Origin of the sequence: Microcoleus sp. D3_18_C4 (genome assembly GCF_036702355.1) — a bacterium.
Taxonomy (GTDB): Bacteria; Cyanobacteriota; Cyanobacteriia; order Cyanobacteriales; family Microcoleaceae; genus Microcoleus.
This window is the reverse complement of sequence record NZ_JAUBTF010000009.1, coordinates 1-115343: the sequence shown is the minus strand read 5'-3', so window position 1 is coordinate 115343 and position 115343 is coordinate 1. Positions and strand designations below refer to the sequence as shown.

The following is a 115343-nucleotide window of genomic DNA, read 5'->3' as shown; positions in this document are numbered from 1 at the left end:
GAAAAACTGCTAAGATTTGCCAGGAGCGAGCTGGTTTTGGTTCCGGGTTGGCAGTTGGAATTGTTGGAGGCGGATAACTTGTAATTTGAGTTGTTTCCGGCGTATTATCGGCGGTAACGGGAATTGTTTCGGCCTCGTCGATTGGCGCTGAAATATCTTCGGGCGTGGCAATTTCTGCGGGAGTTTCTGCTGGTGCGGAAGTTGCATCGGCACTGGCAATTGCAGTGCGATCGAACTCATCGCTGGCAGTGGAAATTGTTTCCGGTGGCTGAGTCAAAATTTGTTTTTTTTCCTGTTCGTCGCTCATGGGGCTAAATTTATTTTACAAAGACCGCTTTTAGACATTTTACGTTACTGGTGCGATCGCCTGCACTTAAATTATCTAGCATAAGGAAGAAGGCACGACACGGATTTTGACACGGATACACGGATTAATTATCGAGCGTTAGGCAAAAGTTAGAAGGAAGATTGTTCATCTGCATACAAACCTGCCATGATATTAGTTAGCGATTTACAGTTGGGTGGGGGCGGGTTTACGAGATTGTTCGTTACAGGCGAGTATTGTTGGTGAACCCGCCCCTACAAATTCCTAATTCACGATTCCCGATTCCCGATTCCCCATTCCCGATTCCCAATTAGTAATTATTAGGCAAAGACTGCCAAAAAGGCCGCTCTTCTGGTTTCCTCACAGTATTCGTCGCCGACTGCACGTTTCCTTTCAATTCTTGATAATACCTGTCATCCAGAAAACTAACGCTGACGCCAGCAGGAAGCAGCAGTTGGCGCAATCTTTCCTGAGTGTAATCTACACCCTCAATCATTGGCCCCCGCGGATTGGAAACTAACAACTTGCCGTTAACTGGCACCGAATTGACCATATTTGGCCACCAAGCATAACCGCTGTAGCCAAACATCACCGGAACTTGAATAATTTGGTCGTCTCGGAGTAAAAATTCTCTTTTCAACTTCTCTATAATCGGATTAAGTTTCTGCTTTTGCAAATAGAGATTGTGTTGAATTAAAGCACGGTTTTTCAAGGCGGCGCTGACAGTTGTTTGAGTGCTCAAACCACGATTTATCGTCACATCGCCGTAACCTCTTCCCTCCAATTCTTCCAACAGCTTAACTCCACCTTCTGGACTGGCGATCGTCATTACATATTGTCCGGGAGTTTGAGTGGGAATAAAATTGATGATTTCATCTACTTGGCGAGTCAAAAGCCAAGAAGTATCAATATCCACTGGTGGCCCTTGAATTCTCTGAGCTTGAATAAAATCAAGTACCTCTGGATTAAAACTAGCATTTCCCGAATTCCCGTAATAAACTCGACCCATTGGGTGTCCGGGAATCGGCGGTGTAACCTGCAAATTGCCGTATCCGTCAGACCACTGACTTACAGGGTCTAAAGAACGAGGATTGCCAATTTTAACTACTTTCAAATCCCGGTCTTGAGTTAATTTAACAGGGGGGTTTTTCTCTGGTTCGCTATTGCTTTTTAGGGCGACATTAAACAGGCGTATATCCGATTCTTCTGGCAATTGAACGTAGCCGTTTTTCTGGGTATCTTGCATCCAAGTGCGATCGCCCTGGAGAACTTTGACTTTAGCGCCCGTGGGTTCTACTGCTTGTTTTAGTTGCGAGATAAATTCGCTGTTTACCGCGCCTCTGTCGCTGACCTGAACTTCGGTTACTGGCGCTGTGTTGGGCGGTATCATCCAAGGACTAACGCCCATTTGGATGGTTGTAGAGGCGATTTCTTGACCGTTGTTTTGGGCAGTTGCTTTGAGATTTACAGTGCCGTTCCAATTGCGATCGGCAAATTGTTTTGCTTCCACACCTAAAACAATATTCGTGCTGAAAACTAGAGGTTTAGCACCGGATATATCTACAGGTTGCCAGCCGTCGCCCGTCTTCTGAAAAACGCTGATGTGAGAACTAGCAATGCTGTCAGCAGTGATAAATAACTGAGAGGTTTTGAAGTTTTCCGACAGTGTTAAGTTAACTTGAGAAAGCATCGCTGCACGGCGGGGAGCGTTAACTTTGGTTTGTTTCCAAGTCGGTATCTTGCCGCGATCGTTATTGCGATCGTTAAATGAAATTAGCGCGCCCTTGGACAAAGACCATTGTTCTTTTCCAGCTTCGTCTTGCTGGTTAATTTGCCCATCTCTGTTAGTATCTCCCGCAAAGAAAAAGTTCGGCGGGGACGCAGCAGGCGTAGCTGGGGCGGGAGTTGGTGTTGCAGTTGATTCAGGAGTTGGTTGAGAAGTTGCTTGCTGATTTCTCTCTAACTCTTGTCTTTCAAGTTCTTGTCTGGCTAATTCTTGTCTTGCTAATTCTTGCCTTTCAAGTTCTTGTCTGGCTAATTCTTGTCTTGCTAATTCTTGCCTTTCAAGTTCTTGTCTGGCTAACTCTTGCCTTTCAAGTTCTTGTCTTTCAAGTTCTTTTCGGGCTAATTCTTGCTTTTCAAGTTCTTTCCTGGCTAACTCTTGCCTTTCAAATTCTTGCCTTTCAAGTTCTTTTCTGGCTAATTCTTGCCTTTCAAATTCTTGCCTTTCAAGTTCTTTTCTGGCTAATTCTTGCCTTTCAAGTTCTTTTCTGGCTAATTCTTGCCTTTCAAATTCTTGCCTTTCCAGTTCTTTTCTAGCCCGGTCTTTTTTCTCTTGCTCTTTTCTCTCTATTTCTCGACGAGCAAATTCTTTTTTCTCTTGCTCTTTGCGGGCTCGCTCTCTTATCTCTTCTTCCTCGGCTCTAATTTTCTCAACAGAACGTGCGACTTGCATTTCATAGGTAGCGACACTGAGGTTTCCTTGGTATTCGATGGTTTTGTCGATCGCCCCATCGGCCAAAAAAGAATCGTGAGGAATGAGTCGCAGCGTATTGATAGCAATTTGCCACAGGCGTTGCGACTGTTCCCAAGTAGCAGAAGAAGGATTAGAAGTGCGTCCAATTAAGACTGCTTGGGCGGCAAATTTAGCAGCCTCGTCCCAATTATATTTGGCTGTTTCTTCTATTTGAATCTGACTTTGAACGTTTTGGAGTTGCTGCGTCAGAGTTTGAGATTGCTGGCGGTGGATTGCTGATTTCCAAAGTTCTGCCGGAAACGGGCTGCTGTCGGGAGTTTTCGCAAGGTTATCTAATTGTACTTTCAGCCGATCGCGCAATTTGTAGAGTTCGGAAAGGGATTTAGGAGTTTCGCCGTCTGGCTGTCGCTCAGAGAGTGCGAGTTGGTAGTTTAGGGAAGGTTGAGCCACTGTTGTGGGGACTGCAACCAAAATAATACCGATGACGACACCGAAAGTATTGATAATGGCGATCGCAATATATTTAACCAAGCGCATATAGTTTATCCTCTGACACGCCAATAATTTTACCTAATCTTGGGAGCAATGGGGGATTTATTTATAAGATTTGTAGGATGGGTTTGGGCGATGGCGTCTCGCCCCGCAAGCTACTGCTTTTTTTCACTGCGGCGGACGGATTACTCTAATCAATTTACCTGTGAGATTTTCGACCGTAGAAATAGCTTCATTAATTAGTGAAGCTTGTCTCTCTGTGTTCAAATCTTCTTTGCAAATAATGATACCCTTATGGTCAGGTTGCAAACGGTGCAGGTGTCTAAAATCATCCCAATTGCGCGTCAAAACGGCTCGATTGTGGCTAATAGCAAAAGCTAACACATCTTCATCAGGAATCCCCAGTCCACCATTTCCAGCTTCTTGCACTGTCAAAACATCGTGACCAAAATTTCGCAGTAATTCCACGATTACCAGTGGAAAATTTTCATCTGCATAAAGACGCACCATTTGTTAATCTTCCTCATTTCTAGCGATCGCTGCTTCAATTTCCTCTGGGTGTGCCTCAGCATAAGCCCAAGCATTCGCCAAATCCGCTGCACTCAAATGGGGAAAATCTTGCAAAATTCGCACATCATTTGCACCCAGAAGGCGATAATTTACCATCGACCAAATAGGTATGCGAGTATTGGCAATTCTAGCATCGCCGCCGCACACGCCCGGCGTTTTTTCAATTCCTTGCCAAGTATTGCTTAAACTTTGAACTAATAGCTGTATTGCCTGAGTTTTTTCACCGGGAGTTAAGGCAAGGAGTTGTTTTTCTAATTCTTTCAGTGTCATTGTTTACGCTCTCAATCATTTTCTCTAATTGTTTGTTCAATTTCTTCTGGGTAAGCATCAGCATAAGCCCACGCATTTACCAAGTCAGCGGCGGTTAGATCGGGAAATGATTCTAGGATGATACCATCGGAAGCACCTAAACGTCGATCGCATACCAGAGACCAAACTGGTATGCGAGTATTGCCGACACAGGCATCCCCTCCGCACACACCGGGAGTTTTTTTAATGCCTAGAGAACCGTTGGTTAAAGTTTGAGTTAGGATGCTGATTAGTTTAGCTTTATCAACCGCATTTAAGGTTAAGACTTGAGTTTCTAATTCTTGTATAGTCATAAGTGCGATCGCTCGGATTTGATAGTAGTTAGATTATAGCAAATTCGCGCCATGTTTTAGGCTGCCTCATTTCTAGCGATAGCTGCTTCAATTTCCTCTGGATGTGCCTCAGCATAAGCCCAAGCATTCGCCAAATCTGCTGCACTCAAATGAGGAAAGTCTTGCAAAATTTGCACATCATTTGCACCCAAAAGGCTAGTACACAAAAGACCAAACTGGTATCTTCCTTCTTGCCGATACAAGCATCGGGTCCGCACACTGCGGGAGCTTTTTTAATGCCTAGAGAATGGAGTGTAACTTAAATAGGTCGTCAAAGAAGTTTTTCACAGTTTGTTTTGCGTCTTCAGTATGCAAAAACTCATAACCACCAAATCTGTATAATTCATAGCCTGCAAGTCTTAATCGTCTATCTTCTGCAACCATTTCTGCATATAGTTGAGGGTTGGCTTTGTCATTTTCAGAATAGTGTTGCTTCCCATCTATTTCAATTACAATGTTTTTTCTGTAAGGAAGGAGAAGCAGGAAATCCATTCTTTGTCGGCTTAATCGTTTTACACCTTTGAGCTGTTCCCATGTATAGGGGTCATAATGCAAGTACACTTGAGGAATTAGTGCTGGTAGTTTTTCTGTCAATTTTTCATAAAAATAGCTGTAGTACGTGTTAAGTAAAATCTTTTCTGGGTGATTGCCCCCCAGAGATATTTTGAGTCGATTGAACAGGTTATGACGCTGCTCAGAACGTGTCTGATTATGGAGTTTTTTTTTGTCTCGCCACCAGTCTACTAACTCTTCCCATAACAGCCCTTTTTCAAAAAGGGGTCTATCATATACGAGACAGTATTCTTGATTTTTGACAATCTTAATCTCATTACTGATTGCATCCATTAAGACAATTTCCGGCTTAGGTCCATTTGCAGCGAATATCAGGTTCTTCACCTCACTGCTAACACCCTGCACTGAAAATTCGAGTCTTGCTATGATTCCTTGATACTCGTCGTAAATTAGTTGCTTTCTCTCTCTCTCTCCTTCCTCAAAGTATAAAACAGGATACTTTTTGAATACGCCTTTTAGAATTTTAGCTTGAACTAGCGGGCTTGCGTCTTCAAGTATGCGAATGAACTTTTCTCTTGTAGTGCCAGGTTCATAATCTTCTACGTTAATCTCTAAGTCGCAGTAGTAAGGATAAAAGTCGTAGTGATTTCTGTAAGAAAAGCCATGCAAATATCCATTGTCAACTCCAATGTAATCATTTACAAGCCTGTATATATCTGATTTCTTGAGCATACTTATTCAGTTATTTAGCCACTACAATTATCTATACATCCTACAACCCAATTTCCTATGAAGTCAACCCAACAGTTTACAGCAATTATTGAACGAGAAGGCGACGGATATATATCCCTTTGCCCAGAACTTGATATTGCCAGCCAAGGTGACAATATAGAAGCAGCGCGACGAAATATGATCGAAGCGTTGGAACTATTTTTTGAAACAGCAGATCCTTCTGAAGTCCAGAATCGGCTGCATACAAACTATTAGCTTATAAGACTCGGCGATTGAAATCGCTTAAGAGTCAAACGAAATCCCTCTCGCTTGAGACTGAAGAATATTGATATCAAAACAAAACCCCAACAAAAACCCGGGTTCTAGAAGAAACCGGGTTTAATCATCTGCGTTAATCCGCGTTAATCCGCCTTCATCAGCGGTTGCAAAATCCTACAACTGCTTCACCTCAGAAACCAACTTCGCAACCACATCCTTAGCACTACCAAACAACATCATCGTCTTATCCTTGTAGAACAACTCATTATCTACACCGGAAAAACCAGCACTCATCCCGCGCTTGATTACGATCGTATGCTTAGCCTTATCAACCTCCAAAATCGGCATCCCATAAATCGGGCTCGCCGTATCGTGACGCGCCGCCGGATTCACCACATCATTCGCCCCGATTACCAAAGCAACATCAGTTTCGTCAAACTGCGGATTGATGTCGTCCATGTCGTATAACTGCGGATAAGGCACGTTTGCTTCCGCCAACAGCACATTCATGTGCCCAGGCATCCGCCCAGCCACCGGGTGAATCGCGTATTTCACGTCAACACCCATTTTTTCCAAACCGTCGGCTAACTCGCGCACCGCGTGCTGTGCTTGCGCTACAGCCATTCCGTAACCGGGAATAATTACCACGGATCGCGCATAACCCAACATCATCGCACTTTCTTCGAGATTGATGCTGCGAACAGTTTTGTCAGTAGCACCAGCAGCCCCAGCAGCAGCCGCAGCACTACCGCCACCGCTACCAAACGCGCTAAACAGCACACTACCCAAGGATCGATTCATCGCCTTGCACATGATTTGCGTCAAAATAATCCCCGACGCGCCCACCAATGCACCAGCGATAATCAGCATATTGTTCATCAAAATGAACCCAGCCACACTCGCCGCAATCCCCGAATACGAGTTAAGCAGCGACACCACCACCGGCATATCGCCACCACCAATCGGGAGCACAAACATGATGCCCAAAATATTGGAAATCGCCACCAAAGCCAGGAATACCGGCACATTTTCTGGGTTAAACAGCATATAACCGCTGCCCGCTAAAAGTGCGATCGCCAGCATGGCATTAAACGGCTGTTGCAGCGGAAACGTCATAGGCGCACCCGGCAGCAATTCTTGCAGTTTCGCAAACGCCACAAGGCTACCAGTGAAAGTAATTCCGCCAATCAACACACCCAAAAGGATCGTGATTGTCGCATCAGGCGCCGGCGATTCCGGGATGCTGAGATAGCGCCAGAATTCACCCACAGCAACGAGTGCAGAAGCCGCGCCCCCGAAACCGTTAAGCAAACCCACCATCTGTGGCATATCCGTCATCGCGACGGTTTTTGCCATAATTGTTCCCAAAATGGAACCGATGATAATTCCGACAGCAATCAATTCGTAGCTGACTACTTGCTTTTCCAGCAACGTACCGACGATCGCAATTAACATCCCGATCGCAGCTAACACATTCCCTTGACGGGCAGTTGCAGGGGAACCCAACTGTTTCAAACCGATAATAAACAAAGATGCGGCAACTAAATAACCTAGTTGAATGCCACTGGGCAGAAAATCGCTCACGCTTTAACCTCTTTTTTCTTGAACATTTGCAGCATTCGATCGGTTACTAAGAAACCGCCGACAACGTTAATTGTGGCCAGGGCGATCGCGATCGTCCCCAAAATCGAAGTAACAGTTACATTACCTTGACCAGAAATCAGAATTGCACCTAAAACCGCAATTCCCGAAATCGCATTGGAACCCGACATCAAAGGTGTGTGCAGCGTCGGTGGGACTTTATTAATTACTTCAAATCCCACAAACGACGCCAGAGTAAACACCACTAAACCTGCAATCAATCCTTCTGCCATGACAATTGGTAATTGGTAATTGGAAATAACTCGTTCCCGGTTGAATCCGCCAGGGAATTCATTCCCTGGCTCAAAGCCAAAGTCCTCTTAAGAGGACTAATAGACCTCTCCAATAATTCTTGTGGAACAGGCCGGAAAGCCTGTTCAAAAAAGCCTTTTTTGGAGATATTTAATCAGTTCTTCAGTCCTCTTAAGAGGACTTTAGCTTTGAGGCAGGGGTTTCAACCCTTGCCGGACTTTGCCTCATAACGACAGAATCTAACTGACTGCTGAAGCCTGAGCGGCCAAAGCATCCCGCACCCGCTGGTTACTAATTTCGCCATCGCGAGCCACACAGGAACCAGCAATGATATCGTCTTCAAAATTCAAATTCAGTTCCTTATCTTTCACCATCAACTGAAGTAAAGAGGAGATATTCTTCGAGTAAGTTTCGCTAGCGTGGACAGGCATAGACGACGGCACATTAATCGGGCCGATGACATTAACGCCGTTCCATTCAACATCTTTCCCCGCTTCCGTGCATTCGCAATTGCCGCCTTGTTCGCCCGCGAGGTCAACAATTACCGATCCGGGCTTCATTTGAGAAACCATTTCTCTAGTAACTAAAATAGGTGCTTTTCTGCCGGGAACTTGAGCGGTTGTAATAACTGCATCGGAAGCGCTGACGTGTTGGGTGAGCACTTGGCGGGTGTATTCTTTGGCTGCTTCTGATAGTTCTTTTGCATAGCCTCCGGCGGCGACGGTTTCTTCCTTGAGTTCGACATCAAGGAATTTAGCGCCCAAACTTTGTACTTGTTCTTTTGTTTCCGGGCGGATGTCGAAAGCTTCGACTACCGCACCCAAACGACGTGCCGTGGCGATCGCCTGCAAGCCAGCAACGCCCACACCCATTACCAATACTTTCGCGGGGCGAATTGTACCCGCCGCCGTTGTCAGCATCGGAAAATACTTTGGCAAAGCTGCCGCTGCGATCAGTACCGCTTTGTAACCGGCGACGTTACCCTGAGACGACAGCGCATCCATGCTTTGAGCCCGGCTGGTGCGCGGGATCATTTCCATGCTGAATGCCGTTACTTGGCGATCGGCTAAACGCTGCACTAAAGCTGGATCTCCCAGAGGATTCAAAAATCCGATGAAAACGCCTCCTTCCCGGAGTTGATGAACTTCTGATTCTTGCAAGGCCCCGATTTTCACGACGACATCGGCTTCGCCCCACAGCCTAGCGGTATCGGCGACAACCTGAGCTCCCGCTTCTTCGTAAGCAAGATCCGAGAAAAAGGATTGTGCGCCGGCACCGGCCTCAACCCAAACTTCTACGCCCTGTTTGACTAATCGGGCTACAGCGTCGGGGACTAATGCCACCCGGCGTTCGCCTGCTGCTATTTCTTTTGCGATCGCTAATTTCATGAACTCTCCTTATTTAAGCCTTCCTAGGACGGTTGAAACCGCGCCTACACAGACAAAACCTGCCTCCGCAGGTTTCTTGAAGTGCGATTTTTAATCGCCCGATGCCTTGCTTTACATTGAAGCAGCCGTTGCCCTAAACTTCTCTCGTTGATACTAAAGCCGATCGCTCAAATTCGACCCGTATCTTTAACTTATCTTATACATTCAAATTCGCTAAATGGTTAAGTTTGCCACCGATTATGATATAATTTTATGTCGCCTACTTCTGTAGTTTGAATGTCTGTTATCAGTATTACGCAAAAATTACGCAAAAAAAAGTGACCTCAGCCGGCGATCGCCCTCATCAAATTGCTGAGACATTCGATATATTGTAGGCACGATCGCAAATTTCGGGCGAGCAATATTTAAGGTTCACCAAGAGTTTAATTAGAGGAGTTGTTATGCGACGATTATTTTCAGCACTAGCGGTTACAGGTTGCTTGGTGGCTGGATTACCCGCCATCAGTTTAGCCCAGTCCATGCCAGGATTCACGATTTTCGGCGGCCCCGATCGTGCCAACCAATTAAGCTATCGCTTGGATTACGGTACACCGGGGATGAGTGGCGATAGATATCGGCTGCGAATTCCTTCCAAAAAAGTAACTTTGGCGATCGCCCAACTGAACATATCCTATCCAGACTACTACAAAGGCGAATTTGACCAAAAAGACATTAAAGTGCGCGTCAAAGACAAAACAATAGAATTGCAAGAAGTAATCTGGGACAAAGAAAATCGATTCATAGAAATTTATCCCAAAGAACCAATTCCTGCAGGCAACAATGTTGAGGTTGTACTCTCCAACGTCAGAAACCCATCTCCCGGCGGAATGTACCATTTCAACGTCCGCATCCGCACCCCCGGTGACGTACCCTTGCTGCGTTACCTCGGCACTTGGCTGTTGAGCATTAATTGAGGAAAGAGTTCGGGGAAGGAATTTCTCGTTAGTCAAGCGATCGCGACAGAAAAATTTAAATGTGGCGATCGTTTTGCTACGGGCAAAAATTTAACAATACTTAAATCCTGGTTTTCGGGAGTTGTAAAATAGAACCTTCGGCTCATATCGCAATTCTCAATGATTCGTAATAATGAGTCTAGGGGCAGTCCCCCGATGGTTGCCCTTCGCTAATTAGGGGTAGGTCCAGGGGTGCTACCCCTAAAAAATGTTTACAAATCAAATAGGCTTGCTCTAGCCGTACTTGCAGCATGAATCTACTAGCAAAAATCAAAACAATACCAATTCCTCCAGCGCTGCGATCGAGAAATTATCGCCTGTTTTTTGCAGGACAAGGCATCTCCCTAATTGGGAATTGGATGACGCAAGTCGCTACTATTTGGCTTGTCTACAATTTGAGCGATTCACCTTGGATGCTCGGTGTGGTGGGATTTACAAGTCAAATACCCACATTAATTTTACTGCCTTTTGCAGGAGTTTTAATCGATCGCTGGAACCGCCACCGAGTCCTAATTGCCACTCAAATATTAGCAATGGTTCAATCCTTAGCGCTAGCATTTTTAGCCCTAACAGGAGTCGTTAACATTTGGCAGATCGTGGTACTGAGTTTCTTCCAAGGTGCAATTAACGCCTTTGACGCGCCGGCACGGCAAGCTTTTGTGCCGGAACTTGTAGAAAAGAAAGAAGATTTAGCAAATGCGATCGCCCTCAACGCTTCCATGTTCAACGGCGCCCGATTAATCGGCCCAGCAATTGCAGGTTTGCTGATAGCTACAGTCGGGGCAAGTTATTGCTTTCTCATTGACGGACTCAGCTACATCGCTGTAATTGCAGGCTTATTAGCGATGCAGATCAAATCCCGAAAAATTGCCGCCACTAATACCAAACCCTTACAAAGATTAAAAGAAGGATTCGTTTATGCCTTCGGGTTTCCCCCGATTCGAGCAATTTTACTGCTATTAGCATTAGTCAGTTTTGCCGGAATGTCCCACACAGTTTTAGTCCCTATTTTTGCCACCAAAATTCTGCAAGGCGACGCCCAAACCCTCGGCTTTTTGATGGCATCTTCAGGAGTCGGAGCCTTTGGGGGGGCGATTTATTTGATTTCGCGCAAAAGTGTAGTTGGCCTCGGCAAATGGATTGCGATTTCACCGGCAATTATGGGATTCGGACTGATAGGTTTTGGTTTGTCCCATGTCTTGTGGCTGTCATTAATCATGATGTTGTTCGTGGGGTTTGGTTTCATTTTGCAATTTGCAGGAGGAAACACATTTTTGCAAACAATTGTGGAAGACGACAAACGCGGAAGAGTGATGAGCATATACACGATGGCATTTTTTGGAGTGACACCGTTTGGGAATTTAGTTGCCGGCGGATTGGCCAATTATATCGGCGCTCCCAACACAGTCATCATTGGAGGTATAATTTGTGTTTTAGGCTCGATAATTTTTACCAAACAGTTGCCAGCTTTAAAAAACTTAGTCCGACCACTTTATCAAAAAATGGGTTTAATTTCGCACTAGGGATTTAGTGTAAAATCACAAATGCCAACATTAAACAACATTCCCAAAGCTAATATCTGACTGTCTCTCTCTCTAGCAATCCTCAACAACTTGTAAACTTCTCTCTTTCCCTCTTATCTTCTCTTTCTCTGCGCCCTCTGCGCCCTCTGCGGTTAAAACATCCAAATTAATTACGCAACCCGTCGCAGAAAGTGTTTTTGAGCTTGTTTACCATTCTTGTTGGGCTTCTGCTTCTGCTTGGATTAAATTTTGCCGCAGTTGCACCCAATTTATTTGATGAGAGGGCGAGTCTTCGATCAGCTTTCCGCGCTGTAAATGCAGAATTCGCGTGCTAAATTGCTCGGCTAATTCTAATTGATGGTTTACCATTACAATTGTGGTTTGGCCGTTTGTTAGCTGTGTCAATACTTGCAAAAGGTGGGCGGCTTTTCCGGCGTCTAGGGCGGATGTTGGCTCGTCTAAAAGCAAGATTTTTGGTTGCAGGATGATGCCGCGGGCGATCGCCACAAGCTGTTTTTGGCCTGTGGAAAGCTGGAATTCGCTGCGATTGAGCCATTCTTGGGGTATGTGCAGTTGTTCGATCGCCCCGCTAATTCTCTCAGCAATGTTTGATGCAGCCACCCCCCGCAGCTTCAAAGGATAAGCCAATGCTTCTCGCACCGACATTCCCAAAAGCTTGGATTCTTGCAGGATGAGGGTGATTTGTTTGCGGAGTTCGATCGCAGGTATGTGGCGATATTCTGTATTTTCCAGATAAATCGAGCCGCTGGTGGGACTGCTGAGGCGATTTAGCAACCGCAACAGCGTTGTTTTCCCCGCACCTGAAGGGCCAACAATTGCCACGCAAGATCCCTTCTGTACCTGAAACGAGATATTTTCCAATAAGTAGCTTGAGGCGATCGGTGTTTTCAAGCTTACACCCTCAATTCGCAGTTGAGGATTTGTTTCTGTATTATTTTCCGAATAATTAGGCATTTAATTAATTAAAAATATGACCTTCGTGGAACGGGCATCTTGCCCGTTGTTGAGGCAGGCAAGATGCCCGCCCCACCAACTAAAACTCAAACTTTTACAGATTTTTCTAAAGGAAAACCAAGCTTTTCGCGCTGTTCCAAATAAAGCTGAGCAACGCGCCGCGCCAAGTTGCGAATTTTGGTGATGTAGCGGGTTCTTTCCGTTACCGAAATCACACCTCTAGCGTCGAGTAAATTGAATGTGTGAGAACATTTTAACACATAATCAAGACTAGGCAAAACCAATCCTTTTTTGGTCAATTGTTCGGCTTCTTGCTCGTACAATCCAAAGAGAGTAAACAGCAATTCTGGATTAGAAGCTTCAAAGTTATAAGTACACTGTTCTATTTCTCCTTGCAGGTGAACGTCGCCGTAAGTGATGCCATCTTTCCACTGAATTTTCGTCATGGCATCGACTTCTTGGAGATACATTGCTAGGCGTTCTAGTCCATAGGTAATTTCAATGGAGACGGGGCGACAGTCAATGCTACCGCACTGTTGAAAGTAGGTAAATTGGGTGATTTCCATACCATCGAGCCAGACTTCCCAGCCCACGCCCCAAGCTCCGAGGGTGGGCGATTCCCAGTTATCTTCTACGAAGCGAATGTCGTGGTCTTCTGGGCAAATTCCTAATGCTCGGAGGGAGTCTAAATAGATGTCTTGGATGTTGGGAGGAGAGGGTTTAATTAAAACTTGATATTGATAGTAATGTTGGAAGCGGTTGGGATTTTCGCCGTAGCGTCCGTCGGTGGGGCGGCGACAGGGTTCGATGTAGGCGACTGACCAAGGTTCGGGGCCGATTGCTCTGAGAAAGGTGTGGGGATTCATGGTTCCTGCACCTTTTTCTGTGTCGTAGGATTGGGCGATCAGGCATCCTCGATCGCTCCAGAATTTGTTTAAGGTGGCAATAACTGATTGAAAGTTCACTGGTTTAAATATGGCTAGTATGTGTCTCAACTTATTTAAGCATATAAAAGGCAGGGTTTATTTGCATAAACCCTGCCGAAATCAGATATGGGTGTTAAAAGTTAGGCAGTTTGGATCGAGTTCTGATTTAGTCTGCCGGAGCGAGGGAAACTAACAGAGTGATGTTGTCAACGCCGATGACATAAACCGTGTCTCCCGGTGTGAGGGTGATTTGGTGATCGCACCGTGCGGGCCACCAGCTACCTTGGAAGCGGACGCGACCTGTTTGATTCGGGTAAATCGATTCATCCACGACAGCTTCTTCGTTGAAATAGTTAAAATTGGTGTTGATGTAGTTATCCATTAACATATTCTTTTCTGTGCTGTAGGTGTGAGTAGAAAAAATTGAACCGAAAGCTTTTATTACGTTGAACATTTTCCTGACTCCTTTTGTATTAAAATATATTGAAGTTTACTCGCCTATTTATGCTCTTTGAAAAGTAGCATTTCCTGGTTGAGATGTATGACCAGGTTGTTCATGCTCTGATTTAGTCTGCGGGAGCGAGGGAAACTAACAGAGTGATGTTGTCAACGCCGATGACATAAACGGTGTCTCCCGGTGTTAGGGTGATTTGGCGATCGCACCGTGCGGGCCACCAGCTACCTTGAAAGCGGACGCGACCTGTTTGATTCGGGTAAATCGATTCATCGACGACTGCTTCTTCGTTGAAATAGTTAAAATTGGTGTTGACGTAATTTTTGATGAGCATATTGTTAGCGGCGCTGTATCCTTGGGTAGAGAAAATCGAGCCGAAAGCTTTTACTACGTTGAACATGATATTTACTCCTGTGGTGTTAAAATATATGGATGTGTAATTGTCTGTTTATGCTATTTGAGAGGCTGCATTTCCTCTGTTAAGATTGATTGCCTTGATATTTCATTGTTCTTGCCTTCCGTGGTTTTATCAGGATAAAAGGCCAAGAATTTTTGAAATGTTGAGGGGATTTCAGAAGCGGTTGCAGGGAGTATAAATCCAGTAATTCCGAGGTATTGAATTAAGGATTTAATGGTTGAGTAGTTGGGGGGATTTACCTTAAGGGTAGATGTGGTTAGCTACATTAGAGATTGTCTGATTCCGCATTACTGCTGCTGTGAAAATGTTTTATTTTTGGGTTTTATGTTTTGATTGGGTTGTGACTCCCTTGCTTTACATTTACTAATTTGCCAGGAGTCGAATGTCTTTGGTGCGATCGCCAGTCCACTTTCCGAGTCTGGTACTGGCACAGGACACTTTCCAACCTGCAAACAACGGTTTTGCAACGGTTTTTGCCTAGCTATCAGGCTTCTAGCTGTGCCAATTTAGCCAACTGGACTACCGCGAACGGTGAATTATGAACTTACGCAGTCTCCATCGCCCAATCCGGAATATCCATACATATCTAGTCCGTGACTTACGCACCAAACCCCTAAAAACCCGGTTTCTGACACCCTGTGCGCCATTAGGGGCCCGTAAGCGGATCGGTGATATCAGCAAGTAAACTTGGCAACTCACCCACCCTGCCCATGCGATGTTGATTTGTACCTACCTATTTAGGCATAGACAATAGGCGATCGAGATTGACGCAGATATCAGGAGGCGGTAGGAGTGTTTGATCGATGCAGGTCGATCGCACCTTGTTATCCAATTATTGAACAGGTCGAACTTAAAATCCATTCATAAATTCAGAATCTTAAATTCATACAAGTCATAATTATAGAGAACCTGCTTGATACTGCATAATTGTTACAGGAATTCTGAATAAAGTTTTAGCTAATTGAGACAAACCGAACTTGAATTTAAGCGACTGCGGCAATTCTTGCCATGCAGCTTCTCTGAAGCCAAAGCGAGTATAAAATGATGCGAGCCGCTTTCCCAAACATTCTAAATATAGCGATTCTGTAGCTTATTGAATTAAATATTTTGTGAGGTAGGTTCCCAAACCTCGATCGCGCCAACCTTTCGCCACCACCAAACTGCCCAATTCTTGCGCGCCCGCAAAGTTCCGCAACTGCCCGCAAGCTGCCAATTTTCCCTCGCATTCGATGACCCAGAATTGCTCCCAGCGCAACTGAGTTGGATCGAGTTTGGCGCCCCACACTAACATTCTAATTGATTTGATGTCTTGAGCACAGGCCGGGCGGATGGCGCATTCAGACGGTAATGAACAAGAATTATCAATCATTAGTTATAGTTGGTAACTACAGCAGCGATTCGTTTAAAAATGCGGAATACCTCGTAAAAGTCTTGGGCGCGATCGATTACGAACTCATAAGATAAAGCGTACTGCGGAGTGTCTTGTTTAATCAATTTAAGGAATCTGAAGTTGCTGCCATTTGTCAGAAGCCCAAAAGTTGGTCTGTCTGGATTGGGGTTACTCAGCATATACAACAGTAGCTGCAGAAGTCCTGTCTCAAGGGAGTATTGAGCTCGCTTGGCTTCGATTGCCACAACCCAAAAAGATTCCATTAAAAGCAGAATATCAATGCTTCCTCTGACAAGTATATCTTCATCCACTGTAACCAGTTCCACCGATTTTTCTGACTCTATGTGAAAGGGAGTCAAGAAGAAACCTGCTAAAAATAGCAAGGGAGCCAGTACCACCATTTTTACGGTATCTTCTATCATGGGGTACTCGGCACTGTTAGTATAGCCAGCCTTTACTTTGTCTAGATATCGCTTTTCTTCATCAGTAATTTCTGGTAAATCGTCAATCCACTCCGGGAAAAATTGCTCGTCTTCTGCAAGTTGCAAGTTAAATTTGGTTTTGACCTCACGCAGTGTTAGTATTTTTGCTTGAAGTGATTGTGTCATAGTTTTCTGTAGCGATTTGCTAGTTGTAATTTAGTGTAGCAGATCAACTGTCGATGATCGCCTCCAACAACACCTCCGCACCAAACCTTACCGGATCGGTACAAGGCAACCCCGTTTCTGCTTCAACTTCAGTTATTGCTAACAGCGCATCTGCCTCATTTAAGTGATGAGTGTTGAGGGCGATCGCGCTCACTTTTCCCCCTGCAAAAGCACCTGCTGCGGCAGCTAACATTTCGTACAATTCGACCACTTTCGATAACTTAGGAATCGATACGTGGGGGTGATTGCGAATGCTAGTTTGTCCGGCTCTGTGGGCTAAAATTAAGTGAGTTGGCTGCGAACCCCGCAACAGCGGCAGAGTCGCCGTCGAACCTGGATGCAATAGCGAACCTTGCCCTTCTACGTGCAGAATATCGCATTCAGAACCCAATTTGATCGCCATTTGTTCGACAGCACCAGCGGCGAAATCAACTCGCACGGCATCCAAAGGAAGGCCTTCATTTCCGATCATTAAACCCGTTTGTCCAGTTGCTAAAAATTTGGAACGCAAACCCCGCCGCAAGCAAGTGCGATTGAGTTCCAGACTGGTTGACATTTTGCCAACGCTCATATCTGTGCCGACAGTTAATACGCGGCGACAACTTAATTTAGTGGCGGCGGCAGAGGCGATCGCACCGACAGATTTCGGTTCCTGACGCACGTCCCAAATCCATTGATTTTCGGTTAAAGAAACTGTTATCAAAGGTGCAAGTTGCGCGTGCAAACCGTTGACCACTGACAAACCTGCTGCTACCGCTTGATTAATTTCTGGCAGCCACTCAGCAGGCAAAACACCGCCGGAAGGAGCGATACCAATTAGCAGAATATTCGGCGCAAATTGCAGTGCTTCTGCAACGGAAGCAACTATCGGTACTTGTTGAGGAATGCCAGTTAATTCAGGTAAAGATTGTCCGGCACATTGGCTGTCTATTACTGCTACAATTTGTGCTTCGCTGTAGCGCAAAAAGGCTAAACCTGTTTTGCCGGAAGAACCGAGAATTCCCTCGTGCAGCAGGATAGCCACTTTGCCATTTTTGATCGGATAGTTTTTAGTCATTGGTTCACTTTTGATATGGGCGATTTTAGATTTTAGATTGAAGCTAAAATCTAAAATCTAAAATCTAAAATCGATTGGTGTTAGCTGTGATTTGGGATTATTGGTTCAGGGTAAGATCATTCGGATCTTCTCCCAATTCTCGCAATCTGGCCTCTAGTCGCGAGGCTCGCTGGCGTTCCTGTTCCGCTTGCTGTTGAGCGGCTTCCGCTTGTTGTTGAGCGGCTTCCGCTTGTTGTTGAGCGGCTTCCTCCGGCAACAAAACTAAATTGCCAGATTCGTCGAAAAAACGCACCCAAGTCGCTGTTTCTCGATCGACAATTCCTTCCCAAGTGCCCAACCAAAAACCTAACGTTTCGCACCACAGCCAACCCTGCTCGTTGGGCACTAACGGCTGATAGCGCAGGTTGGCATCTAAACGCCATCCTTGCAAAGAATTCGGCTCGAAAGGATCGAAAACAAAGTAATCAGGAGTTCTAAAAACCTGCTCGTAAATATCCTTTTTTTTGCCTGTATCCTGATTTGCCGTTGACGGCGACAGCAGTTCCACAATGACATCCGGGTAACGTCCGTTTTCTTCCCAAACTACCCAGCCTTGTCGGGAAGTATTGCTGTCAACACCCAACACAGCGAAAAAATCCGGGCCTCGGAAATCCTGATTCCGAATCTGTTTAGCGCTGTAATAAATAAACATATTGCCACCGACAAAAAAATCGTTTCGGTTAGCTAAACCTTGTTCTACGGAACGGATTAAAACGGTCATTGCTATACGGTGGCGGTTGCTTTCCATTTCTGCACCATCATCAAAAATTAAATCAGTCGGTGGCTTGTGTTCTTCAAAGAAAAGCTTGGCTTCTCTATCAATTTGCTCTCCTATTGATTCCACTGGCATCATACTATCTCCAGATGTGTTTTGAGCGATACTTCTATTCTACAATCTCAACTAGCTGCACTCCCAATCCCGATCGCCCGTTTGGCAGCAAACACCCATTTTCGACGATCGCACCTGTGAAAGGATCGTCTAATAAATTTAAGTGACTGTCCAAATCCAAATAGTCAGCTAGGGGTGAAAGTTGTGCTGCTGCTGTATTTGCGATCGCGCTATCTGAATAGCAGCCAAACATTACTTGCAAATGGCAGGCTTTTGCTGTGTGAATCATCCGCATTGCTTCAGTCAATCCCCCTGACTTCATCATTTTGATATTGATGCCGTGGACGCAGTGCGCTAACTTGGGTATATCGGAACTATTAAAGCAACTTTCATCCGCAAAAATTGGCAGGGGCGATTGACGGTACAGTTCTGATAATTCATCCATATCGGCGACGGGTGAAAGCGGCTGTTCGACATAATTTATCGGGTATTTTTCCAGCCAGCGACACATTTCGATCGCGCTGTTTAAGCTCCAACCGCCGTTAGCATCTACACTGATTTTAAGGTTAGGTGGTGCTTCCTCTAGCACTGCTATTAACATAGCTTTGTCGGCTTCGATTCCTGCGGGATTTCCTAATTTAACCTTAACGGCGCGGTATTTGATACCTGCTGGATCTTTGCCAAACCAATCGCGCACTCTTTCTCTTGCACCAGAGGGGGAATTAATGCCGATTGTGACGGAGGTGGGGACGATGCGCGATCGATCTAATCCCCACATTTTCCACAGCGGCAAGCCTGCTTTTTTGCCCAGCCAGTCGTGCATTGCCATGTCGATGCCGGCGCGGGCGGCTGAGGGTAAGTTGACCTCTGTTAATACTTGTTCGATTTTTTGGCGATCGAACGGAGTAAACTTTTCTAGCAGCGGTGCGACTTCCTGCAATGCAGCTAGCAGAATTTCGGTACTTTGGGGCCGAGAACCTGTGGAAAACGGCGAAGCTTCTCCCCAACCTTCGATGCCTTCGTGTGCTAATTTTACCCATAAATTCGTACTTTGGGCTGTTGTACCGCGGCTGATGGTAAGGGCAAACCGCTTGCGGACAGTGAAAGTTTCAATTTGAACGTGCATTGTCAGTGATTGGTAATTTTTTGTAGATAAAAATCCGAGGGGGCGGATTGCGCCGCTATTGCCATTTTTAACTTTTTACTTTATAGTTTGATTTTGCTTGTTCTAGTTTATCAAAAACTTGATGAAATTCATTATTTCTGTTTCGCCGAAGAGAGTTGCTTTCTCTCTCAGCATTTGGGTGCTCTTCTTTGCTGTTGCTGGTTGCATCGTACAAGTTCTGCGCTACGGTTTTAACTATCAAGAACGCTGGATTAGTTTGTTTAACTTAGACAGAGAAATAAATTATCCTTCGTGGTACTCGTCATTTACTTTGCTGTTTTGCGCGATTTTGCTAGGTATTATTGCTAGTGCTAAGAAGAAGCAGGGCGATCGGTATTTTGGACACTGGAAAGCGCTGGCGTTGATGTTTGTATTTTTTTCTTTAGATGAAATATTGAGTCTGCACGAAATATTAATTATTAACGACTTGCGAAAGGCACTGAATTTAGGGGGAATTTTTTACTTCATTTGGGTAATTCCTGGGGCGATTTTTGTTGGGGTTACTGCGCTGGCTTATCTCAAGTTTCTCCGGCACCTACCCCGGAAAACAAGGGACTTTTTCTTACTAGCAGGCAGTATATATGTGGGTGGAGCACTTGGCATGGAAATGGTTACTGGCTATTATGCAGATGCGGTAACTAAACGAAACTTGATATACGGTTTGATGGTTTGTGTTGAGGAAATTTTGGAAATGGTAGGGGTGATCGTATTCATCTACGCCCTGCTGTCTTACATCGGTTCCCATCTTGAAACTATTGATTTGCGGTTGAAGATAGTGGATAATCCACAGAGGTAAAACTGACGATAAACCAAGATTATTAACGAAATTGAAATCGCAGACTTTATGGCTATCTACTTCTACACCACTGCCAGCGAATACGGCTGTTTTTCTAATTTTTCCAGTCATGGATTCGAGTTAGACGGAGAATATTGGCCAACTACCGAGCATTATTTTCAAGCACAAAAGTTTCCCAAAACGGCTCATTGTGACCAAATTCGCCACGCAAAAACACCGAAAGATGCCGCAAAAAGGGGACGTGATCGCTCTCGTCCCCTCCGTAAAGATTGGGAAAAAGTAAAAGATGATATCATGCGAAAAGCCGTACTCCGCAAATTTGAAACTCATCCCGAAATTAGAGAAATTTTACTAGCTACTGGCGATGAGGAAATAGTCGAAAATTCCCCTATTGATTACTATTGGGGTTGCGGTAAAGATGGCACCGGCAAAAATATGTTGGGCCAGATTTTAATGGAAGTAAGGGAAATATTGCGAAAACGCACGTCAGAGTAAAACATAACTTAAATTTCCCAAACTAAAGCAGGACTTATTTAATCCTAAGTCCTGCAATGCTCCTAAGCGAGCATTTACTCAATTTTCTTAAATACTGAACTTAAAAATCGGTCTGAGGAACTGTCAAAACTTGTGTCAATCTCGTCGGGCTGTTCTAGTAGAGGGTTTAGCCTCTCCTCAGAGACTGCGAAGCAGGGGAAACGGTAAAAACCCTGCACCACTTTTTTTGTTTTAACAACTACTCTCAACCGGAATTAACTTTTCTCGTCGCAAGTACAGCATTGTTAGCCCGTCGCCTCCCGGACACCGTTCCCCTAAGGTTGGCGATTCACAGGTAAAACAGCAAAACACCTGTTCTGGTTAAAGTTTGTTTTTTATTGATGCTGTATCTTTACTATTGTGTACGATTTGTGGAAAGTGTCAGCAGTGCTACAGAATTCTTTACATTTGTGATTTATTTGGATACAATCGCGCCACTCTGTCGCAGTTGCTGTTGAATTTTGTTAAATTCTTTCTGTTCTGCGCTGAGCAAACTATTGTCGATCGGCGATCGCATATCCCACTGCAATTCGGACAATAACAACAAACAGCCCGCCATAATTATGCCTGTGGTTAGATATTGCCAAGGTGCAACAAAAGTTAATAGAGGGATGCTAAATAAATGAGTTAGTCCAATCAGGAGAAAAGTGCGCGATCGCAAACCTAATCCCGTCAACAAATAGCCGATCGCGCTCAACCCCAACCACAAATCGCACAGATGCAGCAACAAACCTCCCCAACCGGCAAAAATACTGCAATCCGTCAGAACCAAACCAGTTATCATCAAAATCGCCCAAGAGTAAAGAATCCAGCTAACACGCTCGACTCTTACCCAAAACAAAGTCAAAACAGCCATTGCCGCAGTGCCAACTAAAGTCAAACTTGACCACAGAATCGCCTGAAAGCTCCAACTGATAGGGACAAACTGAGCCGTAAAAAAAATCCCCCCTGTCACCAAACCCCAAAGCAGAAAAGTTTGGTCGATGCGGGTATAAAATCCTGAGAAAAGAGTAATATTTCCAATTTGCCAGCGGAGTTGCAACAGGCCTTCGAGGTCTTGTACGTCGAGATGTTCCTGTTTGCTGCGGATTAGGGGTTCGGAGGCGTTGAAAAAGGTCATCCAGTGTTGGGGAAAGTATGAAGTTTTGTGTATTGTAACAAGTCTTAAGGAATATTTTTCAGATTTTTTCTTGTTCCCCGGCTCTGCCTGGGGACGCAGATTTGGAGGCTCTGCTTGCTGTTTTCCTGAGCAACCGAAGAGGCAGAAGGCTGCGTTAAGCTTTGGACTAACGCAGCCTTGAGATTTGAGTTCAAGCAAGTCTCCAATACTTATCTTGTGGAGAATAAATGAAGGCAACATTCACAAGAATTGATCTATCTTTTTTGCCTGTAGAGTAAACTTGCCATGTACCTGTGGGCACCTCCCGCAAATACGGCTTATTTTGCCTTAGCGGGAAGTAGATTGAGTTTGGTGAGCATTTTACTAATTCGGCGGCACGTTCAACATTGCAGCCCATTTCCACCAAAACTGCGATCGGCTGGGTGAACAGATTGAGCTGTTCGCTGTTATAATTAGTCATGAGAAATCCTCGGTCTAAATAGACCATAAACAACATCAGAGTGCTACTGGTTGCAGCCAGTGGCTCCCAAAAACTGATAAGCGATCGAAAGCGTCTCTAGTTACAGCTAGGGGCGCTTGTTTGCTTGTTAAGGGCAGTCTAACACTGCTTTAAAAAATATACAATAGAAATAACGTACATTTATAAAATATATGGTAAATTAAACTTACAAACTTTCAAAACCTTGTACAACAAGCATTTTATCGAAAACGGAGCCACCATAATTTCTCGTTCCCAGTTACTATCTAGGGGGTTGACAGTATGAAAGGTACACTTGTCTCTCGCTTCACGCCCAGTCTGATGAAGCACGAAGATTTAGAGGAGATGTTGGTGCAGCGTCACGATTTGGCAAACGAGCTAGTCGAGTCAATCCGGTTGAGCATCCTCAAGCCAATCAAGCAGCATCACCTATTGATTGGGATGCGAGGTATTGGGAAGACGCACTTAGTCTCGCTAATGTATCACCGCGTTTCCAAAATGGAGGATTTTCAGGAAAAAGTGCTGATTGCTTGGTTGCGGGAGGAAGAGTGGGGCGTCACGTCGTTTCTCGATTTGCTCCTGCGAATTTTGCGATCACTCCAATCAGAATATCCGGCTGAATACAAGGCTGAATTGTTTGATCGGGTAGAATCGCTTTACGGTGAATCGCCCGATAGCGCTCAACAGATAGCAGCAGAATTGCTGAAAGATTTTGCGGGCGATCGCACTCTGCTTTTACTTGTAGAAAATCTGGATGATTTGTTTGAAGGGTTGGCCGACAGAGGGCAGCAGCAATTCCGAGACTATTTAGAAACTTATCATTTCTGTACGATTTTCGCGACATCTCAGCATTTATTCAAAGGAATTGACAATAAAAAAGCGCCTTTCTACAACTTTTTCAATCTCCATTATTTAGAAAAGCTAAATTTAGAGCAAGTTGTCGGCTTATTGAAAAATATCGCTAAATTAGAGGACAACAAAGAACTAGAGTTATTCATAGAAACGCCAAAGGGACGTTCTCGAATCGAAGCCATCCATCACTTGGCTGGCGGCAACCACCGCGTTTATATGATTTTTGCGGAATTTCTGACTCGCGACTCGCTGGATCGACTTGTAAAACCGTTTTTGCAAACCCTGGATGAATTGACGCCCTACTATCAGGCGCGGATGGCTTGGCTTTCGCCGCAGCAAAGAAAGATAGTTGAATTTTTGTGCGATCGACGCGGGGCTGTCATGGTTAAAGAGATTGCCCAACGCTGTTTTATGACGCATCAGACAGCATCGAGCCAACTCAAACAACTGTCAGGAATGGGTTATGTGACGAGCGAATCGATCGGGCGCGAGTCGTATTATGAACTTCAAGAAGTGCTGATGCGCTTTTGCATGGATGTGAAGAAGCATCGGGGCGAGCCGATTAGTTTAATTGTGGATTTTTTGCGGTTGTGGTACACGAAAGAAGAATTGAAACAGCGATTGGAGCGCTTGGGAGTAAATTTTAGTGCGATCGGGAAAGAGCTAGTTGATCTTAGCTCTGAAATAAGTCATTTTAAGTATCAGCTAAATCTGGAAACATTACCGCCTAATAGTCTAGTTGAGCGAGAATATCTGCTGCGTGCGCTTCAGCCACGGACAACAGAGGATTGTGAAGACTCTCGCGTGGCAGCTTGCGTGCAAGAAATTGAAAATTGCAAAAAGAAGAAAGACTATGTTTCGGCTTTGAATCTAGCAAATAAACTGGTGGCAATTCGTGGTAAGGCACGGGATTGGTTAGAAAAAGGACGTTGCTTGGACCATCTCGAACGCTATGATGAAGGTTTAGCATCCTTTGATAGGGCAAGCGAACTTGACCCCAACGATCTGTCGGCTTTGGTTTTACGAGGCTATGTACTCCATAAGCTCAAACGCTACGATGAAGCTTTAGCATCTTTCGATAGGGCGATCGAACTTGATGCTAATAATCAGTTGGCTTGGGCTAAGCGAGGCTATGTACTCCATAAGCTCAAACGCTATGAAGAAGCCTTAGTATCCTACGATAGGGCGATCAAACTTGATACCAATTATCCGTGGGCTTGGGCTAATCGAGGGAGTGTACTCTACAACCTCAAACGCTATGATGAAGCATTAGCATCTTACGATAAGGTGATCGAACTTGATACCAATTATCCGTGGGCTTGGCCTTTACGAGGCTATTTGCTCTACAACCTCAAACGCTACAATGAAGCTTTAGTATCTTACGATAGGGAGATCGAACTTGATGCTAATAATCAGTTGGCTTGGGCTAACCGAGGCAATGTACTCAACGACCTCAAACGCTATGAAGAAGCTTTAGAAGCTTACGATATGGCGATCAAACTTGATGCTAATAATCAGTCGGCTTGGGCTAAGCGAGGCTATGTGCTCTACAACCTCCAACGCTACGATGAAGCTTTAGAATCTTACGATATGGCGATCGAGCTTGACGAAAATAATCTGCATTTTTGGGTTTTACGAGGCATTGTACTCACCCACCTCAAACGCTACGATGAAGTTTTAGAAACTTACGATAGGGCGATCGAACTTGGCGAAAATGATCGGGATGTTTGGGTTTTACGAGCCATTGTACTCAAGAGCCTCAAACGCTATGATGAAGCATTAGTATCTTACGATCGAGCGATCGAACTTGGTGATCGATATTCATATGTCTTCTTCCATCGCGCCATTGCCATTCTCGGATTAAATCGTTGGGATGAAGGCATCGCCGCCTTAGACGACGCATTCCAACGCATTGAATCAGACGATGAAGTTAGTTCTGAATATGCCAATTTAATTATCCGCAACCTATTCGCAAACACGCACGATCCGATAACTAAAACTCGCATTATCAGCCTAATTGCAGTTTACAAAAAATACGAATATCTCTCAGTCTTAGGACAGGGAATCGTGCGAAACATCCCCGCGCTAATGTCAGAAATGGTAAGCGACAAAGCTGCACGCACTTGGTTAGAATTGTGGCAAGAACTAACCAGCAACGACGACGAATTCCAAATTCCCATCCGCCTGCTGAAAGCGGCTGCCCGCTATAAGGAAACAAAGGGCGACAGACGAGTTTTGCTAGAACTTCCCATAGAAGAACGCAATTTATTAGAACCATTGGTGTCAACAAAACCAGAATAAGTAAAACAGGACTTACGCACTCCGACAAAGAAACCGGGTTTTTTACCTAATCTGCCGATTGCAACGAAGTATTTTCGTGAAAAACCCGGTTTCTGGGCCCCCTGCGTAAGTCCTATAAAATAGATATAAAATAGAAATTGATGCTACTAGCAATGGAGTCATCCCCATGACAACAACAATTCCCTCTCAAACTTTGCCAGAAATCATCTACCCAGACAGCGACGGAAAACCCATGTCTGACAATACCAAACAGTTCCAATTAATAGTAAAACTTCAAGGTGGAATAGATGCCTTATTCAAAGACAACGAAAATGTCTTTGTAGCAGGGGATTTGCTGTGGTATCCCGTCGAAGGAGATAACAAAACTCGCCAAGCACCTGATACTATGGTAGTCTTTGGCAGACCCAAAGGTGACAGAGGTTCCTACCAACAGTGGCTTGAAGATAATATTGCGCCACAAGTTGTCTTTGAAATCATCTCCCCCGGCAACCGAATGACAGCAATGTTTAAGCTTTTTAAGTTTTACGATAATTATGGAGTTGAAGAATGTTATTTCTACGATTTAAAGGATAATGAGTTAATGGGTTGGGTGCGAAGTGACGGACAACTCAACTATATTGAATCAATGGAGGGTTGGGTAAGTCCGCGTTTGCAGACACGTTTTGAAACTGCATCGGGAGATTTAGAAATTTATCGTCCTGACGGACTAAAGTTTTTGTCTTATGTGGAGTTATCAAGACAAATCGAACAAGCGCAGCAACAAATGGAACAAGAACGACAACAAATGGAACAACAACGACAGGAGAAAGAGTTAGTACAGCAAAAAGCCGATCGCCTTTCAGAAAAACTCCGAGAAATGGGTATAAATCCAGAGGACATTTGAGATTATAATAGTCCTCGAATCACGGGCGATCGGAAAATGGGTTTTTCACCAAATCTGCGGGCTGTAACGCATCTTATCGTAAAAAACCCGGTTTCTAGACCCCCATATCTTAATTATGCAAAATCCCCGCCAAATAGCCTTTCTCGCACTCCGCGAAGTCCACCGCCGCGGTGCATTCGCAGATGCCGCACTCGATCGCGCTTTCAGCAATTCTCAACTCAACGACCTCGATCGGCGTTTAGTCACAGAATTAGTTTACGGTAGCGTCAGGAGAATGCGATCGATCGACTTTATCATCGACAAACTAGCCACAAAGAAATCCTCCCAACAACCGCCCGAACTCCGCACCATCCTACATTTAGGCTTATATCAACTCGAATATCTCAACCAGATTCCGCCCTCCGCCGCCGTCAACACCACTGTTCAACTAGCAAAAGAAAACGGATTTTCAGGACTCAGCAGTTTTGTCAACGGTTTGTTGCGCCAATACATCCGTTTAAGCGATAACGACTTAAACCCCTTAACAGTTACTAATTATAAATCAACGGTTGAACGCCTAGGAATTCTGCATAGCTTCCCCGAATGGCTGGTAAAATTGTGGATAGAACAAATAGGCGAAACCGAAACCGAACAACTCTGTGAATGGTTCAACCAATCCCCCACAATTGACCTGAGAATCAATCCTTTAAAAAGCTCGATCGGCCAAATCGAAGCTGCCTTCAAAACCCACAACATCTCAACTAGCAGAATCCCACACTTGCCGCAAGCATTAAGACTAAATGGCAGCATCGGGGCAATTCAAAACCTCCCCGGATACAGCGAAGGTTGGTGGACAATCCAAGACAGCAGCGCTCAATTAGTCACCCATTTACTAGGGCCCCAGCCAGGGGAAACCATCATCGACGCCTGCGCCGCGCCGGGGGGAAAAACCACCCACAGCGCCGAATTAATGCAGGATACAGGCACTATTTATGCCTGCGATAAAACCGCCAGCAGACTCAAAAAACTTAAAGAAAATGCAGACAGACTCCAGATGAAATCCATTAAAATTCATACCGGAGACAGCCGCCATTTCCCAGAGTTTGTTAACCTCGCAGACAGAGTTTTACTCGACGCACCTTGTTCTGGCCTCGGAACCCTCCACCGCCGCGCCGACGCCCGCTGGCGCCACACGCCCGAAAACATTCAACAACAATCTCAACTGCAATCGGAATTGCTAGCAAATGCAGCGAGATTTGTCAAGTCCGGCGGCGTATTAGTTTATGCAACTTGCACAATTCATCCCTTGGAAAATGAAACAGTTATTCGATCGTTCTTAGACAGCAATCCTAACTGGCAAATCGAACCGCCAACAATTGATTTACCAGTACAGCCATCACCCGAAGGATGGGTGAAAGTGTGGCCGCACAGACATCACATGGACGGCTTCTTTATGGTGAGGCTAAAGCAATTGAAAAAGGAGTAAAGTCCTTACTCCAAACCGATAGTTTAATATCCCGGTTCTTGATAAGCTGGCTCTTCATAAGCCGGCTCTTGATAAGCTGGCTCTTCATAAGCCGGTTCTTGATAAGCTGGCTCTTGCCACTCGCGATACCGGGGTTGAGGATTGGGATTGTAAGGTACGATCGCACCATCCTCATTCACAATCATCCCCCGAATAATCCTCTTAGGCTCCACCGGTTTAGCCTTAATACTGCCTTTGCGGCCCTCCAACTTCGGCAACTTAGGAAACTTCTCTACCGGCATTCCCTTAACAATTTGACTCATAAAATCGCGCCAATTGTAAGCCGCCGTACCGCTAGTTCCCCAGGTGGGATAATTGTCATCATTCCCTAGCCAAACCCCAGTCACCACCTGTGGAATGTAACCAATAAACCACAAATCCCGGACATTTTCCGAAGTACCGGTTTTGCCTGCTACAGCGCGATCGTTTAAAGCAGCAGGCCCCCCCGTACCGTCTTGCACAACACCCTCCAACATCCAAGTAGTAATCGCAGCACTATCCTTATCCAAAACCCGCTTCGGTTTAAAATTAGCCTGATAAATCACATCTCCCCGCTGATTAATCACCCGCTTAATTCCGTGGGCTTCAATAAAATTCCCTTGCGCGGCTAAAGTACCGTAAGCATTGGTTAACTCCAGCAAATTCACCTCTGAAGAACCCAAAGCCAGGGAATAAATCGGACTCAATTTCGACTTAATTCCCATATCGTTGGCTACTTTGATCGCCGGTTCAAAGCCCACATCCATCAACACCTTCACAGCTACGACATTCACCGAACGTGTCAAAGCATCCGAGATCGATCGCCAACCGCTAAATTTTTTGCCATAATTATTCGGTTGATAGCCATCGATAATAATTGGTTCATCTTCGTAACCGTCATAGGGAGAAAAACCAGCCGCCATCGCCGCGGCATAAACCAACCCTTTAAACGTCGATCCGGGCTGCCGCAAAGCCTGCGTAGCGCGATTAAATTCACTTTCCTTAAAATTTCCACCTCCTACCAGGGCCTTAACTTCCCCAGTCTTAGTGTCCATAGAAACTAAAGCGGCCTGTTCAAAACCCTGACGGCGGCCATCAACTTCGATCGCATCTTTAACCACCTTTTCCGCTATTTTCTGCCACTTCAAATCCACCGTCGTCTCGACAGTCAAACCGCCAGCTTCCAAAGCATCCTCAGAAACATAGCGTGGCAATTCCTTCCGAATGTAACTAGCAAAATAAGGTGCGACTACTTTAAATCGCTTCGGCGGACTTGGTTTAACGGCGATAGGTTCCGCCATCGCCGCCATCGCCTCAGCCTCTGTAATTACCTTCGCTTCCTGCATTTGTTGCAGCACAAGATTGCGACGTTTCTTAGCAATATCGGGATTCACCAAAGGCGAATATTCGCTCGGTGCCGGCGGCAAACCCGCCAAAGTAGCCATCTCTGCCAAAGTTAATTTATCGACTGTTTTGCTAAAGAAAACCAAAGCTGCATCTGCCACTCCGTAGGCATCCGAACCCAAATAAACCAGATTTAAATATCTTTCTAAAACTTGGTCTTTACTCAACTCCCGCTCTATTTTCTGAGCTAAAAGAGCTTCCCGAACCTTCCGCCTAATACTTCTTTCCTGATTCAGAAAAACAACGCGAGCCAATTGTTGCGTAATTGTACTGCCGCCCTGCACTAAATCTCTCGCTATCAAATTAGAAACAATCGATCGCACAATACCTTGATAATCCACCCCGCGATGTTGGTAAAAACGGCGGTCTTCTATGGCAATAAAAGCTTTAACCAACAGTTCGGGAATTTCTTGAAGTTTCAGTTTATCTCTAGTTGCAGGCCCCGACTGCAACAAAATCGTATTATCGGCCGCCTTAATTGTCAGTGTCCCGTCGCGGTTAAAGGCGGACAAATCGTTAACATCTGGCAAACCTTTGTCTAAGGTGTACAAAATCCATAAACCGTAGATTAAAGCGCCCCCGCCTATACTTGCCACACCTAAACTTATCCAAAATCTAGGGCGGCGGGGGATACGTTTTTTAGTATTTTCCTGCGGTGCGCTATTTTCCTGTAGTGCCGTATTTATCTGCAGTTGGGTGTTCGGCGATGCGCTATTTTCCGGCAATTCGCTACTATCCGATTTTTGGGGTGATTTAGTTCCCAGCAAACTTAATCCCGGCCGCAACAATTCTTTTCCCTTGGTTTGCAAGCTGGTAACTTGAGGTTCAATTTCCAACCAAGCAATTAAGCGCTTCAACCCTTGCCAATTGCGATTGACTATTGGATATCGAGCGTATTCTGGCTCTAAATATTCTGACTCTAAATATTCTGACTCTAAATATTCTGACTCTAAATATTCTGATTCTTGTAGAGGTGCAGCATCTTCTGATACCACATACTCGGATCGCTCATCCCTTGTCCGTGTAGAAAATTCCGCCTTGGATTCCGGCGAGTTGAGCTTATTGCCCTTCGCATCCTTCGGCGGTTCTCGATCGGAATTACCGCTTATTGCGTTAGTGACTTTGCTCAATGTATCTTTGATATTTGAGAAAAATTCTGCCACGATCAGACCTTCAAACCTCATCAAGTCCGATTAAAAATTAAAAATTAAAAAAGCTAGCCTTCTTCAATTCTTAATTTTTAATTCGACATTTTTTCTTGAATAACACGCTGCCTTGAATTAGCTTTTTTGAATTAAAAACTTTTTAATTCAAAACTAAAAATTCAAAACTTTTCTTAACGCTGCAGAACTTGGTATTTTTTTGAGAGGTGAATTAGATTTTTTGAATTCAAAATTTTTTAACTCAAACCTCAAAACTCTGCTTAACTCGCATGACCCAGTGCCAATGCGGCTACCAGCATACCCAAAACCAGGAAAGGCTGAGCACTTGCCTGATATTTAACATCATTTTCCAGGGGATTACGCAAAAAGTACATATCCTGAAAAGTAATTTGGGGAATTATCAGCAACAGCAGAATGACAGCGTAAAGGTTTTGGTGGATGCTGATCAGGTAGCCTGCAATCCCAGCTTGAAAGATGTCGATCATCAACACGCAAATCCAAGCTGCGGTGCTGATGCCAAACATCACTGGCAAAGATTTTAACCCTAATTGCCGATCGCCCTCAACACTTTTGAAATCGTTGACGATTGCAATCCCCAGCCCTGCCAAACTGTAAAACAGGGTCAAAATCATAATCGTCGGATCTAGTGTACCAAACAAAGCTTGACCCGCCCACCAAGGCAGGGCAATGTAGCTAGCACCCAGGGCATAATTTCCCAACCAGCCATTCTGCTTCAGTTTCAGCGGAGGCGCAGAGTAGATATAAGCTAGAAACGCGCCGCCGAGAGTCAAAACAGTCATTATCGGGAATTCATGACCCGCCCACAAGTCTAGAGCATAAGCCACCCCAATGCCAGCCGCTAATAATACCAAAATTTGCGTTACTACTTGGGGAATCGAGATGATACCGGAGGGAATCGGACGGTAGGGCTCGTTAATGGCGTCGATTTCGCGATCGTAAAAATCGTTCAAAGTTTGAGTGTACCCGGTCAGCAACGGCCCTGACATCAACATACAAGCTGCTGCGATCAAGAAATTCTCTAGGTTCCAAACATAGTTTCCAGAAGACGCCGCCCCGCACACCACGCCCCAAATTAGGGGAATCCAGGTAATCGGTTTCATCAATTGCAAGCGAATCTTCCAGATGGAAGTTTCCCCACTAGCGGCCCCTTTCATGCCCAACAGTTGCCTAGTTTTGGCACTGCGGTTTTCGGTAGCAGCACTTTCCGGTGCAGCTTCTGGGGAGATTTGGGATGGAGGAGAGTCAGACATAATTTGATGTTAGCGGTACTGCTACTATTGTGTCGTTTTGCATTTCAATAATAATTCAGATAGCTTACCACTGATATTTAAGGCAGATTCTTGAAAACTTACCCTGGCTTGGAGTTGATGCTCAGGAAAAGTAGGAGTTTCACAATATATTGAGATATCATTTTTTTGTGGAAATGTCAAGAGGATAAATACTTTTTTTATAATTTCGCTGAGCCCGCCTGCAGGGGGAGATTTTTTTACCAGCAGGTGCATTTAATGTCAATTACCAGGAGGCGATCGAGTTTTTTGCCATACTACCCTTGAATCATCTCATCTGGCAGAAAGTCAATCGATTTTAGATTTTAGATTTTAGATTTTAGATTTTAGAGATGCTACCGCTTCTTTGATCGGGTTGAAATTGCCACTTAAGCAAGCCCAGGAGAATTACTACCAGATTACTCTCTAAACTCCGGGGTTCACTTCGCCCCAGGTCTTCTATTTCTGCAATCAGATTTTCCCAGTCGATGTTTGAAAAGTCGCGAACCCGCAACTTTTCCACAGATTTTTTTGCCATAAGCTGTTCGTGGTAACAACTGCAAATTAACAAATATGGCGGTAGGAATCAAAAGGCAGTCCCGTCCGCCGCTTGACTTCGACAACTGATTTGTAAGCGCCTTTTCTCTGCCTTTCTCTAACTATTTTTTCCGCAACATATCGATCTAAACCGCTGGCGATCAACTCTTCCGGCGAAAGAATATTTAACCGTTTCCAAGTAAACTGCAATTCTTTTTGATAATTGTAGCTGAAGCAAATCATCGGGGCGATTCGTCTGACGTGACTTTCGGGAACTCCGGCTATTTCTGATAACTCTTCGGCGTGGGTAAAAATGTAGCCTTCGTTTTGCAAAGATTCAATATCGTTGGCGTAGACGATCGGCAAACCCAAGATTCTGACCATATCGTCTTTGGTACACTCGTTAATATCTATTTTGCCGCGCACGTTTGCTAGTTCTTCGGCATTTGTCGCAGTTGCAGGAACCAGTAAGCCTCTAGGTGCGGTTTTGATCAGATAGCGCTTTTTCAAACTAAAAGCAGTAACAATTTGAGCGATCCAAACGATCGTACCCAAATTAGTTGAAGAAGATACCGCTAGTGCTGCTAAAGTAATTGCAACACCCCATCCCATCCAACTACGAATATTTGACTTTTGACCTGCATAGGCGATCGCCAATCCGCCGAAGTAGGGAATAAAAGCATACCACACCCAGTTGGGAGTTTGACGCAGCCAGTATAAATCTTGAGACACTTTAATTTTATCCTTAAATAGTTGCGCTCTCACACTTATTTCAATGCCACTTTTTTAAGAGTGGGCTTCCTTCTTCCTTCTTCCTGACATCCGTTACATCCCGTACATTGCTCGTTGCCGAACTTCCTTCTTCCTGACATCCGTTACATCCGTTACATTGCTCGTTGCCGAACTTCCTTCTTTCTGACATCGGTTACATCTCGTACATTGCTCGTTGCCGAACTTCCTTCTGAATTACAATTCTCGCAACAGTTTTTGGCGTTTTTCTTCATATTCTTCGGCGGTAATTGCACCCATATCGTAAAGTTTTTTCAATTCGCCGATCGCCCCGGTTACATCTTTTGCCGCTCTGAGGGCATACCCCGACGGCAACGTGCCACCATTGTACTGAACCTGAAAAGCTTGTTCCGACATCAGCAGCAGGCCTATAAAATCGAAAAATGCGAGCAGTGACGGAATTAATGTCCAAGAAAATAGCAAGTATAATACCCCTGCTAAGTTATTGCCCAAATAAAATTTGTGAACTCCGAAACCTCCTACAAAGAAAGCTAACACAACTGCTACGGTTTTATCTTTTACCATTTTTACTTCCCCAGTTTTTTATTTTAACTTCTGCGATCGACCTTTAACCCTCGACCTTTAACGATCGAGCTAAGTAATCTTACTAATTTTTACTCATTTATTTGGGTTTTTGCGAAACTTAGACATCGCAAAATACAGCAGAACTATACCGACTTGAGCTTGTAGAATGACCAAGTAGCCTCTCAAGAAATAATTTAGTTCGCTGCCTGAATTGAGAGAAAATATTAAAATGCCCAAGGCTGCGTAGGGTGCGAAACGCATCCAACTCGGCGTTCCCTCTAACTTGCGGCTGTTCAAATTGCTCATTGGGTTTAAGCCTCATCCTAAATTAAAATTTAGCTATAAATTAGCCGGATTGTCAACTTCCGTTTGGTGCGATCGCCCGCGCCAGTCTCTCAATCATCAGCCCACAAGATATTACTTCCATGTTAAACCAGGTTTTTCCGCTAAAGTAAGCGACCGGGGCGGGTATATCTGGATCTGTGGCTGATATTACAGATTAGGATGAACCCGCCCCTAATGAAATTCCGGTTATTTTACCGGACTAGATATCAGGGGCGCACCGATCACCCTAATGCTGTTTTTGGCAAGAGTCGATCGCCTGCAGGAAAACTGTCAAAAAAACCCGATTAATTCACAATTATTAACAACCCCCCAAATTAACTCGCGCCGCCGCCCAAAAGAAACAGACTCAGGAGAGTACCGCTGTTCCAAAGACTGTGGAGAAGCATAGGAGCCAGGAGATTGCGAGATCGCGTGTACACAAACCCCAAAACCGCACCCAAAGTCGCCAAAGGCAGAATCTCAGAGACACTCAAGTGAGCCACAGCAAACAAAAAAGCAGAAGCTGCGATCGCCCCCCAAACAGGCAAATAGCGAGTCAGAGAAGGCAGCAGAAAGCCCCGAAACACGATTTCCTCAAAAACCGGAGCCGCGATCGCAGCAGTGCCGAAAAACACCGCCAAAGCCACGTTGTCCCGACCTTCGAGAACGATCGGCAAAATCGGATTACTGCCACCTTGTCCCTGCCAAAATTGCTGATTAATCAGCGACACCAAAACTACCAAAGGCAAAGCAACAAAATAGCCGCCAAAACCCCACAAAAACCAATTTCCCCCCCAATTAATCCGAAACCAACCTTCCGGCAAAGGCAAAAAAGACTTGACCGAAAAATACAGTACCGAAAGCCCCCCAGCCGACAGCAACAAATAAGTAGCAAAGATATAAAAAGCCTTGTCGCGCGGGTCAAAAGTAGCAGGATTGAGTTTTAAAACAGCCAGAGAAACCGGCAGCAACAAATAGGGAATCAAGATTTGGCCGACAAAGAAAAAGCCGACCACAAGTACCTGCCAAACAATCTCACCGTCCCAAGGCACATCCCAAGTCAAGCTCGCATTTCGCGCCAACACCGGGCCGGAACCTGCTGTATCTAACTGCTTCCGCTGCAACAGCCACTGCACGGTCAAACCAACCAGCAAAACCGTACCAATACAAAGTGCGATCGCCGGAACGCCCACTATAATTGCCAACTTTTCTACAGCTTGCTGGGCAATTACTTGCTCTGCTGCTTGCAGCGCCACCAGCTCTTTAGAACGTTCTTGCAGCTTGTAAAGTTGAGCGAGAGCGCGATAGCGAAACCAGCCATCCAAAGACTTTTGAATGCGCGGCTCGGCATCCGGCAGTAGTTGAGCCGGATTGCTCCAAATTCCAGTTAAAACTTGAGCAGTTACCACAGAAGAATCGTCATCACTTTTAGTTTTGTAGCGCTCAACTAAATTTGTCCAAGTTTGGATAGCCGCCTCAGTTTTGCCACTGCTTACCTGCAAAATTCCCAATCGCAAGTCAAGTTCGTTTAGCAGCACTGACTGTTGATTGATCGACTCTGACGCAGCCTTATTTGGAGCCAAATTCAGAGTATTATCCTCAGACTTAGAGGCGATGGCAGACTGAATTTGTTTAACTTGTGCTTGAGTTGTTTCGAGAGTTTTGCGAGTCGAGTCTCGCGCTTCTTGATATTGCGTCAAAGCCGTATTTAAAGGATCTGCACCGACAATATTGTTGCGCGCCGAACTTAAATTAGCACTCTGATTATTTTCTCCTTGCCACTCCGAGGCGTGCAGCAGCAAATTTGTCTGGTAGAGTTCCAGCCGACTTTGAATTTGCGGCTGATTCCAACTAGCAAGTAAAGATAAACCGACTAGGGCGATCGCGATCGCCGTTAAAATACCTAAAATAACCCGCTTCAGTGTCATTACTGCTTTTCCGTCCCGCGCGAATCCGTGGCTAAATCTTTTCCGTCTTTAATCATAGGTCGTTGCAGACGAGAGTATCCCGACAACTGGTAAAATTTCACTGGCTCATCTTTTTGACTCGCCTCAACAAGACTTACGCCACAAATCCTTGACTCGCCATGTATGGGTAAGGCGTGCACCGCGCACCCGAAGCGCGGTAACAGGCTAAATCTAAAATCTAAAATCTAAAATCTAAAATCGAATGACTCGCATTATCTTAGTCCGTCACGGCAAAAGCACCTACAATCAAGAACGCCGCATCCAAGGCCGCCTCGATAAATCAATTTTGACAGAAGCAGGCCGCAGTGCCGCCCTGCAAGTAGGCGACACACTCAGCAGTATCGCCTTTGATGCCGCCTATACCAGTCCCCTGCAACGAGCCAAAGAAACAGCGGAAATCATCCTGTCGCGCTTGACAAATCCGCCACAACTCCAGCCAACTGATAATTTGATGGAAATCGATTTGCCTCTGTGGGAAGGAATGTTGCGCCAAGATGCGATCGACAAATTCCCCGAAGCATATCAGCAGTGGCAAAGACAGCCAGACAAATTTTCCATGAAACTGCCATCTGTGGATGGCGAAATCGAACACTTTCCCGTATTGGCAATTTTTGCTAACGCCCGTCATTTTTGGCAAGAACTTTTATCGCGTCACCAGGACGGCACAATTCTAGTAGTAGGTCACAACGGAATCAACCGCGCTCTCATCGCCACCGCGTCGGAAATTACCCCGGATTACTATCAATCAATTCAACAGTCAAATTGCGGAATTAGCGTCATTAATTTTGGAACTTCCCCTGTTCCCAACGACGCACTTGGAGAGCCAAAAAAGAAAGTTCCAGTTCAATTAGAGTCGGTGAATTTAACTTCCCATACCGGGGAAATTTTTCCCAAACCGAGGGACGGACACCAAGGCCCGCGCTTGTTACTGGTGCGTCACGGCGAAACCGACTGGAATAAAGCAGGTAAATTTCAAGGGCAAATTGACGTGCCTCTCAACGATAACGGCCGCGAACAGTCCCGGCGGGCGGCAGAATTTCTCAAGGATGTAAACTTAGATTTTGCGATTAGCAGTTCGATGCTGCGCCCGAAAGAAACTGCGGAAATTATTCTCAAATATCACGGCGGTTTGCAACTGGAACTGCGCGATGACTTGAGAGAAATCAGCCACGGACTTTGGGAAGGAAAATTTGAGTCAGAAATCGAACAATCCTATCCGGGTTTGCTAGCAGAATGGAAAACATCTCCTGAAACAGTGCAAATGCCGGAAGGAGAGAATTTGCAGCAAGTTTGGCAGAGAGCGATCGCAGCTTGGCGCGAAATTGTACAATCTGTTTCTGGTACTGGGATTGTAGTTGCTCACGATGCCATTAACAAAGCAATTCTCTGCCACCTATTCGGTTTGGAACCAGAACATTTCTGGAAATTCAAACAAGGAAACGGAGCCGTTAGCGTGATTGATTATCCCCACGGCCCCGATGGTTTGCCGGTATTACAAGCGATGAATGTCACAACTCATTTGAGCGGCGGCGTTTTTGACAAAACAGCAGCCGGAGCACTCTAATTAGTAAAGTGCTGAGCGCGAACCCGTAGCGGAAGGAACGCCCACCGCTACGGGTTCGCGCCTGAAAAATGTTTGAATTTGGATAACAACCGCGCCCGACGCTTAGGAAGTTCTTAATTCCTGAAACTAATGCCGTGGATTGCTTCTTCCATCTTCCTGAGCTCCATTACATCCGTTACATCCGTTACATAATCCGTTGCCGAACTTCCTTCTTCCTTCTGTTATATGAGCCGCGAACTGCTACAAAATGTACGAGTGCTAGATCCAGTTTCAGGGAGCGATCGCATCGCTGATATTCTAATTACCGAAGGCCAGATCGAAGCCATTGCAGAAAAAATTGCTGAGTTTCCCGCTGAGACCCAAGTGCGGGATTGCCAGGGACTGATTTTGGGGCCGGGGCTAACTGATATCTACAGTCACAGCGGAGAACCGGGTTTTGAGGATCGAGAAACCCTGGAATCTTTGATGCAGGCTGCGGCGGCTGGGGGTTTTACGCGAGTGGCGATTTTGCCGGATACCTCGCCACCTGTTGACAATTTGGCCGGTTTAGCTTTGTTGCAGCAACATATCCGCAATTTGCCGCCCGGGCTGCCCAGCTTGTATTTTTGGGGAGCGCTGACAGCGGGCGTTAAAGGGCAGCAGATGGCAGAGTTGGGCGAGCTGGCTTCCTGTCCAGTGGTGGGTTTTGCAGACGGTTTACCGCTGTCTAATCCGGCTCTGGTGAGGCGTTTGCTGGAGTATATCAAGCCTTTGGGCAAGTCTGTGGCTTTGTGGCCGTGCGATCGAACTTTGGCAGGAAATGGCGCGGTGAGAGAGGGTGCGCTGTCGGTACGCTTGGGTTTACCAGGAATTCCGGCGAGTGCGGAAACTTCGGCTTTGGCGGTAATTCTGGAGTTGGTGGCATCTGCGGACACTCCGGTGCACATTATGCGCGTTTCTACAGCCCGCAGCGTGGAATTGATTCGAGATGCGAAGGCGCGGGGTTTGCCGGTGACTGCGAGTGTGACTTGGATGCACTTGCTGTTGAATGTCGGGGCAGTTTCAGGAAACTCTAAAGATTCCGGCGGGAAAAATGCTCTGACTGCTTCGTTGCCCTATGATCCGAATTTACGCATAGAACCGCCGTTAGGGAATCTCAGCGACCAATTAGCGCTGATTCAAGCTGTGAAAGATGGCGTAATTGATGCGATCGCGATCGACCACAACCCGCATACTTATGAGGAGAAAACTGTGGCTTTTGCTGATAGTCCGCCCGGGGCGATCGGCTTGGAATTAGCTTTGCCTTTACTATGGCACGGACTGGTAGAAACTGGCGAATTTTCAGCTTTAGAACTGTGGCGAGTGTTGAGCGCAGGCCCTGCCGTTTGTCTCGGACAAACTCCCCCCATCGTTGCGCCGGGAGTCTCTGCTGAGTTGATTTTGTTCGACCCGGAAATGAGTTGGACTGTTGACGGGCAAAGTCTGAAGTCGCGATCGGCAAATACGCCTTGGTTGGGACAAAAAATAGCAGGAAAAGTTGTGCAAACTTGGATTTATTGACGGTTGGAATTGGGACTTATTTAACGAACCGCGAAGGGCGCGTTAGGCGAAGCCGCGCGTAAGCGCTAGGGCGCGAAGGAAGAGAAAGAAGGGAAAGAAGAAGAGCGGTAATTTGGTAAGTGGAAGCTTTTGATAAGGCAGGGTAAATACATGATTGCTGTCGTTCCTTCGTGGAATTCTCCACCGCTAGACTTGACATTGGATCGGGGCGAAATTCATGTTTGGCGCGTTTCTCTAGCTCAAACTGAATCTTGCTTGGAGAGTTTACAGCAGACTCTCTCAGCAGACGAGCGGACAAAAGCCGAGAGTTTTCACTTTCCCAAAGGTCGATCGCAATTTATTGTCAGTCGTGGGACACTCAGAGCGATTCTGAGTCGCTATCTTAACATAAATCCTCACATTTTGCGCTTTGACTACAATCCCTACGGCAAACCCTCTATCATCGCCGCCCAAGGTGGAAATACCCTGCGTTTCAATTTGTCTCACTCAGGAAACATTGCTCTAATTGCGATTACCAAAAATCGAGATATTGGTGTCGATATTGAAGGCATAAATCCAAACTTTCCTTGCCTAGAAATTGCTGACAAGTTTTTTTCACCCTTAGAATACTCTGTGTTGCTTTCGCTTCCAGAACATCTCCAACCCAGAGCTTTTTTCACCTGCTGGACTCGCAAAGAAGCCTATATCAAAGCAGTCGGCAAAGGACTTTCTATTCCCCTGAATCAGTTTGATGTCACCCTAGCACCAGGAGAACCTGCCGCGCTGTTAAATGTTGAAGACAACCCCGAAGAAGCATCGAGATGGTCTTTAATTGAATTAATTCCCAGTTCAGATATGGTGGCGGCTGTTGCGGTTGCAGGAGATTGCTGGAAACTTCATTGTTGGGAGTGGACGGGGGAGTTTTGATTTATATCAATTCCGGTTGCACCGGAATTATTGTTGACTGTTGACTGTTGACTGTTGACTGTTGACCGGGCGGATCGAAAACTGAATGGTTGAGTGTTAACTGTTGACTCTATTTTATTATTCCGATGCAACCGGAAACGATATTATGCTGAGATGTTGCACCATTCTCAATAAGCTTTTTATGAACAGGCTTTCCGGCCTGTTCCACAAGAAAATTCACTCTTTGTGGAACAGGCCGGAAAGCCTGTTCTTGAGAATGGTGCAAGATGTGAGTTTATACCGATCGCCAAAGGTAAAATATCACGGCAATGGTCACTACAATAGGTCTACGGGTTGAGCCTTCAAGTTCTTGCATTGCGAACTCTACATAGACCAATAAGGACACAACAATGTTGTGCCCCTACGTTTATTTGACTGCAATTTGCCACTCTACAACTGATTTAATAATTTAACCAAATCGATAGCCAAACCCTCGTACCGTAATGATATATTCCGGTTGGGCCGGATCTATTTCCAACTTTTCGCGCAGCCAGCGGATGTGAACATCAACTGTTTTGCTGTCTCCGATAAAATCTTGACCCCAAATTTTTTCCAGCAACTGATCACGAGACCAAACTCGCCGGGGATAACTCATAAATAGTTCTAGTAAGCGAAACTGTTTAGGAGAAAATTTGACTTCCAGACCACGAACCAACACGCGGCACTCTTCAGGATACAAAGTTATGCTCTTATATTGCAGCATCATCGGTTGTCGCAAATGACCGAGGCGCTGGCGTCGCATCAGCGCCCGACAGCGAGCGATAAACTCCCGCATTCCAAAAGGCTTGGTCAGATAATCATCCGATCCGGCTTCTAGATAAAAAGCGCAATTGTTGGCACTTCCTCTAGCACCGATAATCAAAATAGGGACGGGATTTCCTTGATGCCGTAACATTCGACACAGATCCAAACCGTTAATTGAATCCATAATTAACAGGTTAAAGGCAAATTCACCGTGGTATGACGAAGCAGCCTGTACAGAAGGCAAAGCGTTGCGCCCGTCGCTAGTAACCACCACCTCGTAGCCCTGTTCTTTAAGGGCTAAAGCTAGCATTTCCCGCAACAGATCTTCACCTTCCAATAACAAGATACGGCCGGCTTGTCCAACAGCCAACCTTGAAGGACTTTCGCTTAATTCAGCAGAAGACATAAATATCAGTGGGAGTGATGTTTGTATGTGGCTAGCGCGAGGTACCTTCTTCAGTAGCTGAGGTACTCTCGCGCTGCGATCGCTTGTACGATCGCCATTTGTTTGATCGCTTAGAATCTTTCGCCAGCCCATCCTACAGGCACGCGCTCGACCTTTGCTACTTGCTCGTGTAAGGAATACAGCCGTAGAGCAGTTGTCGGAACCGCGCTGTCTGCCTGCGTCCAGGCCACAGAAGTCTGGTCATTTTTCGGGGTCGGTGTTAATTTCATAAAACATTGCCCGCTGTTAATTGACCACGTAACACCCAATCTAGAGGGATATGCTTGTTATACTACTCTTAAAAGGTTATTAAAAGGTAAAGTTTTGGTTATTAAGTGGTTAAATTATTAACGTTAAGTAATATAACGGTAAAGGTGCGATCGCACTTTAAGAGCTTTTTTTAATAATACAATAATAAGTTGCCCCAAAGTCCTTTTTTTTCCCGTGCCGGCTACGATCGACGATAGCAAGTAAAAATTCTGTAGACTGCCTATCATGTTGCTGCATTTGAGTACCTGGCCCGAGGTAGAAGCTTATCTCGAAAGCTCCCGAGGCATAATTATCCCGATCGGCTCCACGGAACAGCACGGGCCCACCGGCTTGATCGGGACTGACGCCATTGCTGCCGAGGCGATCGCCCGCGGTGTCGGCGAAGCTGCCAATGCCTTAATCGGCCCCACAATTAATGTCGGGATGGCCTTGCACCACACCAGCTTTCCCGGCACAATCAGCTTCCGACCCCAGACTCTAATACTGGTAATCAGGGATTATATCACATCTTTGGCAAAAGCGGGATTTGAGAAATATTTCTTCATTAACGGTCATGGTGGCAACATTGCGACAATGAAAGCAGCATTTTCCGAGACATACGCGCATTTGTCAGACTTGCATTTACCCAATGCCGATAAAATCCAGTGTCAAATCGGCAACTGGTTCATGTGCGGTTCAGTTTACCAACTAGCAAAAGAATTATACGGAAACCAAGAAGGTTCCCACGCCACCCCCAGCGAAGTCGCCTTAACCCAGTACCTTTATCCAGAAGCAATAAAGCAAGCTCAGCTTTCGGAACAAGTCGGTTCCGGACACAAAATTTACGGTGCCGCTGACTTCCGCCGCCGATTTCCCGACGGGAGAATGGGTTCAAATCCGGGCTTAGCAACCCCCGAACACGGTCAACAGTTTTACGAATTAGCAGTCAAAGAATTGACTAATAATTATTTGGAGTTTTTAAGTTCCGATTAACGTTTTTTCTTCTCGTTACCAGCCAGCTCCTGGTAACGAGTAAACATCTCAAACTATTCTATAGTTTACAGTTATGAGTGAGTCAGCGACATGATATTTCATCTGTCTAAAAAAGGCTATATCTCCCGATTAACCACCGGGAGAATATCAAAACTATTCCACAATCCAAGGAGTTAAACAAGGTGTCCAAGCACTCAATTCTTCTTCCTTGAACCAAAGGCTAATTTCCGCACGGGCAGTCTCGACAGCATCAGAACCGTGAATGAGATTACGGCCGACATTGACGGCAAAATCGCCCCGAATTGTCGCAGGTTCTGCATTCAGAGGATTTGTGGCGCCAATGATTTTTCTCGCCGATGCCACAACGCCGTCGCCTTCCCAAACCATCGCCACTACAGGGCCTGAAGTGATAAAGTTTACCAATCCAGCAAAGAAGGGTTTTTCTTTGTGAACATCATAATGTTGTTCCGCTAGTTCGCGACTCGCCGTCATCAGCTTCATGCCAACTAACTTAAAGCCCTTGGCTTCAAAACGACCGATAATTTCGCCAACGAGTCCGCGCTGTACGCCGTCGGGCTTAATCGCTAAAAAAGTCCGTTCCAAGATTAACTCCTATAATTGTGTTAACTGATCCAAAAGATAGAGTAACTCAGAACGCACCTAAAGGCAATTCTGAGAATGGGAAATTGTTATTTTGAGACTTATGGCCACAGGAAGAAGGAAGAAGGAATAACAAGAGGGAAGAGGAAAGAGGGAAGAAGCAATAAAACCAAGGGTTAAAGAAACCGGGTTTCTCAGAAAAATTTTTGTTGAGCAGCGATGAATCTGCAAAGAAACCTGGTTTCGAGACTCCTATGCGTCTAGGACTGATTTGCAGGCAGCATCCCGATTTTGTAAACACCATTTTTTAGGAGTTCGAGCAGAATGCTCACTTGCCTAGATAAGCTAATCAGCCTTTAACTTGCCTGTCAAAAAATAATCTAACTTTTGTGGGGTCGCTTTGAGCAATGCCTGAAATATGCAATCTAAATGTAGAACATTTTATCTCTAGTGAATCAGATGCTCGAACTTCTGGCACAATATGATACAAGTCACAATTTCCTGTGACTGCCAACACTCTTACCTATGATCTAAAATACAAATATGTATGATAATAAACACAATTATTTATGCTCGATAATATAGATAATTAACGGAGGTATGAAGATTATCTTGACAGCAACCATTTAGGCGAAAAAAGTATGAAAGCCATTGTAGCATTCATTGAACCCAAAAAGCAAGAGTTTGCAAAATTGCCCTTGTTTGACTTTCTAGCCAACAAAGATATTCACGCGAATCAACGACTAATTTTTGCACCTGTACTCGCTCCTTTGGCTGTGGGCTTGAGCGATTTAAATAAATATGTGCTGCGAGAATCTTCTAGTAATAACAACGTTCAGGAACTCATTAATAAATATACTTATAAAAAAAACTATTATTGGCACGACTATCTAGAATACCTAGAGGAGCTGGGCTTAAACCAATTAATGAGTTACGGCGATTTCAGAATGCTTTGGGGTGAAGAAACTAAAAAAACTCGATCGCTTTGTTCAGTGATCGAACGCTACGCTTGGAAAGCCTCTCCCATTCAGAAACTGGTGTTAGTGGAAGTCCTCGAAGGCACTGCCCAAGTTTTTTTTGAGGCGGCGCTAGCAGTGGTAATGGAATTACAGCAAATTAACCAAAAAGAATCTGTTGATTTTGGAGGTTCTTATGGGGGTTTAGAAAATTATCACCTTTTAAACACGCCAGAGATGTTGCAAATTTTAGCAGAGATCAAACTTACAGATGCGGAATACCAAGCAGCTTTAGAATTAGCACAAAACTTATTTGAACTGTTTACAGAAGCGATGAACGAGCTGTTTCAACACAGCCAAACAAATTCTTGCAAGACTGTGCTGCAAATATCCTCAATTTCTGCCTTCGCTCATTGCCCGATCGACTGTCTCGATATTTGTTAGTTTAAACAATCACTAAATTATCTCGGTGTACCGCCGTTTCTACGCCTGCATAGCCTAAAATCTCAGCAATTTTCTCTGATTTGCAGCCCTGGATTTGTCTCAGTTCTAAACTGCTATAATTCACAAGTCCTCGAGCAATTTGCTTGCCGGCTGCATCGCACAACTGCACGGAATCATCAGCTTGAAATTCTCCTTCTACTTGAGCAATACCCGCAGCTAAAAGCGATTTTCCACCGTGGGAAATTGCCTTGACAGCACCCGCATCTAAATATAGTTTTCCTGCTGGAATTAGCACGTTAGCTATCCAGTGTTTGCGAGCGTTTACAGGGCGCGGTTGAGGCTCGAATTGAGTACCGATCGACTCTCCGTTGAGTATTTTCTCGATATTACCAGGAAAGCAGCCGTCAGTGATGACAGTCCGCACTCCCGATGCAGTTGCTATTCTCGCCGCTTCAATTTTTGTCACCATTCCGCCGGTTCCCCAACCGCTGCGGGAATCTCCTGTTTGCACCTGAAATTCTGTTAGCTGTGCCATACTTTGGACTAGGGCGATCGGCTGCGCGTCTGGATTGCTGCGCGGATCGGCGGAATACAGCCGATCGACATCTGTGAGCACAAACAACCAATCTGCTTCTACCAAACTCGCTACTAGCGCCGAAAGCGTGTCGTTATCGCCAAATTTGAGCTCGTCTACCGCTACTGTATCGTTTTCATTGACGATCGGAATCACGCCCAACCTGAGCAATTGCTGAAAAGTATTGTAAGCGTTAACATAACCGTTACGCTGCACTAAATCGCCCCTGGTGAGCAATACTTGAGCGATCGGCTGTTGCAGAGTAGTAAACAAGTCATCGTACACCCGCATCAGCCGCCCTTGGCCCACAGCCGCCACAGCCTGTTTCAGAGCGATATTTCGCGGGCGTTCCGTCAAACCCAAGCGCGCGCAGCCAACCCCAACTGCACCCGAAGAAACCAAAACTACTCGATGGCCTTGCTGCCGCAAATCAGCTAAAATTTCGACCAATGCAGCAATAGTTGAAAGAGCTAAGTTTCCTGTAGTCGATCGAGTCAGAGTGGAAGTTCCAATTTTAACAACAATAGTTTGAGTCTGTTGTCTGTTGACTGTTGACTGTTGACTGTTGACTGTTGACTGTTGACTGTTGTCTGTTGCCATTAGTTACCAATTCCCAATTCCTAATTACCAATGCCCAATGCCCAATGCCCAATTTTAATCTTTAATTTTCAGAGATGCCCCCAAAGCTTGAGAAACCCAAACTTCAAAAGAGCGCACCGGATACTTGCGAAGCGCATACCCAGCATCAATCATTGGTTCCACTAAAATAGTAAACATACCCAAACGATTGCCTGCTAAAACATCAGTAAAAAGTCGATCGCCCACCATCGCCACCTGTTCCACCGGCAAATTCATCGCATTAATAGCCCTTCGCAACTTGCGGCGCGACGGCTTAGCCGCACCCGTGATGTAAGGTAGATTCAAAGACTCAGCAATCCGACCGATCCGAGTCTGACTTAAATTATTGCTCGCCAACCATAGCGATACTACGGGTTTTATTTCTTCCACCCACAGGGTGAGTTCAGGAGAAGCATTCATTGCTGTGATGGGAACGAGAGTTTCGTCCACATCCAAAACTAATCCTTTAATATTATATTCCTGAAGAATGTCAGCCGTTAACTTCATGACTGAATCGCCTAAAACTAAGTCAGGCTGTAGTATTTTACCCCAAGTCATAATGATTTTAGATTTTAGGTTTTAGATTGACAAATAAGAAATTGGAAGTTAAAGATTAAAAAAGTAAAAAATCAAAAGTGAATAATTATTGCTTTGGCTTTGTGACTTTTGACTTTTTACTTTTGTATTAGTCATTGCCCATCTATTGAGTTGATCGCACTTTTTGGTCAACTTGAGCCACAGCAGCATTGTGTTCGGCCAGGGTGCGACTGAAAATGTGAGTGCCGTCGTACCGCGCCATAAAGTACAGGTATTCTGTATTTTCAGGAGTCAGAGTCGCTTCCAGACTGGCGATTCCCGGAGATGCGATCGGAGTTGGTGGCAGGCCTACATTGATATAAGTATTGTAAGGAGAAGGGGTTTCCACCTGCTTGAAAGTCAAAGGCTTTTCCTTCGTTTGCCTGATGCCGAGAGCGTATTCAACCGTCGGGTCAGAACCCAAGGGCATACCCTTATTCAGACGGTTGTTGAATACCCCAGAAATACGGTTCCGCTCGGAAGCAACCACAGCCTCTTTTTCTACAATACTAGCCAGCGTCACCCACTCTTTCAAATCCAGCTTAGTATTCTTCTGATTTTTTTGATAGATCGGCAAAGCCAACTGCTCGAAGCGACCGAGCATTTGCTTGATGACAGCTTCCGGGCTAATTGCATCGCCGTCTAGCTGATAAGTATCCGGGTACAAAAACCCTTCCAAGTGAGGCAATCCGCTCGGTAGCCAAGGGTACTGAGCGTAGGGAACTTGACTCGCCACCGCCATAAAATCCTTAGCCGGAAAAAAACCTTGCGCTTCAAAATAAGCGCTCATTTGTTGCAGCGACCACCCTTCTGGAATAGTGAAACTCTGCTGTGCGACTTCGCCCTTCCAAATTTTGTCAGCAACTGCACTCAGAGGCTGAGTCGGCGAAAGTTGGTAAGTTCCTGCTTTAAAACCTCCCTCGCGGTTTTGCAGAGTCAGCCAGCGGGCCCACATATTCCATGCCGAGCTCGATCGAATCAACCCCGCGGCCTCTAAATCCCGGCCTATTTTTTGACTGGGAGTACCCTCCGGAATTTGGATCGAAACAGCAGCATCCTCTGCCGGATTTCCCGATGAGGATGTGATTTTAGGTGGCGCCGAAGCCCAGCTCCACCAAGCCCAGCCCTGCCAAGCGCCAACCCCCCAGATTGCCGGCAGCAAGGCCAGATAAAACAACCATTTAGAGACTTGCGGAGTACCTTTTCGGCTCTCGCGCGTGCTGCCTTTTGTCATTTGTTCTTTATTCATAGTCCGTTGTCCTGGATAAGCGGCGGTTAACTAGCGACTAATGACTGATGACCTGCGATTGATGACCGAAAAGTTACGAATACAAGCCATTTAAAAGACCCAATTCACGCGGCTCAATTCAAAAGCCCGATCGCGAAGGCAGAAGGAGCCATCTCGAAAAAGTTCGATCGGGCGAGCAGTTTACTTTTTTATAAAATAGTAAAAAATTCTGCTTTTTGCCATCAGGCTTTGTGCCTGCAATTAATATCTAATCAAGCTCGTCAAAAAACTGGTCTTCCAGCATAGGTAACATCGGTTCCAGCCTTTGGAACTCTTCTTCCGAGAGCAATTCTGGCTTGCCGTCATCATTCATTCTAGCCAAGATAAAGAACGGGTCTAGAGGCGTATAAATGGCATATTCCTGTTCTTCGTGGTAGAAACTGGTCAGCCACATCAGCTCCTCGAACTCGGACTCCTCATCTGGATCGACATCGGATGCCATATCCTCTTCGGGAAATTCCGGCAATTCGCCAACCACAGTCAGCGTCACCGCCGTGCGCCGGAGTGTCAAGTTCTGCTCTTGCAGGACAACTTTAGCAGTATCAAAAATTTTGTCAATTTCGGTCTCGTCTTCTACAGGAATTGCTGCTTCGTCGTTATCGTCTCCGTGCCAGGTAAAAATTTCTACTGGGGAGTCAATTGGCAGCAGCAAAGCGTATTCTTCACCTTCTAGGTTCATAGAATATTCTATGTTGCAAGTCAGCGATCGCCCAACTTCATCCGTCAGGGTGACGGACTCTTCGTTGGAATTGCCATTCTCTTTTTTGCGGTATGGGGATGAGGACATCGCGTGTATCTTAGTTTTCCGTCAATAATTCAGTAACGTTGGCTTGACAAGTGGGAATTTTCGTGGCGATATTCTGGCTAAGTGGGCAATCGCCAGTCCACAAGCTTAAACCGCGAGACTCGCGGCCTTTTCCACAGGCGAGGAGTGCAGCGGTTAAATCTCAGTCGAGTCAGCAAGCGACACTGAGGACAAATCACGATTTTGTGCTTCTTCACTACCGAGGGTACACCAGAATTTTCTCCAGTTTGTCAAGGGTTACAGGTGTGCGTAGCAAACTTGCACAACCAGGATATCACGCCTCTGTTACCACCTATCAAGGATTGGGAAGGGCGGAGATATTTTGCCTTCGCTCGTCTAGCCACTGCTGCAAAATCAGGGCCGCTGCTTTGCGATCGATCGCACCCTTATTTTGCGACAGGGAAATCCCTTGTGTTTTCATCAATTCCTCTGCCTCAACCGAAGTCAGGCGCTCGTCCACGTACTCTAGGGGGAGCTCTAGGGCTGTGGCGATGCGATTCGCATATTTCTGCACCTGTCGGGCTTGAGCACCCCATTCTCCGTTCAGGGAGTAGGGCAAGCCTGCCACCAAAATTTCCACTCTCCGCTCTCGCACGAGTTCTCGGAGATAAGCTACGTCTCGATCAAAGGACGATCGTACCAGTGTTGTAATGCCCGTAGCTATTAAACCAGTGCCGTCACACCCGGCGATCCCGACTCGTTTGAGGCCGATATCTAATCCCAGAGCTGAAATCCATAATTTATCGTTGGACATTATCAATCAAGCAATTTTAGATTTTAGATTTTAGATTTTAGATTTACTTCTTTGTTAGTTGCCGATTTTTTTTTAACGAAACGCGAAGACGCGAAGAACGCGAAGAAAGAAGAGAAGAAAGTAAGAAGAAGATAGGTAATCTTAGGTTGATATCAATCAAAAGCAGAAGGGATATTTTGGGATTATGACATAAAAAAATAGAATTCTTTGGATGATTAATTCTATTTTTTCTGCCTTCTACCTTTTACCTTCTGCTTTTCACTATTAAGTATTAACTTTTCTCTTGGGAGCCTTCGTCTAGAGGCAATTCGGGCAATTTTAGAGGCAAAATGCTGCTGATATCTGTTGCCGATGATTCGGAATGCTGGAAGTTCAAGGGGTTAACTTGATTCGTTTGGCTGTTTCCTGAGTCAGCCAACAGAGGTTTTATCTCAGACGACGCGGGCCCTGCTGCTGCTTCCCCAGCCATCGGGCCGAGCCAGGACATCCGGCCCGGTACGGGTTTGCGAGTTGGCTGGAAGCTTTGCAACATTTCTGATAGCTGGAGTCCTTCGAGAGAGACCAACTTGGACTCGCGCAATTTGTGCCACACCGATCGAGACATCAGCAAACTGTGTTCCACGCGCACTGCTCCAAATTGCTCTAAATAAGCTTCCCGTTCCGGCTGATAGTCAGCGGAAGCCAGTTGCAGGCTTTGAACCGGGAAATCTTGAACAAGGCGCGCCATCTGGGACAGCAGTTCTGGGTAAAGCCAAGTGTAGGCGGGGTGTACAGTCAACTGAGCGACGTGCGGTTGCTGGCCGTTGCGGGATAGCTGCACCTGAAAATAGCCGATCGCGGCTTTGCGCTGCGGTTCAAACACGTAGCCGCTGACTACCTCGGTTTTGCCCAGCCACTGTCTGACACCTTCGACTAAAGCGCCGAAAAAACTGGTTTTGAAATCTTGAATGTGGCGATCGAATACTTGGCGCACCAGGGGCGGCATAGACGCGGTATCCAGTTGATAGAGCAACTGAGCGTCGGCGTTGCTAACAGGCAGCAGGTTGGGCAAATCTGGGGTCGAGCTTGCCATTTCTTGCAGGCGTTCTGGGGCGATCGTCCAGTAAGTCATCTGGGCCAAAGGCTGAAACCCGTTTTGCCGATACAAAGCCAAGGAAGTGTTGTCGCCGACATTCACTTCCAACAGCCACGTGCGCGCCTCCCAGACTGCCTCAAAGCAGTACCGCAGCAGCATGGAACCAATTCCTTTGCTGCGGGCTTCCGGGTCTACTCCTATGCGATCGATCCGCCAAGTGCTGCGGGTGCGGTTGAAAGGAGAAATCTGAATTATGCCCTTAACGCTCCCTTCTTCTTCGGCAACATGGGCCCGGAACAGGGACTGACAAGGGTTGGGAAACAAGCTAAAAATCTTTAGTAGTCCGTACCAGCGACGAATCTGCTGCAACTTTCTACCTAGTACCACGTCGCAGCTTGCGCCCTTGCGGTTTTCTGGCTCTTCGGCTGTTTCCGCGCACAGTTGTTCCATCACCTCGATATCGCGATACTGAAACGGGCGAATCACAACCTGGTTTTGGTTTTGGGAGGGAAATGAAGTCATAACATAAAAGTGGAGAATGGAAATTTAAAAATAAAAATTCAGAAAGGGGAAGAGTTAGATAAGTTTGGAGTTTTGAATGGGTAAATTTTGATTTCAAAACTTATAACTTTTGATTCTTCTCCCTTTCTTGCTCGATCGAAAATTAAAAATTGCAAATCATCTTTTTGAATTTTTAATTTTCTGTTTTCAACTCAAGATTTTTGTTGCAGAGGTCGAATTACAACGACCGGTGTTCGCTCGTCAGCATTCCCGGCGGGGTTGCTTCGCAAGGCTTGCTCTAAGAATGTTACCGATAAATCGGAGGTCGCTGCTAATATCTTAACTGCTTTCAAGTCATTAGCGTCTACGATCGCCGCCGCAAGTCCGGTTTCTCGTTGAATTTCTTCTACAACTTGCTGGGGATTGTCCGGGCCTAGGACAATAAATTGGTCGAAGGGAGGCAAAGTCCCGGTAACGTCGTCGATCAGTCTGGCTTGTTCCCCTGCTAGTTGGTAAAAGACTCCCGGTTTACCGAATATTTTAGCCACAGCGCCGATCGCAAATGCTGCTACTACGCGCCAAGGGCCGACTACATCAACCAACGTCTGCATTCCGCAAGCCGTGGCCAAACTCGACATCGGCAAGAAAAACAAGCACACTCGCTTTGCCGCCCATCCTGGTTTGACTTCACTGGGATGGCGATAGCGTCCCTGCATCAAAGCCAAGGGAGTCTCTGCGAGGGCGACAATATCGCCTTTCTGGGCGCGCGGCAGCACGTAACGCTTGACAATTTCGACGGGATTGTCCAATTCCGTCAGGATGTGGGTGCGAATCGGCAAAACTTCGGCAACTCCGACATTTCGGGCATTAGGTACTGTCTCCGAGTTGGGAAATTGCAGCGGGACTACTACGTTACGGACTTTCGGGATGCGGCCACCTGGGCCGTAGGTGACGAAGTGTACTTGCACCCAAGCTGATTGCAATTTGGTTAAATCTTGCCCTTGAATGTCTACAGAAACTTTAATTTTCGTGTTTTTTTGGGCTTTAACAATATAGCCGAACCAGTAATCGTCTGCTCTGGCTGCTGCGTCTTTGTGGCAAGGAATCACCTTTGTCTCGGAGGTAACGCCATCCAAACTTCCGTCAGACAGCAGTTTCACCTGTGCCCGCACTTCCGGCAACATAATCTCAAATCGCTGTGTCAGGTTGCGGAACTCCATTTCCCCGACTAAAAGATAGCGGTTGGGTTCCGAGATGGCTAAGTGCCATTCTCCGGCTGTTAGTTCTAGTTTATTTGCACTTCCAGTCCGGCGATAGTTCAACTCTAGGCCCAATCCGCCCAATGCTAGCAGCGAACCGGCTGCTGCGATTCCTGTTGCTAAAGTCTCAATCACTCAAATCACCGCCAATAATATTTTGTGTTTACTGTAGTCGATATCGGGTACTTCGATCGACGATCCGGTAGTAATTGAAGTTTTGGGGGATGTTGGGGTTGGGGTTGGGGAGTGGGATGGGCGATCGGTTTTTAACAAAATCAACTAAATGTTATAATTTTGACAAAGTTCTTCCACCGATTTCATTGGTAGATAAAGCTTCATCGGGTTTTGTTTGAATTTTTGAAAACTATATTTTTGATAGAAATTGGCTGCTGGCTCATCCAGAGCTTCTGCAATGACAGCGAGAGATGCAACTTGTGCAGTTGCCAAGAGTGCTTTTGTCAAAGCATCTATCAGAATCAACTCGCCGAGATGTTGACCTTGGTAAGTACGATCGACTGCCAAACGACCGAGCAATGTAGCAGGTAGAAGGGGATAGCGGGGCAGCTTTTTTGCAAAAGATTCATTTAACTCTGCGAGTTCAATGGTGTATGCAGAAAGCGTATAATAGGCAATCACATCTGTGTTGGGAGAGTCCACTAAAACGAATACGATTGCGACTTTCTTTTTGATATCCTGAGAAGCTTGTTTGCGGATGTAGTTGTCCAAACTATCTTGTCCACAACAAAAAAGCTCTCTGTGATGTCTGCTGCTATCTAAGGGTTCAATTGTGAGTACCATCGCCCATCACTTGTTTGTAGCGCAAGGCTGCTGCTTTGAGAGCTTGATTCGGCTGGGTTGGATTCAGGAGGGCATTCACGAAAGCCTCGCTGTCGTCAACGTCAAGTTTCAGTCTTTGGTGCTGTTCAATAACTTTGGAAGCGACTGCTTGAACGCTGGCGATGACGAAATCTGTTAAGGTACGTCCTTCTAAGTCAGCGGCTTTTTGCCAAAGGGCTTTAATCTCTGGACTGATACGAGCCTCCAATCGGGCTGACGGTTCCGATTTAGTAGTTTTAGTCATACAAAATACGGTAGATATAATCTCTCTATTATATACGGCAAAATGCCGTATGTGACGCTAAAATTTAGGAGCGATCGAAATTATGCCCAATTACGCGTAAGTGCGATCGGGCTTCTGTGGCTAAAGCGGTCAAGTTGCTGTTCAAAGAGCTCTCCTCGTGAGTTAGATCACTCCAAAATCTGGCGTTGCTTAATCAGGGTATGGAAAAAATCAGTTGAAAATCCCGAATCTTTGTGGATACTGGTTTCTCTGACTTGCATATTTAGCTTTTCCGACCGTAAATCAGCAACGTCTACAAAACAAATCACTTAATTCAATTATTTAATGGTAGCAACTTTTTTTAGAATATATATTTATTTATAAGTTAAGTTATAAGCTGGAATTTTATATTATTTTTTGAGGAGATTTATTAATAATTGAATCTGTAAAAAAAATCTGTATACATGAGTTATTTTTGGCTCGCTAAGCTAAGACTGTTCCAGATGTGCGATCCTCTTCGAGGGCTTCGCTAACGCGCGCATCCAGCTTCTTCAAGGTCGAATGAACAGGGAACCGCTAGCGCCGTAGTGGTCAGTATTTTTAAGAATCTACTTCTTAAGTAACAGTCAAAATCTAGTTCTTAGGCAGTAGATTTTCTGAGAAGTATATAGTTAGGCTAGTAAATGTAGCAGTAATACCCAAGGATATTTATGACTGATAATAACCAGCCTTTTAACCAGCCTGAAGCCAATCGTGACTTCCATGAAAAGAATGTTGACAATAGCGAAAACCAGCAGCTTCAGGCTCAGACTAACGAAAATGCAGAATCACAGGAAGATCAATCATCAGGTTCAGGCCTTGGTGCGAGGATAGCTGGAGCAGCAGTCGGTGGTATACTAGGTGCTCGCTCTGGAGGCATTATTGGTGCTGTAGCAGGCTCAGTTGCTGGCGCTATGATTGGTAAAGGTACTGCTGATACTGTTAACCGTGCTGTAGATAATTTAGGGGATGCAGCACACAGCGTAGCAGACGGTATTACACACACTGTAGAAGAGCTAGGGACAGTAGTAAAGGAAACTGCTGAAGAAGTTAGACCATCTATCAAAGCTACAGCAGAAGCAGTCAAAGAGACTGTTGAGGAAACTAAGCCTTCGATTAAAGGTATAGCCGAATCTGTCAATGAGACAGTTAGGGAAGCCAAGCCTTCTGTAGTAGATGCAGTCAAGAGTGCATCCGAGGAAGTCAAACCTACGATTAGAGAAGTAAAAGATTCAGTCAAGCAGACAGTCGAAGGTGTCAAGCCTTCTATACAAAGTGCAGCGGACTCTATTAAGAGTACGGCTGATGAAGTTAAGCCTTCTGCCAAAGCTGTAGCTCAAGAAATTGAGGGGGCAACTAAGGAGTTTAGATCGACTGTAAAAGATACAGCGAAAGCAGTTGAGCCATCTATAAAAAGTGCAGCCGAATCGCTTAAGTCATCTGGCAAGAGTGCAGCCGAATCAATCAAGTCATCTGCTCAAAGCGCAGCCGAATCTGCTAAAGGTGCAGCGCATGATGTTAAGTCATCTGCTCAAAATGCAGCCGAATCTGCTAAAGGTGCAGCGCAGGATGTTAAGCAGGATGTTAAGTCATCTGCCCACAATGCAGCCCAATCTCCTCAAGGTGTAGCGCATGATTTTAAATCATCTGCCCAAAATGCAGCCGAATTTGCTAAACCTCCAGTGCCTGATTTTAGGTCATCTGCCCAAAATGCAGCCGAATTTGCTAAACCTCCAGTGCCTGATTTTAGGTCATCTGCCCAAAATGCAACCCCATCTCCTCAAGGTGCAGTGCAGGATTTAAAATCATCTGCTCAAAATGCAGCCCAATCTGCTAAACGTGCAGCGCACGATGTTAAGTCATCTGCCCAATATCTAGCTGAATCCGCCGAGGAAAATAAGGATAGTGATCTTCACATCTCCGGCAGTCCTGAACTCAAAGACAAAGTGGTCATTAATGACAAGAGAATCATTAAGGACTAGGTAAAGTAAGGGCTTAACTCCAGCTTGTTAAAGTTAGCCCTAAGAGAGTTTAACAGAGAGTGGATCTTAGAAAAGAGTCCACTCTTTTCTGTTTAGGAGGAATGCGATCGCCTACGGTTTAACAGAGAGTCTATTTATTGAGGAACTCTCCCCCTCAAGAAGGAGAGATTCCGTTTCTGGACTACTGGCAGAAGTGGTTAAAACGGCTAAAGTTTTTTGTAGAAAAAGCTGCTTGATAAATCGAGAAATAGTTAGGGTCAAGCTGATGTGGCCAGTTCAACCCCTAACTATATTATTAATATCCAAATTGCAAAGTCACAGAAGCTTCTACCTGCTGTTCCCCCCCCACCACAGGCGTTGTAGCATCAGCAGTAGCAGCGCGAGCACCAGCCAATTGCCGATACATTGGAGGCGGCGCGATCGCACCGTTGACTTGAATGCCCAGAATCTCTCCCCGCTTCAGGTTGAGGGCGCTAAACACTGCATCCGCTTGCGCTTGAGCATCTTGAGTGGCTTTTTTGAGGGCTTGTTTTCGAGCTTGTTCGATCGCACTTTCGGCAGCGGCAAAACTCACACCGTCGATGCGTGTGGCTCCGGCATTCACCGCATCGTCGAGCAAAGTGCCTGCAGATGCAGTATTAATCCGAAAACTGACGGTATTCGTCGCCGTATAACCCGTCAAGCGCTGTTGGTTGTTGTCGAAGTTATAAATGGGATTGAGGGTGATGCCGGCAGTTTCGAGTTTTTCGACTTGGCGCGATCGCAGCAACTCTACCACAGCGGACGATCGTCTCGCAGCTTCCTGCTGCACCTCGGCCGCCGTTTTCCCCTGCACCTCAACCCCCAGCCGCACTTGTGTTTGAGTTGTAGGAATCGCTTCCACACCCCGCCCAGTAACACTCAGCGTTCTGATCCGCTGTTCTTGAGCGACAGCCGGATCTAATCTCACAAAACTCACGAGAGTTAAGGTTAAACACAACGCTGTTACCAGACTACGGAAATTAATGCGATCGCGACGTTGCAAATTTGAATTCATAAACTTGATTCTCCTCACATAGAACAGATGCTATACTTTACCTTCCCACTGAAATTGCTAAATATCCGGGTTGTTACATTTTTAGCAACTAAAAAAATAGTCCGTAGTTCTGAAGAAATTATGAGTTATTATGATGTCCGCAGGACGCTCCACTAAAAAATTGGTGTTCTGGGTAAAACAAGAGGTTGGGCAACGATAAATATAGAAACCCACCGAGTTTAGGACACTCCGACGCAAATACTATTTCATTTTAACTAAAATTTAAAAATGATAAAATTGTTAAAAGATGCAATCCTTAAAACAACTTGCCCGCCGACTCAAAAAAGAAACTTACGCTGTTTATTTAGCAAGTACAGACCAGAGAGTACCTTGGTACGCCAGAATTTTAGCAGGCATTACGGTTGCCTATGCTTTTAGCCCGATCGACTTAATTCCTGACTTCATACCGATTCTCGGCTACTTGGACGATTTGATAATTGTACCTTTGGGAATTTGGCTGGTACTGAAGATGATTCCGCCACAGGTTTTAGCCGAGTGTCGGGAAAAAGCAGCCGCAGAAATAGAGCGAGGAAAACCGATAAATCGGGCTGCCGCTGCTGTAATTCTTGCCATCTGGATTAGCTTGGGGATATTAGCAGCAATTGGGCTGACACGGATATTTAAACGTTAAAAAAAATCACCTATCTAGTTATTGTGTAGAGTTCGCGCCGAGCACTTTACCTTAAACAACTCCTTTGAGCCAAAAATATTTAAAGTTTTAAAAATCACCGTTCTAGTTATAATATAGGGTGCGCCTAGCGCACCTTACCTTAAAAAGAACTCGCGGTATCGCATACCAAGTATTATTTACCCCTTAAAAAATTAAACTAACTTTCTAGCTATGACTCAAACCACTGATTTCCTCAGCCACCTCAACCCATCTCAGCGCCAAGCAGTCGCCCATTATAACGGGCCGCTGTTAGTAGTAGCGGGCGCTGGTTCCGGCAAAACCAGAGCTCTAACTTACCGAGTTGCTAACTTAGTTCGCACGCATCGAGTCGATCCTGAAAATATTCTGGCGGTGACATTTACAAATAAAGCCGCCAGGGAGATGAAAGAAAGAATTGAGAAATTGCTGGCAACTCAGCAAGCTGAAGCGGAATATGGCAAAGCTTTGGTAGACTTAGCCCCGGATGTACAAACCAAATTGCGATCGCAAATTTACCAAAGAATTACCAAACACATTTGGATGGGGACTTTTCACTCTTTGTGCGGTCGCATTCTCCGCTACGATATTGAAAAATACCAAGACGAAAAAGGCCGCCAGTGGAAGAAAAACTTTTCGATTTTTGATGAGTCAGATGCTCAAAGTCTCGTCAAACAAATCGTCACAAAAACTCTCAATCTTGACGACAAGAAATTTGACCCCCGAAAAGTCCGCTATGTCATCAGCAACGCTAAAAATAAAGGTTGGTCGCCTCAAGAATACCACGCAGCAGAACCGGATTATCGAGGTCGCGTGATTGCCGATGTTTACAGTCGCTACCAAGACGCTTTAGCAGCCAACAATGCCCTAGATTTTGACGATTTAATCCTCGTTCCCGTTAAACTTTTGAGCCAAAACGAGCAAGTATTAAGTTACTGGCATAAAAAGTTTTGCCATATTTTAGTTGACGAATACCAAGATACAAACCGCACTCAATACGATTTGATTCGGATGTTGGTGACAAATAACGCCGACCCGAAAAGCTTCGATAAATGGCAAAACCGCTCGATTTTTGTCGTGGGCGATGTCGATCAATCAATTTACAGTTTTCGGATGGCAGATTATACCATATTGCTGGAATTTCAAGAGGATTTCGGAGATAGTTTGTCCGACGAAACAACTCGGACAATGGTAAAATTAGAGGAAAATTATCGATCGCGCGAAAACATCCTGCAAGTGGCGAACCACTTGATCGAACACAATACCGAACGCATCGAGAAAATTCTGCGCCCGACTCGCGAACCGGGAGCTCCGATTGTTGTCTGGCGCGCCGACAACGAATTAGATGAAGCGGAATTTGTAGCGGGTCAAATTCATTCCTTGAAGCGCCAAAACTCCGAATACGAAAATGGCAGTAACTTTGCGATTCTCTACCGCACAAACGCTCAATCTCGATCCTTTGAAGAAGCGTTAATGCGTTTAGACATTCCTTACAATATTGTCGGCGGCTTGAAGTTTTACGATCGCAAAGAAATCAAAGATATCCTAGCATACCTGCGGGTGCTTGCCAATCCCGACGATAGCGTCAGCCTCAAACGTATCATCAATACTCCGCGTCGCGGCATTGGCGATACAACATTTTCCAAAGTCGAAGACGCTGCAACTCAATTGGGCATTCCGTTGTGGGAAATCCTCAGCGATGAATCTTCTGTCAATACTCTAGCAGGGCGATCGGCAAAAGCTATTATTAAGTTTGCCGAAATGATTGGTCGTTGGCAATCGCAAGTCGAAACTCTGCCGGCTTCGCAAATTGTCCAAGGAATTATCCAAGATTCAGGCTACATTGAAGATTTGAAAAATCAAGGAACCGACGAAGCCACAAATCGCATAGAAAACGTCATAGAATTGTACAATGCTGTCCTGCAATTTGAAGAACAAAACGAAGAACCGACGCTGACATCATTTTTAGCAAAAGCCTCTTTAGCATCCGATTTAGATGACTTGCAGGAAGAAGATTCCCGCGTATCGCTGATGACGCTGCACTCCGCCAAAGGGTTAGAATTTCCCGTAGTATTTTTAGTCGGAATGGAACAGGGTTTATTTCCCAATTTCCGCAGCTTGGACGACCCGAAAGCGATCGAAGAAGAACGCCGTTTGTGCTACGTCGGCATCACTCGCGCCCAGGAATTGCTATTTCTCACCCACACTCGCGAACGCCGCCTCTGGGGAGGTTTCCGGGAACACTGCACCCCTTCACTGTTCTTAGGGGAATTGCCGACACATTTGCTGGCTGGAAGTGCGAAGAAAACTAAGACAGCTAAAACGGCTGTTTCCAAGGGAAAAACTAATAATTCAGCAGCTAATTCTGGGAATTCTCAATCGGCAGAGTGGAAAACGGGCGATAAAGTTTTTCATCATGCTTTTGGAGTTGGAGAAATTACGCACGTTTTGGGAGAAGGCGAGAAAACTAATCTGGCAATTAAGTTTTCAGGTTTGGGCAGAAAAATCATCGATCCGAGAACAGCTAAGTTGCAGCGAGTGTAATAGAAAAGTGTTGAAAACTCCCGATAGGAGTCGGCGGTTAAACGGTTACTACACAACCTTGCGTCCCAACTTCAGGGGACACAAAAGAAATGATTCAAGACTCTCCCGCAGGGAATAGCCCCTCGATCGATCTTATCTCACATCTTGCACCCTTCTCTCTTAACAGGCTTTTCGGTCTGTGAAGCGAGAAAATTTACTCTTTGTGGAACAGGCCGAAAAGCCTGTTCATAAAAGACTTATTAAGAATGATGCAACATCTCATATCTTATTCGACTACCTGAGATTCCACACGCCTGTATTTACCCGCCAAACGTTCTCGACGCTGGCGGCGGTTATCAGCTTCAAATATGGCGATTAATTCATCCAGGTTTAGAGTCAAAGCGTCAAGCTGTTGGCAGACTTCACGCATCTTTTCAACGTGTCGCTTTCTGGTTTCAGCGTCGGGGATTCTAGGTTGTTGATTCATGGCAAATTCCAATCCATTTTGATTTCTCGGATAGTTGCTTCTGAGGCATCGACAGCCGCCTCTGTTTGTTCTATCGTTCTATACAGAAAGTTTAACGTATCCGCATTCGCAGCGGGTTGAGATTCTGCTACCTGCTGCAAAAGCCTGTACAAACGATTGTAAGGGTTTCTCAACCTTTCCTTAACATTATCCAGGGATTCTAGTTCGGGGAGTGTCGCTTCTGTCTCGCCAAACTGCTGCATTAAAATGTATTCTGTGGCGGTTGTTTCGTTGAGGATTTCCACTAGCCGCCGCTGCAATGTGAAAATTGTGTTCAGGATGTCATCAGGTAGCTTTGCCATTGTCCTTAATTTTTAGGGATAACAACTTAACACAATATATCAGAATGTTTGCTTCCTCTCATTTTAGTTTTAATCGATAGCGATATCAGTCCAAATTTACCACCTTTAAATTAGCGTTCCATGCTTCGCCAATAACGCACTTCCATAAGCAGCCGCAGTATGAATTGGCGTTTCAACAGGGACTTTTAAATAACGCTTTCTAATCGCACTCCAAACCGAATTTTTCGCCCCGCCGCCAGCCGTATAAACTTTGGTCAAAGGAGTTGCACCCAACTCCTGCAATAATTGATATCCCCGCGCTTCAATCCGCGCTATGCTTTCTAGCAAACCGTGCAGAAATTCCACTGAATCAGTTGGACGCGGTTCGAGTCTGGGCGGCAAATTCGGGTCATTAATCGGAAAGCGATCGCCCTTTTTCAACAATGGGTAATAATCCAGCAAACTCTCTTGTTCTGGCTCAATTTGTCTGCTATAATTATCTAACTCAACATCAGTAAAAAAGTGTCGCAGTACGGCACCTCCGGTATTAGAAGCACCTCCAACTAACCACAAATCGCCTAATTTATGACTGTAAATCCCGTATCTAGAATCATCTACGCGGGTATGACTTAACAGTTTGACTGCTAGTGTAGAACCGAGAGAAGTTACTGCTTCCCCTGGTAAATTGACACCGCTTGCTAAAAATGCGGCAATACTATCGGTTGTGCCAGCACAAATCATACAATCTCGGGGAAAACCGAAGCGATCGCCCACTTGAGCTCTCACTTCCCCCACAGGCGTACCCGGTGGGACAACTCGCGGCAATTCAGGAGTTGCAGCGCCCGCAATTCCCTGTGTCAGCCAATTCGGATAGCACAAAGTATCAACATCGAAACCGAGTTTCAAAGCATTGTGATAGTCGCTAATTCCCAATTTTCCGTGCAGCAGAAATGCCAACCAGTCAGCTTGATGCAGGAAAACGGTAGGGGCGGTGTCCCCGTGCCCGCCCTCCTGCCACCACAGGAGTTTGGCCAGACTGGATGTAGCGCTTAATACTGTGTGGTTATCCGGCGCGATCGCCCGCAACCTCTCTGTCACCGCTGCACCGCGCGCATCATTGTATAAAATCGGCTCGCATACTGGTATACCGTCGGTATTGCACAGCATGACAGTCGAAGATGTGCCGTCAAGGGCGATCGCCCTTACCTGATTGCGGATTGCTGGGGGAATTTGGTCAATTACAGCCCACAGCGCATTTTGCCACGCTGAGGGCAATTCCGGCTGTTGCGCGTTGGCAAAAGTATGTTCTGTCTCGCAATGGATTGTACCCTGGGAGTCGATGATTGTCGATCGCGCGCCCGTGGTGCCGAAATCTATTCCCAAATAAAGATTCATTTGCCACTCCCGCGAATTTTCCTATTTTGAGTAAACCACAAAGTTTATTTGCATCCTGCCTCTAGTTGTTTAATGATATCTCTGACTTTTATTGGCATTTATTATTAATGTAACTAGCAGGTATTGAAATGACGAAAAGTCGATAACTTCGTAGAAAACTATCCTTAAAAAAAGGCTTAACACAGGGCTGAAATCGCTATAGATTACAGCTTACACTTCTCGATGCGAGAGAAGAACCATAACGCCACTTCACACCCAAACCCCGGAACCCACCCCACCACCCACACAGTTGCCTAGGGAGGTGGCCCACAGGTGCTTGTTTATTATAAGTTAGGTTTTTTGTGTCCAACCAACTGCCTCCTTTTCGCCAACCGACACGATCGCCTAACTTCTTTTCAGTATCCCAATCAACTTTGCCGCCCACTTCCAACCAAATTTTTTTCTGGACGCTAAAACCAAAGCGACCCTGACTATATTTTACCCACAACTGGTCGATCGTCCGCAAATCATCGCAAGGAAAATTATCAATTGAACCCGTATCAAAATAATCTTCCTTCTCCCGTCTAGCTACTTTCAGCATTACCTTTATTGTTTCCTGATCCGCCTCTTTCCACTCCCCTGTGGCCAATAAATCCCGGAGACGAGTATAGTCAACACCCTGCGCTGATTTAAGCGAGTCTGGTGGCGGTGCCGGTGGAGGTGTTTGAGCTGATAATTGAGGTGATTGAGTACCAAGAGCCTGCAAAACTTCAGTAGCAGATTGATAACGTTTCTTAATAGCAGGTTGTATCATTTTATCTAAAACCTGACCCAGTTCCGAACTGACAGATGTTTTTAAGTGTTCTCGCCACACCCACTCAAACTCGCTATCATCGAATAAATCAATCGGCTCAACCTGAGTTAACAGACACAGACAAGTCACACCCAGACTATAAATATCACTAGCATGAATAGCTTTGCCGTTGGCTTGTTCTGGTGCCGTATATCCAGCCGTCCCGATCCTCGTTCCCGTTACCGCTAGAGCCGTTTGTGTCGCATATTTCGCGGCTCCAAAGTCAACTAAAACCAGTTGCCCATCTTGCCGAAAAATAATATTTTCTGGCTTGATATCTCGGTGAATAACATGGCGGGAATGAATGAACTCGAATACTGGCAATAAATTATTAAGCAAGTCGCGAATCTGCCTTTCGCTAAAATATCCCTTAGATTCTAGTGCTTCGGCTAAATTTTCACCGTCGATGAATTCTTGGACTAAATACTGCCGTCCATCTTGACTAAAATATGCTAATAAGTCGGGAATTTGAGAATGTTTACCCAACTGTTCTAGGCGTACTGCTTCGAGATCAAATAACTCAGCAGCTTTCTGGATACTAGAAGTGCGTTGAAGTTGGGGGTAGAATTGTTTAATAACGCAGGAAGGTTTTGATGGTTTATACTCGTCAATAGCTAGAAAAGTGCGCCCAAATCCCCCTTGTCCAATAATTTTTTGGGCTCCGTAGCGATCGCCCAATAGCAGTTTATTCCCACATTTTTGACAGAATTTTTTAGAGCCAGAGGGGTTTTGGAATAGGCAATCAGGGTTTAGACACTGGCTCATAAAATATGCTTAGAGATTACAGGTTAAAGCTCTCGATGCGATGCCAGCGGAGATGGTGTTAAATGTGAAACAGCCGATCGGGGTAAGGACATCGCATTGCCCAAAGCGTGTAAACTTAACCCGAAAAACCGCTTCACCCGAAAGCTTGGCAGGGGTTTAAACTCCTGCCAGACAAGGCATTGTCTCTACTTAAACTTTTGTCCCGCACTCAGGACAAAAGTTATTGGTGGAAACATTCTTAGCGCCGCAACTCGGACAATAAACCAACTCCGCAGATTGCAACTTGCTACGATCGGGCAAACCAACCATTTGAGCGTTGCTCTTACCCGGAACTACCATCGGATAGCAGTTTTCGTCCCTCGTCACCTTCACGTTCATCAGCACCGGGCCGTCGTGAGCGAGCATTTGAGCGATCGCATCTTTAAGTTCCTCCGGCCGCGAAACCAGCATCCCCTTCACGCCGTAAGCTTCAGCCAGCATCACAAAATCCGGCATCCCTACAGTCATATTCGACGACGAATAACGCTCCCCGTAGAACGCCTGCTGCCACTGCCGCACCATGCCTTGCCAGCCGTTATTTACAATCACAATCTTGACATTAATGCCGTATTGTGTTAGTGTTCCCAGCTCTTGAATATTCATTTGCACGCTAGCATCGCCAGCAATACAAATCACTTGCTCATCGGGTAGGGCCATTTTCGCGCCCATCGCCGCAGGCACCCCGAAACCCATCGTGCCCAAACCAGCGCTCGAAATCCAGCGGCGCGGCCCGTTGTTCAAGAATTGAGCCGACCACATTTGATGTTGACCGACATCTGTTGTGTAGTAAGCATCCGGCGCTTGGGTAGCCAACTGAGAAATCACCTCTTGCGGAGACAAAATGTCTGGGTAATGAGGCACCACTAACGGATAGTCCTGTTTCCACTGATCGATCCTGTGCAGCCATTCCCCAGTCTGTCCGGTTTTCCCCGAAACTCCAGTTTCCCGACAGCGACGCAGCAAATCGAGCAAAACTTGGCGGACATCTCCGACAATCGGCACGTCAGGGCCGCGATTTTTGCCTACTTCCGCCGGGTCGATATCGATGTGAATCACCTTTGCGCGCGCGGCAAACTCGTCTAATTTGCCCGTCACGCGATCGTCAAACCTCGCCCCTACAGCGATCAGCAAATCGCACTCGGTAACGGCAAAATTAGCGTAAGCAGTGCCGTGCATCCCCAGCATTTTCACCGACAAAGGATGGTTTTCGTCAAAAGAACCTTTGCCCATCAGCGTTGTCGTGACCGGCAATTGGAAAAGTTCGGCGAGTTCCTTAATTTCCTCGTGGGCCCCGGCTGCGATCGCCCCGCCACCCACATAAAGCAAAGGACGCTTTGCTTCCTGCAGCAAATAGATTGCTTGATTAATTTGCCGAGGATTTCCCTTCACCGTCGGCCGGTAGCCCGGAATTCTCACTGCTCCGGGTTCCACGGGCAGATAGTCAAATTCTTCCAAACCCACATCCTTGGGTACATCAACCAAAACAGGCCCCGGCCGCCCTGTACTCGCGATGTGGAAAGCTTCTGCCACAATTCGCGCCATATCTCTGGGGTCGCGCACTACATAGGAATGCTTGACAATTGGCAGGGTAATCCCGTAAATATCTGTTTCCTGAAACGCATCAGTGCCGATCGCCGGACGGGGCACCTGACCGGTAATAATTACCATCGGGATCGAATCCATGTGGGCCGTCGCAATCCCTGTTACCAAATTAGTGGCGCCCGGGCCCGAAGTAGCAAAACAAACCCCAACTTTGCCCGTAGCGCGGGCGTATCCGTCAGCCGCGTGAGCAGCGCCTTGTTCGTGGCGCACCAGAATATGTTTGATAGCGCCAGTTTCTTCGGCGCGGTAGAGTTCGTCGTAAAGCGGCAGAATTGCACCGCCGGGATAACCAAAAATATGCTTGACGCCGTGGCGGATCAAGCTGTCAATCAGAGCAAATCCACCAGTTGCACGCTTGATGGTCACTTTAGTTTTTAGTTGCACAGTATTTCCTTCCTTAAACTAATTATGATTTTTAATGAAAGCTTTTATACTACTTTAATCTCAATTAATGAAACTAGGAAAATTTAAGTGGTGAGATTTTACAAAAGATTTCGCGATCGCAGAGGGTTCGCCCGATCGAGACATTGTGGAACACCACAGGAAGAAAAGAAACAGAGGAAATCGCGGCTTCTATGCCGGTTTACCGCTATATGACGCTTGTATAGTATTCGTTCTGCGGCCTTCGACAATAAAAACAATCCTTTCAGCAATTAAGAACGTCCTAATCATCAGGGCGGTTGCTATGTTATCGATCGATCGCGAAAAGAAAGCCATATTCCCTCTTCCCATTGGTGTCAACACTCGCCTAAAACCCTTGATAAATCTTGTTTAGACGCGAGTCTTGATCCCGCTCCTATTCCCGTTAAGAAGGGAAACTAAAGAGAATGCTCTGGTTCCCTCCCACTATCAGGGGATATGGACAATCATCGTCAAACAGTAGCTCGGTACTACATTTGACCTTAAGTTGACACCCATCCCCTCTTCTATCTTCCTTCTTCCTTCTTCCATCGGACTGACATCGGTTGCATCCCGTACATTGCTCGTTGCCGAACTTCCGACTGCCATCGGACTGACATCCGTTACATCGGTTACATCCCGTACATTGCTCGTTGCCGAACTTCCTTCTTTGCAAAGTTTACAGAACATCCTGCAAGACTTTGCGAGTATGTTTCCAAGCTGCCATTCCCATCACCGAAACCAAAAAGCCCAAACTCAGCAACACGATCCGCAAGCCGAGGTCATCCGAGCCGACGGCTTTGCTGACAGCATCCGTCAGAGGGCCAGTAATCGCTAAAGGCAGGCTCAGAGCAATATTAATCGCATTGTTCTCAAATCCAAAGACTTTGCCCCGCATAGATTCTGGAGTTTTTTCTTGAATCAGAGCTTGCATCGGGCCGTTAATTAAGGAAGCACCAAAACCGAACAGAGCGCTCAATCCGAATCCCACCCATAACTGTCGAGTAAAGGCAAACATTGCCAATACAAAACCCATCATCAAGAAACCGATTAAAGGCAGAGGTTTGTGGTGCATTCGATGACCCCAGTGTCCTAAAAAGGCTGCACCGAAGACCATTCCAATTCCCGCAGCAGCGAGCAAAAAGCCAAATTGAGTTTCTTTGAGACCTATTTTGCCTGAAAGCGCGATCGCCAGCACCTGAAGCGCCGCAAACACCGAATACAAAATGGTCAACTGCACCATCGCGTTGCTGACAAGGTGATTGTGTTTCACATACCGCAAACCTTCCTTGAGGTCTTGCCAAGGATGAACGTTTTTGCCACTGCTGCCGGCATGACCTTCTTTGATCTGCATAGCATATATCAAACCTGCTGAGATCAGGTACAACCCGCCCAGCAAAAACTCTTGAGAAGCTGATCCGAAGCTGTGTTTGACCCAACTAAACAGCGGTTCGCCGATCGTCATCCCGATAATAATCCCGCCCATGGTGGACGAGGCGAACAGAGCATTTGCCGACATCAGTCCCTCTCGCCCCACGGCTAGGGGGACGGCTGCCGCTTCTGCAGGAGCAAAAAATTGCGTTACGGTAGAGATCAAAAACGTCATCGTCAACAAAACCACAAAAGCTTTGGGCAAAAACGGCAAAGCTACAATCAACGCGGCTCGAATCACGTTGCAGGCGACCAGCATTTGCTTTTTGGAAAAGCGGTCTACCACGATACCGGCTACGGAACCAAAGACGATCGCTGGCACGGTGTAGGCGATCATCACCGCTGACAGCATAGAATTTTCCGAATGTTGCCAAGAAACCGGCCAGGGTCGGTAGTCGCCGGTTTTCAGCAGAATAATCAGCAATACGTAAAAGATTTTATCCGCCACTTGGGCCAATAACTGGCCCGTCCACAAGGCGAGGAAGGGGCGATTTCTCAGTAGGGCATCAAGCCCGCTGCGGTCAGGGGGAGGGCTGGCTGGGTGCATAGGAATAGTTTAACTGACCGCCTCTGGCAATTATAGTTTTCAGCAATATGTGCAAATCTGACATAGCAAAGCGGAAACTCGGAAAACTCCTGTCTCCTGCGTTCTTTTTCTGTTTTAGCAGATCGGCGGGGGACGCCTGCTGCTGTCTTTCTTAACTCTACCGCGATCGGCCGGAGCCGAGAACCCGCGCCGCCGGAAAATCCGAGAAGATTGTTAAAGGTTGGCGTGCATTTCATCGCGAGTACAAGATACGGTAATATACTTGACAAAATACTTGCTGCTGGCAGTGATATTAAAAGATGTCACGCCGATTAAGTAATATAACGAAGGTACTAACTGTTAGGAGTGAGAAACTTGAAAAAGGTTGAAGCTATTATTCGCCCCTTTAAACTAGACGAAGTGAAAATCGCACTCGTCAATGCTGGTATTGTGGGGATGACTGTTTCTGAAGTTAGAGGTTTTGGCCGTCAGAAGGGTATGACAGAACGCTATCGTGGTTCTGAGTACACCGTTGAGTTCTTGCAAAAGCTCAAGGTGGAGATTGTTGTGGAAAACGATCAGGTTGACATGGTGGTTGATAAAATTATCGCGGCTTCCCGCACGGGCGAGATTGGCGACGGCAAGATTTTCATCTCTCCTGTAGAACAAATTATTCGGATTCGGACTGGGGAAAAGAACTTGGAGGCAATCTAAGATACTGGGGCATTGGGCATTGGGCATTGGCCAAACAGGGCATTGGGCATTGGTAACTGTCATTGCCAACGAAAAACCTCTTTCCTGTTTAGTTTTGATACCTAAGTGTCAATATCCAATGCCACAGTAACCCCATTTTTTAGCTTTTTTCTCATTATTGGTTGACAACGTTCGCCAATTGTGGTATGAGAGCATGGAAGGCTCGGCCGCGGTGAGAGTGCGATCGCTTGATATCCGCTGTCATTTCTGCAAAAGTCTGTTGCTGTGCGGGTACGTAGAAAATGGGGTCATATCCGAAACCTCCCGTACCGCGAGGAGTGTGGAGGATTTCGCCTCGGCAAATTCCTTCTACTTGCAAGGCAATTGTACCGTCGGGACGGGCGATCGCGATCGCGCAAACAAATTGTGCTTCCCGGTTTTGTTCGCTACCCAATTCTTTGAGAAGTCGAGATATCCTGTCAGCATCGGTTTTCCCGTAGCGTGCGGAGTAAATCCCAGGTTGGCCGTCGAGTGCATCTACCATTAAACCAGAATCATCGGCGATCGACCATTTGCCCGTTGCTTTTGCCACTTCAGACGCCTTCAAGCAAGCATTAGCAATAAAAGTTTCGCCTGTTTCCTCAATTTCCAACTCTTCCGGTTTTAGTTCCAATTCCCATCCCAAATCCTGAAGATAAACTTGCATTTCCTTGAGTTTACCCGGATTGCCCGTAGCTACAACTAGCAATTTGCGATCGATCATTATTTCAATTAAAACTTACGGCTTGATATTAACAAAAAAAACGTCGCACGATCGCAAATAAGTTATATTGTTTCTGGTTGGGAGTCGGTTACTTGTAGGCTGGGAAATAATGGGATTTTTTGACCGCAGATATCGGCGGATGAACACTGATTAACGCTGATAGTATTTGAGCTATTTTTATCTGCGTTTATCTGCGGTTGAAAACTCCGATTAATTATGCGCCCAACTCTTCGCCCAGTTTAAGTTTTGCATAACTTCTTTCAATGTCGCTGCTTCTGAGTACAGCCGCAACACGGGTTCTGTTCCGCTAAACCGAATTAACAGCCAACTTCCGTCGGCTAAACGGAATTTATATCCGTCAACTTTGTTGCAATCTACAACTGCTTTGCCGGCGATTTCTGTTAAGGGTTGATTTTGCAGCAGGGACAGCAAACGCGACCTTTCTTCCATGTTTGCTAGGTGCAAGTCGATTCTGTCATACGCTGAAGTAAAGCTGGTTTCTTGTTGCAGTCGGCTGTAAATTTCGCTTAAGTCTTCCCCGGATTTGACAACTGCTTCTAACAAGTACAGCGCTGACAGTAAAGCATCTCGTTCGGGGATGTGTGTACCGTAGCCAATTCCTCCCGATTCTTCACCGCCGACTAAGACTTGAGTGGTTAACATTCGATCGGCTATATACTTGTAACCGATCGGCGTTTCAAATAATGGCAAGTTGTACAGCTTGGCAATTTTGGGAATTATGTCTGAACCGCTGACTGTTTTGATGACTTCCCCGGTCAAGCCGCGCCGTTTTGCTAAATGTTCGATTAATATGGGAACTAGGATTTGTGAACTGAGGAAGTTGCCGCTAGAGTCAACTGCTGCAATTCGATCGCTATCTCCGTCAAATACAAATCCGATTGACAAACCAGAACTTTTTCGCTGGTGAGTACGCATCACCCGAAATAACTGCGACAGGTAGCGCGGCAAAGGTTCCGGTGCACCGCCGCCAAACAGCGGATCTCGATCGCTGTTGACTTCATGTACCGTTTCTTCTAAAATTTGACCTAATCCTCCGGCGGCGGCACCGTGCATTACATCTACAAATACTGTAATTTTGGCGCTGGCGATCGCTTCTTTAATCGCATCAATATCTACCATTTCCCGCAAGGTTTTGCAGTAAGCCGGCCAAGGATTGAAATTCTCTAATTTTCCCGGAGTTGCTGAAATTGCCGCCGGATTTTCGAGTTTTGCTTCTATCTGTTGAGTAACTTCGGGCGAAACTGAACCGCCAAATCCGCCCTTGACTTTTAACCCTAAATATGCTCCGGGATTGTGGCTGGCTGTCAGGACGATCGCACCCAAAGCATTTAATTGTTTGGCAGCTAAACTGAAAGCTGGAGTGGGGGCGTAGGATTCGCTAAGTAGCACGTCAAATCCTGCGTTTTGGATGGCAATAGCCGCTGTTTGGGCAAATTCTTCAGCCAGAAATCGACGGTCGTGACCGACAATTACGGTACCGCTGCTGCCATCGCTACCACCAGTTTGTGCGAGAACTTGTGCCGCTAGGGGAGCGACTAACGCTACGCGATCGAATGTAAAATCGTCAGCAATGATACCGCGCCAGCCATCTGTACCGAATTTAATAGGATTCATTTAGTCACAAGTCATGAGTCACCCGTCTATTTTATGGGTTTATCAGTCGATCGTCATCTGATTTTAGATTTTAGATTTTAGATTGCGACTGCGGATGAATCTGGGGGCTAGTGACCAAATTGCTTAATTGCTAGCCACCACCCAAAAAGTGATTGACTAATGACTAATGACTAATGACTAATGACTAATGACTAAAAGAAAGCCGGTTGGTGGCGGATCAAATTCAGGAATTCTTCGCGAGTTTTCTGTTCTTCTTGAAACACGCCCAACATGGCACTCGTAACCGTCCAAGCACCGGGTTTTTGCACACCCCGCATCGTCATGCACATATGGCTGGCTTCCATTACTACAGCTACTCCCTGCGGTTCCAATATTGTCTCAACTGCTTCGGCAATTTGGCGCGTCAAACGTTCTTGCACCTGCAATCGGCGGCTGTACATCTCGGCAATTCGGGCTAATTTGCTCAGTCCCACTACTTTTTGGTTGGGAATGTAAGCGATGTGAACTCGGCCCATAAACGGCAGCATATGGTGTTCGCACATACTGAATACGCTGATGTCTCGCACCAGTACCATTTCGTTGTGACCTTCGTCAAAGATAGCGCCGTTAAGAAGTTCTTCGAGGGATTGACTGTAGCCGCTGGTGAGAAACCGCATTGCTTCTGCTACCCGCTTCGGGGTTTTGAGCAATCCTTCCCGTTCAGGATCTTCTCCTACTCCCAGCAGAATTGTCCGAACGGCGGCCATCATTTCTTCTTGGCCTACTTCTGAGGGTACGGGTATGTGGGATTCTTGACCGTGGGAGGAATTGCGATCGGGTCGAGTGGGGATGCGCGGGGAGTTGTTCTCTGCGGTTTGTAACAGTTTCATGCTGTCAGTCGAGAGTGAGTTCGAGCCATTGGAATCGGCGGAAGATGCAATTGTCATAACAAGTTGGTGTGAGGGTGAATCAATTTTCGATTGGGGGATATAGCTAGAGATTCAAAGATTGTTGAATTCGAGAAAAATCCAGCAGTCTAAAATCTCAAGTTCACAAAACTCCTGCGTTGGACATGAGGGTGATTTCTTCAACTACTGCACTTGCTGGCAACTGAACTGCGTGCAGAATTGATTGGGCGACGATTTCTGGGGTTAACATGGCGGTGCGATCGAAGTCGGCGTCTACGGTGTCTGTGTCCCACAGGGGAGTGTTGACAGAACCCGGACAGATTGCTGTTACGCGAATTCCGTGAGCTCGTTCTTCGGCGGCTAAGGTTTTAGACAAAGCCATGAGACCGAATTTGCTAACGCAGTAGGCTCCCCAGTTGGGGAAGGCTTGGGTGCCGGCGATCGAGGAAACGTTGATGATGATTCCCGATCGGCGATCGCGCATGGAGGGCAAAACTCCTAAAATGCACTGCCAAACGCTAGTTAGATTGAGGTCTAAAACGCTCTGCCACTCGGCTAGCGGCGTTTCCGTCAAAGAGCCGGTGTAGCCCATACCAGCGCTGTTGACCAGGATATCTACGGGGCCGAATTGAGCTGCGATCGCGCTGATGCTGCTTTGCACTTGCTCAATTTTTGCCAAGTCTAAGGGATAAGCTTCTGCTTTCACTCCGACTGCTCGGGCTGCTGCGGCAACGGCTTCTAAGTTTTCCGACTCTCGGCTAACTAAGGCCAGATTTATGCCCTCGGCGGCGAACGCTAGAGCCGTCGCTTTGCCAATACCGCTGCTGGCTCCGGTAATCAGAGCCTGCTTTGTTGTGGGATGGTTCATTCAGTGTCCTAATACTTTCGCTCGGCAAGTCCCTCAAGCGTTGCAGCCTTCTTCGCCAAATTAGAAAGCTGTCTGCTGCGGGTGATCACAGTTAATTATGAGATCAACATTAAGAACTGTTAAGCCGGTGTCACCTGAGAAATTATAACACTGCTGATTGATTCGCAGAATAGTGACTGGTGAGTTATCACTTATGAGTTGGAAGTTAAGAGATTTTCACTCATAACCGATAACTCTGAATCGATCAGCTCAAGCCGCAATTTCAGTGAATACACCGATGTGGCGAAACTTTTGATACCGGAGATCGCGTCGCTGCTGACCCGTAAGCTGGGTTAGTTCTGCTAAGTTTTCTAACAAAGCTTGTTTGAGTATGGACGCAGCTTTGAGGGGATTCGAGTGAGCGCCGCCGATCGGCTCTGGTACTATTTGATCGAGAACGCCGAGGTTTTTCAAATCCCAGGAAGTAATTTTCAGGGCTTCTGCGGCCAAGTTCGCTTTGCCAGAGTCTTTCCAGAGAATCGCCGCGCAAGCTTCGGGAGTGGCGACGGTGTAGACGGAATGTTCCAGCATCAACAGCCGCTCGCCGACACCGATACCCAATGCGCCGCCGGAACCGCCTTCGCCGATGACGGTGCAAATAATGGGAACGTCGAGGCGAAACATTTCTCGGAGGTTACAGGCGATCGCCTCTCCCTGTCCGAGCTGTTCTGCTTCTAAGCCCGCCCAAGCCCCCGGAGTGTCGATAAAGGTGAAAATTGGCATTCCGAAGCGATCGGCGTGTTCCATCAACCGCAGGGCTTTGCGATAGCCACCGGGAGCAGCCATGCCGAAGTTGCGGGCGATATTGTCTTTAGTGTCGCGCCCTTTTTGATGGCCGATGATGACTGTGGGACGCCCGTCTATGCGGGCAATTCCGCCGACGAGGGCCGGGTCGTCTCCGCCGCGCCGATCGCCGTGAAGCTCGATCCACTCGTCGCTAATTGCCTGAATGTAATCGAGGGTGCTGGGGCGGCGCGGGTGACGGGCCAGTTGCAGCCGCTGCATGGGGGACAAGCTGCTGAAGATTTCTTGTCGCAGTTGGGCTGAGCGAGCTTCGAGTTTGCGAATTTCGTCGGTGACATCGACGCTGTTTTCTGCGGCGAGTTCGCGAATCTGGTGAATTCGGGTTTCGAGTTCGGCCAGGGGCTTTTCAAAATCTAAGAGTAAGGGTTTACGGTCTGGGTTTGGCACGCTGATAATTTCTATAAGGTTTTGTCAGGTTTTGTCGATCGACTATTTCCAGATCCTACCCTGTCAGGGGATGCTGAAAAAGAGGGGAAATTTGGAAGTTTTAAATTTTGAATTATGCTTGGCTTACTAAGCTTGTTGAAAACCAGAGGCTGGAGCCTCGTTTTTTGCTACACTATTTTTGCTTGCTGCTGATTTTTACGCCCCTCTTTCCCCGCGCCCCTGGGTTCCCCACCGCCACAAAAGGCCTAACCCTGCTGAACTGTTCCCCAGTCCAAAAAGCGACACCAGCGCGATCGAACTCACCCATTCGGAAGCTGTAACAGCCCTGTCTATATTACATTTTGTCGCCAACCATCAAATATCAGAAGAATTCAAGACAAACTATTGCCACCAATCACATCCGCTGGTTCCGAACTACAAACTACTTTTCTTCGGGTTGTGCGATCGGATCTAATGTTAATAGTTAACTGTTAAAAATTCACTATTAACTGTATAAAAAAAGTTACTGGTTATTATCAGAAAAACTTTCCTCAATAACCAATAACCACAACAAATCACATCAAACTGACATTAATAAAGGTCTGAAACCGTGCTTGACAGAAATATGACCGATTTGCTCCATCTTCTCCACTGTAATTTGATTCCGTCCCCAAGAAAAATTGGTATACATTTTTTCAAATTCCAGCAGCATTGATTCAGCAAAACAGGCAAACAACTGTCGACCCGGCACATCCATATTGACAATCTTCATAATTTTCCACTCAATATCGAGGGAATGCTCCACAATGCCGCCATTGAGTACGTAAATTTCTGGATGCTGAACCTGAGTTGCCAGATTTTTCGGATAGCCACCGTCAATCAATAAACAGGGTTGCTTCAATGTCTTAGGGTCAATTTCTACTCCCTTGGGCATACTGGCTACCCAGACTACAATATCCGCTTGGGGGAGGGCTTCTTCCAAGTCCATAATTTTGCCTCGCCCCAATTCCGATTGCAAATCTTGCAATCGTTCTTTGTCGCGGGCAATCAGCAACAATTCTGCTACATTTGTTTTAACATTGAGCCAGCGACACACCGCACTGCCAATATCCCCCGTAGCACCGCAAACCGCTACAGTAGCTTTTGAAAGTTCAATCCCCAATTTAGGGGCTGCTTCTTCTACTTGGCGGCAGAGGATGTAAGCCGTGTGAGTGTTACCAGTGGTGAAGCGTTCAAACTCCAACTTGAGATTGCGAATTTGCTTAATTTGCTGCAAGTTGAAAGTCTCAAAAATGATCGAAGAAAAGCCGCCTAAAGCAGTGATGTTAATCCCGTTTTTTTGAGCGTGTGCCATCGCATTAAGGATTTTGCGAGTGGCTGCTTTAATCCGGCGAGTGGCTAGCATTTCTGGCAGAAAACAGGACTCCACATAGCGGCCTTCTATTTTTTGTCCAGTGATGCTTGTTACCGTGATCTGATCAACTATTTGGGGCGGTGCGCTGCACCAAAAATCGAGACCTTGATCGGCATATTCTGGATAGCCCAGCTCGTTAGCTACTGATTGGGCGTGTTCTAAGCTGGTTAAGTGACCGATTAGACCAAACATTAAGTTGTCAAATGAAGGAAGATTGAAGATTGAAGATGGGAAGATGGGAAGATGGGAAGATGGGAAGATTAAAAATGTATATTTTAAAATGAGGTATCCCATTTTTAATTTTTAATTTTTAATTTTTTTCCCATTCCTTATTTCCGAATTAACTAGGCTGCGAGACCTTGTGCTGACATCCGCATGATATCGCGGTTGTTAAAGCCTATGTTGCCTAGGGCTTCGCCGTAGGCAATCATAAAGTCTTCGATTAAAGCGTCTTTTTCCATTCCCAAAACGCGAGCATCGTCTGCGACCGAGTTTAGCAGTCTCCAGATGATGGGCAGGTTTTGGCGGTTGGCGGCTTCGAGTTCGGCTTTGGATTCCTCAAAGTGAGCTTGCAGCCAGACTTCCCCAAAGTTGAGGTGGGTGTATTCTTCTTTGACGACGCCTTCGGTGATTTTGCGAGCAAAGTCATCGGCGACGGGGATGTAGATGTTGTAAGCTGCGATCGCAAAACACTCGATAATTAGCGATTGAATCAACAAGCAAGTTACAATCTGACCTTGGGCCGCGGCCGTCTGGAAGTTTTTGTGCAATTCCGAAAAGAACTGCTTGGCAAATGCCATGTCCGGCGTGACTTTAAGATTCCGGCCACAAGCTTGGAAGCCTTTCATGTGGCGGTTCTCCATCTTGGACAAGCCAACTAACTCTGCTTTTTTGTCAGCCAACAGTTCGGCCAGTGTCAGGTAATTGTCGTGAGCTTCTTGTTCGCCTTCAATCACAATGGCGTTGATGCGGCTGTAAGCATCTTTGTAAGTTTCGGTTTGAAAGTCAATTGTTGGGCTGGCCTCAAGCTGGGGCATAGATATGTAGTCTCCTCATATAAGCTTGTGGGATGTTTGGAAACCCCTTTTAAATTGGGGGTGAGTGACAGTGCACTTTACCTTTTTTGAACGCACCCCATCTAAATCAGAGATTATAGCTGAGGGTTCTTTCGACAAAGAACTTTTCTTTGACGTTCCGGGAAAAACTGGCGTCCTCAGCGTGTTTGGCGGAGTTTTGCCGTCGAACACTCCAGAAAGACTATCGCTAGAATGCTATCTCTTTACTAATTACTTGAATTAGTCGTTAGTCGATCTTTTGCCCGGAAATAGATGATAGAAATACGGTCTATGTCTCCACCTTTCAGGGTTTTACAGTACCAACTCTATCTATAACATTATATCCTAATCACAACTTCCTCCCTAGGTACTCCTTCTTTCCTTCTACGACTATTATGTTGTTGTATGGGAATCGGGGATGCGATCGGGTTGGAGAACCTCACAGGCTTATTATTTTAGGTTAATTCACAAATTTATGGGTAAATCCTTTGACAGGTCTCAAGCGCTGGAACTGCTGAGTTTTATTTTGTTGCTGGCGGGTGCTGCGCTGGTGCTGCTGCCACTGGCTGCTGTATTTTTGGTTTCCTTATCACCATCGGGTGTCGGTGTCAAGGCCACAGGCCTGACTTTTGCGAACTATCAGGAGGCTTGGCGACGGGGCAATTTTTTGTTGGCATTCCTTAATTCTACTCTAGTGGCGATCGCTGTGACGGGTTTTCAGGTTGTGACTTCTGCTTTGGCCGGTTATGCTTTGGCCAGGCTGAAGTTTCGGGGGCGACAGGCCCTAGTTTTGGGGGTTTTGGCGACACTGGTAATTCCATTTCAGCTTTTGGTGATTCCCATTTTCTTGGTTTTGAAGTGGGGCCATCTGCTGAATACTTACGGGGCGCTGATTTTGCCTACGGCGGCTAACGGTTTTGGGATTTTTCTGCTGCGCCAGTATTTTATGACTATTCCGGTGGAGTTGGAGGAGGCGGCAATGCTGGATGGGGCTAACCGCTGGCAGGTTTTGTGGCAGGTGATGTTACCTTTGGCCCGCCCTGCTTTGGTGACGCTGTTTTTGTTTACGTTTATCGGGGAGTGGAACGATTTGTTTAAGCCGCTGGTGTTTACGACGCGGCCGGAGTTGCGGACTGTGCAGTTGGTTTTGGCCGAATTTCAGGAACAGTTTACTAGCAGTTGGCAGTTGTTGATGGCGGCGGTGGTAATTGGAACAGTGCCTGTGGTATTGCTGTTTTTGGCCGGTCAACGGCAGTTTATTCGGGGGATTGCGGCGACGGGGATTAAGAATTGAGTTTGAGATGCTTCGCAATTATGTTTGTAGTCATAGGTTGAACCATTCTCAAGAACAGGCAAGATGCTTGTTCCACAAATACTAAATGTTCTTGTGGAACAGGCCGGAAAGCCTGTTGCTGACATTGGTGCAAGATGGGAGTTTGTAGTCACTCGGCGATTGAAATCGCTACTATACAAACGAAGTCCACTTTAAGTGGACTAATAGATAAAGGGCATATCAAAGCTGTATTATGTGAATCTATGCGAAAGCTCGGTTTGTTCTTATTTATCGTATCTTTTCTACCGTGGTTAGCCGTCTTGTTTGTGGTGCCCTTCCTGCCGCTGGACATTACCCAAAAAGCAACTTTATCTGTCGTTCTGGCTGTTGGGGCCGAGGTTTGTTTTTGGATTAGCGTAGTGCTGTTGGGGAAAGAAGTAGTTACCAAATATCGGCGTTATTTGCATCCCCGATATCTTTGGAAAAAAATCAGAAATTTCAACCGCAGATAAACAGGGTTCGACGCCGATAATGAGCCTGGAGATTGGCGTTTATCTGCGGTCAAGGTTGAGCTATTCGCTGAAAATTTGCAAGCGAATAGAGCGTTCTCCGTCTCCAAAATCCACTTCAATCTTTTCTCCCGAAAGACTGTCTAAGCATCCCAAAAGCAACCGCAAATTGGGTGTGCTTGCTCCTGTATCCACATACAATCTATCTGCCAAACTGCCTAAACGCTTCCAAATTGTGTAGAGTTTGACTACTGTTTGTTCTAGCTGTGCGGCTTGTTTTACAACGTCGGCGGTGGTTCCCAAACAGCCTACTCGCAAAGATTCTTCTAAGGCCATTTCCATGTCTAAGTGAGACTGATTGAGAGCTTGCACTTGGGCGGCGGCGTCGAGATATTTTGATAAGTTCTTGGCGTCGGATGTTAGCTGTTTGACAGTATCTACGTCGGGATTTTCTGCTACTTCTTTTTGAATTTCGCTTTGGTGAGATGGGGAGAGTTTCTCCATTTCTTTGACTAAAGGAGCGAGGTAGCGGGAAGGTAGAGAACCGGTTGATGCTTTTTCTTTGACTTCTTCTGGCAATAAATCTGAGTTCATTGCCATCCATTCGTCGGATAGTTGTTTGACTTCGCGGCGGGTGATGCGATCGCCACTTGCTGCGGCATCTGTTACCATTTGCTGCACTTCGGGAGATGCTTTGGCGGTTTCTACAAAGGCTCTTTTGCTGAAGTTTCTAATGGAATTTGGGTCTAAATCTCCTTGCTGGATCAGAGTATCGGCACTATTAGCTAATTCTATCAAAGAATAGGCTTGACTTTTGCCAATTTCTCTTTCTTTGAGCCAGTTCAAAAACCCTGTGCCGCGTCCTTCGCCGCCTTTTTTTTCTCTGTCTCTAACTGTTCGGAGAATGCGTCCCCGCCAAATGTCGGTTTGCAAGTCGAAGCGATCGCACACTTTCCAGGCATTGTCAACCTGATTTTCAAAATCAAACTCTGGTATTTGTTCGTCTTCGGGGTCTGGCAATTGGAAATTGATATCGGTAAAGCCGTTGAGGGCTTCTGCAAGTTCTGCGGGATTTAGGGGGACTTCAGCCATTAGGAAAAAATTGTGTAGTGCAACAGCCGGTTTAATTGGGAACTTGCACGGGTTGACAGTTGAGACGCTATATGTAGCGGTAAGGTAGGCAAGATTTACCTACTAATAGAGCTTTTGTGCAAGTCATATCATTATTGCACGATGGGGTGCGATCGGGCGAAAAGATACCCAAAAAGACTCCGGGCACGCCCCGGATGGGACTTGAGGAGAGTGGTGGCTGTGGGGGGATTGAGTTAAAGTGAATTAGGAAATTAAAGGAACTAATAAAATGCTGGAAACTACCAAAAGTTACGAGCGCTCTATCCCTTTGTTAGCCTAGAATTGAGAAAATAAGCTAAAGGGAAAATGTCATGTCAGAACAAGACATTGCTAAGATTATTACGATCGAACCTGGTAAGCGAGGCGGTAAACCTTGTATTCGAGGTCTGAGAATTAGGGTTTATGACGTGTTGGAATATCTCGATAATGGAATTAGTTAGGTACAAATTATAAATACTTTTTCGGATATAATGCAACATGATATTTGAGATTATTTGATTTTTTATTAAATAGTTATCCTATTATGTTTCGGTAATCGCTAATAATGATTGTATACTAAGAGCGTAAGGATCGCGAGCTAGAAGCTTGCACTGTAGTCGTCATTAATTGACCGGACATAATATTATATCCCTGCGTGAAATCATGCCCAAAGACTTCTCCGGTAAAAATCTCCGAGGCCACAATTTCAAAGGTCAAAACCTCACAGGTGCAAAATTCATCGGTGCAGACATCCGAGGCGCAAACTTCACCAATGCCCTCCTCAGAGAAGCTGACTTCACCCGTGCCAAAGCCGGACTGCAACGCCGCTGGACAATTTTTCTAGTAACTATCTCGCTATTTCTATCGGCAATATCGGGATTGATGTCAGCTCGTGCTACTTTGTGGATAGCAGATTTTTTCACTCCAGATATGATCAAACAGTACACCATTCATCCCGGTGTAATTGTCTTGATAGTTTTGGCCATCTTCTTTATAGCTACTATCCGCCAAGGTCTAGGGGCAGTAGCAGTGGCAGTGGCAGGGGCAGGGGCAGTGGCAGTGGTAGTGACAGCGGCAGGTGCAGGGGCATGGGCAGCGCAAGGTGCAGTGGCAGTGGCAGGGACAGTGCAAGCGGCAGGGGCAGCGGCAGTGGCAGTGGCAGCAGCAGGGGCGGTGACAGGGGTAGGGGCAGGGGCAGCGGCAGTGGCAGTGGCAGGGGCAGCGGCAGTGGCAGTGGCAGTGGCAGTGGCAGGGGCAGCGGCAGGGGCAGCGGCAGGGGCAGCGGCAGTGGCAGTGGCAGTGGCAGTGGCAGTGGCAGCGACAGGACTAGGTATTTACGTTGCTTGGCGTGCCCTGGTTGGAGATGAGAAACACGCCTTGATTCGCATGATCGCCATTGCCTTTGCCACTACGGGTGGCACTAGCTTTCGCAATGCCGATTTAGCTGATGCCAATTTCACTGAGGCAACTCTCAAAAGTACAGATTTTAGAACAGCCAATCTCACTCGCACTTGCTTCCACAAAACAGAAAAGCTCGATCGCTCGCGAGTCGGTAATTCGATATTAGCTGATACCCGCATCCGAGAATTACTCATCACCGGCAATGGCTACAAAAAATCCTATGTTGGTGCGAATCTCCAAAGAGCAAACCTGACAGGCGTTAATCTCAGCTATGCTAATCTCAAGCAGGCTAACCTCAAAGAAGCAACTTTGCATCAAGCTAATTTGGAATTCGCAAACCTCACTGAAACTCAAGCCCTGGCAACAGATTTTACAGCAGCTAGTTTTACAGGTGCTTGTTTGGAAGCTTGGAATATTGACGGTAATACAAAGCTCGATCGCGTTGACTGTCGGTTTTTTTATCTTCTAGAATATCCCCAACCGGGAACTGGCGATCGCGAACGCCGCCCTTACCACATCAGTAAATGTTTTGAACCGGGGGATTTCGAGAAACTCTATAAAAAAATTATGACAACCGTGCAAATTCTGCTCAAAGATGGGCTTAACCCAGAAGCTTTTACCGCCGCTTTTCAGAAGTTAATGCAAGAATTTCCAGACATTACACCGGAGTCAATTCAAGGATTTGAGAAGAAAGAAAACGATGTTTTACTGACTCTCAAGGTTCCCGAAGGAACGGATAAGGATACATTTGAGAAAATTTGGGACGAAGTTTATCAAGCAAGGCTAGAAGCTCAAAGGCAAGCCGAGCAATTAAAATATAAAGATGAGGAAATAGCCTTCTATCGCCAGGAAATAGATTACATGAAAGAAATAGTGGAGATTTTAGCTCAACAACCACAGTCGATTAATATTATTCAGGAGGATGAGTAAGCATAAACTCTTAGCCCAACCATGCAAAGTGACGAAAGTCTTGCTCTAATTAGACAGAAATATGAGAAACATATTAAATATTTAAAAGCCAAGCACGAATCTGAAGTGCAAGCTAAAGATAAAGAGATAGAATTTTACCGTCAGCAAATTTTAGATCAGCGTCAGCAAATTTTAGAGCACATTAAACTTGCAAAAATGTTGGCTAAGCAATTGAAGAAGCAACGTTCTGATGTTATTATTACTAATGAAGTTAATTCTACATCAGAGAGTAAAGCTATGACTGACAGCAGCAGCAAAAACATCAAGGTTGGGGGAGATGTTACTGGGTCAACATTGAATATAGGCGAGATCAGCGGTATAGTTACCAACACGATTAACCAGCTACCAGCCTCTACTCAAAGTGACAAGCCGGGAATCAAAGAATTGTTGACTGAGTTACAAGCCGCAATCGGGGCGGAAACTAATTTATCTGATGATGATAAAGCTGAAGCATTGGAACAGGTAAAAACTTTGGCAGAAGTAGGGAAAAATCCCCAAGAAAGCACAATGCAAAAGGCGGGGAAAACGGCAATGAAAATTTTGAAAGGGACTATTGCTGGTTTACCTAGTGCGGCGACGTTGGTAGAAGCTTGCAGTAAATTGTTGCCTGCGATCGCAAGTCTCTTACTTTTACCCTGAAATCCATTATCAACGCCCAGTAAGTAATTGTATTTTTAGGGCGGGCGAGACGCCCACCCCACGAAGATTCTTCGCTTCAATCAAAATGACAGCGCAGCTTACCGTCCAGATTTTCTCGGCGGTGTATCATCAGTCGATCGCTTCCGACGGATCAGCACGCTCATCACCTGCTTCGGATTAGCTGCACGTTGTACGGGGCTCCAATCGCCGACTTCGGCAAATCCCAGCCGGTACAAAGTGAGTATGGTTTCCCGGACACCTTTGGGCGAACCGACAACCGTTAACAGCACCACTTCCTGTTCGCATACTGCTGCTGAGTCGTCATTTGGGCGATCGGACTTGTTGTCGTCAGGTAAGAATTCCTGTGACATAATATGTTCTCCTGGTTTTGGGTTTTCTAGGAAAACCCAAAAACCCAGCCGCCCCGCATTTCAACACATAGCAGGGCGGCTACAGAGGATGTTAAGATACTCCGTTAGCCTCCAGACTGCTCGTACCAGTTTGGCGGTTAGCTGTCCATTGCTGTTCGTAGCAGCTTTGGGCAGTGCAACTAGATTTTTGGGCGACGCGGGCTGCCTCCTCTACAAGCAAGCAACCTCTCACTTCAAAGCGTAGCCGCAGATGGGGGCCGCCGTCAATCGATTTTGGATTTTGGATTTTGGATTTTCGATTGAAGAATTGAGCCCCGGACTAATCTGGGGGTTTTGGGGGTTTTGATGCAGGATTGGCAGCTTTTGGGCGATCGCACCAATTCAACTCACAAAACGATAGTATTTGCCACTTACCAACTAAAACGGCGATACTTTATCGCGTTCAATCTCCTCGTGGGGAGCCGTTTTCCCGTTCAAAACTGTACCATCATCGGGCGGATTTTGCGGGCGATCGCGCTTCTTAAAGCGATCGCGAGCCGAGACAACCACCACATACAGAACCGGGACTATAAACAAACTCAAGACAGTAGAAACAACCATCCCCCCGGCGATCGCATTCCCTAGCGATCGGCGACTAGCTGCACCCGCACCTTCTGGGTTAACCAGAGGAGCAATACCCAAAATGAAAGCCAGGGAAGTCATCAAAATCGGTCGTAAACGCTCTTGAGAAGCCTCAACTGCCGCCTTAGCAATTGAATATCCCTGCTCCCGTAACTGGTTCGCAAACTCCACAATTAAAATCGCATTTTTACTCGACAATCCAATCAACATCACCAAACCAATCTGGCAATAAACATCATTCGCCAAACCCCGCAACGACTGAGCTAAAAGCGCACCTAAAATCGCCAGAGGCACCGATAGCAAAATAATGAAAGGATCGACATAATTTTCGTACTGAGCAGCCAACACCAAAAACACAAAAATTAGCCCCAAACCAAAAATAATTGGTGCTTGACCCCCCGACTCAATTTCTTCTAAAGAACTCCCCGACCATTCATAGCCAAAACCAGAGGGCAAAACTTGAGCCGACACCTTTTCCATCGATTTTAGCGCCTGTCCAGAACTCGCTCCCGGAGCAGGAGAGCCAGTAATTTCAATTGACCTATACAAATTGTAGTGGTTAACAGTTTGTGCTCCCACCACCGGAGTAATCTTCACCAAATTGCTCAAAGAAACCATTTCATTCTTTCCAGAACGCACATACAATTTCCCAATATCTTCAGGGTTATCGCGAAACTGTTTATCCGCCTGAACATACACCCGATAATTGCGCTGCTGGAGGTTAAAATCGTTCACATACTGAGCACCCAGAGCCGTTTGTAACGTACTGAAAACATCATTAATGGGAATATCTAGAGCCTTAGCTCGATTGCGGTCAACTTCCACAATTAACTGAGGCGTATTCGCAGCAAACGTACTAAATACCGCTTGCAATCCCGGTGTCTGATTTGCCTGCTTTAAAATCCCGCCCATAGTCTGGACTAAGCCATCTAAACCGCTGTTACCTTTGCGGTCTTGCAATTGAAATTGGAAACCCCCAAATTGACCTAAACCTTGAATAGCCGGCGGATTCACAGGGAAAATTCTCGCTTCGGGAATCGCGAAAAACTTACCCCGCAACTTACCAATAATCGCTTGTACAGTTTGATCTTCTCCGTGACGTTCGTCCCAGGCTTTAAGTGTAGTAAATATAATGCCTTGATTGGAAGTGCTACCGCTAAAACCAAATCCCCCCACTGAAAAAGTCCCTACAACTTCAGGAAGTTTGAGGATTTCTTGTTCTACTTGATCCATTACTTTCTGAGTGTATTGCAGCGAAACACCTTGGGGCCCTTGAATAATTGTCATAAAATAGCCCTGGTCTTCTTCCGGGATAAATGCTGTGGGTACTGATAAATAAAGCCAAGCAGTTACTCCCAGAGAACCGATGAACACGAGGGTGACAATAGTCTTAATTCCTGTGAGAAATATTAAGGATTTTCGATATTGCCGCTGTACCCAATCGAGAACTCCATTAAAACGGTCAAAAACCCAACCTAGGGGGCCCCCAAACTTCGGCCCTCGACGCAGTAATATAGCTGAAAGTGAGGGCGTGAGAGTAATAGCAATAAAGGTAGAAAGCAATACTGAAAAAGCAATTGTCAGCGCAAATTGTTTATAAAGCGCTCCTGTTGTTCCGGGAAAAAATGCCACGGGCACGAACACTGCCATCAACACTAAAGAAGTCGCAATTACAGCGCTAAAAAGCTCCCGCATTGACTCAAAAGCCGCTTCGCGAGCATTCATCCCTTGGCGGATCAGGCGGTCAATATTTTCTACTACAATGATAGCGTCATCAACCACTAATCCCGTCGCTAATGTCAGACCAAACAGAGATAAACTGTTAATCGTAAATCCGAAAACTTTGATAAAGGCAAACGTCCCAATCAAAGAAATTGGAATTGTGATGATAGGAATAATAGTTGTGCGCCAGTCTTGCAGGAAAACAAAAATCACTATCACCACTAGCAAGACAGATTCAAATAATGTCTTGACTACTTCTGCCATCGACTCTTCTACAAACAAAGTCGTGTCCAGCGCTACTCTATGTATCAACCCCGGAGGGAAAGCAACAGCTAGTTTTTCCATTTCTGTTTTGACGGCATGGGCAACATTCAAAGCATTACTTCCAGGCAGTTGGTAAATCCCTAAACCTACTGCATCATTGCCTCGAAATCGCAGAAATGAGCTGTAATTCTCTGCCCCTAGTTCTGCTCTACCCACATCTTTTAATTTAACTAACGTTCCATTTGTCTCTGTTTTGAGGACGATTTCTTCAAATTCTGCTGGTTCTTTGAGGCGACTTTCAGCACGCAAGTCAATTTGATACATTTGTCCCTGCGGAGCAGGTTCTTGACCAACTCTCCCAGCACCAACTTGCAAGTTTTGTTCGTTGAGAGCCCTCGTTATATCTTGCATTGTGAGACGGCGAGCGGCTAGTTTATTGGGGTCTATCCATAAACGCATTGCATAGCGTCTTTCCCCAAAAATTCGCACGTCACCAACCCCTTTTACTCGCTTTAAAGCATCTGCTAAATATAGGTCAGCGTAGTTGCTTAAAAATATGGTGTCGTATTCTTTATTTTCTGTAAATAAACCGATCGCTAATAGGAGACTTGTAGATTGTTTGGTAACTCTAACTCCTGTGCGTTGTACGGCATCTGGTAGTTGTGGCTGAGCAACTGCAACTCGATTTTGAACATCGACGCCGGCAATGTCTTTGTTGCGCGATGAATCAAAGGTAGCTGTAATGGTGCTAGTGCCATCGTTACTACTACTGGAAGTTAGATATTTGAGCCCTTCAACGCCGTTGATTTGCCTTTCTAGGATGTTCGTAACTGCATTTTCGACAATTTCAGCACTCGCCCCGCTGTAGTTAGCTGTGACGTTAATTTGGGTAGGGCTGATGTCGGGGAAGCGCTCGATAGGTATGCTGGGGATGCTGATTGCGCCTACCAAGATAATAATTAAGGCGCAGACGCTAGCAAAGACGGGTCGTTTAATAAAGAAATCTGCAAACATTATTTGGGTAATGGGTAGTTGTTAGTTGATAATTCGTAATTTCTAATTCCTAATTAGACTTACGTCAAAAATTAAAATTTCCCCTTTTTTAATAGCTGAGCAATCAAGTAGTTTCACATAAAGTACGTAGTTGCGCTTTAGCGCTCTTAAGAAGTGAATCAAGAGCGCTAAAGCGCAACAACATACCTTATTTTTTGCTCCCTACTGGTAATTTTTCCCCAGCTTTTTTCCCTTCCTCTTGAGCCATAATCGGAACACCGTCTGTCAGGTTAAGGATGCCTGCGGTAACAATTTTTTCCCCGGCTTTCAAACCTTCGATAACTTGATAATTATTCCCCTCAATGGCTCCCAATTTCACGGATTTTTGCCGCGCTACTAAAGGTGGCATTCCAGGTTTTGCCTGTTCCGGCTTTTGAGCTGTGAAGACAAATGTTTCCCCACCTAAGCGAGTGACTGCTGTGACTGGAACTAAAATTCCGGGGTTCTGTTTCCAGATGACTTTAGCTTTTACAAACTGGAGATTAAGCAGTTCGCCGGTGGGGTTGGGAAAGGTGGCTTTAGCTAAAATTGTTTGGGAATTGGCGCTGACGTTGGGGGAGATAAAACTGATTTGACCTTGGGCGATCGCCTTACCTTGAGCGTCGAGCATTTGTACTGGCAACCCTAAGCGTAATTGAGGCATCCGTTCCAAAGGAATTGATAACCGCAAGTCTAGCAATTGGTTCTCTGTCAGGGTGGCAATGGCGTTGCCTTTTTGCAAGTAATCACCTACTTTCACTGGTATGTCGCCGATGACTCCCGCGAAGGGCGCGATGACAGCAGTTTCTTGTAGTTGTACTTCAAAGCCACGCACTTGAGCGGCGGCCTCGGCAACTTGCGCTTCAGCTTGATCGAGCTGTTCTTGGCGAGTGCCGTTGGCTAACTGCGCTAATCTGCTCTTGGCTTGTGCGACTTCTGCTTCGGCTTTGGCTATTTCCTCTGGGCGCGAACCGTTTTGCAGTTGCCGCAAAGCTTGCCGCTGTTGTTGCAAGGCGGCTGTCCGGCGCTCGATCTCGGCTTGTCTGTTCTTTTGTCGCTGCTCAAACCGCCTTTGAGCTTCTCTGAGGTTGGCTTTGGCGCTGCCTTCTTTTTGGGTGTATTGCTCAAGGGTGTTGGCGGATTCTGCACCTTCTTTTGCCAATGCCTGATATCTGGCAAGCTGCTGGCTGGCTAACTTTGCTTCGGCTGTGCTTGCTTCTATTTGCGCTCTGGCTTGAGCGATGTCTTCTAAGAGGCTACCTGTTTGGGCGTCGGCGAGGTCGGCTTCAGCTTGGGAAACGCGGGCTTGGGCTTGACCAATTTCTTCTGGCCGAGAGCCCGATCGCAGTTGGGCGAGGTTGGCTTGGGCTTGGGCGACTTGGGCTTGAGCTTGGGCTATTTCTTCGGGCCTGGCTCCTGCTTGCAATTCGGCTAAATGGGATTGAGCGCGGATCAGGTTGGCTTGGGATTGCCTCAAGTCAGCTTGGGCGCTCTCGCTTTTCATGCGGGCGATGGGTTGCCCTTGGTTGATGAAGTCCCCGGATTTGACAAAAATCTCCGTGACTAGCCCTTCTACTTCGGGTTTGATTTCTACCGAACGCTTGGCTTCTAAGCTGCTGACAAATTCCGAGGAATCTTGGACTGAGCTGGTTTGTACGGCTGCGAGCTTGACTGGTATGCCTGGGGGTTGGGCTGCTGCTGCCTGTTGCTGTGGGCGATTCTGACCCGATTGCCACGAGTACCAGCCGAAACCTGCTGCGCCTGTGGCGATCGCGATCGCGGCAATTAGGGGCCAGCGCGATCGTTGTTTAGCAGCAGGTTCGGGGCGATCGACAACGGTTGCAGAATCCTGCAGTTGATCGCTGTCTGCATCGGTTGGGTGCTGTTCGGGTTTAGCAACAGGTTCGGGGCGATCGGCAACGGCTGCCAAATCCTGCGGTCGATCACTGTCGGCATCGGTTGGGTGCAGTTCCGGTGTGGGAGATTTTTGCTTTTCAGCTTCAACGACGGATTCTGGGGATTTAGAATAACTCATTGGCAGCACCACTTAGATTTTTTTTAACTTCTGACTGAGACTTGGGCGAAATCTTTGATTTTCCGGCGTTCCTCTCAAACATGGGGGAATAAGGACAAGGGATTTTAAACAGGATGGAATCGGGAAAGTCTCTTTTTAATGGGGTTGGGGTATGTGCAGGGCTTTAGTCCCATCGCAGTTAGCCAAGCCAGGGAGTGCTTCTTTTTAGGAAAGCTTCTTGTTATTTCTCAAAAGTTACGATGGCAGGCAAGATTGCACATCATTCTTATGACTCACCTGAGTGGGTGAGTTGGAAGGATTTTCCCTTGGAGTCGGCGGATTCAGCCGATGTGAGGGAGTCACGAACTCTGGCGATCGCACTTTTTTCCTTGGCTAGCTGCTCGGTTAACCACTCTATCTCTGACGCCAGCACTGACTTGCAGCGATCGCGAGAGGCAAATTGATAGTCGTCGGTTAGTGGATATTCGCTCTTGAGGCTTTCGATGTAGTCTTGCCGGGTGTAACAGGCTCGCAAGCGGTGTTCCAATAGCTTCAGCCGTTCTGCTGGTTCTAAGTCGCCAAAAAAGAAAAACTTGATTTGGAACCGGGAACCACTGTTAACCCAGCTTTCTTGAGGGTGTTCGAGCATTTTTTGCCGCCAGAGTTCGCGCCCTTGGGCGGTAATTCCGTAGATTTTGCGCGGACAACCTGCATCTCCGGCTTCTTCGGCAATTACCGAAATCTCCCCTCGCTCTTCCAAGCGCTTCAACAGCGGGTAAATCGCTCCGTAGTTGACGCTGATGCAACTGCTCATAAACAGCTCCAGTTTTTGCTTTAAGCGATAGCCGTGCAGGGGTTGCAACTGTAGCAGCCCAAGGGCTGATAATTCAAGCATTTATATCAATTTGATATTATAGTCTGGATTATATCACTATATCGGACTCAAGGGCGAGCGGGTCAATAGCTAGTTTCCAAGAAAATCGAGATTTAAATACACATTTAATAAGTTTTGTCAATACCATTAAGATATACTTTTCAGAACCCAGAGTGAATTTTCTTGTGGAACAGGCATCTGGCCTGTTCTTGAGAATGGTGCAAGATCTCAGATTTCTGCCACATATCTCTTCTTGGCAAGAGAATCAGAACTTTTATTGGTAGGAGTTGGTTGAATTTTTCAACCCTGACACACTTTAGTATTTATTGAAGATTGATTGCAGCCACTGTTTTTTTTGTAGCTAATACTCGTATTATTTTTCTCAAGTATTGCAGTAAAAAAAGTGTTGGGTTTGTTTCCACTCGCCCTGTTTGTAATGTACGGATCTGTGAGATTTTAGCTCTTTGTTGAGGCATAAAAAAAAGCAACGCACCATACGGGTCGTTAAAGCCAGATGTTTTTCCATGCCCGTAATCATCCTCAAGGATGATTTTTTAGGAAAACTTTCCCCGATTATCTGCTATTAATATGACACAAAGAGAGTGATTTATCTTGCTCATCAAACCCCAATTAACGCCCTGTAATTACTTGAAAGAGCCATCCAAAAAGCATCACACTCAAGAAAATCACGCCTCCGACAATTAATATCAAACCCAACAGCAACGCCGCCACAAATAGCCAATCGGCTTTTTTGCCTTGTTCAGGGGAACCTAAATGAGCATCCAGCAATTCTATATTTTTGACATTAGCTTTCCAAGCAACATCCACCAAATCTCCGGCTACCGGTACAGTACCAGCCACTGTATCAAATACGATATTAGCTGCCATTTTTACTAAGGTCTCTTGAGGCACTCCCATTTGAGCGGATTTGAAGACAACATATCCTGCAAAAATTGAACTGATTACATCGCCGCCGCCCGGTATCAGTCCCAATATCGGATCGAGTCCGATGCGGTACTTTGTGCCGGGAATCGGAATTGCATTGTCTAGTAAATGGCTGATCCGGCGCAGTCGGCGCAAGGATGCTACATGAGATGGGCTGGGGTTATTTGGGGAGGAATTTTGTATAGGAGAACGTGACATTTAATGGCTCTCGATTGCGATATTACTGCTAGTTTATGATATTTATTGAAGCATATTCAATTTTTTTCACTATGCCTCAAGCAGATTTTTACTGATTTTGGGCGATCGCCTTTTGTTTGTTTTTGAATGCACAGAAACCCGGTTTCTGTTCAAAACCGGGTTTCTTGCTTCTAGCTGGGGGCTTTTAATTTAGCCTGTTATTTGTTGCCTTCAGTGAAGTCGGCGTCAATCACGTCGTCGCCGCCGCCTGTCGGGCCACCGTCTCCGTAGCCGCCGGGGCCACCAGGGCCGTCAGTTGGGCCGCCTGCTTGCTGGTACAGGTTGCTGCTGACAGCGTAGAATGCTTGCTGCAACTCTGTTGTTAGGGTTTTGATGCGATCGTCATCTTCGCTCTCGATCGCGGATCGCAAGTCTTTAAGCAACCCTTCAATCTTAGTTTTGTCATCAGCGGGAACTTTATCGCCCAATTCTGCTAACTGCTTCTCGATTTGATAGGCTTGAGAATCAGCTTGGTTTTTGCGATCGATCCTTTCGCGACGTTCCTTGTCAGCAGCCGCATTCGCCTCGGCTTCCTTGACCATTTTCTCGACTTCATTGCTGGGCAAAGTAGAAGCACCAGTAATGCTAATCGATTGCTCCTTGCCAGTACCTTTATCCTTAGCAGCTACATTCAAAATACCGTTAGCATCGATATCGAAAGTAACTTCAATTTGAGGTACGCCACGGGGGGCTGGAGGAACTCCATCTAAGCGGAAGGTTCCCAAATCCTTGTTATCATTCGCCATTTCCCGTTCGCCTTGCAAAACGTGAATTTCCACGTTTGTTTGGCCGTCTACAGCAGTCGAGAAAGTTTCCGACTTCTTGGTAGGAATAGTGGTGTTGCGGGGAATGATTTTGGTCATCACGCCACCCAAGGTTTCGACGCCGAGAGACAGCGGAGTAACGTCGAGCAACAGGATGTCTTTGACTTCGCCGGAAAGTACGCCGGCTTGAATTGCTGCACCGACTGCGACCACTTCGTCCGGGTTTACCGTTTGGTTGGGGTCTTTGCCAAGGAGTTTTTTAACCAGTTCTTGCACCGCAGGAATGCGCGTAGAACCACCAACTAAGACGACTTCATTAATTGCAGATTTGTCTAATTTGGCGTCGCGGATCGCATTTTCTACGGGGATGCGGGAGCGATCGATCAAATCCGAGCACAGTTCTTCAAACTTGCCCCGCGTCAAAGTCGTGTCCAAGTGTTTTGGCCCGTCTTGAGTCGCGGTAATAAACGGCAGGTTGATTTCTGCTTGGGTAACGCTTGAAAGCTCAATCTTGGCTTTTTCTGCTGCTTCCGTCAGGCGTTGCAGTGCTTGTTTGTCTTTGCGAAGGTCAATGCCTTCGGCTCTTTGGAATTCATTAGCGATGAAATCAACAATTTTTTTATCGAAATCGTCACCGCCGAGGTGAGTGTCTCCAGAAGTTGCTAGCACTTCAAATACGCCGTCGCCTACTTCGAGAATAGATACGTCGAAAGTACCGCCACCTAAGTCAAATACGAGGATGGTTTCGTTGCTCTTTTTATCTAACCCGTAAGCTAAAGCTGCTGCTGTAGGTTCGTTAATAATCCGCAGCACTTCTATACCGGCAATTTTTCCCGCGTCTTTCGTAGCTTGGCGCTGGGAGTCGTTAAAGTAAGCGGGAACAGTAATTACCGCTTGGGTAACAGTTTCGCCAAGGTATTTGCTGGCGTCTTCTACGAGTTTGCGGAGAACTTGTGCAGAAATTTCTTCTGGGGCAAATTGCTTGCCGCGGGCGGGACAGTCTAGTTTGAGGCTGTTGCCGACTTTGAGAACTTTGTAGGAAACTTCAGTGGTTTCGTGGGTTACTTCATCAACCCGACGCCCGATAAACCGTTTTACTGAGTAAAAGGTGTTTTCGGCGTTCATCACGGCTTGACGCTTGGCGATTTGTCCGACAAGTTGATCCCCATTTTTAGCATACGCTACTACAGAAGGTGTGGTGCGACCCCCTTCGGCGTTGGCTATGACGGTGGGTTTGCCGCCTTCCATAACTGCGACGCAGGAGTTTGTCGTACCTAAGTCAATTCCAACTACTTTTCCCATAGGGGTGTTCCGGCTCCAATCTCTACAAAATTTTGGTTTTCTATCTGTGTGATAGTCTGGTTATTCAGGACTGCGATTTCACCTGTGGGGGGTGTACGGATAGTGAGTCCTGCTTTAATACAGTCTTAGATAGGTGCTTATCTCTATACTGCGGGTGGTTAGACCAGGCGATGAAGGCGTGTTTACCGAACCTTTTGGGGGACGGTTGCATTCATGAGGTTTACACCGCTACAGTTGTTGACTGCTTTTCTTTACTCTTCCTAATGTACGGTGTGCGATCGATTCGGGTATTGTGGCAAACCGTATACGTTGTGTTGTATTTGCCGTCTTTGTTGTATAAATTTTGTTTGGTTGGTAGGGGCGATCCGTTTTTTGGCTTCAAATCAGGTTTAATATCATTTCCGGTTACACTCATACATGATGTTGACGGTTGACGGTTGACAGTGGACAGTGAACAGTCAACAGTGAACAGCGAACTTGAATTTACTATTCCGATGCTAACGGATTTGATATAACATCAATTCTAAAAAGGGATAGGGCAATGCCGTGTCCCTAGCCGTTTACTTCCAGGCTGTGCCGGGGAAGGAATATTTTATTGAGGGAGAGCCTCAAGTCCGCCTCCTGGGAATCTCGGAAAATTAGTGAATTTTCCAGCTTTTCATTGCTATTTTTTACCGATCAGCAGAGCTGCCGGAAAGTAACTGAGAGCGTCACCAATTGCCAACGTACCGTTACTTTCTACCGCCTGATTTGTAATTGCATCTTTCCAAACCGACGGCATTTGCTCGGATAATTTCAAATTAGTATCTTTCCAGACTTGTTTGCCGATCGGCATTTCTTCCGGTTTGACAATTCCCGTCAAAAACCGGGGAGCAATGACAATAACTGTAGTCTCTCCAAAGCTTCTGGCAAAGGCAACAACATTATCTTTAAACGTGCCAACTGCTTCCAGGGGCAGATAATCGCCAGATTGAAAAACTTGCAAGTATTTTTTTCTCGCTTCTAGCGCTCTTGCCGTCAAAAACAACTTAATTCTCGCGTCTTCTCGCGTCGCAATCAAATCTTCAACCAGTTGCAAAATATCCGTCTGAGCTTGCTCTTTAATTTCCCCCAAAACCTCGATTCTGCGCTCAAAATCCACGGGACGGCGGTTATCCGGATCGACGTGGCTTAAATCCCAGAATTCCGTCCCTTGATAAATGTCGGGAACGCCCGGGGACGTGATTTTCAGCAGCGTTTGAGATAAAGAATTGAAAATTCCGTAATTAGCTACTTTTTTACAGAAAGGTGTAAATTTGTTGAGAAACTGATTTTGTTCCGAAGGTTCGAGAACGGTATCGACAAAGGTCATAAAACCAGCTTCGTAATCGTTATCCGGTCTCAGCCAAGCCGTATAAACTTTTGCTTCGCGGACAGCTTTAATCACATAATCTTTCAGGCGATCGACATAATCAGTGTTTTCAATTCCCTCAAAGGGAAAACTGCCGAGCAGAGTTTGGTACAGGAAGTATTCGTCATTAGTATCTGGAACCATTCGATTCGCAAAGTTGACTTTCTTAGAAGAGTTTACCTCTCTCCAAGACCTGACTTGCTGTTCCCATTCATCGGGAATTTCTGACAAAACGTTTATTCTGGCTCGCACATCTTCGCCGCGTTTGGTATCGTGGGTAGCTGTAGCATTCATTTTGTGCGGCCAAGCGACTTGCTGTTGTTTGTTGAACTCGTGAAAATCTCCCAGCGACACGCCGAACTGACTGGGATTTCCTCCCACTTCGTTGAGGGATAAAAGCCGATAGTAGACGTATAAAAGCGTGTCTTCAACGCCTTTTGCCATTAATGGGCCCGTCAACTGCTGGAGTTTCATTACAAAGTGCCGACGCTGCTCTTTTTGTTCTGGTGTTAGAGTTTCTTCTTCTTCCAGTAACAGCACCGTTTCGATAAATTTAAGTTCCTTGAGGAGTCTGGGTGCTTGTTGTTTGGCATGGGCGATCGCATATTTGACGTAAGTGCGATCGGACTCTCTCAAACCGTCTTGATTGATGTAAGTTCGGTAGACTGGAAAAATTGTCAAAACAGCCGCCAATGCTTTTTCCAAACCGGGACGAGTAAAGTCATTTCCCTGTCTCGACTGACCGGAGATATTCTTCAAAAGTTGAGCTAGATTGTCTACATCTCCCGCCAAGTTTTTCTCAACAATCAGTCCTTTTTTATCTAAAAATAACTGTTCATAGGGAACATTCAAGCGAGTAAATCTCTGATATATTTCGCTAAATTGCTGTTCGCGATCGCACCGACAAAAAACGCCGTTTACGTAATTCAAAAAGTCGTAGCCGCTCGTTCCCTCAATCGGCCAATATGACGGCAAATCTTCTTCGTGTTCCAGAATTTTTTCAACAGTAATGTAAGTATCTCCGACTTTCTCCCGGAGCCGTTTCAAATATTCTGTGGGGTCGTAAAGTCCGTCGATGTGGTCGATTCTCAATCCGGTAAACTTTCCCTCATCAACCATGTCGAATATCAGAGCATGGTTTTTGTGAAAAACTTTAATCTCTTCAACTTTTACCGAAATAAGCTCGTTGACCGTAAAAAACCTTCGGTAGTTAATTTCTTCTGCCCCCACTTTCCAGAAAGACAGACGGTAAAACTGCTCGGAAAGCAAATCGTCTAGCAGATTAAAGCTTTCGGCATTCCCCTTTTCTCCGTTAAAAACTTTGATATTTTCATCAATGAATTCCTGTACAAGGGGATTTTGGTTGTAGAGTTCCCACAGCAGCCCTTTGACAAAAGCTATCTGATCGTATCGGGTTTTACCTTTAGTTTCTGAAGGTGTATTTTTAATCAAATAAAGAATTCCTAAAAACTTGATAAAATCTGGATGGCGTCTGCCTAATTCCCTGGCTAAATGCCCCAAATTATGACTGATAAATTTAGCATAAGATTCAATTCTTACTGGCAATTGTAAGCTATAATAATTGATAGTCAGCCCGATTTCGCTGTATTTGAGTTGAATCTCGCCATTTTCCAAACACTCTCCATAAAAATTGCCCAGCAGCGGAGCCAGCACTCGACCTCTGAGATGTTCGTAAGCATGATTCCATTCAATATCAAAGTAATCAAAATAGTCGGAATCTGGCCCGTGTTCCAATACGTCTAACAGCAGCAAATTTTGAGTGTCGTAAGCCATGTGGTTCGGAACAATATCTTGCAGCCATCCCATGTTCCGTTTCTTAATTTCGTATGTGAGGGCTTCAAAATTTTCTGATGTTCCCAAATCGGGATTGAGCTGATTTGAGTCAACGACATCGTATCCGTGAGAGCTGCCTTTTCTGGCTTTAAATATTGGTGAAGCGTAAAGGTCGGTAATTCCTAAATCTTCCAGATAGCTAAGGATTTGTTTGGCGGCTTCAAAGTTAAAACCTCCATGAAATTGAATCCGATAAGTTGTTGTGGGAATTCTCATTATGTTAATTTTACTCCTGGTTTTTTAGGGTTTTCTCTTTTAATATATGAGGCAGAGCCTCCTCGACTGCATTCCCCGGCAGAGGCTAAGAACGAGATAGGTTCGGCCTCCTGTTGCTTGTTCCTAGGCTCTGCCGGGGAACGCCTGTATTTGAGGCTCTGCCTCCCGTGTTAATTACTCTAATTCATAGAGTGCAAAACTATGCGGTTTAATGGTCAATTTTTGCTCTGAAGTTATTTTTTCAGGCAAGCTAGAACCTGAACCCATCCATTTTTCATCAGCAGAGTCTAAAATTTTGTGACCGTTGCCTTGGGGCAGTGCAGCCGTAAAAGCAACATCTTGCGTGTTGAAGTTTAGAATGCAGAATATCTGGCTGTCATCTGTCCAGCGACGTAGAAATAAGATTTTTTCCGCTTCAATGCTGGACACTTCTAGACTGTTTTTGTCGAGTTTTTTAAGCGCTGGTATTGTCCGCCGCAGTTGAATCAAATGTTGGTGCCATTCCCAAAGGATTTTGTGTTTGCCTTCGGTTTGTTTTTCCCAGTTTAACTTACACTTCTCGAAAGTCTCAGGACTCTGGGGGTCGTGAAACTCGCCTCGGCCTTCAAAAATTTTAAATTCTTGTTGTTTGTCTTTGCGGATAGCTTCAATTAAGTTTTCGTCCGAGTGGGAAACGAAGTAAAAAAACGGTGCTTCTTCTCCGTATTCTTCTCCCATAAAAAAGAAGGGAATGTAGGGAGAAATTAAGACTGTGCCGGCTGCAAGTTTCAACCCTTCAAAGTCAACTATGTTGGATAGTCTGTCTCCCAAAATGCGGTTGCCAATTTGGTCGTGGGTTTGGGAAAACACCAGAAATTTATGACCCGGTTCATCCTTAACAGAATTGCCGTGTCTCCGCTTTCTGTGGGGGGCGTACTGGCCGGAGTAAACAAAGCTTTCTTTGAAGGCTTTTTCTAAGTGTTCGCACTTGCCGTAATCTTGGTAGTATCGGTCGTCTTCTCCGGTGAGCAAGGCGTGCAGTGCGTGGTGGAAATCATCGCACCATTGGGCGTCTAATCCGAAGCCACCGAGTTCTTTAGGACGTATTGTGCGGACATCATTCAAGTCACTTTCGGCTATTAAGTAAAGTTGCCGTCCTAGTTCTTGCGAAATATCGGCTGTGGCATCGGATAGTTCTTGTAAAAAAGGTCTTGCACCTACTTCAAATATTGCTTGAATGGCATCTAATCTCAGGGCATCGATGTGATAGTCTCGAAACCAGTAGAGGGCGTTTTCAATAAAGTAGTTACGCACGCCGTCGCTGTAGGCGTCGTCGAAGTTGAGGGGGTCTCCCCAAATTGAGCCGTATTTGGATGTAAAGTAGGGGCCGAATTGACTGAGGTAGTTGCCTTCGGGGCCGAGGTGGTTGTAAACTACATCGAGAATTACTGAAATGCCGTGTTCGTGGCAGGCGTTGACGAGTGTTTTGAAGCCTTCCGGGCCGCCGTAGGAGTTTTGAACTGCGTAGGGATATACGCCGTCATATCCCCAGTTTCGCTCGCCCGGAAATTGGGCTACTGGCATGATTTCGATGGCGTTGATTCCCAATTCTTTAAGTTGTTTTAGCTGGGGAATTATTGCTTCAAATGTTCCGGCTTGGGTGAAGGTGCCGACGTGCAGTTCGTAGATAATCATTTCGGCTAGCGGCACGCCTTGCCAATTTGTATCAGTCCAAGTAAAGATACTTTCATCTATTACTTGGGACGGAGCGTGTACGCCTTGGGGTTGATATTTTGAGGCTGGGTCTGGTCGGTCGGTTTTTCCTTCGATTTGATAAGTGTAAAGGGTTCCTGGTTCGATGTCTGTAGCTGTGGTTTGCCAATAACCTTCTGCGGATTGTTGCAGGGGTATCAGGCGTTTTTTTGGGGAAACAATTTGGACGGCGATTTGTTTGAGGGTGGGCGCCCAAACGGTAAATTCACATTGGTTATTGCCGAGGTAATTTGCTCCTATCTTCACTTTGAGCTGTTCTCCTTATAAAATAGGTTGGTAGTTCGATCGCCCGACGCGCTATCAAATGCTTGCCCTTAACGTTCAGCGCCTGTTTAGACGGTAATATTACTTAATATAACAAACAACTAACTTTAGACAGAGGCATCAAAAGCTCAAATCGTGTAACGGGCAAAAGTAGCAGTTAGTTATGTCTAAATTAGAGCATGAATCCGCACGGGGGCGATCGCCAAATTAACGGTCTGAAATCGTTAATATTTCTGGTTGATATCATGTCGAAAATCTACCTAAAGATAGGTCAAAAATCAGCGCGAGTGTGGATTTTATGGTTATGGCTTTTGGACGGGAAATCTGCTGCAATCTTGACTCGGCGGAGTCTCGCGAGTGGTTGGTCACAAACGGGATCGGCGGTTACGCTAGCGGGACGATCGCAAATCTCCTCACCCGCCGCTATCACGGCTTGCTGATAGCCGCCCTCAAACCCCCGCTGGGACGCACTTTGATGCTCGCCAAGCTGGACGAGACGGCTGTGTATCACGATCGCGCATATCCGCTTTATACAAACCGCTGGGCCGACGCGACGATGGAACCCCACGGCTACAAATACATTGAAAGCTTTCACCTAGAAGGCACGACGCCTGTTTGGAGGTTTGCTTTCGCCGACGCTATCCTGGAAAAGCGGATTTGGATGCAGCAAGGTGCTAACACAACATATATTCAATACCGCTTGCACCGCGCCTCACAACCGATCGCCCTCGCTGTCAAAGCCCTGATCAACTATCGCGACTACCACCACACGACGAGCGTCGGCGACTGGCAGATGAACCTACAAACCTTGGAACGCGGGGTTTGCGTAACTGCATTTCCCAAGTCTGCACCCCTGTACCTGCTGACAGATGCCGAACCAGAGGCGAAATTTCGAGTTTCTACGCCTTTATACAATTGGCATTACGGATTTGACCTAGCAGCCGAAAAGCGGCGCGGATTGGACTACTGCGAGGATCACTTGCACGCGGCGACTTTTCACATGACGATCGCACCGGGAAGTTCTCTCACATTGATCGCGAGCACTGAGAAAAATACCGAACTCAACGGCGGTACAGCTTTAGAAGAGCGCCGCACTTATGACCAACAACTGCTGCAAAACTGGTCAAAACTGAGCGAATCTCCCGACTGGATCAATCACTTAGTGCTCGCCGCCGACCAATTTATCGTCAGCCGCCCGCTACCGGAGGAATCTCAAGGCAAAACGATCATCGCCGGATATCCCTGGTTCAGCGACTGGGGGCGCGATACGACGATCGCCCTACCCGGTCTCACAATCTGTACCGGGCGATGGGAAATTGCGCGCTCGATTTTGCGGACATTTGCGCGGTATGTCGATCGGGGAATGCTGCCGAACCGCTTCCCGGATGCGGGCGGCGCACCGGAATACAACACCGCAGACGCCACGCTGTGGTACTTTGAGGCAATTCGCGCTTATATTGATGCCACGGGGGACGACGAACTTTTGAGCGAACTCTGGCCTACTTTATGTGAGATTGTTGATTGGCACATACAGGGAACTCGGTATAATATCCGCGTCGATCCCGATGACGGTTTAATCTACGCGGGCGAAATCGGCGTGCAACTGACTTGGATGGACGCGAAAATCGGGGATTGGGTGGTGACGCCTCGGATTGGTAAGCCGATCGAACTCAGCGCGCTTTGGTACAATGCTATACAAGCTATGGCAAGTTTTGCTCGAAAACTGGGCAAGCCTCACAATGAATACCAGCAATTGGGCGATCGAACAGCCGCCGGATTTCCTCGCTTCTGGAACGCCTCAACCGGTTACTGTTACGACGTTCTCGACGGTTTAGACGGACACGATGCCTCGCTGCGGCCCAACCAAATATTCGCCGTATCCTTGCCCCTAGACTCGATTCCTCCTCACTCCGCCAACTCCTTGTCAGCGGGGATGCGCCAGGAAACCCGCTATACACCGTTACTGACGCCCATCCAGCAGCGTGGCGTGGTGGACGCCTGCGCTCAACAGCTTCTAACTTCTGTCGGCCTCCGCAGCCTCTCGCCGCAGCACCCGCAATATCGCGGCACATACGGAGGCGACCAATTGCAGCGCGACAGCGCCTACCACCAGGGCACAGTTTGGGGCTGGCTGATTGGCCCCTTTGTCTTAGCGCACTTACACGTATACAAAGATCCAGCACAAGCGAGCGAATTCCTCGAACCGATGGCACATCATATAAGGGGCGGCGGAGTTGGCAGTCTGGGCGAAATTTTTGAGGGCGATGCCCCTCACTCGCCGCGAGGCTGCACGGCTCAAGCTTGGACTGTGGCTGAGGTGCTGCGGGCTTGGTTGGCAATTAATACTGTGGGTGTTTAAATGGGGAATGTTATCTTTGGTGGAAAAAGAGATTTATGGCATTATTATTAGCGGGCGATATTGGCGGAACTAAGACAATTTTGCGGTTAGTGGAAAGGACTGTTAACGGTGAAATGAACGCTCTTTACGAGTTTCGATATCCGAGCGGGGAGTTTCCCGATTTAGTGCCGATGGTGCAGCAGTTTTTGACGGAAGCTGCTACGAAATTGGATTTTGCGCCATTGCCTGAAAAAGCTTGTTTTGCGATCGCAGGCCCGGTGGTTAACAACACTGCAAAACTGACTAATTTGCCTTGGAGGCTAGATGCGAAGCGTCTGGAACAAGAATTAGGAATATCCCGCGTCACTTTAATTAATGATTTTGTTGCGGTTGGCTACGGGGTGTGGGGTTTGGATGCTAAAGATTTGCACATTTTGCAAGTCGGAAAACCCCGCCAACACGATCCAATTGCTGTTATTGGTGCGGGGACTGGTTTGGGAAATTGTTTTGCCGTTCCCGATGCAAATGGCATCAAGGTTTTTTCTTCGGAAGGGGGACACGGTGACTTTGCTCCTCGTTCGGAGTTGGAGTTTGAATTGCTGAAATATTTGTTAGCAAAACACGACATTCAAAGAATATCGATCGAGCGTGTAGTTTCGGGACAAGGGATTGTTTCAATTTACCAGTTTTTGCGGGACAGAAAGTTTGCTCCTGAATCGCCGGAGGTAGGGGAAGTTATCAAAAAATGGGAGTCAGAAATAGGGAAAACTGAAAAAACTGTCGATCCGGGGGCGACAATTGCACAGGCGGCACTCAAAAAGTGCGATCGGCTTTCGGAACAAACTATGCAAATGTTTGTAGAAGCTTACGGTGCAGTGGCGGGAAATCTGGCTGTGACACTGTTACCTTACGGCGGTTTGTACGTAGCTGGCGGCATCGCTGCTAAGATTTTGCCGCTGATTCTAGAAGGGGGTTTTATGCGAGCGTTTACGCACAAAGGCCGGATGGATTCGCTGTTAGAAATGATGCCAGTTCGATTGGTTTTGAATCCCAATGTAGGGTTAATTGGTGCGGCTGTTTGTGCGGCCGGTCTTTAGTTAATAATTGTAGGGTGCGTCAGCTTTAAGCTTATAAATCTTTGAAAAAATAATGCTCTGCTGACGCACCCTACTTAGCTATAGTTATGTCATCTTCAAAATCTTCTCAGCAGCACCTTCAGACACCGGCATCACCGATAACCGATTGCCTTTCCTCACCAGCAAAATCTCATCAGCGCTAAACTTTTGTTTCAGTTCCTCCAAGGATATTAACTTAGCAAATTCCTCAACAAACTCAACTCTCACAGTTTGCCAGCGAGGTGCATCAAACTGCGATTTAGCATCATAATATTCGCTATTTATATCGAACTGAGTCGGGTCAGCAATTCCAGTTTCAACGACGCGCACTAAGCCAACAATTCCCGGTATTTTAGTATTAGAATGGTAAAAAAATACTAAATCTCCCCGACTCATTTCTCGCATAAAATTGCGGGCTTGATAGTTGCGAACGCCATCCCAAATGGAAGTGCGATCGTGCTTCAAATTCGCAATACTATAAACATCCGGTTCCGACTTCATTAGCCAATAATTCATACAATCTCTTCGCTGGGGTTAGCCAAATATTCTTGAATTTTATCTAAACACTGCTGCATAGCTTTTTGCATAAAAACCTGAACTATCAACAACCCAACGGGATAGAATACCGGAGAAGTCAGCATAAAATAAAACTCCCAATCAATCCGAGTTCCCTTTGCTGTAGCAGTGAAATTCCAATCTCCGCCACCAGACTCAATGAGTAGAGAAATCGGAAACTTAAACCCTCTAACCAGTCGGTAGGTTTGTCTTTCTGGCTTTTTGAAAGTAATGATTTCTTCATCAATCACCGAAGTGTCGGAATTTTCTATCCGCCGCACGCCGCCTTCACGCATCTCTCCACCATCTGCCATCTCAGCTTTAATAATTGCTGGAATTGGGCCGTATCCGCGAAAGACTTTGGGTAGATTTGACAGGGACGTAACAAAATCAAAGACTACTTCAGGCGATGCAGCGATTTCTACTAATGCCTTGGTTTTAACTAACATTTATTCCTCCCCCCATCTGATTGGATAATGAACTGTGAGTTAAAAGTGCGTAATTTTAATTATAAAATATCCTTCCGCTTCTGCAACCACAGAGTCAACATCAAATAAAGGAAAATATGCACGCACAAAATACCCCAATTTAAACTCAAATTCTCCCAGGTAGGATCGTAAACAGGAGTAGGCTCAAACGGCTGAGGAAGCGTACTCCCATCCGGTAATGTAGTAGGCGGCGGAACCATCCCATTCACATTAACTAAAGAGCCGTAAGCACCCACAGACCAGCGGCTTAACATCAGCCAAGAAAACTTGCTCGCCGCACCTTCCATCTTAAACAAAACTCCAGAAAAAATAATCTGAGGCAGCAATAAGAGAGGCAAAGCGCTATTAGCTTGAGAGCTATTTTTAACAATCGCGGAAACGACTAATCCGAGACTTATGCAGCTCATCAAAGTTAGGAATGTGGTAATACTTGCTCCCACAGACCAGGAAATAAAACTCGGTTCAGGGGATTTAAAAGCAATCAGAATAACTCCTACCATTAACAGAGTTTGCAATACAGCCAAACCAGAAAGTATAAAAATTTTTGAACCTAAATAAGCAAACAATCCTAAATTGACCAAACGTTCGCGCAAATAGATAGCAGATTCTTTAACAATTTCTTGCAGAGAAGTTGCCAGTCCTACCCAAATAGCTGCACAGGTAAATACAAATAAAACTCTGAGTGCTAAAGGTGCTAAAGTTGCCTCCGGTTCGCCAATTAATGGGTCTTTATCTCTGACTGCAAGCCGCAGTAAACTAATGCCTATCGGGGCTGTTAAAAGAGCTAAGCTTAAGTTAACTAAGTCACGGGAAACGAGGTGAAAATAGCGCTGAGCGAGCAAAACGAGTTGTTTTACAAAAGATTGAGATTTTTGTGCAGAAGGTGCAGAAGGTATTTTTGCATTAGCCTGGCCTGTGCTGAAGTGGTTGACAATATAGCGCTGATAGTAGGGAGATTTATTAAACTTTTCTGCCCAGCTTTGAACGTTGCTTTCTCCTGTTTCTAATTCGTTGTAAATGTCTGCAAAATCGCCACTTTTGACATCGAAAAAATCGAGCGCTTCCCTAGGTGGGCCGAAGTAACAAAGGCGTCCGCCGCGACCCATAAACACAATACGATCGCACATCGTGATATTTGCCGTCGCGTGAGTCACCAGAATCACCGTCCGGCCTTGATTTGCCAACTTTTGCAGCAGTTGCATCATCTTCTTATCCAAACCCGGATCGAGTCCTGAAGTCGGTTCGTCTAAAAAGAAAAGTTTCGGGTCTGCTAACAGTTCAACTCCGATGCTGACCCGCTTCCGCTGTCCGCCGCTAAGCTGTTTTACCAAAGCCTTGCGGCGGTGAGTCATTTCAATATCTTCTAAAGTTTTTGCGACTACCTGCTTGACATCTGTATCGGGAGGTAAGCGCAATTTAGCTGCATAACTCAAGACTTCTTCTACAGTCAAATCTGCGTGCACAATATCATCTTGAGGCACGTAACCGATTTGATTGCGGTAAATATTGAAGTTTTGGCGCAGGTTGTCACCGTTGAGAAACACAGCGCCGTTAGTAGTTTTTTCGATGCCTAAAAGCGTCCGCATCAAAGTAGATTTACCCGCACCGCTACCGCCGACTAAAGCCACAAACTGGCCCGGTTCGATCGCCAAAGTGATGTTATCCAAACGCTTCGGAATCACCAGACTGTCAGCATCCAAACGAATTTGATGGCCGGAGTCTTGCATCTGCAACTCACCGCTGCGGTAAGTTAGAGTAAACGGGCCGATCCGAATGGCATCTCCCTCGGACAATTGTATAGAATTTGTGACTCGCTGACCGTTAACAAAAACCCCATTAACGCTGTAGTCTCGCAAAATATAATTGCCGCGACTGTCTTGGTCAATTGTCGCGTGGCGTCTAGAAACAAGCGGCGCATCTAATTGCAGCGAAGCGTTTGGATCGCGGCCCAACAAAACCGACCGATTTTTAAGAAGAATTGACTGCTGGCTAGGGACTGCAACCTGATTCGCCAGCGGATTAAAATAAGTCAGCAAAACTTGATTTTGAGGATCGAGACCGATTTTAATTTCTGTGCCGTTTTTCAGACAATAACCGTCATTGGGAGTGATGCGAGTGCGATCGACAAATAAGCCATTAGTGCTCGGCCGCTGCCCGTCACCGTCGTAAATCCAGTAATTATCCCCAATTTGGCGCAAAACAGCGTGAACGCCGGAAACTGCGCGCCAGGGGTCGGGAATGGCTAAATCAGCACGAGTGCGATCGCGCCCCAATACGTGCTGCTGCTGTTTTAACTCTAACTGTAAAACCTCGCCTTGATTGCTTAATACTATATAAGGTCGATCGCTTAAAGCTGTCAGTTGTCCTATATTGCCTGTCATACTTCAATCGCGGTTTTTGCACTCACTTTTGTCAGCATATCAAAAAGTGGAAGTCATTAGTCATTAGTCATTAGTCATTAGTCATTAGTCATTAGTCATTAGTCAACAGTCAACCGTCAACAGTCAACCGTCAACAGTCATTTTGGCAACAACCGACAAACTGCGAAGCCGATTAATTGCCGCCGCTAATTCAAACCGCCGAAACATGGCAAAATCCCCTTCAGGAAAAGAGGATAAAATATCCATCCCCTGCGCCTCAATATCTGCCATCACCAAATCTATGATTTCCGACAAAGTGCGTTTTCCGTCCATGTATTGCTGCTTAGCATAAACCATTGCCGCAGCGATCGCCCTTAACTGTCCGCTGTCGACAATTTGCTCAACAGCACCCAAATCAATATCCTCAGTTCCGAAAGCCAATTCATCAACATCTCGCACCTTAACCCGCACATCTCGCCGTCCCCGACTCGGATCTAAACTAGCAGGAATCGGCACTCTTTGAGTAATCTCACCAAAAAATTTTCCCCCTTCGGCAGCACGGCTAATCGAGTAATTTTTAGCAATTTCTTTAGCTTTTTCAGTCACATTATATGCTTGAAAGTTATCCATTGAAATCACAGTATCTGCAACCTCAAAATAATCGCCACTTCCCCCCATGACTAAAATAGTCGATACGCCATAATCTGCATACAATAGTCTCACTTTATCAATAAACGGCGTAATCGGTTCCTTATCCTTAGCGATGAGTTCCTGCATTCGGCGATCGCGAATCATGAAATTCGTCGCCGCCGTATCCTCATCCACCAATAAAACAGGCATTTTCCCCACTTCCAAAGCCTCAATAATGTTAGCAGCTTGCGACGTGCTACCGCTGGCATTTTCAGTATAAAATTGTGCAGTATCTCTACCTTGTGGCAAGTGGTTAATAAAAGGCGAAATATCCACTCCCGCCACACTTCTGCCATCTTCTGCTCTAATTTTAACCGCCGCCGGATTAGTCACCACAAATTCCCTACCATCTCCCGGAATTCGGTTGTAAACTCCCAACTCGATCGCCCTGAGTAAAGTTGATTTGCCGTGATAGCCGCCGCCAACAATCAAAGTAATGCCAGCGGGAATACCCATACCGGAAATCAAACCGCGATTCGGACAATTAAACTTAACTTTTAATGAGGGCGGCGACTGAAAAGCCACAGCATTATTTAACAAAGGACTGTTGTCAACACCCGTGCGGCGGGGCAAAATAGAACCGTTAGCCACAAACGCAACTAATCCTTTTTCAGCTAACTGTTCCCGCAGCCAGTCAGCATCTTCTACAGTTTCAACGTGACGGCGACATTCCCCAGCATTTAAGTTAGCATACTTCAGAGACTTGCGGACAATTTGCGGAATATCTTCGCACAGCATTTCAGCAGCTTGTCGCCCTAAAATACTGCGCCCACCCGCTGGAAGTCCGACGGCAAATCGCACTTCAACTCCTCCTAAATCTTCGATATCGGATGTATTTGAGGAAATGATAAATGCGGAAGTTCGTTCTAAAACTTCTTGCCCGAAGCGAGTCACTGCAATCATACCGCTTTTCCCAGTACCGCGTTTGCTGCTGATGCTGTGTGCTGCTTGGTCAAACTGGCGAGTCAGGTAATCTCGCAAGGCTATTTCTCGACTGCGAGAGTTGAAATGTTCGCGGGGAATTTGAGCAATGTTTGGCGGAACTATGACTCTAAATTTACTGGGAGAAGCAAACGGATCTCCCTGCACGTAATCAATAATTAATGTGAATTCAGAAAAGTCGTAGTTACCTTGAATGTCTTTGTAGGCTTTGTAGCCTCGATTGTCTAGTTGCAGTAAATGCCGTTGCAGGGTTTCTTTGTTAGTCATTAGTCATTAGTCATTAGTCATTAGTTATTAGTGGGTCGTTGGCAGTCTCAATAACAGTCATCATGCCCAATGCCCCATGCCCCATGCCCCCTGCCCCATCCCCAATTCCCAATTGCCCATGCTCAATTCCCAATTACTAATTACCTAATTCCAATAATTTAGCCACGGCATTAACAACAATTTGAGCAGAACCGGCGAAAAAAGGTCGATCGATAGTGGCTAATGTATCGCTAGATTGGTGATAGTGGGGCGATCGCAAATTTGCAGTATCCGTCACCAACACAGCACCAATTCCTTTATACCAGAAAGGCGCGTGGTCGCTCCGCAAAACATCGGGAGTCAGCAACCCTTTCAGGGGAACCGGCAGCGCCACCACCGGCGGCAAATCGGCTTTTCCAGACTCCGCAAAACTTTTCAATAGCAGCGGATGTTCCGCATCCCCAATCACAGCGATAAACTCGCCTTTGTCGGGAGAAGTTACCCCCGATGCTTCTAGAAAAGGTTGCGCTGTCAATCCTTCGGGATATTGCTGGCATCCGGGCGTGCGGCAGGCATAACCTACCATATCTAGGACGATCGCTCCCTGCAAATTTTTTAACCGCGCGTCGCTACCTGTAAATGCTAAACTGCCTAAAAGTCCCATTTCTTCCCTATCGAAAAAAGCTACTTGCAATGTCCGAGGCGTGGGACGAGAACCCAGCAATCTTGCTACTTCTAAAACTACTGCAACTCCCGTCGCATTGTCGTCAGCGCCTGGGGAGTTTGGTACAGTATCGTAGTGTGCTGCCACTAAAATTGCACCCGCGTTTGAGTCAGTGCCTTTTCTCTCAGCGAAGACGTTGATTCCGCGATCGAACGGCTGCAAATCTGCGGAAAATCCTAATGTTTGCAATTGCTGGGAAATGTAGTCTCTAGTAAAAGAGCGAGCTCGTTCTCCCTCGCGTTCTCCTGCTAAAGTCTCGACGTGTTTCCACAACCGGGACTGGTCAATTTGAGGCAGAGAAAAAGCATTTTTTTCAGCAGGAAGCGGTAAGGGAGACGGGTTTTGGGAAGTGTGGATATTGCGATCGATCCCTAATTCGGGTACACCCGAAAACCGCTGCCACGAGTCAGAACGCCAACCCACAGCCGTCACCGCAACCAGAATAAATAGCGCTATCCAAATCAATTGTTTCATTAGTAAGTCTATTTGAGATTTTAGACACAGCTTACGCACTTCTCGCTCTCATCAACCGGGTGTTTTAGCGGAAGCGAGGGCTGCAACAAAGTCTTTTCGTAAAACCCGGTTGATGCGTCCAGAACAGTTATATTTTAGATTTTAGATTGACACCAGAGTTAAAAATAAACCTGTTTCAAAAAAAGAAACTAAAAAATCTTAAAATTAGCTGCGCCAGAGGCAGCTTTGTATTTTTTATCTAAAAAAGCAGGAAAATGCGTTGCAATGTTGCCGTCGAATCTGTCTTGCTTATTAGATGGTTCGACGGCGACATTCAAATCACTAATTTACCTTTAAATTTTACAAGTTTAAACTACTTTTTTTCCCACTCAATCTCCTTATTTTCCAATATCAAGCCGCTGCTGCTTGGAACAGCGTAAGGAATAGTTGTTGCAGAAAATTTGACTATTTGAGTTGGTTGTTGAAACCACTCGGAATAACTCGGATTTAGTTGGTCGTACAGTGCTTTCAAAGCTTGAATTTCTACCTCTAGCTGCGCTGCGACTTGATTGATTCTGCGAGCTTGTGCTTGCAAGCGCTTTTCCCCGGTTTGAACAGTGTTTTCTACTTCTTGCCAGTGCTCTCCGGCCAGTATTTTTTCTAGTTCACCTTGCTTGTAATTGAGTAAAGCCTGTTTTTGTTGCAGTTGCTTTTCAATATTTTTAGTCTCTCGGTCAATTTCCTGGATTTGCTGCAACCACTGCTCCCCAAAAGCAGCAGTTTGCTGGTGGAACTCGGCAATGGCTTCAGGAGTATTATTTTTGGGAAAACTGACTGCCACTCGGCACTCAGAGCGCTGTACGCCAAGTTTTTCCCGCCACTCTTGCAGGGCGGTAACTTCTGCTTGCAGCGCGCGGACTTCTTTTTGGAGTTCTGGGATGGTCTGACTCATGGGTTCAATTAGGGGACCTCTGCATGGATTTTAAGCTAATTGTTTATTTTTCTAACAAATCCCGGTCGCCTGCTTGCGGGAATTATCTAATTTTAGCGCGCTTCCACCCAGTGTCTAGGCAGAATGGCGGATAATTTGTGGCACAATGGCTGATGACACATTTTAAATTAAGATTAAAATTGTAATTAGTTATAAAGCTCAGTTATTAGCTTGGTAAAATTTAATTTACAAATCCACATAAATTAATGGTGGCTGGGTTGGCCCAGGGTAGAAAAAGTTCGGCTAATTTTTTTTAGATTTATGGCGCATAAAAAGATTTATTTGAAATTATTAGGAGCTGGAGCAAATGAAAAGAATTTTTCAATTAATTGTGGGATCTTTCGCGGTTGCTCTTTTTGGTGTGGAATGTTGGATTAATCCAAAAATATTACCGACAAGTCTAGGAGATGAAGCTGGCACTCGCCCTGTAGAAGGGATTTTGGTTCGGTCTCAGAAACATAGCTATTTGCGATCGGCAGCCCGCCCCCTTACTTCTGCAAGCGCCCCATTATTTTTGGATAACTTATCCCAAATTGAGCCAGTAAAATTACCGAATTACAATTATATAGAATCTCAGGAAACTCCTAGAAAAGAAGCTACTATTAGATTAAAAACAATCGCTTATTACCTGATTTTTATTTGTGTACTAATCTCATTATTAATCAGGTGTAAAACAGTAAATAGCTTATCCAAGACGATCAGGTTAATCAAGCCGAAGTCTGAAACCGAGAATGACAAGCTACCAAAAGGAGAAAAAGTGTTGTATCCAAAAAAAGAACAGGATATCTGGCATACTATTGCCCAAATGACCCAAGATTTGCAGCAAACTGCCGAATATGCCCTGGATATTTGCGAGGAAATGAACGTCTCGATAATTGCGACCACCCCCGGCGGTCATATCCTGTCGTTAAACCAAGCTACCTGTCAACTTTTGGGATACTCTAAAAAAGAGTTGTTAGGCAAACCAATAGCCGGACTTTTTAAGAAAAGTGAATCACCAGCCCCGGAGTTAGATTTAGGAAGTTTAACAGCCGAAGGTTCTGTCCACAACGTGGAAAAAGTCTACCTTTCTAAACAGCGAAAAAAAATAATTATACTGCTTTCTATTTCAATTATTCGCGACAGTCAAGGCAAGGTCAGCGGCAAGTTATATATAGCACAAGATATTACTGATAGCAAGAGGGCTGAAAGAAATTTGCGGCGCAGTGAAAAAAAGTTTCGCCAACTGATAGAAACTGTGAATGCTGTTGCATTTATCTATCACCGCAGACAGTTCCGCTATGTCAATGCTCGGACAGAAGCTCTGACAGGATATACTCGCGAAGAATTACTAGCATTGGATTTATACGACTTAATTCATCGAGATTTTCTAGAAATAGTTAAAAATTGGGGTAAATTCAGCCACGCGCGCTCAATTCCAGGCTCAAAATATGAATTAATAATTCTCACGAAAACCGGAGAAATGCGCTGGATTGAAGCAACTGTAGATATTATCAAATTTGAAAAAAAAGCCTCCATATTAATCACAGCGTTCGACATCAGCGATCGCAAATTAGCAGAGTTAGAACTAGAAACATCTCTTTCGTTGCTTCAAGCAACCATTGAATCTACGGCTGACGGTATTCTGGCGGTTGACAGTGAAGGAAAAGTTGTTAGCTTTAACCGTAAATTTGCCGAAATGTGGCAGTTGCCGGATTTGCTGGTGAATTCTAGAGATAATAACCAAATTTTGGGTTTTGAAATCAACCAGTTAAAATACCCGGAAATATTTCTCAACCGTGCTAAAGAATTGTCCGATCGCCCTGCAGCAGAAAGTTACGATCTCATCGAGTTGACAGATGGCAGAATCTTCGAGCGCTACTCGTTGCCCCAGCGCACGGGAGGCAAAATTACTGGTCGAGTATTCAGCTTTAGGGATGTAACGGAACGGGTGCAATCCGAAGAAAAACTCCGCAAAAGTGAAGAACGTTTTCACCTGCTGACGCGGGCGACAAATGACGCCGTATGGGATTTTGATTTGTTAAAAAATGAGTATTGGTTGAGCGCAGAATTTGAAAAAGTTTTTGGATACAAACTCAACGAAACTCAGACTATAGAGTTAGAATCATGGTGGCTAAATATTCATCCCGAAGAACGGGAAAGAGTGATGTTAAGCTTCAACCAAACAATGAACTCAGACGCTCAATGTTGGTCGGAAGAATACAGCTTTCACCGTGCAGACGGGGGATATGTTTTTGTGCTCGATCGCGGCTATATCATCCGCAATGAAAGTGGCAAAGCTGTAAGGGCGATCGGCACGATGATGGATATCACTCAGCGCAAGCAAGCTGAAGAAATTATTCGCTATCAAGCTGTTTATGACCAACTCACCGGTTTACCGAACCGGATACTTTTTAACGAGCGGCTGCTGGCGTCCTTAAAACAAGCTAAACAAACAAAAAAAATGCTGGCTGTGATGTTTTTAGACTTGGACAGGTTCAAAAAGATTAACGATACATTAGGTCACGCTGCGGGCGATCGCCTGTTAGAAGGTTTTGCCGGACGCATCAGCGACACTTTGCGATCGACTGACACGGTTGCCCGCTGGGGAGGCGACGAATTTACCATACTGCTTCCCGACATCAATTGCTTAGAAGATGCAGTTAAAACAGCTCAAAGAATACTCAACAATTTAAAGCCAGCATTTAAACTAGAAGGACAACCGTTTCATGTCAGCAGCAGCATCGGCATTGCCCTTTATCCCGATGATGGTGAAGATGCCGAAACATTAGTCAAAAATGCCGATGCTGCCTTGTACTACGCTAAAGAAATGGGAAGAAATAACTATCAGTTATATACTTCAACACTTAATCCCCACGGCAGCCATTTACTAACTATAGAACACAGACTGCACGAGGCTTTAGAACAGGGAGAATTTGAGGTTTTCTACCAGCCCAAAGTCAACATCACTACTTGGCAAATTCAGGGCATGGAAGCTCTGCTACGCTGGCAACATCCACAATTAGGTTTAGTTACTCCCGCTACATTTATTCCGATCGCCGAAGAGAACGGACTCATTGTACCTATTGGGGAATGGGTGCTGCAAACAGCCTGCACTCAAAATAAGGCTTGGCAGGATGCTTTGCAGCCAGATTTGCGGGTAGCAGTCAACGTTTCGGCTCGGCAGTTCCAGCAATTTAATTTATTAGAAATGGTAGCGAAATGTTTGGAAAAAAGCGGTTTAGCACCCCAGTATTTAGAGTTAGAAATTACCGAGACTACAGCCATGCAAGATGTGGATTATACCACAAAAGTTCTCAGGGAGTTGCAGAATATGGGAGTGCAAATTGCGCTGGACGATTTCGGCACGGGTTATTGTTCTCTAAATTATCTCAAAAAGTTTCCCCTGAATATCCTAAAAATAGATAAATCCTTTGTCAGCGGATTGACGACTGATCCCTGCGAACGGGCGATCGCCAAGGCTGTAGCGACGCTGGGGCGAGATTTGAACTTGAGCGTGGTAGCCGAAGGAGTAGAAACTAAAGAGCAGTTGGAGTGTTTGCGCGAACTCCACTGTCAAGAAATTCAGGGTTATTATTTCAGCCCTGCACTATCCGCTGGCGATGCTAGCAAACTATTGGTAAATTCTCAGTTGCGACAAGTGCAAATTGCTTAATTGGGTCGCGACTTACTACTGCGTGAGGTTGTAACGCTGCGTGCAAGTCCTGCGAACGTTACACGTAAAAAGTCGTGCGACCACCGCCGAAACCCGCATACGTCCCGCCGCAGCACCCCTCGCACGAGCAGCCACTGTAGGAAAACTCGTTGCCACACTCAAGACAGATCGCCGTCCAGTCGTGATGGTCTGGTGGCAAGGCATTCTTGCGACAGTTATCGCAGCCGAAAACGGCCAGTTCGCTCACATCGAACGACCTGCGCTTCCGTTTCGTCTGGATGGCATCGTGCATAAACTGGTTAAAACTTAAAATAGTGTGCAGAATAACGGACTTGTACCTAAAGACAGAGGAAAATATCGCTACCCCAACATAAAGGCTTTGTCTATGCAGCCAATTCGCACATTTAACGTTTCCCCGTCGCTACCGACAATTCTCGAACCCCTACGCAGGCTTGCCTACAACTTGCACTGGGACTGGAACGTCGATACCAAAGACCTCTTCCGCCGCCTCGATCGAGACCTGTGGGACTCCAGCAACCAAAACCCGGTGCTGATGCTCGGAACCATATCTCAAGAGCGACTGCAAGAAATGGCAGAAGACGAAGGCTTCATTGCCCAAATGAACCGAGCAGCCCAGCAGTTAGACGATTATCTCAAAAACCGTGCCTGGTACCGCAAACAGCGCGGCACCGAGCAGCAAGAATGCTACGCTTACTTTTCGATGGAATTCGGCTTAGTTAAAGCCCTACCGATCTATTCCGGCGGTTTGGGTGTGCTCGCAGGCGACCACCTCAAATCAGCTAGCGATTTGGGCTTGCCCTTAGTCGGTGTCGGCCTGCTTTACCAAGAAGGCTATTTTTCGCAGTATCTCAACGCCGACGGCTGGCAGCAAGAACGCTATCCGCTCAACGATTTCTACAATATGCCGCTGCACCCAGAACGCAATCCCGACGGTTCGGAATTGCGGATTGAGGTAGACTATCCCGGCCGCAAGGTGTACGCCCGGATTTGGCGGGTACAAGTGGGAACGGTTCCTTTGTACCTAATGGATACAAATATTGAACCTAATAGTCGCTACGACCAAGATATTACCGACCAACTGTATGGCGGTGATAAAACTCTGCGGATGCACCAAGAAATCATGCTGGGCATCGGCGGCGTGAAAATGCTCAAGGCATTGGGGCTGACAGTTACGGCTTATCACATGAATGAAGGCCACGCGGCTTTCATGGCTTTGGAACGCATTCGGATGCTGATGGAGGAATATCACCTGAGTTTCGTAGAAGCGGAACAGGTGGTGGTTTCGAGCAGTATGTTTACGACTCACACGCCGGTACCTGCTGGGTTTGACTTGTTCGAGCCGGATATGGTGATGCACTATCTCGGTCAGTATCCCAAGATGTTTGGCTTGTCGCAAGATGAGTTTTTAGGATTGGGCCGGGAGAATACTGGCGATTTGTCCGCACCTCTGAATATGGCAATTTTGGCAATTAAAATGTCGAGTTTTGTCAACGGGGTGGCGGCTTTGCACGGTGTGGTGTCGCGCCCGATGTTTCAGGGTTTGTGGCCGGGTTTGCCCCAGGAAGAAGTACCGATTACTTCGATTACCAACGGGGTTCACGCTCGCAGTTGTGTGGCGAAGTCTACTCAGGAGTTGTACGATCGATACCTTGGCCCGGACTGGGAAATGACCGGTAAGGACGATCGTCTCTGGGACAGGCTTTCGTCGATTCCTGATGAGGAACTATGGCGCAATCACGAACGCTGTCGATCGGAGTTGGTGGTGTTCGCGCGGGAGTGGCTGCAAAAGACTTTGCGTGAGCGCGGTGCGGCCCAAACGGAAATCGAACACGCGCGGGAAGCTCTCAATCCCAAGGTGCTGACGATCGGGTTTGCCCGCCGCTTTGCTACTTACAAGCGGGCGACGCTGTTTTTGCGCGATGTCGATCGAATCATGCGGATCATGCGGGATCAAAATCGCCCGGTGCAGTTTGTGATTGCTGGGAAGGCTCACCCGATGGATATTCCGGGTAAGGAATTGATTCGGGATATCGTTCACTTCATCCGCGAGCACGAGACGATGAGCTCGATGGTGTTTTTACCGAACTACGACATTAACGTTGCTCGGATGATGGTGTCTGGCTGCGATGTGTGGCTGAATACTCCACGCCGCCCGCGTGAGGCTTCGGGTACTTCCGGGATGAAAGCTTCGATGAATGGTTTGCCGAATCTGAGCATTCTAGACGGATGGTGGGATGAGGCTGATTATGTTCGTACCGGTTGGCCGATCGGACATGGGGAATTTTACGAAGATACTAAGTATCAGGATGATGTCGAGGCGAATGCTTTGTACGACTTGATGGAAAAGGAAGTTGTACCGCTGTTTTACAACCGGGATGCTGATGGCATTCCCCGCGGTTGGACGGAGAAAATGAAGGATTCGATTCGCTTGAATTGTCCTTTGTTCAATACTGCTCGGATGGTGAAAGATTACGCGCGGCGGGCATATTTCCCGGTGAGCGATCGCTACCACACTATGACTTCGGATAATTGCGCTCCGGCCAAGGAGTTGTCTCACTGGAAGAAGCACGTTCTCGCGAAATGGCACGATATTAAGATTGAGGCTGTTGATATTTCGCAGGATAAAGAAGTTAAGGTCAATCAGTCGATATCTGTTAAATCTCGGATTAATCTGATGGGATTGACGCCTGCAGACGTGCAAGTTGAACTTTATCAAGGCTCGGTTGATGCTAACGGCGATATCATTGGTGGCGTGCCGGTGGTGATGGAGTATTTGGGAGAAGATTCTCACAATGCTAGCCTTTATACGGCTGACATTACTTATACTTCTAGCGGTTTGCAAGGTTTGTCGTTGCGTGTTTTGCCCAAGCACGATAATCTCAGCAGTCCTTATGAAGCTGGTGTGATTCTCTGGGCACATTAGTCAGCAGTCAGCAGTCAGTAGTCAGTAGTCAGGAGAATAAAGGAAGATTTTCCTAATTCTCCCTCTCTCCGACTCTCCCACTGTTGTTATCGAAGTTGGGGAATGACTATTTAGCCGATTGTGCAATGATCGCCCAATACCACATTCCGCTCTATTCCCCACTACCACCGGTGACCGCATATATAAGCGTATAGCAAGGCATCTGGCTGTTCTTCTAAGGCTTTGAGGGGGGCAAAGCTGGTGGGGATTTCGGGGATGTTTGAACCACCGATGAACGCTAATTCTTATGCAGGATGTTTGCGAAATTCAGAGTTGGTTCGAGGATTGATCAATATCTACAATATACTGGCAGAAGTTCATCAGTTAGAGTTGACATTCTGCCAGTTTTCCATTTTTGTGGCGTTGCTGAATACAGGTATCAATTCCCGATTTCGGAGTTTTTATAAGCCAAGTCGGGTGAGTTTTGTAAATTCCGATAAAAGTTGATTCATACCGTGACTCAGCAAAACCCAGAATATCTATCCATTCGTAACAAGTTAAGCTTGGATGGCAGTTGTCAAGGGGATTTGAGAAGATGCTTCAAAGAAAAAGTAGTCAGAC

The 115343-nt window shown here is 46.1% G+C and carries 99 protein-coding genes and 2 pseudogenes (1 of these 101 running past the window's edge); 28 read left to right on the top strand and 73 right to left on the bottom strand.

Annotation, left to right across the window (positions count from 1 at the left end):
* The 7 genes from QUA90_RS06855 to QUA90_RS06825 form a co-directional block, all read right to left on the bottom strand.
* Nucleotides 1–307, bottom strand: the beginning of a protein-coding gene (locus tag QUA90_RS06855; RefSeq protein ID WP_333444547.1) for a hypothetical protein. It extends 614 nt beyond the left edge of the window; only the first 307 of its 921 coding nucleotides appear in the window; its start codon is at nucleotides 305–307; its stop codon lies off the left edge, out of view.
* 328 nt (nucleotides 308–635) lie between these two features.
* Nucleotides 636–3338 (bottom strand): protein-arginine deiminase family protein, encoded by a 2703-nt coding sequence (locus QUA90_RS06850; protein WP_333444545.1) that lies wholly within the window; start codon nucleotides 3336–3338, stop codon nucleotides 636–638.
* A 123-nt stretch (nucleotides 3339–3461) separates the two neighbouring features.
* Nucleotides 3462–3803 (bottom strand): DUF5615 family PIN-like protein, encoded by a 342-nt coding sequence (locus tag QUA90_RS06845; protein WP_333385528.1) that lies wholly within the window; start codon nucleotides 3801–3803, stop codon nucleotides 3462–3464.
* A gap of 3 nt (nucleotides 3804–3806) precedes the next feature.
* Nucleotides 3807–4133, bottom strand: coding sequence for a DUF433 domain-containing protein (locus QUA90_RS06840; protein ID WP_333385525.1), 327 nt, complete (start codon nucleotides 4131–4133; stop codon nucleotides 3807–3809).
* 11 nt (nucleotides 4134–4144) lie between these two features.
* Nucleotides 4145–4465, bottom strand: coding sequence for a DUF433 domain-containing protein (locus QUA90_RS06835; protein ID WP_333331047.1), 321 nt, complete (start codon nucleotides 4463–4465; stop codon nucleotides 4145–4147).
* 56 nt (nucleotides 4466–4521) lie between these two features.
* The gene (locus tag QUA90_RS06830; RefSeq protein WP_333385519.1) at nucleotides 4522–4641 is read right to left on the bottom strand and encodes a hypothetical protein; all 120 of its coding nucleotides are present in this window, start codon (nucleotides 4639–4641) and stop codon (nucleotides 4522–4524) included.
* Between the two features lie 103 nt (nucleotides 4642–4744).
* Nucleotides 4745–5749: a hypothetical protein gene (locus QUA90_RS06825; RefSeq protein WP_333444543.1), complete on the bottom strand. Its 1005-nt coding sequence runs from the start codon at nucleotides 5747–5749 to the stop codon at nucleotides 4745–4747.
* A 57-nt stretch (nucleotides 5750–5806) separates the two neighbouring features.
* Here QUA90_RS06825 and QUA90_RS06820 point away from each other — a divergent pair, with 57 nt between their 5' ends.
* Nucleotides 5807–6004, top strand: a complete 198-nt coding sequence (locus QUA90_RS06820; protein WP_333331053.1) for a type II toxin-antitoxin system HicB family antitoxin — start codon at nucleotides 5807–5809, stop codon at nucleotides 6002–6004.
* A 177-nt stretch (nucleotides 6005–6181) separates the two neighbouring features.
* Here QUA90_RS06820 and QUA90_RS06815 read toward each other — a convergent pair whose 3' ends face one another.
* The 3 genes from QUA90_RS06815 to QUA90_RS06805 form a co-directional block, all read right to left on the bottom strand.
* A complete protein-coding gene (locus QUA90_RS06815; RefSeq protein WP_333385516.1) occupies nucleotides 6182–7591 on the bottom strand; it encodes an NAD(P)(+) transhydrogenase (Re/Si-specific) subunit beta in 1410 nt (469 codons plus the stop codon).
* On the bottom strand, nucleotides 7588–7881 hold the full coding sequence (locus QUA90_RS06810) for an NAD(P) transhydrogenase subunit alpha (protein ID WP_006633295.1): 294 nt from the start codon (nucleotides 7879–7881) through the stop codon (nucleotides 7588–7590). The genes QUA90_RS06815 and QUA90_RS06810 overlap by 4 nt, the downstream gene beginning before the upstream one ends.
* Nucleotides 7882–8139: 258 nt before the next feature.
* On the bottom strand, nucleotides 8140–9288 hold the full coding sequence (locus QUA90_RS06805; RefSeq protein ID WP_333331059.1) for a Re/Si-specific NAD(P)(+) transhydrogenase subunit alpha: 1149 nt from the start codon (nucleotides 9286–9288) through the stop codon (nucleotides 8140–8142).
* Between the two features lie 440 nt (nucleotides 9289–9728).
* Here QUA90_RS06805 and QUA90_RS06800 point away from each other — a divergent pair, with 440 nt between their 5' ends.
* Both QUA90_RS06800 and QUA90_RS06795 read left to right on the top strand, forming a co-directional pair.
* The gene (locus QUA90_RS06800; RefSeq protein WP_333331062.1) at nucleotides 9729–10241 is read left to right on the top strand and encodes a DUF2808 domain-containing protein; all 513 of its coding nucleotides are present in this window, start codon (nucleotides 9729–9731) and stop codon (nucleotides 10239–10241) included.
* Between the two features lie 290 nt (nucleotides 10242–10531).
* On the top strand, nucleotides 10532–11803 hold the full coding sequence (locus tag QUA90_RS06795) for an MFS transporter (RefSeq protein WP_333385513.1): 1272 nt from the start codon (nucleotides 10532–10534) through the stop codon (nucleotides 11801–11803).
* Between the two features lie 207 nt (nucleotides 11804–12010).
* Here QUA90_RS06795 and QUA90_RS06790 read toward each other — a convergent pair whose 3' ends face one another.
* The 9 genes from QUA90_RS06790 to QUA90_RS06750 all read right to left on the bottom strand — a co-directional run bounded on the left by QUA90_RS06790 (nucleotide 12011) and on the right by QUA90_RS06750 (nucleotide 19664).
* Entirely contained in the window at nucleotides 12011–12778 is a 768-nt protein-coding gene (locus QUA90_RS06790) for an ATP-binding cassette domain-containing protein (RefSeq protein WP_333444541.1), read from the bottom strand.
* Nucleotides 12779–12864: 86 nt separating this feature from the next.
* The gene (gene glyQ / locus QUA90_RS06785; protein WP_333226794.1) at nucleotides 12865–13743 is read right to left on the bottom strand and encodes a glycine--tRNA ligase subunit alpha; all 879 of its coding nucleotides are present in this window, start codon (nucleotides 13741–13743) and stop codon (nucleotides 12865–12867) included.
* 127 nt (nucleotides 13744–13870) lie between these two features.
* The gene (locus tag QUA90_RS06780) at nucleotides 13871–14158 is read right to left on the bottom strand and encodes an NfeD family protein (protein ID WP_333331070.1); all 288 of its coding nucleotides are present in this window, start codon (nucleotides 14156–14158) and stop codon (nucleotides 13871–13873) included.
* A 112-nt stretch (nucleotides 14159–14270) separates the two neighbouring features.
* On the bottom strand, nucleotides 14271–14558 hold the full coding sequence (locus QUA90_RS06775; protein WP_333238460.1) for an NfeD family protein: 288 nt from the start codon (nucleotides 14556–14558) through the stop codon (nucleotides 14271–14273).
* Between the two features lie 1108 nt (nucleotides 14559–15666).
* Nucleotides 15667–15945 (bottom strand): GNAT family N-acetyltransferase, encoded by a 279-nt coding sequence (locus tag QUA90_RS06770; protein WP_333444539.1) that lies wholly within the window; start codon nucleotides 15943–15945, stop codon nucleotides 15667–15669.
* Nucleotides 15945–16574, bottom strand: a complete 630-nt coding sequence (locus QUA90_RS06765; RefSeq protein WP_333444537.1) for a restriction endonuclease subunit R — start codon at nucleotides 16572–16574, stop codon at nucleotides 15945–15947. Before QUA90_RS06765 ends, QUA90_RS06770 begins: the two co-directional genes overlap by 1 nt.
* Nucleotides 16575–16617: 43 nt before the next feature.
* The gene (locus QUA90_RS06760) at nucleotides 16618–17670 is read right to left on the bottom strand and encodes a DUF1611 domain-containing protein (RefSeq protein WP_333444535.1); all 1053 of its coding nucleotides are present in this window, start codon (nucleotides 17668–17670) and stop codon (nucleotides 16618–16620) included.
* A gap of 97 nt (nucleotides 17671–17767) precedes the next feature.
* Entirely contained in the window at nucleotides 17768–18562 is a 795-nt protein-coding gene (locus QUA90_RS06755; protein WP_445300095.1) for a Uma2 family endonuclease, read from the bottom strand.
* A 31-nt stretch (nucleotides 18563–18593) separates the two neighbouring features.
* The gene (locus tag QUA90_RS06750; protein WP_333444533.1) at nucleotides 18594–19664 is read right to left on the bottom strand and encodes a dipeptide epimerase; all 1071 of its coding nucleotides are present in this window, start codon (nucleotides 19662–19664) and stop codon (nucleotides 18594–18596) included.
* Between the two features lie 121 nt (nucleotides 19665–19785).
* On the opposite strand from QUA90_RS06750, the gene QUA90_RS06745 reads away from it, so the two are divergent.
* The gene (locus tag QUA90_RS06745) at nucleotides 19786–20499 is read left to right on the top strand and encodes a hypothetical protein (RefSeq protein ID WP_333444531.1); all 714 of its coding nucleotides are present in this window, start codon (nucleotides 19786–19788) and stop codon (nucleotides 20497–20499) included.
* A gap of 48 nt (nucleotides 20500–20547) precedes the next feature.
* Complete coding sequence (locus QUA90_RS06740; protein WP_333385499.1) at nucleotides 20548–20994, top strand: NADAR family protein; 447 nt, start codon at nucleotides 20548–20550, stop codon at nucleotides 20992–20994.
* Nucleotides 20995–21448: 454 nt separating this feature from the next.
* On the opposite strand, the gene QUA90_RS06735 is transcribed toward QUA90_RS06740, so the two are convergent.
* Entirely contained in the window at nucleotides 21449–22153 is a 705-nt protein-coding gene (locus QUA90_RS06735; RefSeq protein ID WP_333444529.1) for a hypothetical protein, read from the bottom strand.
* Between the two features lie 190 nt (nucleotides 22154–22343).
* On the bottom strand, nucleotides 22344–22613 hold the full coding sequence (locus QUA90_RS06730) for a hypothetical protein (RefSeq protein WP_333444526.1): 270 nt from the start codon (nucleotides 22611–22613) through the stop codon (nucleotides 22344–22346).
* Between the two features lie 300 nt (nucleotides 22614–22913).
* Between QUA90_RS06730 and QUA90_RS06725 the strand changes: the two genes are divergently transcribed.
* The 3 genes from QUA90_RS06725 to QUA90_RS06715 all read left to right on the top strand — a co-directional run bounded on the left by QUA90_RS06725 (nucleotide 22914) and on the right by QUA90_RS06715 (nucleotide 28132).
* A complete protein-coding gene (locus QUA90_RS06725; protein ID WP_333444524.1) occupies nucleotides 22914–25784 on the top strand; it encodes a tetratricopeptide repeat protein in 2871 nt (956 codons plus the stop codon).
* A gap of 166 nt (nucleotides 25785–25950) precedes the next feature.
* Nucleotides 25951–26667, top strand: coding sequence for a Uma2 family endonuclease (locus QUA90_RS06720; RefSeq protein ID WP_333444522.1), 717 nt, complete (start codon nucleotides 25951–25953; stop codon nucleotides 26665–26667).
* A 115-nt stretch (nucleotides 26668–26782) separates the two neighbouring features.
* A complete protein-coding gene (locus QUA90_RS06715) occupies nucleotides 26783–28132 on the top strand; it encodes a 16S rRNA (cytosine(967)-C(5))-methyltransferase (RefSeq protein WP_333330846.1) in 1350 nt (449 codons plus the stop codon).
* A gap of 23 nt (nucleotides 28133–28155) precedes the next feature.
* On the opposite strand, the gene QUA90_RS06710 is transcribed toward QUA90_RS06715, so the two are convergent.
* From QUA90_RS06710 to QUA90_RS06675, 8 genes and pseudogenes are all read right to left on the bottom strand, one after another.
* A complete protein-coding gene (locus QUA90_RS06710; RefSeq protein ID WP_333444519.1) occupies nucleotides 28156–30738 on the bottom strand; it encodes a penicillin-binding protein 1A in 2583 nt (860 codons plus the stop codon).
* Between the two features lie 239 nt (nucleotides 30739–30977).
* Nucleotides 30978–31988, bottom strand: a complete 1011-nt coding sequence (gene chlG / locus QUA90_RS06705; protein ID WP_333214815.1) for a chlorophyll synthase ChlG — start codon at nucleotides 31986–31988, stop codon at nucleotides 30978–30980.
* 370 nt (nucleotides 31989–32358) lie between these two features.
* Nucleotides 32359–32529 (bottom strand): annotated as a pseudogene (locus QUA90_RS06700) (DUF29 domain-containing protein); the annotation flags it as partial.
* Nucleotides 32530–32567: 38 nt separating this feature from the next.
* On the bottom strand, nucleotides 32568–33305 hold the full coding sequence (locus QUA90_RS06695; RefSeq protein ID WP_333225483.1) for a helix-hairpin-helix domain-containing protein: 738 nt from the start codon (nucleotides 33303–33305) through the stop codon (nucleotides 32568–32570).
* A gap of 7 nt (nucleotides 33306–33312) precedes the next feature.
* Entirely contained in the window at nucleotides 33313–33462 is a 150-nt protein-coding gene (locus tag QUA90_RS06690; RefSeq protein ID WP_333444517.1) for a hypothetical protein, read from the bottom strand.
* A gap of 44 nt (nucleotides 33463–33506) precedes the next feature.
* Entirely contained in the window at nucleotides 33507–33854 is a 348-nt protein-coding gene (locus QUA90_RS06685; protein ID WP_333330833.1) for an NINE protein, read from the bottom strand.
* 93 nt (nucleotides 33855–33947) lie between these two features.
* Nucleotides 33948–34160, bottom strand: a complete 213-nt coding sequence (locus QUA90_RS06680) for a hypothetical protein (RefSeq protein WP_333085335.1) — start codon at nucleotides 34158–34160, stop codon at nucleotides 33948–33950.
* 353 nt (nucleotides 34161–34513) lie between these two features.
* A complete protein-coding gene (locus tag QUA90_RS06675; protein WP_333444513.1) occupies nucleotides 34514–36106 on the bottom strand; it encodes a type II CAAX endopeptidase family protein in 1593 nt (530 codons plus the stop codon).
* A gap of 241 nt (nucleotides 36107–36347) precedes the next feature.
* Here QUA90_RS06675 and QUA90_RS06670 point away from each other — a divergent pair, with 241 nt between their 5' ends.
* The 3 genes from QUA90_RS06670 to QUA90_RS06660 all read left to right on the top strand — a co-directional run bounded on the left by QUA90_RS06670 (nucleotide 36348) and on the right by QUA90_RS06660 (nucleotide 40154).
* On the top strand, nucleotides 36348–37709 hold the full coding sequence (locus QUA90_RS06670) for a histidine phosphatase family protein (RefSeq protein WP_333444511.1): 1362 nt from the start codon (nucleotides 36348–36350) through the stop codon (nucleotides 37707–37709).
* 225 nt (nucleotides 37710–37934) lie between these two features.
* Nucleotides 37935–39248, top strand: a complete 1314-nt coding sequence (locus QUA90_RS06665; RefSeq protein ID WP_333444509.1) for a dihydroorotase — start codon at nucleotides 37935–37937, stop codon at nucleotides 39246–39248.
* A gap of 150 nt (nucleotides 39249–39398) precedes the next feature.
* A complete protein-coding gene (locus tag QUA90_RS06660) occupies nucleotides 39399–40154 on the top strand; it encodes a 4'-phosphopantetheinyl transferase superfamily protein (RefSeq protein WP_333330822.1) in 756 nt (251 codons plus the stop codon).
* A 448-nt stretch (nucleotides 40155–40602) separates the two neighbouring features.
* On the opposite strand, the gene QUA90_RS06655 is transcribed toward QUA90_RS06660, so the two are convergent.
* Both QUA90_RS06655 and QUA90_RS06650 read right to left on the bottom strand, forming a co-directional pair.
* Nucleotides 40603–41343, bottom strand: coding sequence for a response regulator transcription factor (locus QUA90_RS06655; protein WP_333330819.1), 741 nt, complete (start codon nucleotides 41341–41343; stop codon nucleotides 40603–40605).
* Between the two features lie 110 nt (nucleotides 41344–41453).
* A complete protein-coding gene (locus QUA90_RS06650) occupies nucleotides 41454–41612 on the bottom strand; it encodes a hypothetical protein (protein WP_333330816.1) in 159 nt (52 codons plus the stop codon).
* A 265-nt stretch (nucleotides 41613–41877) separates the two neighbouring features.
* On the opposite strand from QUA90_RS06650, the gene QUA90_RS06645 reads away from it, so the two are divergent.
* Nucleotides 41878–42624 (top strand): creatininase family protein, encoded by a 747-nt coding sequence (locus tag QUA90_RS06645; RefSeq protein WP_333444507.1) that lies wholly within the window; start codon nucleotides 41878–41880, stop codon nucleotides 42622–42624.
* A gap of 153 nt (nucleotides 42625–42777) precedes the next feature.
* Here the strand turns inward: QUA90_RS06645 and ndk are convergent, their stop codons facing one another.
* Nucleotides 42778–43227 carry a nucleoside-diphosphate kinase gene (gene ndk, locus QUA90_RS06640; RefSeq protein WP_333035325.1) on the bottom strand — a complete coding sequence of 150 codons (450 nt, stop codon included), beginning with the start codon at nucleotides 43225–43227 and terminating at the stop codon, nucleotides 42778–42780.
* A gap of 638 nt (nucleotides 43228–43865) precedes the next feature.
* Here ndk and QUA90_RS06635 point away from each other — a divergent pair.
* On the top strand, nucleotides 43866–44624 hold the full coding sequence (locus tag QUA90_RS06635) for a hypothetical protein (RefSeq protein WP_333330811.1): 759 nt from the start codon (nucleotides 43866–43868) through the stop codon (nucleotides 44622–44624).
* A 1-nt stretch (nucleotide 44625) separates the two neighbouring features.
* Here the strand turns inward: QUA90_RS06635 and proB are convergent, their stop codons facing one another.
* From proB to QUA90_RS06590, 9 genes are all read right to left on the bottom strand, one after another.
* Nucleotides 44626–45798, bottom strand: coding sequence for a glutamate 5-kinase (proB, locus tag QUA90_RS06630; RefSeq protein ID WP_333444505.1), 1173 nt, complete (start codon nucleotides 45796–45798; stop codon nucleotides 44626–44628).
* 54 nt (nucleotides 45799–45852) lie between these two features.
* A complete protein-coding gene (locus tag QUA90_RS06625; protein ID WP_333385464.1) occupies nucleotides 45853–46374 on the bottom strand; it encodes a YqeG family HAD IIIA-type phosphatase in 522 nt (173 codons plus the stop codon).
* Between the two features lie 142 nt (nucleotides 46375–46516).
* On the bottom strand, nucleotides 46517–47641 hold the full coding sequence (mltG, locus tag QUA90_RS06620) for an endolytic transglycosylase MltG (protein ID WP_333444503.1): 1125 nt from the start codon (nucleotides 47639–47641) through the stop codon (nucleotides 46517–46519).
* 247 nt (nucleotides 47642–47888) lie between these two features.
* Entirely contained in the window at nucleotides 47889–48467 is a 579-nt protein-coding gene (locus tag QUA90_RS06615) for a DUF3727 domain-containing protein (RefSeq protein WP_333444501.1), read from the bottom strand.
* A 313-nt stretch (nucleotides 48468–48780) separates the two neighbouring features.
* Nucleotides 48781–49239 carry a Holliday junction resolvase RuvX gene (gene ruvX, locus QUA90_RS06610; RefSeq protein WP_333444499.1) on the bottom strand — a complete coding sequence of 153 codons (459 nt, stop codon included), beginning with the start codon at nucleotides 49237–49239 and terminating at the stop codon, nucleotides 48781–48783.
* Nucleotides 49240–49510: 271 nt separating this feature from the next.
* Nucleotides 49511–50836, bottom strand: a complete 1326-nt coding sequence (locus QUA90_RS06605) for a GNAT family N-acetyltransferase (RefSeq protein WP_333444497.1) — start codon at nucleotides 50834–50836, stop codon at nucleotides 49511–49513.
* 191 nt (nucleotides 50837–51027) lie between these two features.
* Entirely contained in the window at nucleotides 51028–52209 is a 1182-nt protein-coding gene (locus QUA90_RS06600) for a F420-0:Gamma-glutamyl ligase (RefSeq protein WP_333330789.1), read from the bottom strand.
* Nucleotides 52210–52353: 144 nt separating this feature from the next.
* The gene (locus QUA90_RS06595; protein WP_333444495.1) at nucleotides 52354–52872 is read right to left on the bottom strand and encodes a GNAT family N-acetyltransferase; all 519 of its coding nucleotides are present in this window, start codon (nucleotides 52870–52872) and stop codon (nucleotides 52354–52356) included.
* Nucleotides 52856–53155: a DUF1778 domain-containing protein gene (locus QUA90_RS06590; RefSeq protein WP_333222796.1), complete on the bottom strand. Its 300-nt coding sequence runs from the start codon at nucleotides 53153–53155 to the stop codon at nucleotides 52856–52858. The genes QUA90_RS06595 and QUA90_RS06590 overlap by 17 nt, the downstream gene beginning before the upstream one ends.
* A gap of 689 nt (nucleotides 53156–53844) precedes the next feature.
* On the opposite strand from QUA90_RS06590, the gene QUA90_RS06585 reads away from it, so the two are divergent.
* The gene (locus QUA90_RS06585; protein ID WP_333444492.1) at nucleotides 53845–55155 is read left to right on the top strand and encodes a hypothetical protein; all 1311 of its coding nucleotides are present in this window, start codon (nucleotides 53845–53847) and stop codon (nucleotides 55153–55155) included.
* A gap of 295 nt (nucleotides 55156–55450) precedes the next feature.
* Here QUA90_RS06585 and QUA90_RS06580 read toward each other — a convergent pair whose 3' ends face one another.
* A complete protein-coding gene (locus QUA90_RS06580; protein ID WP_333444490.1) occupies nucleotides 55451–56191 on the bottom strand; it encodes an SIMPL domain-containing protein in 741 nt (246 codons plus the stop codon).
* Between the two features lie 286 nt (nucleotides 56192–56477).
* Between QUA90_RS06580 and QUA90_RS06575 the strand changes: the two genes are divergently transcribed.
* Both QUA90_RS06575 and pcrA read left to right on the top strand, forming a co-directional pair.
* Nucleotides 56478–56861, top strand: a complete 384-nt coding sequence (locus tag QUA90_RS06575) for a YkvA family protein (RefSeq protein ID WP_333444488.1) — start codon at nucleotides 56478–56480, stop codon at nucleotides 56859–56861.
* A 210-nt stretch (nucleotides 56862–57071) separates the two neighbouring features.
* Nucleotides 57072–59420: a DNA helicase PcrA gene (gene pcrA / locus QUA90_RS06570; RefSeq protein WP_333444486.1), complete on the top strand. Its 2349-nt coding sequence runs from the start codon at nucleotides 57072–57074 to the stop codon at nucleotides 59418–59420.
* A gap of 265 nt (nucleotides 59421–59685) precedes the next feature.
* Here the strand turns inward: pcrA and QUA90_RS06565 are convergent, their stop codons facing one another.
* The 7 genes from QUA90_RS06565 to QUA90_RS06535 all read right to left on the bottom strand — a co-directional run bounded on the left by QUA90_RS06565 (nucleotide 59686) and on the right by QUA90_RS06535 (nucleotide 67216).
* Nucleotides 59686–59886 (bottom strand): hypothetical protein, encoded by a 201-nt coding sequence (locus tag QUA90_RS06565; RefSeq protein ID WP_015174854.1) that lies wholly within the window; start codon nucleotides 59884–59886, stop codon nucleotides 59686–59688.
* Nucleotides 59883–60227 (bottom strand): hypothetical protein, encoded by a 345-nt coding sequence (locus QUA90_RS06560; protein WP_333324358.1) that lies wholly within the window; start codon nucleotides 60225–60227, stop codon nucleotides 59883–59885. The genes QUA90_RS06565 and QUA90_RS06560 overlap by 4 nt, the downstream gene beginning before the upstream one ends.
* 105 nt (nucleotides 60228–60332) lie before the next feature.
* Nucleotides 60333–61601, bottom strand: coding sequence for an FGGY-family carbohydrate kinase (locus tag QUA90_RS06555; RefSeq protein ID WP_333444484.1), 1269 nt, complete (start codon nucleotides 61599–61601; stop codon nucleotides 60333–60335).
* Between the two features lie 196 nt (nucleotides 61602–61797).
* The gene (locus QUA90_RS06550) at nucleotides 61798–63198 is read right to left on the bottom strand and encodes a serine/threonine-protein kinase (protein ID WP_333444482.1); all 1401 of its coding nucleotides are present in this window, start codon (nucleotides 63196–63198) and stop codon (nucleotides 61798–61800) included.
* Nucleotides 63199–63387: 189 nt separating this feature from the next.
* A complete protein-coding gene (ilvB, locus tag QUA90_RS06545; RefSeq protein ID WP_333324350.1) occupies nucleotides 63388–65223 on the bottom strand; it encodes a biosynthetic-type acetolactate synthase large subunit in 1836 nt (611 codons plus the stop codon).
* Nucleotides 65224–65688: 465 nt separating this feature from the next.
* Nucleotides 65689–65928, bottom strand: coding sequence for a hypothetical protein (locus QUA90_RS06540; RefSeq protein WP_333444480.1), 240 nt, complete (start codon nucleotides 65926–65928; stop codon nucleotides 65689–65691).
* Nucleotides 65918–67216, bottom strand: a complete 1299-nt coding sequence (locus tag QUA90_RS06535) for an MFS transporter (protein ID WP_333324346.1) — start codon at nucleotides 67214–67216, stop codon at nucleotides 65918–65920. The genes QUA90_RS06540 and QUA90_RS06535 overlap by 11 nt, the downstream gene beginning before the upstream one ends.
* A gap of 354 nt (nucleotides 67217–67570) precedes the next feature.
* On the opposite strand from QUA90_RS06535, the gene QUA90_RS06530 reads away from it, so the two are divergent.
* A complete protein-coding gene (locus QUA90_RS06530; protein ID WP_006633346.1) occupies nucleotides 67571–67909 on the top strand; it encodes a P-II family nitrogen regulator in 339 nt (112 codons plus the stop codon).
* 154 nt (nucleotides 67910–68063) lie between these two features.
* On the opposite strand, the gene rdgB is transcribed toward QUA90_RS06530, so the two are convergent.
* From rdgB to QUA90_RS06495, 7 genes are all read right to left on the bottom strand, one after another.
* A complete protein-coding gene (rdgB, locus tag QUA90_RS06525; RefSeq protein WP_333385433.1) occupies nucleotides 68064–68651 on the bottom strand; it encodes an RdgB/HAM1 family non-canonical purine NTP pyrophosphatase in 588 nt (195 codons plus the stop codon).
* Between the two features lie 210 nt (nucleotides 68652–68861).
* The gene (locus QUA90_RS06520; RefSeq protein WP_333444478.1) at nucleotides 68862–70286 is read right to left on the bottom strand and encodes a phosphoglucomutase/phosphomannomutase family protein; all 1425 of its coding nucleotides are present in this window, start codon (nucleotides 70284–70286) and stop codon (nucleotides 68862–68864) included.
* 191 nt (nucleotides 70287–70477) lie between these two features.
* The gene (gene folE, locus QUA90_RS06515; RefSeq protein ID WP_333324340.1) at nucleotides 70478–71212 is read right to left on the bottom strand and encodes a GTP cyclohydrolase I FolE; all 735 of its coding nucleotides are present in this window, start codon (nucleotides 71210–71212) and stop codon (nucleotides 70478–70480) included.
* A gap of 103 nt (nucleotides 71213–71315) precedes the next feature.
* Nucleotides 71316–72041 (bottom strand): SDR family oxidoreductase, encoded by a 726-nt coding sequence (locus tag QUA90_RS06510; RefSeq protein WP_333385428.1) that lies wholly within the window; start codon nucleotides 72039–72041, stop codon nucleotides 71316–71318.
* 249 nt (nucleotides 72042–72290) lie between these two features.
* A complete protein-coding gene (accA, locus tag QUA90_RS06505; RefSeq protein WP_333080460.1) occupies nucleotides 72291–73271 on the bottom strand; it encodes an acetyl-CoA carboxylase carboxyl transferase subunit alpha in 981 nt (326 codons plus the stop codon).
* 559 nt (nucleotides 73272–73830) lie between these two features.
* Nucleotides 73831–74856 carry a long-chain acyl-[acyl-carrier-protein] reductase gene (locus QUA90_RS06500; protein WP_333080458.1) on the bottom strand — a complete coding sequence of 342 codons (1026 nt, stop codon included), beginning with the start codon at nucleotides 74854–74856 and terminating at the stop codon, nucleotides 73831–73833.
* A gap of 152 nt (nucleotides 74857–75008) precedes the next feature.
* The gene (locus QUA90_RS06495; protein WP_333204074.1) at nucleotides 75009–75701 is read right to left on the bottom strand and encodes an aldehyde oxygenase (deformylating); all 693 of its coding nucleotides are present in this window, start codon (nucleotides 75699–75701) and stop codon (nucleotides 75009–75011) included.
* A gap of 70 nt (nucleotides 75702–75771) precedes the next feature.
* Between QUA90_RS06495 and QUA90_RS06490 the strand changes: the two genes are divergently transcribed.
* From QUA90_RS06490 to QUA90_RS06480, 3 genes are all read left to right on the top strand, one after another.
* Entirely contained in the window at nucleotides 75772–75963 is a 192-nt protein-coding gene (locus QUA90_RS06490) for a hypothetical protein (RefSeq protein ID WP_333444476.1), read from the top strand.
* Nucleotides 75964–76194: 231 nt separating this feature from the next.
* Complete coding sequence (locus QUA90_RS06485; RefSeq protein ID WP_333444474.1) at nucleotides 76195–77013, top strand: carbohydrate ABC transporter permease; 819 nt, start codon at nucleotides 76195–76197, stop codon at nucleotides 77011–77013.
* A 134-nt stretch (nucleotides 77014–77147) separates the two neighbouring features.
* Complete coding sequence (locus tag QUA90_RS06480) at nucleotides 77148–77504, top strand: transporter suffix domain-containing protein (RefSeq protein ID WP_333385420.1); 357 nt, start codon at nucleotides 77148–77150, stop codon at nucleotides 77502–77504.
* A gap of 60 nt (nucleotides 77505–77564) precedes the next feature.
* On the opposite strand, the gene QUA90_RS06475 is transcribed toward QUA90_RS06480, so the two are convergent.
* Nucleotides 77565–78593 carry a hypothetical protein gene (locus QUA90_RS06475; protein WP_333129130.1) on the bottom strand — a complete coding sequence of 343 codons (1029 nt, stop codon included), beginning with the start codon at nucleotides 78591–78593 and terminating at the stop codon, nucleotides 77565–77567.
* A gap of 350 nt (nucleotides 78594–78943) precedes the next feature.
* On the opposite strand from QUA90_RS06475, the pseudogene QUA90_RS06470 reads away from it, so the two are divergent.
* The 3 genes and pseudogenes from QUA90_RS06470 to QUA90_RS06460 form a co-directional block, all read left to right on the top strand.
* A pseudogene (locus QUA90_RS06470) lies at nucleotides 78944–79064 on the top strand (DUF433 domain-containing protein); the annotation flags it as partial.
* 210 nt (nucleotides 79065–79274) lie between these two features.
* The gene (locus QUA90_RS06465; protein ID WP_333444471.1) at nucleotides 79275–80942 is read left to right on the top strand and encodes a pentapeptide repeat-containing protein; all 1668 of its coding nucleotides are present in this window, start codon (nucleotides 79275–79277) and stop codon (nucleotides 80940–80942) included.
* Between the two features lie 21 nt (nucleotides 80943–80963).
* Nucleotides 80964–81620: a hypothetical protein gene (locus QUA90_RS06460; protein WP_333444468.1), complete on the top strand. Its 657-nt coding sequence runs from the start codon at nucleotides 80964–80966 to the stop codon at nucleotides 81618–81620.
* Nucleotides 81621–81718: 98 nt separating this feature from the next.
* Here QUA90_RS06460 and QUA90_RS06455 read toward each other — a convergent pair whose 3' ends face one another.
* From QUA90_RS06455 to treZ, 10 genes are all read right to left on the bottom strand, one after another.
* Nucleotides 81719–81991, bottom strand: coding sequence for a hypothetical protein (locus QUA90_RS06455; RefSeq protein ID WP_333444466.1), 273 nt, complete (start codon nucleotides 81989–81991; stop codon nucleotides 81719–81721).
* 91 nt (nucleotides 81992–82082) lie between these two features.
* Nucleotides 82083–82211, bottom strand: coding sequence for a hypothetical protein (locus QUA90_RS06450; RefSeq protein ID WP_333324317.1), 129 nt, complete (start codon nucleotides 82209–82211; stop codon nucleotides 82083–82085).
* Between the two features lie 197 nt (nucleotides 82212–82408).
* The gene (locus QUA90_RS06445; protein ID WP_333444464.1) at nucleotides 82409–85612 is read right to left on the bottom strand and encodes an efflux RND transporter permease subunit; all 3204 of its coding nucleotides are present in this window, start codon (nucleotides 85610–85612) and stop codon (nucleotides 82409–82411) included.
* 187 nt (nucleotides 85613–85799) lie between these two features.
* Nucleotides 85800–87665 carry an efflux RND transporter periplasmic adaptor subunit gene (locus tag QUA90_RS06440; protein ID WP_333444462.1) on the bottom strand — a complete coding sequence of 622 codons (1866 nt, stop codon included), beginning with the start codon at nucleotides 87663–87665 and terminating at the stop codon, nucleotides 85800–85802.
* 265 nt (nucleotides 87666–87930) lie between these two features.
* On the bottom strand, nucleotides 87931–88539 hold the full coding sequence (locus tag QUA90_RS06435) for a PadR family transcriptional regulator (protein ID WP_333444460.1): 609 nt from the start codon (nucleotides 88537–88539) through the stop codon (nucleotides 87931–87933).
* 609 nt (nucleotides 88540–89148) lie between these two features.
* The gene (locus tag QUA90_RS06430) at nucleotides 89149–89661 is read right to left on the bottom strand and encodes a DUF4112 domain-containing protein (protein WP_333324309.1); all 513 of its coding nucleotides are present in this window, start codon (nucleotides 89659–89661) and stop codon (nucleotides 89149–89151) included.
* A gap of 197 nt (nucleotides 89662–89858) precedes the next feature.
* On the bottom strand, nucleotides 89859–91766 hold the full coding sequence (gene dnaK, locus QUA90_RS06425) for a molecular chaperone DnaK (RefSeq protein WP_333390160.1): 1908 nt from the start codon (nucleotides 91764–91766) through the stop codon (nucleotides 89859–89861).
* Nucleotides 91767–91986: 220 nt separating this feature from the next.
* Nucleotides 91987–92181: a hypothetical protein gene (locus tag QUA90_RS06420; RefSeq protein ID WP_333444459.1), complete on the bottom strand. Its 195-nt coding sequence runs from the start codon at nucleotides 92179–92181 to the stop codon at nucleotides 91987–91989.
* Nucleotides 92182–92430: 249 nt separating this feature from the next.
* Nucleotides 92431–95226, bottom strand: coding sequence for a malto-oligosyltrehalose synthase (gene treY, locus QUA90_RS06415; RefSeq protein WP_333444457.1), 2796 nt, complete (start codon nucleotides 95224–95226; stop codon nucleotides 92431–92433).
* A gap of 174 nt (nucleotides 95227–95400) precedes the next feature.
* Nucleotides 95401–97224: a malto-oligosyltrehalose trehalohydrolase gene (gene treZ, locus QUA90_RS06410; protein WP_333444455.1), complete on the bottom strand. Its 1824-nt coding sequence runs from the start codon at nucleotides 97222–97224 to the stop codon at nucleotides 95401–95403.
* A 316-nt stretch (nucleotides 97225–97540) separates the two neighbouring features.
* Here treZ and QUA90_RS06405 point away from each other — a divergent pair, with 316 nt between their 5' ends.
* Both QUA90_RS06405 and QUA90_RS06400 read left to right on the top strand, forming a co-directional pair.
* Nucleotides 97541–99601: an amylo-alpha-1,6-glucosidase gene (locus QUA90_RS06405; protein ID WP_333444586.1), complete on the top strand. Its 2061-nt coding sequence runs from the start codon at nucleotides 97541–97543 to the stop codon at nucleotides 99599–99601.
* A gap of 35 nt (nucleotides 99602–99636) precedes the next feature.
* Nucleotides 99637–100677, top strand: coding sequence for a glucokinase (locus QUA90_RS06400; protein ID WP_333324302.1), 1041 nt, complete (start codon nucleotides 99637–99639; stop codon nucleotides 100675–100677).
* Between the two features lie 84 nt (nucleotides 100678–100761).
* On the opposite strand, the gene QUA90_RS06395 is transcribed toward QUA90_RS06400, so the two are convergent.
* From QUA90_RS06395 to QUA90_RS06370, 6 genes are all read right to left on the bottom strand, one after another.
* Nucleotides 100762–101211, bottom strand: coding sequence for an EVE domain-containing protein (locus QUA90_RS06395; protein WP_333324300.1), 450 nt, complete (start codon nucleotides 101209–101211; stop codon nucleotides 100762–100764).
* A complete protein-coding gene (locus QUA90_RS06390; RefSeq protein WP_333444453.1) occupies nucleotides 101208–101699 on the bottom strand; it encodes an SRPBCC family protein in 492 nt (163 codons plus the stop codon). Before QUA90_RS06390 ends, QUA90_RS06395 begins: the two co-directional genes overlap by 4 nt.
* Before the next feature lie 59 nt (nucleotides 101700–101758).
* Nucleotides 101759–104119, bottom strand: a complete 2361-nt coding sequence (locus QUA90_RS06385; protein ID WP_333444451.1) for an FHA domain-containing protein — start codon at nucleotides 104117–104119, stop codon at nucleotides 101759–101761.
* 123 nt (nucleotides 104120–104242) lie between these two features.
* Complete coding sequence (locus tag QUA90_RS06380) at nucleotides 104243–105997, bottom strand: ABC-ATPase domain-containing protein (RefSeq protein ID WP_333444449.1); 1755 nt, start codon at nucleotides 105995–105997, stop codon at nucleotides 104243–104245.
* 136 nt (nucleotides 105998–106133) lie between these two features.
* Nucleotides 106134–107174: a M20/M25/M40 family metallo-hydrolase gene (locus tag QUA90_RS06375; RefSeq protein WP_333444447.1), complete on the bottom strand. Its 1041-nt coding sequence runs from the start codon at nucleotides 107172–107174 to the stop codon at nucleotides 106134–106136.
* A 352-nt stretch (nucleotides 107175–107526) separates the two neighbouring features.
* Nucleotides 107527–108105, bottom strand: coding sequence for a hypothetical protein (locus QUA90_RS06370; RefSeq protein WP_333390145.1), 579 nt, complete (start codon nucleotides 108103–108105; stop codon nucleotides 107527–107529).
* A 346-nt stretch (nucleotides 108106–108451) separates the two neighbouring features.
* Here QUA90_RS06370 and QUA90_RS06365 point away from each other — a divergent pair, with 346 nt between their 5' ends.
* From QUA90_RS06365 to QUA90_RS06355, 3 genes are all read left to right on the top strand, one after another.
* On the top strand, nucleotides 108452–111799 hold the full coding sequence (locus tag QUA90_RS06365) for an EAL domain-containing protein (protein WP_333444445.1): 3348 nt from the start codon (nucleotides 108452–108454) through the stop codon (nucleotides 111797–111799).
* Nucleotides 111800–112184: 385 nt separating this feature from the next.
* Nucleotides 112185–114743 carry an alpha-glucan family phosphorylase gene (glgP, locus tag QUA90_RS06360; RefSeq protein WP_333080523.1) on the top strand — a complete coding sequence of 853 codons (2559 nt, stop codon included), beginning with the start codon at nucleotides 112185–112187 and terminating at the stop codon, nucleotides 114741–114743.
* A 255-nt stretch (nucleotides 114744–114998) separates the two neighbouring features.
* Entirely contained in the window at nucleotides 114999–115229 is a 231-nt protein-coding gene (locus QUA90_RS06355) for a hypothetical protein (protein ID WP_333080410.1), read from the top strand.
* Nucleotides 115230–115343: the final 114 nt, after the last annotated feature.

Bases quoted from the DNA above. Each gene is read 5' to 3' on its own strand.
- QUA90_RS06850 (WP_333444545.1), bottom strand. From the start codon at position 3,338: ATGCGCTTGGTTAAATATATTGCGATCGCCATTATCAATACTTTCGGT.
- QUA90_RS06845 (WP_333385528.1), bottom strand. From the start codon at position 3,803: ATGGTGCGTCTTTATGCAGATGAAAATTTTCCACTGGTAATCGTGGAA.
- QUA90_RS06840 (WP_333385525.1), bottom strand. From the start codon at position 4,133: ATGACACTGAAAGAATTAGAAAAACAACTCCTTGCCTTAACTCCCGGT.
- QUA90_RS06835 (WP_333331047.1), bottom strand. From the start codon at position 4,465: ATGACTATACAAGAATTAGAAACTCAAGTCTTAACCTTAAATGCGGTT.
- QUA90_RS06825 (WP_333444543.1), bottom strand. From the start codon at position 5,749: ATGCTCAAGAAATCAGATATATACAGGCTTGTAAATGATTACATTGGA.
- QUA90_RS06820 (WP_333331053.1), top strand. From the start codon at position 5,807: ATGAAGTCAACCCAACAGTTTACAGCAATTATTGAACGAGAAGGCGAC.
- QUA90_RS06810 (WP_006633295.1), bottom strand. From the start codon at position 7,881: ATGGCAGAAGGATTGATTGCAGGTTTAGTGGTGTTTACTCTGGCGTCG.
- QUA90_RS06805 (WP_333331059.1), bottom strand. From the start codon at position 9,288: ATGAAATTAGCGATCGCAAAAGAAATAGCAGCAGGCGAACGCCGGGTG.
- QUA90_RS06800 (WP_333331062.1), top strand. From the start codon at position 9,729: ATGCGACGATTATTTTCAGCACTAGCGGTTACAGGTTGCTTGGTGGCT.
- QUA90_RS06795 (WP_333385513.1), top strand. From the start codon at position 10,532: ATGAATCTACTAGCAAAAATCAAAACAATACCAATTCCTCCAGCGCTG.
- QUA90_RS06790 (WP_333444541.1), bottom strand. From the start codon at position 12,778: ATGCCTAATTATTCGGAAAATAATACAGAAACAAATCCTCAACTGCGA.
- QUA90_RS06780 (WP_333331070.1), bottom strand. From the start codon at position 14,158: ATGTTCAACGTAATAAAAGCTTTCGGTTCAATTTTTTCTACTCACACC.
- QUA90_RS06775 (WP_333238460.1), bottom strand. From the start codon at position 14,558: ATGTTCAACGTAGTAAAAGCTTTCGGCTCGATTTTCTCTACCCAAGGA.
- QUA90_RS06770 (WP_333444539.1), bottom strand. From the start codon at position 15,945: ATGATTGATAATTCTTGTTCATTACCGTCTGAATGCGCCATCCGCCCG.
- QUA90_RS06765 (WP_333444537.1), bottom strand. From the start codon at position 16,574: ATGACACAATCACTTCAAGCAAAAATACTAACACTGCGTGAGGTCAAA.
- QUA90_RS06760 (WP_333444535.1), bottom strand. From the start codon at position 17,670: ATGACTAAAAACTATCCGATCAAAAATGGCAAAGTGGCTATCCTGCTG.
- QUA90_RS06755 (WP_445300095.1), bottom strand. From the start codon at position 18,562: ATGATGCCAGTGGAATCAATAGGAGAGCAAATTGATAGAGAAGCCAAG.
- QUA90_RS06750 (WP_333444533.1), bottom strand. From the start codon at position 19,664: ATGCACGTTCAAATTGAAACTTTCACTGTCCGCAAGCGGTTTGCCCTT.
- QUA90_RS06745 (WP_333444531.1), top strand. From the start codon at position 19,786: ATGAAATTCATTATTTCTGTTTCGCCGAAGAGAGTTGCTTTCTCTCTC.
- QUA90_RS06740 (WP_333385499.1), top strand. From the start codon at position 20,548: ATGGCTATCTACTTCTACACCACTGCCAGCGAATACGGCTGTTTTTCT.
- QUA90_RS06735 (WP_333444529.1), bottom strand. From the start codon at position 22,153: ATGACCTTTTTCAACGCCTCCGAACCCCTAATCCGCAGCAAACAGGAA.
- QUA90_RS06730 (WP_333444526.1), bottom strand. From the start codon at position 22,613: ATGACTAATTATAACAGCGAACAGCTCAATCTGTTCACCCAGCCGATC.
- QUA90_RS06725 (WP_333444524.1), top strand. From the start codon at position 22,914: ATGAAAGGTACACTTGTCTCTCGCTTCACGCCCAGTCTGATGAAGCAC.
- QUA90_RS06720 (WP_333444522.1), top strand. From the start codon at position 25,951: ATGACAACAACAATTCCCTCTCAAACTTTGCCAGAAATCATCTACCCA.
- QUA90_RS06715 (WP_333330846.1), top strand. From the start codon at position 26,783: ATGCAAAATCCCCGCCAAATAGCCTTTCTCGCACTCCGCGAAGTCCAC.
- QUA90_RS06710 (WP_333444519.1), bottom strand. From the start codon at position 30,738: ATGAGGTTTGAAGGTCTGATCGTGGCAGAATTTTTCTCAAATATCAAA.
- chlG (WP_333214815.1), bottom strand. From the start codon at position 31,988: ATGTCTGACTCTCCTCCATCCCAAATCTCCCCAGAAGCTGCACCGGAA.
- QUA90_RS06690 (WP_333444517.1), bottom strand. From the start codon at position 33,462: ATGTCAGAAAGAAGGAAGTTCGGCAACGAGCAATGTAACGGATGTAAC.
- QUA90_RS06685 (WP_333330833.1), bottom strand. From the start codon at position 33,854: ATGGTAAAAGATAAAACCGTAGCAGTTGTGTTAGCTTTCTTTGTAGGA.
- QUA90_RS06680 (WP_333085335.1), bottom strand. From the start codon at position 34,160: ATGAGCAATTTGAACAGCCGCAAGTTAGAGGGAACGCCGAGTTGGATG.
- QUA90_RS06675 (WP_333444513.1), bottom strand. From the start codon at position 36,106: ATGACACTGAAGCGGGTTATTTTAGGTATTTTAACGGCGATCGCGATC.
- QUA90_RS06670 (WP_333444511.1), top strand. From the start codon at position 36,348: ATGACTCGCATTATCTTAGTCCGTCACGGCAAAAGCACCTACAATCAA.
- QUA90_RS06665 (WP_333444509.1), top strand. From the start codon at position 37,935: ATGAGCCGCGAACTGCTACAAAATGTACGAGTGCTAGATCCAGTTTCA.
- QUA90_RS06660 (WP_333330822.1), top strand. From the start codon at position 39,399: ATGATTGCTGTCGTTCCTTCGTGGAATTCTCCACCGCTAGACTTGACA.
- QUA90_RS06655 (WP_333330819.1), bottom strand. From the start codon at position 41,343: ATGTCTTCTGCTGAATTAAGCGAAAGTCCTTCAAGGTTGGCTGTTGGA.
- QUA90_RS06650 (WP_333330816.1), bottom strand. From the start codon at position 41,612: ATGAAATTAACACCGACCCCGAAAAATGACCAGACTTCTGTGGCCTGG.
- QUA90_RS06645 (WP_333444507.1), top strand. From the start codon at position 41,878: ATGTTGCTGCATTTGAGTACCTGGCCCGAGGTAGAAGCTTATCTCGAA.
- QUA90_RS06635 (WP_333330811.1), top strand. From the start codon at position 43,866: ATGAAAGCCATTGTAGCATTCATTGAACCCAAAAAGCAAGAGTTTGCA.
- proB (WP_333444505.1), bottom strand. From the start codon at position 45,798: ATGGCAACAGACAACAGTCAACAGTCAACAGTCAACAGTCAACAGTCA.
- QUA90_RS06625 (WP_333385464.1), bottom strand. From the start codon at position 46,374: ATGACTTGGGGTAAAATACTACAGCCTGACTTAGTTTTAGGCGATTCA.
- mltG (WP_333444503.1), bottom strand. From the start codon at position 47,641: ATGAATAAAGAACAAATGACAAAAGGCAGCACGCGCGAGAGCCGAAAA.
- QUA90_RS06615 (WP_333444501.1), bottom strand. From the start codon at position 48,467: ATGTCCTCATCCCCATACCGCAAAAAAGAGAATGGCAATTCCAACGAA.
- ruvX (WP_333444499.1), bottom strand. From the start codon at position 49,239: ATGTCCAACGATAAATTATGGATTTCAGCTCTGGGATTAGATATCGGC.
- QUA90_RS06605 (WP_333444497.1), bottom strand. From the start codon at position 50,836: ATGACTTCATTTCCCTCCCAAAACCAAAACCAGGTTGTGATTCGCCCG.
- QUA90_RS06595 (WP_333444495.1), bottom strand. From the start codon at position 52,872: ATGGTACTCACAATTGAACCCTTAGATAGCAGCAGACATCACAGAGAG.
- QUA90_RS06590 (WP_333222796.1), bottom strand. From the start codon at position 53,155: ATGACTAAAACTACTAAATCGGAACCGTCAGCCCGATTGGAGGCTCGT.
- QUA90_RS06585 (WP_333444492.1), top strand. From the start codon at position 53,845: ATGACTGATAATAACCAGCCTTTTAACCAGCCTGAAGCCAATCGTGAC.
- QUA90_RS06580 (WP_333444490.1), bottom strand. From the start codon at position 56,191: ATGAATTCAAATTTGCAACGTCGCGATCGCATTAATTTCCGTAGTCTG.
- QUA90_RS06575 (WP_333444488.1), top strand. From the start codon at position 56,478: ATGCAATCCTTAAAACAACTTGCCCGCCGACTCAAAAAAGAAACTTAC.
- pcrA (WP_333444486.1), top strand. From the start codon at position 57,072: ATGACTCAAACCACTGATTTCCTCAGCCACCTCAACCCATCTCAGCGC.
- QUA90_RS06565 (WP_015174854.1), bottom strand. From the start codon at position 59,886: ATGAATCAACAACCTAGAATCCCCGACGCTGAAACCAGAAAGCGACAC.
- QUA90_RS06560 (WP_333324358.1), bottom strand. From the start codon at position 60,227: ATGGCAAAGCTACCTGATGACATCCTGAACACAATTTTCACATTGCAG.
- QUA90_RS06555 (WP_333444484.1), bottom strand. From the start codon at position 61,601: ATGAATCTTTATTTGGGAATAGATTTCGGCACCACGGGCGCGCGATCG.
- QUA90_RS06550 (WP_333444482.1), bottom strand. From the start codon at position 63,198: ATGAGCCAGTGTCTAAACCCTGATTGCCTATTCCAAAACCCCTCTGGC.
- QUA90_RS06540 (WP_333444480.1), bottom strand. From the start codon at position 65,928: ATGTTCTGTAAACTTTGCAAAGAAGGAAGTTCGGCAACGAGCAATGTA.
- QUA90_RS06535 (WP_333324346.1), bottom strand. From the start codon at position 67,216: ATGCACCCAGCCAGCCCTCCCCCTGACCGCAGCGGGCTTGATGCCCTA.
- rdgB (WP_333385433.1), bottom strand. From the start codon at position 68,651: ATGATCGATCGCAAATTGCTAGTTGTAGCTACGGGCAATCCGGGTAAA.
- QUA90_RS06520 (WP_333444478.1), bottom strand. From the start codon at position 70,286: ATGAATCCTATTAAATTCGGTACAGATGGCTGGCGCGGTATCATTGCT.
- folE (WP_333324340.1), bottom strand. From the start codon at position 71,212: ATGACAATTGCATCTTCCGCCGATTCCAATGGCTCGAACTCACTCTCG.
- QUA90_RS06510 (WP_333385428.1), bottom strand. From the start codon at position 72,041: ATGAACCATCCCACAACAAAGCAGGCTCTGATTACCGGAGCCAGCAGC.
- QUA90_RS06500 (WP_333080458.1), bottom strand. From the start codon at position 74,856: ATGTTTGGTCTAATCGGTCACTTAACCAGCTTAGAACACGCCCAATCA.
- QUA90_RS06495 (WP_333204074.1), bottom strand. From the start codon at position 75,701: ATGCCCCAGCTTGAGGCCAGCCCAACAATTGACTTTCAAACCGAAACT.
- QUA90_RS06485 (WP_333444474.1), top strand. From the start codon at position 76,195: ATGGGTAAATCCTTTGACAGGTCTCAAGCGCTGGAACTGCTGAGTTTT.
- QUA90_RS06480 (WP_333385420.1), top strand. From the start codon at position 77,148: ATGGGAGTTTGTAGTCACTCGGCGATTGAAATCGCTACTATACAAACG.
- QUA90_RS06475 (WP_333129130.1), bottom strand. From the start codon at position 78,593: ATGGCTGAAGTCCCCCTAAATCCCGCAGAACTTGCAGAAGCCCTCAAC.
- QUA90_RS06465 (WP_333444471.1), top strand. From the start codon at position 79,275: ATGCCCAAAGACTTCTCCGGTAAAAATCTCCGAGGCCACAATTTCAAA.
- QUA90_RS06460 (WP_333444468.1), top strand. From the start codon at position 80,964: ATGCAAAGTGACGAAAGTCTTGCTCTAATTAGACAGAAATATGAGAAA.
- QUA90_RS06455 (WP_333444466.1), bottom strand. From the start codon at position 81,991: ATGTCACAGGAATTCTTACCTGACGACAACAAGTCCGATCGCCCAAAT.
- QUA90_RS06445 (WP_333444464.1), bottom strand. From the start codon at position 85,612: ATGTTTGCAGATTTCTTTATTAAACGACCCGTCTTTGCTAGCGTCTGC.
- QUA90_RS06440 (WP_333444462.1), bottom strand. From the start codon at position 87,665: ATGAGTTATTCTAAATCCCCAGAATCCGTCGTTGAAGCTGAAAAGCAA.
- QUA90_RS06435 (WP_333444460.1), bottom strand. From the start codon at position 88,539: ATGCTTGAATTATCAGCCCTTGGGCTGCTACAGTTGCAACCCCTGCAC.
- QUA90_RS06430 (WP_333324309.1), bottom strand. From the start codon at position 89,661: ATGTCACGTTCTCCTATACAAAATTCCTCCCCAAATAACCCCAGCCCA.
- dnaK (WP_333390160.1), bottom strand. From the start codon at position 91,766: ATGGGAAAAGTAGTTGGAATTGACTTAGGTACGACAAACTCCTGCGTC.
- QUA90_RS06420 (WP_333444459.1), bottom strand. From the start codon at position 92,181: ATGAGTGTAACCGGAAATGATATTAAACCTGATTTGAAGCCAAAAAAC.
- treY (WP_333444457.1), bottom strand. From the start codon at position 95,226: ATGAGAATTCCCACAACAACTTATCGGATTCAATTTCATGGAGGTTTT.
- QUA90_RS06405 (WP_333444586.1), top strand. From the start codon at position 97,541: ATGGTTATGGCTTTTGGACGGGAAATCTGCTGCAATCTTGACTCGGCG.
- QUA90_RS06400 (WP_333324302.1), top strand. From the start codon at position 99,637: ATGGCATTATTATTAGCGGGCGATATTGGCGGAACTAAGACAATTTTG.
- QUA90_RS06395 (WP_333324300.1), bottom strand. From the start codon at position 101,211: ATGAATTATTGGCTAATGAAGTCGGAACCGGATGTTTATAGTATTGCG.
- QUA90_RS06390 (WP_333444453.1), bottom strand. From the start codon at position 101,699: ATGTTAGTTAAAACCAAGGCATTAGTAGAAATCGCTGCATCGCCTGAA.
- QUA90_RS06385 (WP_333444451.1), bottom strand. From the start codon at position 104,119: ATGACAGGCAATATAGGACAACTGACAGCTTTAAGCGATCGACCTTAT.
- QUA90_RS06380 (WP_333444449.1), bottom strand. From the start codon at position 105,997: ATGACTAACAAAGAAACCCTGCAACGGCATTTACTGCAACTAGACAAT.
- QUA90_RS06375 (WP_333444447.1), bottom strand. From the start codon at position 107,174: ATGAAACAATTGATTTGGATAGCGCTATTTATTCTGGTTGCGGTGACG.
- QUA90_RS06370 (WP_333390145.1), bottom strand. From the start codon at position 108,105: ATGAGTCAGACCATCCCAGAACTCCAAAAAGAAGTCCGCGCGCTGCAA.
- QUA90_RS06365 (WP_333444445.1), top strand. From the start codon at position 108,452: ATGAAAAGAATTTTTCAATTAATTGTGGGATCTTTCGCGGTTGCTCTT.
- glgP (WP_333080523.1), top strand. From the start codon at position 112,185: ATGCAGCCAATTCGCACATTTAACGTTTCCCCGTCGCTACCGACAATT.
- QUA90_RS06355 (WP_333080410.1), top strand. From the start codon at position 114,999: ATGTTTGAACCACCGATGAACGCTAATTCTTATGCAGGATGTTTGCGA.